General features: G+C 52.4%; 94 protein-coding genes (2 of these 94 only partly in view). 51 read left to right on the top strand and 43 right to left on the bottom strand.

What is annotated here, in order from left to right; all coding sequences use genetic code 11:
* On the bottom strand, nt 1–1,753 hold the 5' portion of the coding sequence (locus ACFSSA_RS13505) for an ATP-binding protein (RefSeq protein WP_386821046.1). The gene continues 311 nt to the left of window position 1, outside the view; 1,753 of the gene's 2,064 nt are visible here — the first part of the coding sequence; the start codon lies at nt 1,751–1,753; its stop codon lies off the left edge, out of view.
* A 684-nt stretch (nt 1,754–2,437) separates the two neighbouring features.
* Here ACFSSA_RS13505 and ACFSSA_RS13500 point away from each other — a divergent pair.
* Nucleotides 2,438–3,109 carry a hypothetical protein gene (locus tag ACFSSA_RS13500; protein ID WP_386821045.1) on the top strand — a complete coding sequence of 224 codons (672 nt, stop codon included), beginning with the start codon at nt 2,438–2,440 and terminating at the stop codon, nt 3,107–3,109.
* A gap of 12 nt (nt 3,110–3,121) precedes the next feature.
* Here the strand turns inward: ACFSSA_RS13500 and ACFSSA_RS13495 are convergent, their stop codons facing one another.
* Together ACFSSA_RS13495 and ACFSSA_RS13490 are read right to left on the bottom strand one after the other, a co-directional pair.
* A complete protein-coding gene (locus tag ACFSSA_RS13495; RefSeq protein WP_386821044.1) occupies nt 3,122–4,438 on the bottom strand; it encodes a relaxase/mobilization nuclease domain-containing protein in 1,317 nt (438 codons plus the stop codon).
* The gene (locus tag ACFSSA_RS13490) at nt 4,435–4,779 is read right to left on the bottom strand and encodes a plasmid mobilization protein (protein WP_386821043.1); all 345 of its coding nucleotides are present in this window, start codon (nt 4,777–4,779) and stop codon (nt 4,435–4,437) included. The genes ACFSSA_RS13495 and ACFSSA_RS13490 overlap by 4 nt, the downstream gene beginning before the upstream one ends.
* Nucleotides 4,780–5,312: 533 nt before the next feature.
* Between ACFSSA_RS13490 and ACFSSA_RS13485 the strand changes: the two genes are divergently transcribed.
* Nucleotides 5,313–5,477, top strand: coding sequence for a hypothetical protein (locus ACFSSA_RS13485; protein WP_386821041.1), 165 nt, complete (start codon nt 5,313–5,315; stop codon nt 5,475–5,477).
* Between the two features lie 118 nt (nt 5,478–5,595).
* Here ACFSSA_RS13485 and ACFSSA_RS13480 read toward each other — a convergent pair whose 3' ends face one another.
* Nucleotides 5,596–6,165 carry a tyrosine-type recombinase/integrase gene (locus ACFSSA_RS13480; RefSeq protein ID WP_386821040.1) on the bottom strand — a complete coding sequence of 190 codons (570 nt, stop codon included), beginning with the start codon at nt 6,163–6,165 and terminating at the stop codon, nt 5,596–5,598.
* Between the two features lie 177 nt (nt 6,166–6,342).
* Between ACFSSA_RS13480 and ACFSSA_RS13475 the strand changes: the two genes are divergently transcribed.
* Genes ACFSSA_RS13475 through ACFSSA_RS13465 form a run of 3 tightly spaced genes read left to right on the top strand, consistent with a single transcriptional unit; the run spans nt 6,343 to nt 15,800 of the window.
* On the top strand, nt 6,343–7,263 hold the full coding sequence (locus tag ACFSSA_RS13475) for a hypothetical protein (RefSeq protein ID WP_386821039.1): 921 nt from the start codon (nt 6,343–6,345) through the stop codon (nt 7,261–7,263).
* Nucleotides 7,264–7,292: 29 nt separating this feature from the next.
* Nucleotides 7,293–10,397, top strand: a complete 3,105-nt coding sequence (locus tag ACFSSA_RS13470; protein ID WP_386821037.1) for a nidogen-like domain-containing protein — start codon at nt 7,293–7,295, stop codon at nt 10,395–10,397.
* A gap of 18 nt (nt 10,398–10,415) precedes the next feature.
* Nucleotides 10,416–15,800, top strand: a complete 5,385-nt coding sequence (locus ACFSSA_RS13465) for an RHS repeat-associated core domain-containing protein (RefSeq protein WP_386821036.1) — start codon at nt 10,416–10,418, stop codon at nt 15,798–15,800.
* A 379-nt stretch (nt 15,801–16,179) separates the two neighbouring features.
* On the opposite strand, the gene ACFSSA_RS13460 is transcribed toward ACFSSA_RS13465, so the two are convergent.
* Nucleotides 16,180–16,404 carry a hypothetical protein gene (locus ACFSSA_RS13460; RefSeq protein WP_386821035.1) on the bottom strand — a complete coding sequence of 75 codons (225 nt, stop codon included), beginning with the start codon at nt 16,402–16,404 and terminating at the stop codon, nt 16,180–16,182.
* A gap of 175 nt (nt 16,405–16,579) precedes the next feature.
* On the opposite strand from ACFSSA_RS13460, the gene ACFSSA_RS13455 reads away from it, so the two are divergent.
* On the top strand, nt 16,580–17,341 hold the full coding sequence (locus tag ACFSSA_RS13455) for a hypothetical protein (protein WP_386821034.1): 762 nt from the start codon (nt 16,580–16,582) through the stop codon (nt 17,339–17,341).
* Here the strand turns inward: ACFSSA_RS13455 and ACFSSA_RS13450 are convergent.
* On the bottom strand, nt 17,338–17,973 hold the full coding sequence (locus tag ACFSSA_RS13450; protein WP_386821032.1) for a hypothetical protein: 636 nt from the start codon (nt 17,971–17,973) through the stop codon (nt 17,338–17,340). The two genes, ACFSSA_RS13455 and ACFSSA_RS13450, sit on opposite strands and share 4 nt — an antisense overlap.
* 83 nt (nt 17,974–18,056) lie before the next feature.
* On the opposite strand from ACFSSA_RS13450, the gene ACFSSA_RS13445 reads away from it, so the two are divergent.
* The 4 genes from ACFSSA_RS13445 to ACFSSA_RS13430 all read left to right on the top strand — a co-directional run bounded on the left by ACFSSA_RS13445 (nt 18,057) and on the right by ACFSSA_RS13430 (nt 21,065).
* Nucleotides 18,057–18,641 (top strand): tyrosine-type recombinase/integrase, encoded by a 585-nt coding sequence (locus ACFSSA_RS13445; protein ID WP_386821031.1) that lies wholly within the window; start codon nt 18,057–18,059, stop codon nt 18,639–18,641.
* Nucleotides 18,642–18,845: 204 nt separating this feature from the next.
* On the top strand, nt 18,846–19,307 hold the full coding sequence (locus ACFSSA_RS13440; RefSeq protein WP_386821030.1) for a hypothetical protein: 462 nt from the start codon (nt 18,846–18,848) through the stop codon (nt 19,305–19,307).
* Nucleotides 19,308–19,475: 168 nt separating this feature from the next.
* Nucleotides 19,476–20,093 carry a hypothetical protein gene (locus ACFSSA_RS13435; RefSeq protein ID WP_386821029.1) on the top strand — a complete coding sequence of 206 codons (618 nt, stop codon included), beginning with the start codon at nt 19,476–19,478 and terminating at the stop codon, nt 20,091–20,093.
* Between the two features lie 84 nt (nt 20,094–20,177).
* A complete protein-coding gene (locus ACFSSA_RS13430; protein WP_386821028.1) occupies nt 20,178–21,065 on the top strand; it encodes a hypothetical protein in 888 nt (295 codons plus the stop codon).
* A 10-nt stretch (nt 21,066–21,075) separates the two neighbouring features.
* Here ACFSSA_RS13430 and ACFSSA_RS13425 read toward each other — a convergent pair whose 3' ends face one another.
* Nucleotides 21,076–21,507, bottom strand: a complete 432-nt coding sequence (locus ACFSSA_RS13425) for a hypothetical protein (protein WP_386821027.1) — start codon at nt 21,505–21,507, stop codon at nt 21,076–21,078.
* 119 nt (nt 21,508–21,626) lie between these two features.
* Between ACFSSA_RS13425 and ACFSSA_RS13420 the strand changes: the two genes are divergently transcribed.
* From ACFSSA_RS13420 to ACFSSA_RS13405, 4 genes are read left to right on the top strand one after another with little or no spacing between them, the layout of a single operon-like run.
* A complete protein-coding gene (locus ACFSSA_RS13420) occupies nt 21,627–22,139 on the top strand; it encodes a hypothetical protein (RefSeq protein WP_386821026.1) in 513 nt (170 codons plus the stop codon).
* Nucleotides 22,136–23,629 (top strand): type IV secretory system conjugative DNA transfer family protein, encoded by a 1,494-nt coding sequence (locus ACFSSA_RS13415; protein WP_386821025.1) that lies wholly within the window; start codon nt 22,136–22,138, stop codon nt 23,627–23,629. The genes ACFSSA_RS13420 and ACFSSA_RS13415 overlap by 4 nt, the downstream gene beginning before the upstream one ends.
* 1 nt (nt 23,630) lies before the next feature.
* Nucleotides 23,631–24,302: a hypothetical protein gene (locus ACFSSA_RS13410; RefSeq protein WP_386821024.1), complete on the top strand. Its 672-nt coding sequence runs from the start codon at nt 23,631–23,633 to the stop codon at nt 24,300–24,302.
* Nucleotides 24,303–24,322: 20 nt separating this feature from the next.
* The gene (locus ACFSSA_RS13405) at nt 24,323–24,565 is read left to right on the top strand and encodes a hypothetical protein (RefSeq protein ID WP_386821023.1); all 243 of its coding nucleotides are present in this window, start codon (nt 24,323–24,325) and stop codon (nt 24,563–24,565) included.
* Nucleotides 24,566–24,605: 40 nt separating this feature from the next.
* Here the strand turns inward: ACFSSA_RS13405 and ACFSSA_RS13400 are convergent, their stop codons facing one another.
* Genes ACFSSA_RS13400 through repC form a run of 3 tightly spaced genes read right to left on the bottom strand, consistent with a single transcriptional unit; the run spans nt 24,606 to nt 26,898 of the window.
* On the bottom strand, nt 24,606–24,977 hold the full coding sequence (locus ACFSSA_RS13400; RefSeq protein WP_386821021.1) for a hypothetical protein: 372 nt from the start codon (nt 24,975–24,977) through the stop codon (nt 24,606–24,608).
* 12 nt (nt 24,978–24,989) lie between these two features.
* Entirely contained in the window at nt 24,990–25,523 is a 534-nt protein-coding gene (locus ACFSSA_RS13395) for a hypothetical protein (protein WP_386821020.1), read from the bottom strand.
* Between the two features lie 40 nt (nt 25,524–25,563).
* Nucleotides 25,564–26,898 carry a plasmid replication protein RepC gene (gene repC / locus ACFSSA_RS13390; protein WP_386821018.1) on the bottom strand — a complete coding sequence of 445 codons (1,335 nt, stop codon included), beginning with the start codon at nt 26,896–26,898 and terminating at the stop codon, nt 25,564–25,566.
* Nucleotides 26,899–27,332: 434 nt separating this feature from the next.
* On the opposite strand from repC, the gene ACFSSA_RS13385 reads away from it, so the two are divergent.
* Entirely contained in the window at nt 27,333–27,908 is a 576-nt protein-coding gene (locus ACFSSA_RS13385; protein ID WP_386821017.1) for a MerR family transcriptional regulator, read from the top strand.
* Nucleotides 27,909–27,912: 4 nt separating this feature from the next.
* Here ACFSSA_RS13385 and ACFSSA_RS13380 read toward each other — a convergent pair whose 3' ends face one another.
* The 3 genes from ACFSSA_RS13380 to ACFSSA_RS13370 form a co-directional block, all read right to left on the bottom strand.
* The gene (locus ACFSSA_RS13380; RefSeq protein ID WP_386821016.1) at nt 27,913–28,827 is read right to left on the bottom strand and encodes a hypothetical protein; all 915 of its coding nucleotides are present in this window, start codon (nt 28,825–28,827) and stop codon (nt 27,913–27,915) included.
* Between the two features lie 113 nt (nt 28,828–28,940).
* Nucleotides 28,941–29,249 carry a hypothetical protein gene (locus ACFSSA_RS13375; protein WP_386821015.1) on the bottom strand — a complete coding sequence of 103 codons (309 nt, stop codon included), beginning with the start codon at nt 29,247–29,249 and terminating at the stop codon, nt 28,941–28,943.
* 238 nt (nt 29,250–29,487) lie between these two features.
* On the bottom strand, nt 29,488–30,642 hold the full coding sequence (locus tag ACFSSA_RS13370) for a S16 family serine protease (protein ID WP_386821013.1): 1,155 nt from the start codon (nt 30,640–30,642) through the stop codon (nt 29,488–29,490).
* Between the two features lie 170 nt (nt 30,643–30,812).
* Between ACFSSA_RS13370 and ACFSSA_RS13365 the strand changes: the two genes are divergently transcribed.
* The 4 genes from ACFSSA_RS13365 to ACFSSA_RS13350 all read left to right on the top strand — a co-directional run bounded on the left by ACFSSA_RS13365 (nt 30,813) and on the right by ACFSSA_RS13350 (nt 36,757).
* Nucleotides 30,813–32,027 (top strand): efflux RND transporter periplasmic adaptor subunit, encoded by a 1,215-nt coding sequence (locus ACFSSA_RS13365; RefSeq protein ID WP_386821011.1) that lies wholly within the window; start codon nt 30,813–30,815, stop codon nt 32,025–32,027.
* 82 nt (nt 32,028–32,109) lie between these two features.
* The gene (gene hrpB / locus ACFSSA_RS13360; RefSeq protein WP_386821009.1) at nt 32,110–34,677 is read left to right on the top strand and encodes an ATP-dependent helicase HrpB; all 2,568 of its coding nucleotides are present in this window, start codon (nt 32,110–32,112) and stop codon (nt 34,675–34,677) included.
* A 241-nt stretch (nt 34,678–34,918) separates the two neighbouring features.
* Nucleotides 34,919–35,485, top strand: coding sequence for a hypothetical protein (locus ACFSSA_RS13355; protein WP_386821008.1), 567 nt, complete (start codon nt 34,919–34,921; stop codon nt 35,483–35,485).
* 15 nt (nt 35,486–35,500) lie between these two features.
* Nucleotides 35,501–36,757, top strand: coding sequence for a M48 family metallopeptidase (locus ACFSSA_RS13350; RefSeq protein ID WP_386821007.1), 1,257 nt, complete (start codon nt 35,501–35,503; stop codon nt 36,755–36,757).
* Between the two features lie 46 nt (nt 36,758–36,803).
* Here the strand turns inward: ACFSSA_RS13350 and ACFSSA_RS13345 are convergent, their stop codons facing one another.
* A complete protein-coding gene (locus ACFSSA_RS13345) occupies nt 36,804–38,216 on the bottom strand; it encodes a rhodanese-like domain-containing protein (protein ID WP_386821006.1) in 1,413 nt (470 codons plus the stop codon).
* A 262-nt stretch (nt 38,217–38,478) separates the two neighbouring features.
* Between ACFSSA_RS13345 and ACFSSA_RS13340 the strand changes: the two genes are divergently transcribed.
* Entirely contained in the window at nt 38,479–39,465 is a 987-nt protein-coding gene (locus ACFSSA_RS13340; RefSeq protein ID WP_386821005.1) for an aldo/keto reductase, read from the top strand.
* Nucleotides 39,466–39,558: 93 nt separating this feature from the next.
* Here the strand turns inward: ACFSSA_RS13340 and ACFSSA_RS13335 are convergent, their stop codons facing one another.
* Both ACFSSA_RS13335 and ACFSSA_RS13330 read right to left on the bottom strand, forming a co-directional pair.
* Nucleotides 39,559–40,029 (bottom strand): EF-hand domain-containing protein, encoded by a 471-nt coding sequence (locus ACFSSA_RS13335; RefSeq protein WP_386821004.1) that lies wholly within the window; start codon nt 40,027–40,029, stop codon nt 39,559–39,561.
* A gap of 193 nt (nt 40,030–40,222) precedes the next feature.
* Nucleotides 40,223–40,507: a hypothetical protein gene (locus tag ACFSSA_RS13330; protein ID WP_386821003.1), complete on the bottom strand. Its 285-nt coding sequence runs from the start codon at nt 40,505–40,507 to the stop codon at nt 40,223–40,225.
* Between the two features lie 210 nt (nt 40,508–40,717).
* Between ACFSSA_RS13330 and ACFSSA_RS13325 the strand changes: the two genes are divergently transcribed.
* On the top strand, nt 40,718–41,626 hold the full coding sequence (locus ACFSSA_RS13325; protein ID WP_386821002.1) for a phosphatidate cytidylyltransferase: 909 nt from the start codon (nt 40,718–40,720) through the stop codon (nt 41,624–41,626).
* Complete coding sequence (dxr, locus tag ACFSSA_RS13320) at nt 41,623–42,795, top strand: 1-deoxy-D-xylulose-5-phosphate reductoisomerase (RefSeq protein ID WP_386821001.1); 1,173 nt, start codon at nt 41,623–41,625, stop codon at nt 42,793–42,795. Before ACFSSA_RS13325 ends, dxr begins: the two co-directional genes overlap by 4 nt.
* Nucleotides 42,796–42,804: 9 nt before the next feature.
* On the opposite strand, the gene ACFSSA_RS13315 is transcribed toward dxr, so the two are convergent.
* From ACFSSA_RS13315 to ACFSSA_RS13305, 3 genes are all read right to left on the bottom strand, one after another.
* Nucleotides 42,805–43,410, bottom strand: coding sequence for a TVP38/TMEM64 family protein (locus tag ACFSSA_RS13315; protein WP_386821000.1), 606 nt, complete (start codon nt 43,408–43,410; stop codon nt 42,805–42,807).
* A gap of 195 nt (nt 43,411–43,605) precedes the next feature.
* Nucleotides 43,606–44,193: a hypothetical protein gene (locus tag ACFSSA_RS13310; RefSeq protein WP_386820999.1), complete on the bottom strand. Its 588-nt coding sequence runs from the start codon at nt 44,191–44,193 to the stop codon at nt 43,606–43,608.
* A gap of 223 nt (nt 44,194–44,416) precedes the next feature.
* The gene (locus ACFSSA_RS13305) at nt 44,417–53,398 is read right to left on the bottom strand and encodes an autotransporter-associated beta strand repeat-containing protein (protein WP_386820998.1); all 8,982 of its coding nucleotides are present in this window, start codon (nt 53,396–53,398) and stop codon (nt 44,417–44,419) included.
* Nucleotides 53,399–54,078: 680 nt separating this feature from the next.
* Here ACFSSA_RS13305 and murG point away from each other — a divergent pair.
* The 6 genes from murG (at nt 54,079) to ACFSSA_RS13275 (ending at nt 62,707) form a co-directional block, all read left to right on the top strand.
* Complete coding sequence (gene murG / locus ACFSSA_RS13300) at nt 54,079–55,170, top strand: undecaprenyldiphospho-muramoylpentapeptide beta-N-acetylglucosaminyltransferase (RefSeq protein ID WP_386820997.1); 1,092 nt, start codon at nt 54,079–54,081, stop codon at nt 55,168–55,170.
* 98 nt (nt 55,171–55,268) lie between these two features.
* Complete coding sequence (gene murC, locus ACFSSA_RS13295) at nt 55,269–57,587, top strand: UDP-N-acetylmuramate--L-alanine ligase (RefSeq protein WP_386820996.1); 2,319 nt, start codon at nt 55,269–55,271, stop codon at nt 57,585–57,587.
* Nucleotides 57,588–57,647: 60 nt separating this feature from the next.
* Complete coding sequence (locus ACFSSA_RS13290) at nt 57,648–58,562, top strand: D-alanine--D-alanine ligase (RefSeq protein ID WP_386820994.1); 915 nt, start codon at nt 57,648–57,650, stop codon at nt 58,560–58,562.
* A 189-nt stretch (nt 58,563–58,751) separates the two neighbouring features.
* The gene (locus ACFSSA_RS13285; RefSeq protein ID WP_386820993.1) at nt 58,752–59,735 is read left to right on the top strand and encodes a cell division protein FtsQ/DivIB; all 984 of its coding nucleotides are present in this window, start codon (nt 58,752–58,754) and stop codon (nt 59,733–59,735) included.
* Nucleotides 59,736–59,740: 5 nt separating this feature from the next.
* Nucleotides 59,741–60,958 (top strand): cell division protein FtsA, encoded by a 1,218-nt coding sequence (gene ftsA, locus ACFSSA_RS13280; RefSeq protein WP_386820992.1) that lies wholly within the window; start codon nt 59,741–59,743, stop codon nt 60,956–60,958.
* Nucleotides 60,959–60,994: 36 nt separating this feature from the next.
* Nucleotides 60,995–62,707 carry a cell division protein FtsZ gene (locus ACFSSA_RS13275; protein ID WP_386820991.1) on the top strand — a complete coding sequence of 571 codons (1,713 nt, stop codon included), beginning with the start codon at nt 60,995–60,997 and terminating at the stop codon, nt 62,705–62,707.
* 90 nt (nt 62,708–62,797) lie between these two features.
* On the opposite strand, the gene ACFSSA_RS13270 is transcribed toward ACFSSA_RS13275, so the two are convergent.
* The 3 genes from ACFSSA_RS13270 to ACFSSA_RS13260 all read right to left on the bottom strand — a co-directional run bounded on the left by ACFSSA_RS13270 (nt 62,798) and on the right by ACFSSA_RS13260 (nt 64,668).
* Entirely contained in the window at nt 62,798–63,439 is a 642-nt protein-coding gene (locus ACFSSA_RS13270; protein ID WP_386820990.1) for a thioester domain-containing protein, read from the bottom strand.
* Between the two features lie 189 nt (nt 63,440–63,628).
* A complete protein-coding gene (locus tag ACFSSA_RS13265; protein ID WP_386820988.1) occupies nt 63,629–64,363 on the bottom strand; it encodes a putative 4-mercaptohistidine N1-methyltransferase in 735 nt (244 codons plus the stop codon).
* Nucleotides 64,364–64,368: 5 nt separating this feature from the next.
* Nucleotides 64,369–64,668 carry an EF-hand domain-containing protein gene (locus ACFSSA_RS13260; RefSeq protein ID WP_386820987.1) on the bottom strand — a complete coding sequence of 100 codons (300 nt, stop codon included), beginning with the start codon at nt 64,666–64,668 and terminating at the stop codon, nt 64,369–64,371.
* Between the two features lie 47 nt (nt 64,669–64,715).
* Here ACFSSA_RS13260 and ACFSSA_RS13255 point away from each other — a divergent pair, with 47 nt between their 5' ends.
* Nucleotides 64,716–65,159 (top strand): 23S rRNA (pseudouridine(1915)-N(3))-methyltransferase RlmH, encoded by a 444-nt coding sequence (locus ACFSSA_RS13255; RefSeq protein ID WP_386820986.1) that lies wholly within the window; start codon nt 64,716–64,718, stop codon nt 65,157–65,159.
* Here ACFSSA_RS13255 and ACFSSA_RS13250 read toward each other — a convergent pair whose 3' ends face one another.
* From ACFSSA_RS13250 to ACFSSA_RS13240, 3 genes are read right to left on the bottom strand one after another with little or no spacing between them, the layout of a single operon-like run.
* A complete protein-coding gene (locus ACFSSA_RS13250; protein WP_386820985.1) occupies nt 65,160–65,339 on the bottom strand; it encodes a hypothetical protein in 180 nt (59 codons plus the stop codon).
* A 51-nt stretch (nt 65,340–65,390) separates the two neighbouring features.
* Nucleotides 65,391–66,200 carry a hypothetical protein gene (locus ACFSSA_RS13245; protein ID WP_386820984.1) on the bottom strand — a complete coding sequence of 270 codons (810 nt, stop codon included), beginning with the start codon at nt 66,198–66,200 and terminating at the stop codon, nt 65,391–65,393.
* 39 nt (nt 66,201–66,239) lie between these two features.
* Nucleotides 66,240–67,043, bottom strand: a complete 804-nt coding sequence (locus ACFSSA_RS13240) for a hypothetical protein (RefSeq protein ID WP_386820983.1) — start codon at nt 67,041–67,043, stop codon at nt 66,240–66,242.
* Nucleotides 67,044–67,205: 162 nt separating this feature from the next.
* Here ACFSSA_RS13240 and ACFSSA_RS13235 point away from each other — a divergent pair, with 162 nt between their 5' ends.
* A complete protein-coding gene (locus ACFSSA_RS13235; RefSeq protein WP_386820981.1) occupies nt 67,206–68,942 on the top strand; it encodes an ABC transporter ATP-binding protein in 1,737 nt (578 codons plus the stop codon).
* Between the two features lie 304 nt (nt 68,943–69,246).
* On the opposite strand, the gene rpsD is transcribed toward ACFSSA_RS13235, so the two are convergent.
* The 3 genes from rpsD to rpsM are packed head-to-tail and all read right to left on the bottom strand — an operon-like array spanning nt 69,247 to nt 70,940.
* The gene (rpsD, locus tag ACFSSA_RS13230) at nt 69,247–69,858 is read right to left on the bottom strand and encodes a 30S ribosomal protein S4 (RefSeq protein WP_386820980.1); all 612 of its coding nucleotides are present in this window, start codon (nt 69,856–69,858) and stop codon (nt 69,247–69,249) included.
* Nucleotides 69,859–69,890: 32 nt separating this feature from the next.
* On the bottom strand, nt 69,891–70,526 hold the full coding sequence (rpsK, locus tag ACFSSA_RS13225) for a 30S ribosomal protein S11 (protein ID WP_386820979.1): 636 nt from the start codon (nt 70,524–70,526) through the stop codon (nt 69,891–69,893).
* A gap of 45 nt (nt 70,527–70,571) precedes the next feature.
* Nucleotides 70,572–70,940 carry a 30S ribosomal protein S13 gene (gene rpsM, locus ACFSSA_RS13220; protein WP_386820977.1) on the bottom strand — a complete coding sequence of 123 codons (369 nt, stop codon included), beginning with the start codon at nt 70,938–70,940 and terminating at the stop codon, nt 70,572–70,574.
* A 234-nt stretch (nt 70,941–71,174) separates the two neighbouring features.
* On the opposite strand from rpsM, the gene ACFSSA_RS13215 reads away from it, so the two are divergent.
* From ACFSSA_RS13215 to ACFSSA_RS13200, 4 genes are all read left to right on the top strand, one after another.
* The gene (locus ACFSSA_RS13215) at nt 71,175–72,260 is read left to right on the top strand and encodes an AAA family ATPase (RefSeq protein WP_386820975.1); all 1,086 of its coding nucleotides are present in this window, start codon (nt 71,175–71,177) and stop codon (nt 72,258–72,260) included.
* Between the two features lie 100 nt (nt 72,261–72,360).
* Nucleotides 72,361–73,260, top strand: coding sequence for a DUF58 domain-containing protein (locus tag ACFSSA_RS13210; RefSeq protein ID WP_386820973.1), 900 nt, complete (start codon nt 72,361–72,363; stop codon nt 73,258–73,260).
* Complete coding sequence (locus tag ACFSSA_RS13205; RefSeq protein ID WP_386820971.1) at nt 73,260–75,245, top strand: vWA domain-containing protein; 1,986 nt, start codon at nt 73,260–73,262, stop codon at nt 75,243–75,245. Before ACFSSA_RS13210 ends, ACFSSA_RS13205 begins: the two co-directional genes overlap by 1 nt.
* Nucleotides 75,246–75,366: 121 nt before the next feature.
* Nucleotides 75,367–77,166 (top strand): SLC13 family permease, encoded by a 1,800-nt coding sequence (locus ACFSSA_RS13200; RefSeq protein ID WP_386820970.1) that lies wholly within the window; start codon nt 75,367–75,369, stop codon nt 77,164–77,166.
* A gap of 28 nt (nt 77,167–77,194) precedes the next feature.
* Here the strand turns inward: ACFSSA_RS13200 and ACFSSA_RS13195 are convergent, their stop codons facing one another.
* From ACFSSA_RS13195 to xylA, 3 genes are all read right to left on the bottom strand, one after another.
* Nucleotides 77,195–80,239 carry a DUF6600 domain-containing protein gene (locus ACFSSA_RS13195; protein WP_386820969.1) on the bottom strand — a complete coding sequence of 1,015 codons (3,045 nt, stop codon included), beginning with the start codon at nt 80,237–80,239 and terminating at the stop codon, nt 77,195–77,197.
* A gap of 89 nt (nt 80,240–80,328) precedes the next feature.
* Nucleotides 80,329–80,985, bottom strand: a complete 657-nt coding sequence (locus ACFSSA_RS13190) for a helix-turn-helix transcriptional regulator (protein WP_386820968.1) — start codon at nt 80,983–80,985, stop codon at nt 80,329–80,331.
* Nucleotides 80,986–81,182: 197 nt separating this feature from the next.
* Nucleotides 81,183–82,490, bottom strand: a complete 1,308-nt coding sequence (gene xylA, locus ACFSSA_RS13185) for a xylose isomerase (protein WP_386820966.1) — start codon at nt 82,488–82,490, stop codon at nt 81,183–81,185.
* A 115-nt stretch (nt 82,491–82,605) separates the two neighbouring features.
* Between xylA and ACFSSA_RS13180 the strand changes: the two genes are divergently transcribed.
* Nucleotides 82,606–83,463: a uracil-DNA glycosylase gene (locus ACFSSA_RS13180; RefSeq protein ID WP_386820965.1), complete on the top strand. Its 858-nt coding sequence runs from the start codon at nt 82,606–82,608 to the stop codon at nt 83,461–83,463.
* A gap of 60 nt (nt 83,464–83,523) precedes the next feature.
* On the opposite strand, the gene ACFSSA_RS13175 is transcribed toward ACFSSA_RS13180, so the two are convergent.
* The gene (locus ACFSSA_RS13175; RefSeq protein WP_386820964.1) at nt 83,524–84,339 is read right to left on the bottom strand and encodes an LOG family protein; all 816 of its coding nucleotides are present in this window, start codon (nt 84,337–84,339) and stop codon (nt 83,524–83,526) included.
* A gap of 274 nt (nt 84,340–84,613) precedes the next feature.
* Nucleotides 84,614–84,781, bottom strand: coding sequence for a hypothetical protein (locus ACFSSA_RS13170; RefSeq protein WP_386820963.1), 168 nt, complete (start codon nt 84,779–84,781; stop codon nt 84,614–84,616).
* Nucleotides 84,782–85,292: 511 nt separating this feature from the next.
* Between ACFSSA_RS13170 and gmk the strand changes: the two genes are divergently transcribed.
* On the top strand, nt 85,293–85,895 hold the full coding sequence (gene gmk, locus ACFSSA_RS13165; protein WP_386820962.1) for a guanylate kinase: 603 nt from the start codon (nt 85,293–85,295) through the stop codon (nt 85,893–85,895).
* A gap of 95 nt (nt 85,896–85,990) precedes the next feature.
* Here the strand turns inward: gmk and ACFSSA_RS13160 are convergent, their stop codons facing one another.
* From ACFSSA_RS13160 to ACFSSA_RS13145, 4 genes are all read right to left on the bottom strand, one after another.
* Complete coding sequence (locus ACFSSA_RS13160) at nt 85,991–87,445, bottom strand: DUF1501 domain-containing protein (RefSeq protein ID WP_386820961.1); 1,455 nt, start codon at nt 87,443–87,445, stop codon at nt 85,991–85,993.
* Nucleotides 87,442–90,564 (bottom strand): DUF1553 domain-containing protein, encoded by a 3,123-nt coding sequence (locus ACFSSA_RS13155; RefSeq protein WP_386820960.1) that lies wholly within the window; start codon nt 90,562–90,564, stop codon nt 87,442–87,444. Before ACFSSA_RS13155 ends, ACFSSA_RS13160 begins: the two co-directional genes overlap by 4 nt.
* 78 nt (nt 90,565–90,642) lie before the next feature.
* Complete coding sequence (locus ACFSSA_RS13150) at nt 90,643–91,437, bottom strand: AraC family transcriptional regulator (protein WP_386820959.1); 795 nt, start codon at nt 91,435–91,437, stop codon at nt 90,643–90,645.
* 62 nt (nt 91,438–91,499) lie between these two features.
* Nucleotides 91,500–93,071 carry a dihydrolipoyl dehydrogenase family protein gene (locus tag ACFSSA_RS13145; RefSeq protein WP_386820957.1) on the bottom strand — a complete coding sequence of 524 codons (1,572 nt, stop codon included), beginning with the start codon at nt 93,069–93,071 and terminating at the stop codon, nt 91,500–91,502.
* A gap of 40 nt (nt 93,072–93,111) precedes the next feature.
* Here ACFSSA_RS13145 and ACFSSA_RS13140 point away from each other — a divergent pair, with 40 nt between their 5' ends.
* The 3 genes from ACFSSA_RS13140 to ACFSSA_RS13130 are packed head-to-tail and all read left to right on the top strand — an operon-like array spanning nt 93,112 to nt 95,411.
* Nucleotides 93,112–93,654: a lipocalin family protein gene (locus tag ACFSSA_RS13140; RefSeq protein WP_386820956.1), complete on the top strand. Its 543-nt coding sequence runs from the start codon at nt 93,112–93,114 to the stop codon at nt 93,652–93,654.
* 8 nt (nt 93,655–93,662) lie between these two features.
* Nucleotides 93,663–94,556 (top strand): diacylglycerol/lipid kinase family protein, encoded by an 894-nt coding sequence (locus ACFSSA_RS13135; protein ID WP_386820955.1) that lies wholly within the window; start codon nt 93,663–93,665, stop codon nt 94,554–94,556.
* Between the two features lie 12 nt (nt 94,557–94,568).
* Nucleotides 94,569–95,411 carry a metallophosphoesterase family protein gene (locus tag ACFSSA_RS13130; protein ID WP_386820954.1) on the top strand — a complete coding sequence of 281 codons (843 nt, stop codon included), beginning with the start codon at nt 94,569–94,571 and terminating at the stop codon, nt 95,409–95,411.
* Here ACFSSA_RS13130 and ACFSSA_RS13125 read toward each other — a convergent pair.
* Genes ACFSSA_RS13125 through ACFSSA_RS13110 form a run of 4 tightly spaced genes read right to left on the bottom strand, consistent with a single transcriptional unit; the run spans nt 95,408 to nt 99,881 of the window.
* Nucleotides 95,408–96,007, bottom strand: coding sequence for an alpha-ketoglutarate-dependent dioxygenase AlkB family protein (locus tag ACFSSA_RS13125; RefSeq protein ID WP_386820953.1), 600 nt, complete (start codon nt 96,005–96,007; stop codon nt 95,408–95,410). The genes ACFSSA_RS13130 and ACFSSA_RS13125 overlap by 4 nt on opposite strands.
* A 12-nt stretch (nt 96,008–96,019) precedes the next feature.
* Nucleotides 96,020–98,041 (bottom strand): cytochrome c biogenesis protein, encoded by a 2,022-nt coding sequence (locus tag ACFSSA_RS13120; RefSeq protein WP_386820952.1) that lies wholly within the window; start codon nt 98,039–98,041, stop codon nt 96,020–96,022.
* Nucleotides 98,031–99,257 carry a cytochrome c biogenesis ResB family protein gene (locus ACFSSA_RS13115; protein ID WP_386820951.1) on the bottom strand — a complete coding sequence of 409 codons (1,227 nt, stop codon included), beginning with the start codon at nt 99,255–99,257 and terminating at the stop codon, nt 98,031–98,033. The genes ACFSSA_RS13120 and ACFSSA_RS13115 overlap by 11 nt, the downstream gene beginning before the upstream one ends.
* 24 nt (nt 99,258–99,281) lie before the next feature.
* The gene (locus ACFSSA_RS13110; protein WP_386820949.1) at nt 99,282–99,881 is read right to left on the bottom strand and encodes a hypothetical protein; all 600 of its coding nucleotides are present in this window, start codon (nt 99,879–99,881) and stop codon (nt 99,282–99,284) included.
* A gap of 128 nt (nt 99,882–100,009) precedes the next feature.
* Between ACFSSA_RS13110 and ACFSSA_RS13105 the strand changes: the two genes are divergently transcribed.
* Nucleotides 100,010–100,897: a phosphatidylserine decarboxylase gene (locus ACFSSA_RS13105; protein ID WP_386820947.1), complete on the top strand. Its 888-nt coding sequence runs from the start codon at nt 100,010–100,012 to the stop codon at nt 100,895–100,897.
* Nucleotides 100,898–100,909: 12 nt separating this feature from the next.
* On the opposite strand, the gene ACFSSA_RS13100 is transcribed toward ACFSSA_RS13105, so the two are convergent.
* Nucleotides 100,910–101,311, bottom strand: a complete 402-nt coding sequence (locus tag ACFSSA_RS13100) for a DUF3127 domain-containing protein (protein ID WP_386820946.1) — start codon at nt 101,309–101,311, stop codon at nt 100,910–100,912.
* 162 nt (nt 101,312–101,473) lie between these two features.
* Between ACFSSA_RS13100 and ACFSSA_RS13095 the strand changes: the two genes are divergently transcribed.
* The 4 genes from ACFSSA_RS13095 to ACFSSA_RS13080 are packed head-to-tail and all read left to right on the top strand — an operon-like array spanning nt 101,474 to nt 105,463.
* Entirely contained in the window at nt 101,474–102,421 is a 948-nt protein-coding gene (locus tag ACFSSA_RS13095) for a dihydrodipicolinate synthase family protein (RefSeq protein WP_386820945.1), read from the top strand.
* A 38-nt stretch (nt 102,422–102,459) separates the two neighbouring features.
* Nucleotides 102,460–103,458, top strand: coding sequence for a LacI family DNA-binding transcriptional regulator (locus ACFSSA_RS13090; protein WP_386820943.1), 999 nt, complete (start codon nt 102,460–102,462; stop codon nt 103,456–103,458).
* 16 nt (nt 103,459–103,474) lie between these two features.
* Nucleotides 103,475–104,287 (top strand): sugar phosphate isomerase/epimerase family protein, encoded by an 813-nt coding sequence (locus tag ACFSSA_RS13085; RefSeq protein WP_386820942.1) that lies wholly within the window; start codon nt 103,475–103,477, stop codon nt 104,285–104,287.
* 30 nt (nt 104,288–104,317) lie between these two features.
* Entirely contained in the window at nt 104,318–105,463 is a 1,146-nt protein-coding gene (locus ACFSSA_RS13080) for a Gfo/Idh/MocA family protein (protein WP_386820941.1), read from the top strand.
* A gap of 119 nt (nt 105,464–105,582) precedes the next feature.
* Here the strand turns inward: ACFSSA_RS13080 and ACFSSA_RS13075 are convergent, their stop codons facing one another.
* Nucleotides 105,583–106,377 (bottom strand): PEP-CTERM sorting domain-containing protein, encoded by a 795-nt coding sequence (locus tag ACFSSA_RS13075; RefSeq protein ID WP_386820940.1) that lies wholly within the window; start codon nt 106,375–106,377, stop codon nt 105,583–105,585.
* Nucleotides 106,378–106,593: 216 nt separating this feature from the next.
* On the opposite strand from ACFSSA_RS13075, the gene ACFSSA_RS13070 reads away from it, so the two are divergent.
* From ACFSSA_RS13070 to ACFSSA_RS13040, 7 genes are all read left to right on the top strand, one after another.
* The gene (locus tag ACFSSA_RS13070; protein WP_386820939.1) at nt 106,594–107,790 is read left to right on the top strand and encodes a phosphoglycerate kinase; all 1,197 of its coding nucleotides are present in this window, start codon (nt 106,594–106,596) and stop codon (nt 107,788–107,790) included.
* A 41-nt stretch (nt 107,791–107,831) separates the two neighbouring features.
* A complete protein-coding gene (gene tpiA, locus ACFSSA_RS13065) occupies nt 107,832–108,620 on the top strand; it encodes a triose-phosphate isomerase (RefSeq protein WP_386820937.1) in 789 nt (262 codons plus the stop codon).
* Nucleotides 108,621–108,740: 120 nt separating this feature from the next.
* The gene (locus ACFSSA_RS13060; RefSeq protein WP_386820935.1) at nt 108,741–109,154 is read left to right on the top strand and encodes a hypothetical protein; all 414 of its coding nucleotides are present in this window, start codon (nt 108,741–108,743) and stop codon (nt 109,152–109,154) included.
* Between the two features lie 646 nt (nt 109,155–109,800).
* Nucleotides 109,801–112,977 (top strand): helicase-related protein, encoded by a 3,177-nt coding sequence (locus ACFSSA_RS13055; protein ID WP_386820933.1) that lies wholly within the window; start codon nt 109,801–109,803, stop codon nt 112,975–112,977.
* Between the two features lie 6 nt (nt 112,978–112,983).
* Nucleotides 112,984–113,697 (top strand): DUF4391 domain-containing protein, encoded by a 714-nt coding sequence (locus tag ACFSSA_RS13050; RefSeq protein WP_386820932.1) that lies wholly within the window; start codon nt 112,984–112,986, stop codon nt 113,695–113,697.
* A complete protein-coding gene (locus ACFSSA_RS13045; protein WP_386820931.1) occupies nt 113,694–114,056 on the top strand; it encodes a four helix bundle protein in 363 nt (120 codons plus the stop codon). Before ACFSSA_RS13050 ends, ACFSSA_RS13045 begins: the two co-directional genes overlap by 4 nt.
* A 96-nt stretch (nt 114,057–114,152) precedes the next feature.
* Nucleotides 114,153–115,343, top strand: the 5' portion of a protein-coding gene (locus ACFSSA_RS13040; RefSeq protein WP_386820930.1) for a site-specific DNA-methyltransferase. 798 nt of this gene lie beyond the right edge of the window; only the first 1,191 of its 1,989 coding nucleotides appear in the window; it begins with the start codon at nt 114,153–114,155; its stop codon lies beyond the right edge, outside the window.

The raw sequence follows: 115,343 nt of genomic DNA, 5'->3' as shown, positions 1-115,343 counted from the left end.
GATCTTTATCCTCCCCCGAGCGAACATCGTTTCGCATGGGTCTTTTGAGTTCAATGACCTCAAGAGAAGCGGGTGGAAGCGTGCTTGAATCTGAAAAAAGAACTGGCACATCAAACACGTTAAGTGAGCAGATGTCAGGCTCCTTGGTTTCAGTTGCACCAGTGATTGGCATCGAGCGGATGGTCTTGTCCGAAGCTAGGTAGTTGTGAAAAGCGAGCCGCTCATCTATCAGCCACAAATTTCCCGCGTTCAAGGCTGCTTCATTTGAGTCTGTCTGCATAGGCATGATCAGTTTATGAATCAGGTCTTCACGCGAATACTTTCCGTGAGAGTCAGTCTGTATTGCCTTTTGAAGAAGATCCAGGATGACCCGCCGATGAGAGACGTATCCTGCTAGATCTGAACGCTTAATATCCTCGGCTTTTGATAAGTAATCTTTTAAACGACTCTCATAATCATCGAAGTCATCTCCTGGACTTGCGGACAAAATGTCGTGTCCATCATTTAGAAGCTCTGCCTCAAGACTGGCCAAGTGTTTATGAAGTGTCAGCTCGACCTCTTTGTCTGAAGCGGATGGATCAATATCGAGTTGTTCCTCTGAGATGCGTGATAATATTGGTCGATATCTTGGTGCGCGATTGGCGATAAAAGTGTCGATGCGCTCGCGTGAACTCTCACGATTCTTCGAAAGCTGAGATTTGAGGTGGTCACCGATTTTTTCTGTAACGGCTTCCTTGATATTTTCGAAGGTCACTTCTGAGTCCTCGAATAACTCCTCGACTGTTTCAGGAATATCAAATCCGGTTCGCTCCGATCTCACATTGGCATCCAAAAATTTGGAGCTGACGTAACAAGAATAAAAATAGCTCTGGTCGCCTTCATGGATTTTTCCATGGAGCCCTGGTACCTTCCCGCTGATTTTTTCCTCGTCGACAACGCGTTTGTCGGCACAAAAAACCAAAGAATGACCTGTGTTTGTCGCGGTCGTTCTTTTTACGTGTACGAGATCGAATTCCTGACCCTTTACTTTGATTGTTTCTGGGGTCGGAGTATCTACTAGTAAATCTTCGAAATTCTCAGATATGAGAAAGCTCTCGTCTTCGTCCTCAACACGGATATCTGGTGCACCACCCGGCCTCAGGAAATACCAAAGGCAGTGCTCCACAATCGCCTCGGCAATTGCTTTACCTGTTTTCTTGCTGGCCTTGCGATAGCGGGATTTAAACCCTTCGAGTTCGACAAACGAACCTGTAGTGCTGCCATCTTCTGAATGTTCTTCATTCAGGTCAGAGACGGCTTCAACCTCCGAGAACTTGAAAGTCCGACGGCAAAGCTCACCATCCTTATCTTGGAAAAAACTCTTCACCTTGATTGAAGTAAACGCTTTGAGCCAAAGCAATCGTCCCACACCTCGCCCCCCAATCTCGACTTTGTGATCGGAATCGAGAGTCTGAAACGAGGTCATATTGGTATCGTTGAAGCCAATACCGTTATCGCTAACAACGAAGCCGTAAATTTCTTCCTTTGCTTCGCGACCCGGCTTCTTCGAGTCGTTTAGCTTAAGATCCTCAGTCCGATCATTTCTCAGAATCTTGACACGAATCGTGCCTTGGTCGATTTCTTTACCGGTTTCCTCGATAGCATGAATCGAATTCACGACTGCTTCAAACAGCGGTAGAAGCCCGCTGCTTTGAGGCAGCGATGTGTTCCTCAAGCGCCCGCTCAAGTTGGTCTGGAGGTGTAGATTTGACATGGGAGAAGCTTGGATCTAAGGCGGTGGGGCAAATCACGAGAGTCTATTGTTGTTCTCGAAACTCAGTCACCCAATTTTTTCTAGCCACTTTTACTGGGTTTGATTGCGCCTGTAAATCGCACCGTAGCTCCTTTTTCGTATTTTCCATCTCCATTCTAGGAAATTTTTCGACGAACTTTCCCAAACGCACGTTTTGCCACTGCATCCAAACCGTCTCGCAAACGTGACTGCCTTCGTTCCTGTTTCGGTGGTTCCGCAAGATGAAGCTCCTGCTGACGACGGGGGAGAGTTGCACTTGAATCGTAACGCCCAAAAAGCGATTCCGGCCTTATGGGTCAATTCTGGAGAAAGGCCGCGAACAAGGACAGGGAGGCAGGTAAGGAACCTGCTGATCAAGTCCGGTCAATCACCCTATGGTGGCTAGCTTGTTACCGGTTTTGTCACTTCGGCACTGTCTCTACCGTGAACCCCTATGCTAATATGCCCACGATGAAGCTCATCACTCCACGATATTTACTTGTTCGCACACAAACAGTCGAATCAGAATGGCTCTTTCGAGAGTCTGAGGAAGCTTACGAAGTCACCCTCCGGTTCGACCAAATTCTCGAAGAATGGAGAGGCCTTCGGGGGCTCACGTCTGAGTTGAGAAAATTTCTCAATCGGTATCCTTGGCACTTTGATGCCATGAACCACTACGCCTCTTGTAAACTGAATGAGGGGAAGACGCTTGATGCATTTGCTTTAGCTCAGACAGCCGTGAGTTTGGCTCGTTCGGCATTCCCTTCAGATTTCAAAGAAGGAAACCATCAAATTCCTGGTGGTTTCGTCGAAAATCGGCCATTTCTCCGCTGTTTGTATCAGCTTATGATCGCGCAAGCATGCATAAACGAATTCTTAGCAGCCATTACAACTGGATTTCAGATGCTTGATTATGACTTCGAGGACCGAATGGGTGCCCGCTTGGAATTGCCCAGATATTTATTGAAACAGGGATTCTATCAAAAAGCTGTAGAATTATTTGAGGATGAACGATTTGAGGATACTTTTCACAGTGCCAATTATCTTTACCCACTGGCCTTACTAGGTGCCGGGAAGGAGGATGAAGCAGGTGTTGCCATCGGTGATTGCCTCTCCAAGCCGCGCATCGCAAAGTATCTTCTTAATCCTCATCTCCCAGAGCCTGAACCTGAGAAGCCGTTTTTTGGAATTGTGAGCGGCAGCGATCTGGAAGGTTTTTATTACGCTCACCAATACCGATCCATGTGGGAGGCCGTTCCCGAAGCCCTCGCAATGCTTCGAGCACAAGCTCGCGAAGCAGAGGCACAGAATTGGCCAGCCTATTTCCGGTCAGAATAGAGTTCGGTTCGCTCACCGCTCATACCCGAAATCATCCCGTGAGCGTGAGTGGCTTCGAGCCAATTCCGGCTCCTGAAGGCGGATCGAGTAACGCTCCGACTTCCGCTCTCGCTCGATGCTCGCTTTAAGTCGCGCTTGTTCTTTCTCGTGGATTTGCTTCAGCCGTCTTTTCTCTCGTTCCCGTTTTCCAGTGGTCGTCTTGAGCTGTTCGCGATATCGCTCTCGTGAACTCCTGAAACTCAAGATCTGACCGTTAAGCTGCTGCTGTTCTTTGCGTGTCACGCCGAACAGGCGTTTCCACCAGTTGGTGTCCTTCACCTTGGCTGCTTGTTTCTCAATCTCGCGTTTCTGTTCACGAAGCTGGTAGTGCTTCACCAACTGCTCTTTGTCCGACTCGAACTGGTAGCGGTGTTTCAGTTTGAGCTTGTCCTGCTCGTTGCGGTGTTTGGCGAGCATGTTTTCGAGTTGCCGTGCGGCGAGAATTTCAAACGCTTCCAGCCTCTTTTCCTTCTCCGGGTCGTGAGTCCTTGCTCTGTCGATCACTTCATCGACTGACGGAAGTTTTTCAAGATCGAGGTCGCCCAGTTTCTCCCTGAACTCCTTCGCTTTCACGCCTTCAAGCTGACGTGTGGGATTGTGCGCCTTGCCGTGGACATCGACCACGACGGGACGCTTGCGACCCTGCGCGAGGGCGTATCCCTCACGCTCCAGTGCCGCGACGAATTCCTTTCCGTCGCGGCTGGAGTGCCATGCCTCCACGATCACCGGATCTCCGTAACGTGTTTTTTCCCCTTTCTCGCGCTTCTTCGCGTTCTTCTCCCTGCGCTCGCAGTAGATTTTGCCGTTCTTGCGCTCATACTCGCGGGCGAAATCCGAGAACTTCCGTTTCGAGTTCCGCACGTCTCCGGCAAGCCCCGTGATGGGGTGAACGCGGTTTACAATAACGTGGACATGTTTTTGTGGCTCATCCCTGTGGGCGACGATCACGCACTCGTGTTCGCTGAGTCCCATCATCTGGAGGGATTCACGGGCGGTTTCGAGCATGTGCGCCTTGTTGGGCTTCTGCTCGGGATGCCATGCGAGCGAGTAGGCGAAAACGGGCTTCTCCAGTTTTCGTCCTGCACGGGACTGCCCCGAGGCTTCCTTGAGGCGGTCTTGCTCTTTGGCCGTGTAGGCCATCACGCGCCACGCCTTCTGAGGGTCTTCCGTCCGCATGTTCTCGGTCTGCGCCCACTCAACGCGCTCCTGGGTATCGGCCTCCTTATCATGGAGGTAATACTGGAGTGCGCTCTTGAAGCTGATTCCGCCTTTGGTGATTTTCGGGATCATTCGTTTTCTTCGTGCAGGGCATGGTGGATGATCTCGTCAATGGTGGTGGCAAGCGTATCGACCTGCGAAGAGACACGCCCGTAGATGTGGGCGTTCTTGACGAGCTGGTTGAGGTTCTGACCGATGCGGTCGATGCGTTTGAGGAAAGCGGGATCAACACGCTTGTGGGTCTTGACCACGAGCTTCCGCTTTCCCTTGTTTGTCAGACGACGGGCAAGCTCGTTCGTTGACAAACCAGCCAGCACGGCCTTGTCGTGCAGGCTCGCATATTCCTCGTCGGTGAGACGGAATATGACATGACGGCTGAGCCGTCGGTCTGCATTTTTTGTTGGGCGAGCCATGAGATAGTCCTTTCAAAAAATCAGCCTCGCGGGAGCGGGTTGCGGAGGGCACTCGATGTGCCGACGCGACCACCGTGGGGATGCAACGGGGGAGGTTATCACCCCCTTGCCGAGACAGTTTTTGTTTACATAAACGCATCTCGCTATCCGCCCATCCGGGAGACTTCCCAATTCGCGCCATCGTAACCCGAGAAGATTCACAAAAGGTTAACGGATGCGCCACTTGTTCTCGGAAGTCCGTCTCCCTCGTGCTGATAAATTGTCCGCACCACCGGATAACACTACGACCCGTATCGTTTCATTCAGCGACACCACACGACTCGGAATACCGTGGACACCCCGCCAATGGCAATCCGCCATGAGATGTGTTCGATGCGTCACACAAGTCGATTTTTTCCAATCCGATCAAGAGGAAAGGGACAAGCCCTGCACCTCGATGTTAGACCCCGCAAGCGGGTTCCTTCTTTCTCGGCCTTGGATTCTTTCGCCTGCGTCTAACGCAAGAAAGAACACAACGATTACAGGAGGATAGCATGACGAAGCTGAACCACAGATTCAACCGCGAAGCGGAACGCAAAAAAGAAGACGAGTGGTTTCTCTGGATCATGTTTCTGCTGATCCTTCTCGAAAGTCAGCAAGTCGTGGAAACGCCTTCACCCGCATTCGGGCCGCTGAAACCAAAATGGGCTTTCGGATAAAAGAGGCTTTCCGAGCGTTATTACCTGCAAGGTGGAAAGGCTTTGCCGTTGAAACAGAATTACACATTCTGTTTCACGTCTTGAGTAGCTCCATGGCGATCCAACAGCAAGGCTGAACTCAGTTTTTCGGCCATGCCCTCCGAGCGAGTTTGCGCTCATCGGCTCCAATGAAGTCGAGGTAGATGCTCGTCGTGCGGAGCTGGCTGTGTCCCATCCACTTTTGCACCGTCGTGATCGGAACGCCTTCCGATATGTTCGCGATGGCGAACCCATGGCGCAGCCCTTTGGCGGTCGCCTTCACACCGTCCAGCTTCACGGATTCCATCCGAGCGCCGACTTTGCGCCATGCGGTCGTCCTCGACCAAGACCAGATGGTCTGATCATTTTCGGAGCAGCCTCCTGTGAACAGCACAGAGAAGGATTCCAGCAGCTCCTCTGGGATTTGAATAGCTCGATACCTGATCGAGCGTCGTTGCTTGAGGGTGCGGAAGATCAGAACTTTCTCTGAAAAGTCCACGTCTTCCGCACGAAGATTGAGGGCTTCCGAAAGTCGGCAACCCGTGAAAAAGAGCGTCAGGAAAAAGGCTCTTTCCATCGGACAGTCCGCTCTGCGGACAGACCGATAGAAGCGAAGACGCTCCGTTGGATTCAGGTATTTGCGCTTACCATCGCGGTCGAAAAGGGACAATGAAACCTCGTAACATTGAAACAGAATGTGTAATTCTGTTTCACCATACAGGAGCGGTCGCCAGAAGTCACTGTCTGCCCGTTTTCGCTGAATAGAACGCGACAGCGACGAAACTGTTTCAAAGTCTCCAGAAATGAAGATGGACATCCAAAATATTTCCGAAAAAATCGAAACCACATGAAGAAGATCATCATCGCGTTGCCCATGCTCGCGGTCGGCCTCCCGCTTTTCTCCCAAGAGAAAAGTGAATCCGCCCGGCAGGTCGTCGAGTCGAGTGAAGCGAAGTCTTTGTCCTGGGAGCTTAGTGACGCGCAGGCAGATGCGCTCGTTCAGCAGAAATTCGAGGCTATGGAGCAGCGAAAAGAAGAACGCGTTGAGCAACTCACCAGCCAGTTGAACTACAAGGTCATAGATCGTAAGGTGGTGGATCTGGGTGAGCGAAAGATCATCATGAACCGTGTCTCACCGCCCGAGAAAAGCGTTCCGGCAGACGGCGCAGTTGAAGAAGATGCCGGTCAGCCTGAGGAGATACGCGAGCAGTTTATCCAGTCTGAGTCCAAAGAATATAAGTTTATCTCACTTTCGGCCACGGTCTACGACCGAAAATTCACCGAGTTGCGATGGAGGCACGGGGACGAGCGTTTTCTGGCCTACAGCAATGTTGACTTCAACTTTATGGGGGGCTTCGGAAGCTTTGAGACTGATGACACCAATTACTCCTTTTTCATGGGAATTGGAAACGAGAGCACTGACGCGCTTGCCGAGCGCAACCGTTTTGCAAAGGAGCGGAATCTGGAAGGCTACGTCGAAAGGCAGATTCCACAGATGCCTGAATTCACACCGGGGTCGGTCGAGTATGCCGTGGTTTCCGATGATCCGTCCATCGTGGAGCGGGACGAGGTTTTCGGGCAGATCAGCGCACTTCACGCCTATTATCAGGCGAATGAGAAAAGACTGAAAACCGAGTATCAACGAAGGGAAGCTCTCAATGCCGCCCGCAAACGTTACGAGGCGGCAAATCCCGAGAAACCCAAAGATACCATCATCAATTTCTGGCCAATACGGGGCAGTATCCACCAGGAGCAGGGAGAGCGCTGAACGAATCCATTGACCGCAAGATGATCTGCATGAGACATTTTACTTCCATTACGCTCGCCATCACGATGTTTGCGGGAATGGCTCACGGACAAACTGCCAGCGACCTCAACGAGGGTTCGCAGCTCACCCATGATCCTGCGGCGAATGCCTACTCATTTTCCTGGTGGGGACGTTCCGGCAGGACGTATTTCATCCAACAATCGGAGGATTTGGTTTCCTGGCAATACCTGCCGCTCATTGAAGCTGGTCAGGAAGGGGTTGTACAATGGGGGTTCAGCACGAATGCCGACAAGCTTTTCCTGCGCCTAAGACACACCGACGTTCCAACCGTCGATCCGATGGCCGATGATTTCGATGGTGATAATATCAGCAACTGGAACGAGTTGATTCAGGAGAGCGATCCGTTTGCCGCTTCGGATTTGAATTCCAACGGAATCCCTGACGACTGGGAGCTTTTCTGGGATTCGGAAATCGCGGTGTTTCCGAATCCGCTTGAAGTGACACTGGATTGGGGCACTCAGGAGATCCGCAGCCTCTACCTGAACAATCCGACAGCCACTGCGGCGAACTACTCCATCACTATCGCCGGTGACACGGCTGCGGGCTATTCATGGGAGGATTCGCTAACTGGAACAGCTTCCTACACTTGGACGGACATCAGCACCACCGGCACCGCACTCTCTGCCATCGCTGATGTCGATAGCGACTCAGAAAAAATCACCTTGTCGCAATATGTATTTCCCTATTACGGCAGGGATCACAGCGAGGTCTGGGTCTCTTCCAACGGGTATCTGAACTTCAGGCAGGAATACAACGACAGCAGCAATGACGAGCTGCCTGATTACGGTAGCCCTTATGGTGTGATTGCTCCCTTTTGGGACGACCTTCACACTGGCGATGGAGGTGATATTTACTACAAGGAGGAGGCCACCCGACTGATCGTCCAGTATGAGGCCGTGGCCAAAGACGACGGAAGCGGCGCAAACACCTTCCAGATCGTTCTCAACGCGGATGGTTCGGTAGAGTTCCACTACAAGCAGATGAATGGTGATCTCGATGAATGCTCGGTGGGTATCCAAAACGTCTTCCGGAACCAAGGTATCCAGCTTCGTTACAACACAGACGTAGCGAACCAGATCACTCTCCAGAACAGCTACGCGATTCGATTCAACCCGACGAATACGCTTTTCACGCTGTCGCCGCTCAGCGGCAGTGCTCCAAACGGTGCGGCAACGCAACTCACCGCAACTTTCGAAGCAGGAAACATCATCCCCGGAACCTACACCGGCTCAATCGACATCACCCACGGCGGCACTGGCACTTCGCCTTGGAACGTTCCTGTCGAAGTGAATATCCCATACGCCAAAGTAACTGAGCCCAACTCCGGCTACACGCTCTGGCAGGGCGAAACCCTGTCCTCGACCGGCGCTTACCTCCGGGCAAAGGTTGTCGACACGCCGGATGACATCGACCGTGTGGAGTTTCGCTTCGGCGATACGATCATCGGAACGGATACGACCGCATCAAATGATGAATACAGGTCCAATTGGTCAAACGTTCCGGGAGGGGAACATCAGGTGTTTGCCCGCGTCTTTCTAGATAACGGACAGACCAACGACTCGTTGCCCGTCCTGGTCAATGTGACACCCGATGCCGATGGCGACCGGATGGACGATCGTTGGGAGCAAGCGAATTTCGGTGGTTCTCCTGGGAATTTCGAGGCTTCGGCTGACTTCGACGGTGACGGGTTTCCTAATATCTTTGAATATCACCACGGCTCCGATCCGGCCGATCCTCAATCCTTCCCACTGTATTCAATAACACAGAACACAGTGAGCCCTGACGCGGATGTCGGCGAGGTGAACTATTTTCGTGTCGATGGCACTTCAAACACCGCTTTTGAGAAATCGAACATACAATCGGCACTCAGCGCAGCCAACGACTTCGATATTATCGAGGTTCTTCCCGGAACTTACAACGAGGATATTTATCTTGGCGAGCGCGTCTATCTGTTTTCCCGCGACGGTGCCCGTGCCACCGTCATAGACGGCACGGGGCGGAGCGACAGCGTCGTCGACCTCTACAGCGAAAGCGTGATCGAGGGCTTCACCATCTGCAACGGCGGATCGACCACTACGATCAATGATGGCGCGGGTATGTATGTCTCGGAAAGTAGCAGTTGGAACAAGCCCCGGGTTGTCGGGTGCCTGTTTACAAAGAATTTCGCAAATGACCAAGGAGGAGCCATTTATGTCGGCAGCGGTGACCTGACTCTTGTATCCTGCACTTTGGCATACAATAACGCTGCCGAAGGCCCGGGTATCCACAGCTCCTCAAACAACAACGATATCCGTTTGGTCAATTCGTTGGTATGGAACCCGAATCATTCGGGTGTGGAGATTTCCGGGAATACTTCCTCAGTCGTCCTCGCATCAACAATTACACGAGATGAGGTCACGGGGAATGTGCTACTCGACGGAGTGGATCAGGGAAGCTCCAAGGTCGGACTCACTCCATGGTTTGGCATCTATCACAGCTCTCCGGCTTTCAACTCCGGGAGCTTGAGCGAATACTCGAAGTATGACTTCGATGGCGAAGGCCGTTACGACGGTCTTCCAGACATCGGTGCAGACGAAGTGATCGATGCGAATGCCAACGGCATTGCGGATTCATGGGAGAGCTGGCATGGAATCACCGATCCCTCGGCGGATGTCGACTCGGATGGCCTTACCAATCTGGAGGAATACCAGAACCAGACCGATCCGCATATGAATGATACCGATGGGGACGGCTTGCCAGACGGCGATGAAATCATCCTTGGAACCGATCCGACGGTTGCCGATCTCTCCAGCTTGGACGGCGATCACAACCTTGATGGCCTCGATGACTCGATTGGCCTCGTTCTTGGCTTCTCACCAACCGATATGGACGTGGATGGCGACGGTGTTTCCAACGCCGATGAAATCGCCAATGGAACCAATCCGTTTCTCGCCGACTCGGATGGCGATGGTGTCGATGACTCCTTGGATGCGTTTCCGAACGACCCGTCCATGACGAACATCTCCAACGATCCACAGGATACTACCGCGCCCTCGATCACGCTGCGCAAGCCACCGGAAGCAACACCGATCTAAGCAATTTCTTTACCCTACATGACTAAAATGAATTTCAGAACCCGGAGCACCCCGGTCTTTGCTGCCGCTATTGCTCTGTTTTCCCTCATTGGACAGGCCGCCGCTATTGCTGACGAAACGGAAGAGTCGCGTCTTCAGAAGGATGCTTTCAAGAAGCCGTGGAAACCTGCCGCTGCCGTGCATACCCGTCACATTGAGTTTCCCGCACGTGGGAAACGTGCTTCGAGGCCTGACATCTCTGTGAAACTCGCCGAGAAACCGGACATGGCCAGTCTCAAATCTGCCAGGGTGTTTCGCCAGCCGCTGCGGGCTTCATCTGGTGAAGCCAGTGCCCCGGAACGTCAGGCACTTGCGGCTCTGATGCGAGAGTTTGTGAGCAAAGGTGGACATCAGGACTCGGCCAACATTCGGCGGCTCGGGAGATTTCTCGAAGACAATCCCGATTCCGCGTTTTCCGTGAGCTTGCTTTTGGAAAAAGCGGAAATCGAATGGAAACACGGCTACTTCACCGATGCTCTCGATACCCTTCGCTCCGCATGGAGAACCGGCAAAGAACACGAAAACGCCAGTGGAAAACGCATGGCGGAAAAGGCTTACGCCGAACTCGTTCGGAAGCTTGGGCAACTTGGACAAACCGATGCCCTTCGCGAACTCATCGCGGAAGGTGAAAAACGCAAGCTTGGAGGCACTGCCGCCGAGGCTCTGCTCAAGGCGAAGGAATCGCTCTGGTTTTTCGAGAATCAGCCGGAACAAAATGTGTTTTGTGGCTTCACGGCTCTCAACAAAGTGTGTGTTCCCCTGGGTCACCGTCCCATTTTCCCTGACGTGCACGATGAAGAGGAGAAACGTGAGTTCATTGCCAACGGTCTTTCACTCTACGAACTGAAAGCCCACAGCCATGAAGCTGGTGGCAACCTCAAGCTCTACCGACGTGGGGACTCCAAGGGCATCCCCGTGCCGTCTGTGATCCATTGGAATTTCAATCACTACTCCGCCATCACCGAGCGCAAGGGCAATCTCTATCGCGTCAAAGATGAGCACATGAAGGTGAACACCTGGGTTTCGCTGGATGCCCTCGAAAAGCAGTCAAGCGGTTACTTCGCCGTTGAGGCTTCGGTCATCGTTCCTCAGGGTTTTTCTCCGGTCGGCGATGAAGAAGAGGCGAAAACCATTTTTGGGCGTCACTGCACCCACGGACGCGACGACGAGGGGGACGACTGTGGAGGAGGCGGCAACAAAGACGACTGCGGCATGGTCACTTACAGCTTCCGCTTCCTCAATCCGGGACTCGAACTTTTCGATACGCCAATCAGCTACAGCCCACCGTTCGGTCCCGACATTGATTTCCAGCTCAATTACGACCAACGCAGCAGCGTGATTGCCGACATACAGGATCACGGCAACTTCGGCCCACGCTGGACTTACAATTACCTCAGCTACATCGATATGACGGGATCGGGGACGCCTGCTGCCAGCACCCAGGTGGTGTTCGGAAACGGCAGCTACTATTCCTACGATTTCGACACCCAGTCCGGCTCCTATGGAACTGATTACGCCAACCGCCCCCGTCTGGACTACGTGACAACCGGCTCTATCGCCCCCGCCTATGTCCTGACCTACAGCGACGGCTCCAAGCGAATTTTCTCACAGCCGGATTCTGCCGCCCCGACCCGCTACTTCCTCACCCACATCTCCGATCCTCAGGGAAACACCATCCAACTCCAATACGATGCGAGTCTCAGGCTTACTGCGATTATCGATGCGCTCGGTCAGTCCACGACCATCTCGTATACCCCGGATGCTGGAGCCAATGTTCCTGGCGATACCCGGAAAATCCGCTCCGTCACTGATCCTTTCGGACGAATCGCCCGCTTCAAATACACCACCTCGGGACAGCTCTTCCAGATTATCGATCCAGAGAACATCACCTCGGAACTCAACTATACCAGTGGTGATCTGATCGATTCCTTCACCACACCTTACGGCACTTGGGATGTGGAGTGGGGCACGGTGCCCAACAATACCGGAAACGTCGACGGTCTCTTTCTCGAAGTCACCGACCCCTACGGCGATAAGGAACGCGTCGAGCAATTCGACGCGGATACCACGCAATACAATCCCTCATCCGATGAGACTCTCGCTCCCGGATCGGTAAGCGTCGATGGCCAGACCGTTTCTTTTCTTCCAAAAAACAACGACCTCAACTGGCGCAACACCTTTTACTGGGACAAGCAGCAGATGCGCTACCATCCCGGCAAACATGACAAGGCGGTGGTCTACAACTGGCTGGCCATCAACAACACCATCACCGGTGTGCTCGGAAGCATGAAGCAACCAGCCGAAAGTCGCGTTTGGTTCAATTACCCCGGACAAGTCAGCAACCACGCCCCCGGCGATATCAGCTCACCTTCCAAGACTGTGCGTCGAGTTGAGAACGAAACTGGTGGCCTGACTTGGACGTTGGAGCAAAACGAATACGACACAACCTTCGGCAATCTCGCCAAAAGCATCGACGCACTCGGGCGTGAAATATCCTACGAATACAACCCCTCAGGCACCGTCCCCGGAGCCGTCACCGGACTCGATCTCACCGCCATCAAAGTAAAAACCGGCCCCGGCATTTACGAAACCCTCGCCTCATACTCGGACTTCATCAATCACCAGCCACAGACGGTCACTGACGCATCCGGTATCGTCACCTCCTACCAATACAATGCCGAAGGACAAGTCACCCGGATCACTACCGCCAAAGGCGGCAACACCGAAACCACCAAACTGATCTACGACGAAAACCTTGATGGCACTCCCGATCCACGTGGCTACCTTATCGAAATACAACAGACCGATCCGCTCACCCCAAGCGCATTCGTAACAATCGCCAGCTTCACTCACGATACCTTCGGGCGGGTGCGCACCTCGACGGATGCCGAGGGCTACACGCTCACTTACGATTACGACAATTTCGACCGCCCCACCCTCATTACCCATCCCGACGGTAGTACCCAGCAGTTCAATTACAAAGACCTTGAACTCGAAGCCGCCAAAGACCGCAACGGCGACTGGAGCCGCTTCTGGTATGATGCCAACCGCAAACTCGTCCTCCAACAGGACCCCGCCGGAAACCGCACCTCCTACGAATGGTGCCGCTGCGGCGACATCCGCAAACTCATCGACGCCAAAGGCAACGTCACCCACTGGAAGCGCGACGTGCGGGGACGTCCTTACGAAAAACTCTATCCGGACGGCCGCAAAACCTCCTTTACCTACCAGCCAAACAGCGGAAACCTCGAAACCGTCACTTACGCCAACGATCAGGCAAGCGGTCAGCCCACGATCGGTTACAGTTATTTTATCGACGGCTCCATGGCCACAGTCGATCACACCGACCCGGCCACCCCAGATGTCAGCTACCAATACAACGACCCGCTCGCCCGCATCACCGCCCACCTCGACCAGCTCGGCACCACCAGCTACATCTACGTGCCTTTCACCGGAAGCCAGAACGGAGCCGGAGCACTCTACGAAATCAACGGCCCTTGGGCCAACGACACCATTCGCCACGCCTACGATTGGCAGGGACGCATGCAGAGTCGGGAGATCCTCGAAGACGGCACCGGCAATCCGATCCACAGCGTCGCCGTGCAATTCGATACCCTCGACCGCCTCTCCAGCGAAACCAACAACCTCGGCACCTTCACCTACCAATACAACGCAGGCAATCTGACCGCAAAGCCAGATGCCCTGCAATACCCAGCCGCCACCGGCATCACAACCGCTTTTGATTACTACCCGGTCACCGGCACTGCCAACGACGCCCGCCTCAAGGAAATCCACACCACCGCCAACGGCGGAGCCACCCTCAGCAAATTCAACTACGGCTATGACCCCGCCGGACAGATCAAGCAGTGGAACCAGCAGCAAGGCACCGCCATCCGCAACCATGCCTTCGCTTACGACAAGGCTTCGAGATTGACCGACGCCATTGTCGCCGACCAGAATGCCAACGTGTTGAAAACCTGGTCATGGCAATATGATCCAGCTGGCAACCGCGTGCGTGAAAGTATCGACACCGCCTCCACCTATTCACAGTTCAACAACCTGAACCAGCTCGGCCAACTCGGCGGCTCTGGTTCTACCCTGATCGAAGGCACCGTTGACGAACCCTCCACGGTGAAAGTCAACAACCAGCCCGCCGAAGTCACCAGCCTTCCGGGTGGCGATTTTCTGTTTCGTAAGAAAATCCCCCTCAACCAAGGCAACAACACCGTCACCGTCGAGGCGACCGATGGGAATCAAAACACCGCCACCCAAAGCTACAACATCACCGTCGGCGGAATCCAAAAAACTCTCGAATATGATTTGAACGGCAACCTACGGTTCGAAAAAGACGACCAAGGCACCGTGCTTAGAAAGTTTCAATGGGACGCGAAGAATCGCCTCCTCAAGATTATCGACGGCACCCACACCAGCGAATTCGAATACGACGGCCTTGACCGGAGAATCCGCATCGTCGAGAAAGACAACGGCACCGAGACCTCGCATGAAACCTATCTCTGGGTCGGCCCCCAGATCGCCCAGAAACGCGACAGCGCCGCGGCAACCGTCCAAAGAAACTACTTTTCAGACGGCTTCACCGAAGGAGCGAACAATTACTTCTACACTAAAGATCACTTGGGCAGCATCCGCGAAGTCATCGCCAGCGATGGCACGACAGTCGAAGCCCGATATGACTACACCCCGTGGGGCCAAGTCACCAGAACGAGCGGCACCGGAGTGGAAAGCGACTTCCTCTACACGGGTCACCTTCATCATGCACCGAGCGACCTGCATCTGACACTTTACCGAGCTTATGATCCAGCGACCGGCAGATGGCTAAGTCGTGACCCAATCGGGGAAGCGGGAGGATTAAATCTTTACGGCTATGTAGGGAATAATCCGGCGAACTACTACGACCCTCACGGTTTGTTTTTAAAAGAGATTGGGGGTGGTGTTATCTCACTTGGCCTTGGTTATGCAACTGCGAGATTGTCTGGCGAATGTTACAGTGCTAAAGATGCAGCAATCGACTTTGCAAGTGGCGCCCTAGGATTAGGAGCTATAAAAAATGCAGGGAGAGCATATAAAGCTTACAAAAAGTATAATAAAATACAAAAGAAATTTGTCCCTGAATTAAGAGGCCCTGGATTGGCGCCGGATGCAATTGAAGAAGGAGCAAAAGCTTTAGGTAAGGGAGCCGCTGGGCTAGGGCTTCTTCAGCTTAAAGATTGTCCAGGAAACTTGAAAAAAGGAAAAGATATAGGCGAGGATCTGTTGGACAATTGGAAACTTGACGATGCCGATCCACCTTTTGCGGATGAATTTCCATTTCTTGAATTCCCTCTACCTCCTGGTCCTTATCTATGAAAAAAACTTTATCATTATTACGTGCAATTGTATTTCTTATCGGAGTATTCTTGTTTAGTATTTCCTTTGTGGTGTATCTTCGTTCTGGCTGGGAATTAGGATTGGACTATAGAATTCTAATTCCGCTCTTTTCTGGGTTGGCACTTTTTGTAAGTGTTAAATGCTCCGACGAAACGCTAGAAAAATTATTTGGTTTTATTTAAAATGAATTCACACGCCGAAAATTACCCTTAGTCCGTTCGTGCCAAAACCAACGCGCTTGGCCATACCAGCCCAACAGCAGAAACCTCGAAACCGTCACCTATGCCAACGATTGGAGCGCCGGCGAATTCTCGATAATCTGACCGAGAAGGGCACTCCCCTCTCGGTCTGCAGGTCACTACTCCACCGGAACGACGAAGATGACTCCTTCGTGACGGGTCAGTTCGACGGGGATGTGGTCGAGCTGGAGGATTCCGCCCTTCTTGTCGCCCTTGCGTTCCCAGACGGCTCCGATTTCGCGGGCTGGTCCGAGTTTGTCACTGCCATCGTCATTGCTGCCGATGATGCGAGAGAATGAGACACGGTGGGATGGTTTTGCTTTTGTTTGCTTTTCGTTTGTCATGATGAACTCCTTTGTTCTGTTTGCACCCCGATGCCCGAAACAGAAAAAGGAGAAGTCGTGCAGAGAAGCGTCCTTTCAAAAGCACCATCACGGCAAGTGGCTCCACGTTAACCGGGTTTTAAGAAATGGCGTGGTATCATGTCGGTGACACAACAACGGGAGATGAGGGAAACAAATGGTTGCGGCGAACCTCGGGGTGGAATCCCCGCTCGGGAATTATCACCCACCAATTGGCATGACGGATGAGCTTGAGGGCATGGACCCCGAGGCTCTGAGTTTCCGAGCTATTCTCCCTGCCAAGTATCAGTTTTTGGTGGCCAGCTACCGGACGCGCCAAGACCAGCTCGAAATCGACGAGTCAGGTTTTCCGAAGAAGCGGGAGGCTGAAATCTTGGCTGATACGATGCTCTCCAGCATCCAGAGACAACAGGAGATCGACGCGCACCGTCTGAGCCTACAAGTGAACGGCCAGAACCTGGACATCACCCAAGGTGAGTTGAGACGTATCATGGAGAAGCGTCTCGAAGAGCTGCGAGAAATTCGTGAAAGCATGATCCAAGGCGGGGCTGGTTCCGCTGAAATTTCCGCGTTGGACGAAACCATTCAGAAATACGACGAAACCATTGATGATCTCGCCGATGGTCGTGCGGATGCCACTGTTGAGGAAGCAGTTCAGGAACTGATTGAAGCCGATCCCGGTTTCGCTGAAATGCTTGAAAATCACTCCAATCCTTCTGTGGAGAAAACGTCCTCAGTGGAGATTCCGAGAACTTCATTCGCGGCTGAACAGTTCGGTGACGAAACCATGCAGACCTTTTCCTTGTCCGATGCCTTTTCCCGAGGCGGCGAACTGCCGGAACAGCCATCGACTGAAATCAATCAACCGGGCTTCGATGATCGCCCTCTTGACCAGTCTCTTGAAAAACTAGGATTCTAGTTCTTGGCGGAAAATTCCTTGCCCAATGCAATCTTGAAACATGTCCCTGAAATGTCCGTGATGAGAACCACGAAGCGGCCACCTTTAGGCTCGACGAGTATATCGCAATGATACTTGGCCGTTTCGTTTTCTTTGAAAAGCGGATGGTTCACATGGCGAACGCTCCCTGCGAAACTTCTTTTCCAACCAAGTTTCAAGATTCTCTTAATCTCGTCTGGATAGTAGGCCGAAAATACTTCTCCCTTGGTTGCCTTGATAACTCGGTTGGAGGCCTCCCGGCTGTATGACTTCCGATGATGTGTTTCTCCGGCTCTCGGACGCTCCAGACCGGAGCCAATGAGCAGAGTGCTGCCCCTAGTGTCACCGTGAAGGACTGAAACCGTCCATTCGCCGGTTTTCTTGTTTGTGGTCAGCATAAGGACATTATCAGTTTTTGAAACTTCTCCGGTCTTCCGGTCTTTGGTCACGACATATCGTATTCCTTGCGCAATGCGCGTATGTCCGGCTTTCTTGATGGCGGCGGAGAGTTCGCCGATTGGGCGATGGTCAATCGGCTGGACGGCGAGAGAGTTTGAGACAAATGCCAGAAGGCAGAAAATCAGTGGATAAGCGGAGTTGAGGAGGGTGGTCATCTTTCGTTCGAGGTTGGCGGTTGTTAGGCTGGGAACCCGGCTGACCCGGAATTCCCAATTCGGGGTCAACGAAAGGAGCCGCCATGACCGACCATCCAGACCGCTTCACCGGAGCCGACATTCACGACCGAAACGGTCGCAGGAAATACCTCACAGGCGCGGAACGCCGCCGCTTCCGCGCATGTGCGGCATCGTTGGAAGCCTCACGAAGAGATTTCTGCCTGATGCTCTTCTATACCGGGGCGAGGATTTCCGAGGTGCTCGAACTGACCCCGAACCGACTGGACGAAGGAAACAAGTCGGTTGTCATTCGCACTCTGAAACGTCGGAACAACCGAACATATCGGGCGGTGCCATTGCCCGATGAATTTCTCAAATCGGTTCGTCATTTCTTGCAGGTGACCGACGATGATGAACGGCTATGGACATTCTCAAGAAAGACCGCCTATCGCATCGTCAAACGCGTCATGGGGGCGGCTGGGATCGAAGGCGTTCCCGCCTGCCCCAAAGGACTCAGACACGGTTTCGGGGTTGCGTGCGTGGAGGCGAATATTCCATTGCCGACCATCGCGAAGTGGATGGGACACAGCAGCATCGAAACCACTGCAATCTACCTCAACGTAATCGGGAAGGAAGAACGCGGATTGGCTAGAAGAACATGGAAATAAATCTTCGGAAACTTGACTCTTCTATAAAAACGGAGAAAATCGAGTGACCCAATATTGGGAATTTTGGGTCACTTTTTGACTATGGCTCGGGGGATGATCGAATGCAGGTTTTTCCTTACGTTTTGCAAAAGGGGTATGAGGCTTCAGCGTTTCGTGCTATTGCTGCGGAGCTAATCCGTAACAAGCCAGAAGCGAGGAAACTGGATGAATATCGAATACACAACCGTTGAATCTTTTCCCCGTTGGGGATGTCCCTGCTGCGAGACAAAGCCTGAGGAGAAGTTTGAAACCCTCGACATTGACACGATCACCTTGGAGCCGGAAGTCCGCACCACGCGGCTTTATTCGTCCTTCTGGACGATCAGGTGTCCATCCTGCGGGGGCATCTCTTATCTCGTAGAACTGGACGTTCTGAGTGACAGGAACCCGGCCACGGAATTCGTTGCGGGCAACTGTTGGCAGGCTGAGGAACGATCAAAGTTCATCCTCAAGAGCGCGAAACTGAGTTGGGAATACGAGCACGAAAAGGGCATCGAGTTTGACGACGGAAGAAAGGCCAAGTGGATCGGTCGGCATTTTCTCGGGCTATTCGATGATTTCAATGAAGCAAAAATGCGAGCCAATAAAATCGCGATGATTGCTCTCGCTTGGCGATGTCCATCCTAGACCGCGCTTCTTCCAATTTCTGAAAACGGGAGAAGTTCACGTCTCCTCAGGAGGATCTCTTGTCGGTGCTATTCGCCGATACCGGATCTTCTGTCGCGTTCCGGTTTACCTGATTTTAACCAATTTCCTTTAACATGGTTTCGAGAGCAACAGAATGAGGAGCGTTCGATGCGCGGAGACTATGATGCGAAGCTGAGCGAAGAGGAAAAAGAGCATGTCAAACGAAACCAGATGGATGAGGATTTCTATCTGAGGCTGGGATTCGACAAGGTTGCAAGGAACATGGGAATCTCAAAAATCGAACTTGAGGAAATGATGTTCAAGGTTCCCCGCATCACGACCCGAATTGATTGGAGTGATTTCGAATGGGAGATGTATCGAAGGGTAAAGTCAGGCACGGAAAAGGCCTTGGCTTCGATCAACGGTGCTCCGGTTCCCTTGCAGGTAGGCAACGAACAGGTCGAGATGACGCTCGGCGAGCTTCGCGAAGCTCTCAAGGTTCGACATGCCGGACTTGAACAGGAAAGACAGCGGCTCATTGGCGTCGGCGAATCGGATGAGGCGATTCAAGCCATCGAACGACAGCTTGAAGAATATTCATCCACTCACGCTTCAACCACACTTCTGCTGACCGACGCGAAAGATGAAATCGAAACCGAAATATCCAACCTTCTCCAACGAGACACTACCTTTGCAGAGGCTCTTCAAAAGTGCGATGAAACCCAAAGCTTGAACAAAAGCCTTGGAAGCACGGTGGGAACATTTTCCCAACCACCGAAATTCTAGGGAGAATCGCTCCTGAAAATGCGGGAAAGTTCTTCGGGAATTTGACTGGAGGGCTCTATTGGATAGAATCACTCAAAGACTGCCATGCCCTCAAAACACTCAGATTTGTTTCCAGCTCATGTCTTCCCGGAGCGGAAGGGTTTTCCAAAGCCCGATTGGACTGCAATCGTTCGTATCCTGAAAGTTCTCAAAGTTGAGTTTTTCAACCTTCTCACGCTGCGGCCAGTGACACTATCCCCACGTGGGATGTGGAAAATCATCGTCGATGACCTCAGGATAAAGTCCCTTCCAGCCCTCTTTACCACGGGAAGAGGTAGGAAAGAATTGCGACAATACATCCGAGAAAACTATGACTTTCTCGACTCAATTCCTGATGAGGAAATCGACCGGAGATATTCGGCGATTCGCAACGATGCCAATACATGGAACCTGGTGGTTCGCGTTCAAAGATTTGCTCAGAAAGGACCACTTGATCCAAAATTGGAAAAGAGTGTGTTAAAGCAGTTCGATGCTTGGATCACGGATGAGGAGAACGAAGAGAATATCTGGTATCAAGAGATCAAGTCTTTCCGTTTGCTCACTCCGCAGGAAATTGAGAAGCCCGTGAAAACTCAAGCAAGGTCGCTCGGGGTTGCTGACTTTCGGGCAGTCGCGGAGAGAGCGGGTGAAGACCTGCGGAAACGTAGTGAGGAAGCGAAGAACAATCCTGTATTGCAGGACATTTCGATGCGACTTAGCCAAAGCCTTGTGCCCCTTGATCCAGTCCACGAACCGAAGCGAATCGCTCTCATTGACGCTTGGCTGGCAGATGCCAAGAACCGACAGAGTGCTTGGTATCACAGTATCAAGGAATTTCGTAAGCAAGAGCGGGATGCTGAGGATGAAGCGGCATACAAAAGACTTACCGGAAGGGAACTCATGCGACCTCTGGACGGGGGCGACACCCATTTGGTTTATCGCTCAAACGAGTAACGCTCCAAAGCTATGCGGGCTTTGGAAATCGCGCTTGGATTCGTTTCTTCATCCATAGCAGGCAATGAGCCTCGTGAGGCCATGGATCAGGGAATGTTGGAAGAGTGCAAGGATCGTGGAAATCGTTGGCTGGAAACTCAGCCAGCTCACGCATGTTGTCTTTCCCCAATAGATCGTAGACATAGGCCATCTTCTGATACCGCCGGGATTTCGAGTGGGCATCAGAGGTCATGATGTAGTCGAAAGCTTCCGGTCTTTCAAATTGCAAGGCTCTGGTCCAATTCAAGGAAACGATCCGTTTCATGTCCAGATCGGTGTAGTCCGCATAAATATCCCACGCCCAAAGCGGCAGCCTGACGAGACGTTTGACCCCATTGGGCATGGTCAGCGGGCGCGAAGAGAGATATGCGTCCCAACCCTTCATTTGTTCGTTATCTGACATGGTTCATCCTTTGCAAAACAGGGGGAGGAATCATGGCAGATCGAAGTTAACAGCAGGTTAAAATATTCTTCCTGTTCTGCCATTCGGCGGTAAAATCGTCTTGATCCCACTCAGAAATCATGGACGAACCACCCGACCACGAAGAACCAGACCGAGAGGACGGAAAGGCACCCGGCAAGCCACCCAAGCCTGTTCTCGAACCCCGGAACAAGCCAAAGACACCCGTTCATACGGCGGGCTTCCCGTCACCTACGGGACCGGGCATGGGGACTTCTGGTGTCGCCAGGCCTACTCACGAACGCAACTCCCCTCAGAAAACCCCTGCCGACGAGAAAAAGGACAGGATGGCGGCTATGTTGCAGAAGTCCGATGAACAGATGGCGAAGTCAATTCAGGGGCTTGAAAACGAACACAAGCGGGACAGAGAGCGACTGGCTGAGGAATATGAGAACCGACCGGAAGACGAGAAGAGGAAGGCCATGGATGACCTTCAGGAAAAGCAACAGGAACAGATGGACTTGACGATCGAAAACCTCAATCGGAACAAAGAACTTGGTGCGGAGAGAATCCGGCTGACTGAGGAATTCAACAAAGCTCATGACGGCAAATCGATGGGGAGGGACGGTCGATGAGCGAACGGAAAAGCCTGTTCGACGGGTTCCTCCGGGGAGCTGAGGGATTGCCTGTCGGGGAATCCTCATCCGCTCGGTTCGAGCCTGTTGGGCACCTAAAACAAACACCTTCACTTTCGTTCTCCAGAGAGAACAGAGAAGGTAAGATTTTCCTCGGCGTGGTCGATGGTGATATTGTCCGGCATCGCCTTCCCGACAGTCGCGTCGAGCGTTTTGTGAAAGGCGGGTATCCCCTGGGTATCGCGGATGACCGTCACATGATTACCATAGCTGGCTCCCGTGCGGGAAAAGGAAGAGCGGCCATCATTCCAAATCTCCTCACCTATCCCGGCTCGATGCTGGTAATCGATCCCAAAGGTGACCTTGCGGGCGAAACGGCGGAATACCGCTCACGGGTTCTCGGGCAAACCGTTCATGTTCTCGACCCTTTCAGTGTTGCCGGCACGGACTCCCGACTCGACAGCACCTTCAATCCCCTGTCCATGCTATCGCTCCTCAGCCCAACCCTTGTGGAGGATGCGGGACTGATCGCAGACGCTCTGGTTGTTCCCAGTGGAAACGATCCGCATTGGGACGAAAGCGCGAAGACCTTCATTGAAGGGTGTATCCTCCATGTCGCGACCGACACGAAATATGAGGATCGCAGAACCCTGACAACGGTTCGTGAACTCGTGATGCACGCGAATGAGAAACTGGCTGACGAGATGTTTGCCAACCCTGCTGCACGGGCGGCGGTGATGGATGCCGCCGCCGACTTTTTCGACCGCAACGAGAAGGAGAGGCTGTCGGTTCTTTCAAGTGCGCGTCGTCACCTGAGATTCCTCGGCTATGAACAAGTTCAGAATGTCCTTCTTGATGGCAGGCTGGATTTGGCCGACCTCAAACGTAGCAATGTCACGGTCTACCTGAGCCTGCCCGCGATGCGGATGGGAACCTGTTCCCGTTGGCTCCGGCTGTTCGTCAATTTGACGCTTGCCGCGATGGAGGCGGAGCGCACCAAGCCCACCCATCCCATCGTCATGTGCCTGGATGAGTTCGCGGTGCTCGGCACCATGAAGACCATCGAGGATGCCGCCGGGCAAATCGCGGGACTGGGCGTGAAACTTTGGCCGATTCTTCAGGACTTGGGCCAGCTCAAGGCACTCTACAACGACCGCTGGGAAACCTTTCTGGGTAACGCGGGCGTCCTCCAGTTTTTCGGAAACTCCGATCTCACGACATTGGAATGGATATCAAAGCGACTTGGCAATACCTCGATTCACAATCGAAGCGAAAGCGAGGTCACCCGTGACGCGGCCACCAAGCAGGGCGCGACGGGTGGAAGCTGGTCTTCAAGCAGCCATGAATTGATGAGTGTCGAAGAAGCCTCCCGTTTCTTCGGGCGGGACGACAAGATGCTGAGGCAGTTGATCATCCGCCCGTCGTTTTCACCGATGGTTCTGCAACGAGCCTTCCACGACAAACACGAGCTATTTTCCAGGAACTATTGATATGATGAAAGTCGTCCGACGAAAGAACCTTCCCAACTGGCCGGAATACAAGACCGATGGTCAGTATTTCGTAGTCACAGGCAAATGCCCCGCACTGGCAACCGACAACATGAGCTGCGGCGTGGGCTGTCTTGTCATGATTGTATTTTTTGTCGTTGTAGGAACGCTTGTCTCCGCAGTTTTCGGCAAGCTCGAAAACCCCATGCCCCTGATAACTCTCACCTGCATGGTCGGTGCCGCTTGGTTCGTTTATTTCGAGTATTTCCACGGAAAGTGGGTGTCCGTGGCTTTTTCCGAGAAAGCGATTGGCATCAGGGGTGAGACGAACGGTGACTACCTTCGGAATACCAAAATAGCTTTTCGGATCATAGGGCATGAAAAAGTCCGTTTGGGCAAACAGGTGATGCCCAAAGAAGTTGAGAAGCTGAAAAACTATGGAGAAATCATCATGGAATACGGTGCGGCAACCATTCCAGTCTGCAAAATTGCCAGCCTCGACAAGGCGGTCGATTTTGTTTTGCTGCTTCATACGGCATTACAGGAGTCGGAACTCGCTTCACTGAAGAACCCACCGAAAGCCGCTCCGGTGCAACAGGCTGAATCATCTCCCGAAAGTCCTCCTCCGCTTCCTGCACCCGAGCCTCGGATTGATCCTGACGATCTACCCGAGTAGGGTAAACGAGAAACCTTCTTATGGATGAATTCAAATATTGGGCGGCAGTCACGGCATTGGTGATTGGTGGACTTTCCATTACAATAGGTCTTGGTTTGCACGTTTGGTCGGCTACAACGAGCAAGCACAGCAGTTGGAAGCTCATAATGATCGGAGCTGGCAACAAAATCATGTTTGGTGGCTGCGCCTTTGCCGGATCGATTTTCGGAATCTCAAGGCTTGTTGATTTTATCTACACGTTGGTTTCTGGATCTCCAGCTTAATCAAGCCCACGACTTTCCATAAGATACATTATCAAACTATTCAGCTTGGCTTGATGATCGCGAACACCACTCCAGTAACCGTGGCAATCGCTGCTAAAACACCCACACCCCAAGCAACTTTCTGTGCTGGTGTCAGATCGCCCCAAAAGGCACTCCTTTTAGTGATTTTTGAGGATTCCAAATCAGGATTCGTCCGGGGTTCGGAAGCTTCTACATGCGGAAAATTTACACTCAATCCGAGCGGGTGTTCTGGGCATTCGTAGTCATGCAGAGGGACTTCGTGCACGATTCTCAAATAAACATCGAGGAGATGGTCGTCGAGAGAAGCTTTTAGACCGTTGGAGAGAATTTCCTTCTTCTTTGCGCAATCATCTTCCTCTTCCCAAGCTTTTTTGACCTCCCAGGCTTTCATCAATTCTTTTAACTATTTCAAGCGGCAAGCAGGCCCAAAAGCTAATCCTCTGGCAGGTATTGCATTTCCTTCGTTGTCGAAGACCGTTTCGGGCCACTCGGAAGGAAAGCCTTCATTGAAGGTCTTGGTAAGAAAATTACCACTCTCATCTTTCAGGATGATCCCCATTTCAATTTCCTGTTTATCTTTCAAAAATTCGAGTGCCTCGACCGCTTTAGAACGGTCAATAGAATTTAGCTTGTCGTTAGTAAACACCCCAGCATCGAAGTATTCACCTAGTTCGTCGTTTGATTGCAATTCGTCTAGTAGTTCAAAATGCGCGGCGTATTCAGGATTTTCTTCCGAATACTTTTTAGACAGTTTTTCCAATTCATCTTCTCCTATATTCGGTCCAATCACCGGAATTTTGATCTCCCTTGGCGATCTGATTTCTTGTTTGTGATCTGGACAGATGGAATCATCCTTCGGGTGCTTGCGAGGAAAAAAAACGTGTTCAGGTCTCTTCTCGCCCTCATCAGATCTTGGTAAAGATTCATCGCCTGCCATTTCGGCACGATCTTAGCCGATTTTCTGTTCCTGTGTCAAATCAGCCAAACGAAGCCTCCTCTTCCCGTCTCAGAATTCCAAAGATGGATTTGTGAAGGTGAAGCTCTCCCATCCCTGCCCGCTTGACGAGCGCATTGAAATATCCGGCGGGTTTGGTCACGGGATCATTTTCGCGCAACGCCGCCTGATCGGTCAGCAGAACGCAAATCGCGGCTCCGGTTCTACCCAAGGCGACACACGCATTGCCCCAGCTTTGCTGGCTGATGCCGAGTGCTGGCCGCAAGCGTCCGGCGGCATCAACAAATTCACGCCAGCTCATTGTATCGAATGTGAGCGGAAGATGTTCTTTGAATCTATCGGAAGTGGCGTTGAGTGCCTGACTGATCGTGATGTGCTGCAATCCCGTATCTGCAATGGAGAACTTTCCTTGCTGCGGTTTCTCCTCGCTCTGACTTGGTGGAGCCTCCCTCTTCTCTTCTGGCTGGGATTTGCCGCCTTGCCCGCTGTTACGTCTTCCTTGGAAGCAAACTGGCGAAGCCTTACCTGTATCTAATTCATTAGATTGTATCTGATTTGTATAATTGTAGTGGACGACATCAGTGGCGTCTATGAACGACATTTTGATGGATTTTCCACAGGATATAGCTGTTTTTTCCTCATCCTCAATCACAGCAAGAACGCGCTCGTGAAGCTCCTTGTGAGCTGCGAGCATCGCTTGAAGGCTCTCAATGCCGATATGGGTCCGGATCGGTCTGGCCATTTCCTCGTAAGCTTCCTCAAGACGGGAAACTTTTTCGATATGAATGCCCCCTTCTCCGTCCAACTCGGCCAAGGTTGAGAGGATCTGCCTCCGATACCATGAAATCTGCCGTTTGGTTTCCATCCACATACGATCATGGGCTTTCTTCCGGGCGAGTTTTTGTTCCAGCTCCTCTTTTAGATAGGCCAAGGGCGTAAGATCCACGCCGTAGGCATAGAGGATTTCCCCTGTCTCAGGACACCGTTGTCCGTAGCGGCGGTGATTGCCGCTGTCGTGCCATGTCACCGCCCCTACCTCGAACAATGCCTGTTCCAGTCTCTGGATCTGGCGTTCGGTGATTCCAAGGTCGAGTGCTGTTCGCGATATGGATTGGTAAACGATAGGACTATGCCCCTCCTCCCAATCGATTTCGCGGGTAAAGCTCATGTAGTAGTCCAGAAGCTCGGTCATGCGCGGGGTGAAGCCCGCCGCCTTCCCTGCCCGTTTGACGAGGATCAGAAGATCGTAGCGGTTGGTTTGTTCTTCGAGACCGAGAAAGTCTTCGGCCTGTTCGAGGGATTTACGAAGCTTGGGCGAGCTGACGCGCCCTCCTCTTCGCTCTGGCGTGGATGCCATTGAAATATTTGTGGATAAATGCATATGTATGTTCTCGGCTCGCTCACAATGCGACATGCGAAAGGCCAAGCGGAATCGCTTGCTGAATCACTTTCGACTTGCAATCAAGGGCGTAAAGAACTACTATATATGTAGTGACTGAGAGTAATTCTCTACTTTTGAAACCGCCGCGCCAACGGCGGTTTTTTCTATGGGCAGTGTGAGGTTGCCTTTCCTCCTTTGCTCTTGTTGACAGGCATTCTGGGAATTGATGCCGTGGGATAAATACCAACGTGATTCTGGCTTTGAGTCAAATTACCTGTTAGTATGCGGTATAAGTAACCCGTGGATAACCAGAATCATACCGTTAGCTAATGGTATAACAATGCGTCGGCGGTGTAAAGACACCTAACGGCTTACAGGTTATCCAACGGTAAGCGTCGAGGGAGAGTAAAATGACGAGACTAACACTCGGAAAAGCGGCTAAGGCGGCAGGCATTTCCAAACCATCGCTCTCAGCAGCGATCAAGAAGGGCAGGGTTTCTGCCGCAAAGAACGAAAAAGGGCATTACGAGATTGATCCTGCCGAGCTTTTCCGTGTGTATCCTCCAAAGGGTAAGGACGAACAGGAAGCTAACGGGTCGGCTTTACCACCCGCTAACCCCCAGAAATCCAGTGATTCAGAAGGGTTAGGCTTACTGTTAGCCGAAAAAGACAAGCTAATGGATGAGAAAGATCGATCCATCGCCCGTCTGGAGGAAGAAAAAGAGCAAATCCGCAAGGATCTGGAAGCGCAACGCGATCAGGCGAAGAGAATCACCCTCCTTTTGGAGCACAAAACCAAGGAGCCTGAAAAGAGCGATAAATGGGAGCAAACCATGAAGGCGCTCGAAGCCCGGATCGCCAATCAGGAGAAGCGGGTCGAGGAAGAGAGGGCTTTGGCTCAGAAGAGACTTCTACAGGCGAAAGCTTTCAAGCGGGAGCTGGAAGAAGAGCGCACCAAAGGTTTCTGGAAAAAGCTTTTCAGCTAATCACTCAAATTTTGTGTGGCTTCGGCGAACCTCCGACATACGGGGAGAAATTGCCTTGGTAGCCGACCAGCCTGAGGAAATATTCGCGCAAGGTCGTTTCCAGAAACTCGTGAACCTCATCGTTATGGAGGTTCCCATACAGCCCCGTATGCAGAACCTCGTTGCGAGTATTCACAATTCGCTTGGCGAGAAGGGGCGCGTCCACCATCCCGACTTCTGAAAGCATTTCCTCAAGGTGTGAGCGAAATCCTACGGTAGCTCCTTTTTTTGCCTGGGTGGCTCCTTTGGCTCGAAAAAATCCTCCAAGGTGAGGGTAGCCGCTATCTCGCGCCCAACTGTCGCGGAGATTCTCGAAAGCGATGCACGCGAGTCCAATTTTGATCTCTTCGGCCAGTCCGGCCATGATCGAGTGGTGGATGTAATCAATGACGACATGGAGTTTTCGCGGGTCGCGTAGGCGGGAGTAGGGCGCGTAGCACATTTCCAAAAAACGCACTGCATCAGCAGGATCATCAAATGGAGGCCTCCACCACTGAACGGTTCCCGAAACGCTCCTCTGTCCTCCCAACCCTGAACCTGCCGGGTATTCATGTCCGTAGGCCATCACGCGGGATTCCGTGGCAAAGGACAGCAATTCACAAACACGTCCGATCAACTCCTCAACCTGTGGAATCTCAGACTCTTCGACATTCCTCACGTAAAGCTCGGTGGTGGGAACAAAGCCTCTGGCGAGCTTGTGTCTGTTCAGGGGCAAATCCTTGTTTTGATGCAGCTCGACCGTTTTCCCCTCAATCTCAACTTTGATCAGATTACGAAATTTCCAAGGCTTTCCGTCCTTTTCGCCCAAGGTGAAGTCCACGCCGTGGAGCGTGCAGTTGGCAACAAGGGCAAGATAGTCATTCATGGGCGGGGTCTTCATGGTCAAATCGTCCTAAAAAAAGGTGGAAGAGGGCGGTTTTGCACCGCCCTCGTTGGTTCACGACACCTTATCAGGCCTGCTGTTTTGAGTCACCGTGAATCAAATGAACCAAATCAGGAGGGTAAACGGACGCCAAATTCCTCCTCGAACCTGCTCACTTGCTTCTCATCGGGAAGGGAGACGATGAATCGAATCCGCGTTTCCGAAAACCCTTTCAAAGCCGCTTTCCCTTTCAAACTGGTGAGAAATCCCGCGATTCTGGGATCAATACCGGAGAGGCGGACGATTTGCCTTACCCGCCCGGATGTCAGGCCGCATTGCTCGGCGATTTCAGAGGAAGAGCCTACAAGCCCCGTTTTCAATGCCTCAGACCAGTTCTGGCTGAGGTGAATGAGATGCCGATTCTTCGGACAGGACTTCATCAGATCCAGTTCGAGGGCGGGTGCAGTCCAAGACTGGCCGAGGGGATGGACGCAAAAAGTGCCTTGGCTCCAAGAGTCGCGGATGACACCAATTAGGCATGGAAGGGCGGTGAGAGTTCGTAAACCCATCACACGCGCCCCGCCATTCAACTTTCTTTGGTGAATGAGATCAACCTCTCCTCCAACTTGTAGGAAAGGAATTACCTAGCCAGCCTCATTCTCATTGAGCCGGAAGGCATCATTCAAGCATCAGCTCTTCCCGCACATCGGCGTCTCCTAGCAATGCCGACTGTTCATAGCTGATTTTTGAAACCGCGCCATCCAACTCCCGTTGCAGCTGAGGGGTGAAAATTTTCCGATCCCGGTTGTCGCGCACAAACTCTGCGAGCTCGATATAGGAATCGCTGAAATCTATCGTCCGCTTGTCCAGCAACGGCCTGAGCCGGATCATTTCGCTCTCGAACTTGAACAATAAATCGGAATTTCCCCTGCTTATCGTGAAACTACCGCTCGAAAGCATTCCTGCCAGAGCCGTATCGGCTTTGTTGATAGCCTCAATGGAGCCAGCAAGTGTCAGGCTCCGCGGTGCCTGCCCAACAGCGTGTAATAAAAGATATTTCGCCGAAAGATGATTTGGCGAAATTGTGACGACCTCGCGCAATTTCTCAATCACCTTGGAGTTTGATATAAACTTCTCATCCCTCGCGAGCACCTCCTGGATTTTGGAGAACTCGGAAATTGCTTTCGCCAGGTTTTCGTCGCGCTCCTTGGAAGAAATCGCACGGGCTTCCTCAAAATCCGCAATCGAGAAAATCTGAATTTTTTTCAAAGCAGCCAGCCCATCGACAATGTAGGCATCGCTAACCGCGGATTCATTGCTGCTTGGCACAGCCACAATTTTACATCCCTTGCGCTGGGCTCCGCTGATTTTCGCCGGAACTCCCCCTACCGGCTGCACATGACCGTCCGCATTCATATCCCCGGTCACGGCAAAATCATCCGCCAATTCGTTGCCCACTATCATCGAATCCACAAGCAAGGCACTAGCCACTGCTGCCGATGGGCCGTCTTTCGGGCTGTATTTGTCAGCAAATGCCAGCTCAATACGATAACCTTCCGGCAATTTTCCATCATGGCGGACGTGAATGAACTTGCTTACCTCCTTTGTCGCCGTGCGCATATCCTCGCCAACTTCCTGGTTGAAAACGATTTCCAGCTGCGATCCGCCATTTTTTACCGCAGTGGCATTCATCTGGCTTGCAGTTCCCGCTATCTTCCCGTTATCGAGTTCCACCACCAGCAAGCCTTTCAGGCTAGCCTGCAGTAGGGCAGGAGCCTCTGCCGAAGCGATCACGGATAAAAACAATATCAATGTGGGAACCAGAAATTTCATAAAACAGCAGGTTGAGAAAACGCTTTCCGCTACATATTAACCGAAAACATCTATTTCCTCCCGCAAAAAAAATAGGAATTGTTCGTCAATTATCCCCACAAGTGAAACATTCACCATTAACATATCGTAATTGATTCCATCGCTATTCTAGCCGACAATTTACTATTCGTATGAAAATTTTTATCCGCGCCCTGATCCCCGTCTCTATTCTGGTGGCTGGTATCATCGCATGGAAATGGCTCGGTGTTCCAGTAGCGCCACCGAAACCGAAGCACCGCGCCCAGCAACTTCTCAAGACCGAGAAAACGGTCCTCAACCCGACAAACTACCAGGTAATTATCGATACCCAGGGCACTGTCAGCACCCAGCAGGCGACAACCATCACTCCGCTGGTTTCCGGAACGGTAATGAGCATTCATCCAGCATTTGAAGACGGGGCATTTTTCAAGGAAGGAGATGTTCTTCTGGAACTTGATCCCGCAGACCTGCGGACTGCGGTCTTCGCCTCGGAGTCCCGGCTGGCAAAGGCCGAAGCGGCTCTGATCCAAGAGCAGGCCAGGGCAAAGCAAGCCCGGCTGAACTGGCAGGATATCGGCTATACTGAGGAGCCGTCCCCGTTGGTGCTGCGCGTTCCCCAGCTTCGCGAAGCGGAGGCAAATGTCAGCGCAGCAAAGGCTGACCTTGAACAAGCCCAGCGCAATCTGGAGCGTGCCAAAGTGAAAGCACCGTTTGACGGGCGGGTTCAGAAACGCCTCGTCGGCCTCGGGCAAGCCGTTGGAGCCACCACGCAGCTTGGAGAAATCTTTGGCACCGCTACCGCGCAGATCCGTCTTCCCCTTGCCCCCGCTCAGCTTCCTTTCATCGATCTTCCAAGCGTGGAAACAGATCCTCCGGTAGACGTGATTCTCACGGATGCACTTCGGGATCCTTCCGGTCCTGCCGAACACCAGTGGAAAGCGAAAATCGTCCGCACCGAGGGGACTCTGGATCCTGACTCCCGCGAGCTTTTTGCCATCGCCTTGATCGAGGATCCGTTCAGTTTGAAATCCCGGTGCCCCGAGCTCCGTATCGGACAGCCCCTTCGTGCCGCAGTCAGCGGAGTGACTCTGGAAAACGTCTACGTTATTCCGCGCACCGCGATGCGCGGATTGAATCAAATCTATCTTATTGAAAAGGAAACTCCTTCCATTGAGAAGATGAACATCTTTCCCGTTTGGTCCAACAACGAGGTGCTGGTTGTTCGCAACGATCTGAATCCAGGCGATTGGTTGGCGGTCTCCCGCCTGCCGTATGCCCCGAACGGTGCGCCAGTGGAAATCATCACGCCTCCTCCGACCGAAGAAGCTGTTGGCCCAGCCAATCTCACTTCTCCCGAGGATTCATAAATTGACAATCATTCTGATGCGAGGCCGATCGTATATTGATTTCTACGGTTGAGCAAATGGCTGTGCTGACTACAAGAACCGTGTGACTCTGCCCATCCACGAAATCTCAGAGGTCCTGCGCTCCACAGGCTCGGAATCCTCTTGCTCCCGGATACTCCTGACCGCCCCCACTGGATCAGGAAAATCCACTGAAGTGCCGGGTATCCTCGCGGATCTCCCCGAGATCAAAGGCCGGGTGATCGTCATAGAGCCACGCCGGATGGCAGCCCGGCTGCTTGCGGGCTTCGTCGCGAAAAACCGGAAGACGAACTTGGGCCAGGAAGTCGGATACGCCGTCCGATTCGACACAAGATACTCTGACCATACGAAAATCCTCTATCTCACGGATGGGGTCTTTCAGCGGATCTTGCAGGATGATCCTGCACTTTCGGGAGTAAGCGCAGTCATTTTTGATGAGTTTCACGAGCGCCGGCTTGCGGGGGACATTGCTCTTGCCCGGTGTCTGACCTTGCAGAAAAGCTCTCGCCCGGATCTCCGCGTTGTCGTGATGTCAGCCACATTGGAAACCAGTCATTTGGCCGACTACATGTCACCGGTGAAGGAACTTGAGGCTGGAGGAAGGACTTTTCCGGTGGAAATTCTCCACAAGCCCCATCGTCAGGCTGCAACCCACCGGAACGCAGGCGCTCAGCGGGAGATCCCGCTCTGGGATCAGGTCGTGGCCTTGACCCGTGATGCGATCGCGCTGCCAGAGCCCGGTAATATACTCATCTTCCTTCCGGGGACCCATGAGATCCGCCGCACCATCGAAATTCTGGAAAATTCTTCTGCCTTCCGCGATTTCGATGTTTTTCCATTATACTCTTCGCTCCCACCAGCCGCCCAGGAAGCGGCTATCCGACCTTCGTCCAAGCCAAAAATTATCGTCTCTACCAACGTCGCGGAAACGTCTCTCACGATCGACGGTATCCGCACGGTGATTGATTCCGGATTGGCGAGAGTTTCAGCATTCGAACCACGCAGAGGAATCAATACGCTCCTTATCAAAAAAATCTCCCGTGCAGCGGCGGCGCAGAGGGCAGGTCGCGCCGGGCGAACCTCTTCCGGGAGATGCCTTAGGCTGTGGAGCCAAGCCGATCATGCACGCCGCGATGAATTTGAGACTCCGGAGATTCACCGCATCGATCTAGCGGAGGCAATTCTTTTGCTCAAAGCCTCCGGCTGTGCGGATCCGCGTAGCTTCAATTGGTTGGATGCCCCCACAGAAAGTTCCTTGAAAAAGGCCGAGCAGCTCCTCCACGAGCTTCACGCTACTGACGCCGCTGGCAAATTAACAGAAACCGGGGCAGCAATGGCCAAGTTACCCTTGGAGCCCCGCTTCTCCCGCCTGCTTTTTGCCGGCTTTCAAAATGATTGTCTTGCGGAAACTGCTTTCATCGCGGCTGTTGTCCAAGGCGAGGGAATTTTTGTAAAAGGAAAGTCCCAGACATCCCGCAAAGACTTTATTTTCCCGGATGATCCATCGGATTTCGCAGGAGAATACCGTGGGTTCGAATCCGCCCAAGCCATGCAATTCGATCCCCGCCGCCTCTCCCAGCTAGGTATTCATGCCCGGGGCGCACGCGATACCGCCCAGATCTTCCAGCGGCTCCTGCAAATTTTTACTCCCCGCCAGAATCAACAAAAAAGCGCAACTTCCCCTGTTCCTGACTTTCATGGGAAGCGTATCGCCGTGGCCAAATCTATTTTGTCCGCATTTTCGGATCAGCTCGCAATACGCCTCTCTCAGGGAAATCTCGCATGCCGCCTGGTCGGGAACCGTAGAGGCAAACTCGACGATCAATCATGTGTCCGCCAAGCCGCAGCTTTCGTAGCATGCGAAATCACCGAGGTGGAAGCGCGCGAAACGACCACTCACCTGCGTCTGGCAACAGCGATCGAGCTAGCATGGCTCGAGGAGCTTTTCCCCGATGAAATTGAATCCACCGATGGAGCGAATTATGACGAGTCCCGTAGAAGGGTCACCTGTCTGAGGCAGAAAAAATTCCGCGATCTCGTCCTCGAATCCAAGGAGACAGATCAAAATGTCCCACTTGATGCGGCAGCGGAAATCCTGGCCGACCGGTTTCTTTCCGGAGAGCTTGTATTGAAAAACTGGGATGCCCAGGTGGAACAATACACACACCGCCTCAGCTGCATTTCAAAATGGATGCCGGAGCTGGGCCTACCCACCTGGACACATGAAGACAAGATCGCCGCAGTTGCTCAAATTTGCCACGGCGCGGTCAGCTACAAGGAGATAAAAGACGCGGCTGTCTGGCCAGTGCTCAACGATTGGCTATCATCTCATCAGCGGCACCTTCTGGATACCCACTGCCCGGAACGAATTAGATTAGCTTCCGGCCACACACCGAAAGTCACTTACCATTCAGAAAACGATCCTTTTTTCTCTGTAAAACTCGCCCAACTCGTCGGAACAGGCAACACACCGACCATTGCTTCCGGGCGCATTCCTTTGCTTGTTCACATTCTAGCCCCAAACCAACGACCTTGGCAAATGACCAAGGACATTCCTAACTTCTGGCAAAACGGATATCCGCAAATGAAAAAGGAGCTGGCTGGGCGCTATCCACGCCATCCTTGGCCATAGTGCGGGAACTTGTCTGATCCATTTCACGTAACGTTCCAGCTATTCACGAGCACTTTCAGTTCTAGCATTTCACCATGAATTGGAGACGTATATACCCTTACTAATCGTTCATGGAGGAAAGATCCTCGGAAAATCATGGAATTTGCAAATCGCGTCTCGTCCCTCTCACAGAAAAAGTAATTTTTCACTGCATTCGCGTGCATTAACTTTTGTTCGCGGTTAAACCTCCTCCAGATTTATCGTGTTTCGCTTACTCATACTCCTAGCAGCGCTCCCTATCATCATCGCATTTGTCGTCCGTTGGTGGTTCGGCATGCGTATCCTCGCGGAAAAAGGAAAACTTCAGTGCAAGTGCGATATTGGAAGATGGGAGAAAGCATTCGGAAGTGAAAACCTCCCGGTCTCGCAAGTGGGAGACGCAGTCATTTACGCAGATTTCCTAAGAAAATCAGCTCTTGTTGATTGGGGCGCACGCGACCCTAAAGCAGCAACTTCGCGCGAAGGCGCCCGCCGATTTGGTATGGCTGTGCCGCCTCTGGCATTGATGATCGCAATTCTGGCAATCATCGTGGGAAAGATCCCAATAGCTGGTGCCATTGCTATCTTCCTGCTCGCCATTGCGTTTTCTGTAATTATTTCCTACCTGAGCATCGCCACTGAGCTCAAAGCGATTCTCATCACCTCTCGCAGACTGCGTGATACTGCAGTTTTTCACCGTAGGGATGATGAAGATGCTGTAATTGAGGCAGCCACCGCCCTTGCGTGGAAAGAAGCAGCTCCACCCGTCTTCAATCTCATCCAGAGATAAAAATTTTCACGATCTATGAACCTCCTCGCCATTCTTATTATCATCTCCCTTTTCCTTCTATGGAAGCTGGAATTCATCGCCACACTTCTCAATCTAAAGACTTTTCCTTCCACTCCGCCAAGCGAACTCGATGGTTTGATGGACCGGGAAAAGCTCGATCGTGCCCGCTCTTATCTATCGATCAATTCGCGCTTTGATATCATCAGATCGGTGTTCTCTCTCGGTATTTTATTGGCCTTTTGGTTCGCCGGCGGTTTCCCGTTTCTCGATAATCTAGCCCGCTCACTCGCAGGGAATGAAATTATCTCCGGATTGATCTTTCTCGGGATACTATTCCTCGCACAGAACCTTATATCTCTTCCTTTCGATTATTACGAAACCTTCGTTATCGAAGAGAAATTCGGGTTCAATAAATCAACTGTCAGCACTTTCATTGTAGACAGGCTCAAAGGGCTTCTACTCGCAGCGCTCATTGGCATGCCCTTGCTGGCTGGTATTTTGTGGATTTTCAACGAGGTGCCAAATGCATGGATCTGGGCGTGGGCGTTTGTCACAGTGTTTCAATTACTGCTCACTTACCTGGCTCCATCATTCATTTTACCCTTGTTCAATAAATTCACCCCGATGCCCGACGGTGATTTGAAAAGCGATATCGAAGCCCTTGGGGATAAATGCGGATTCCCGCTCCAAGGCGTTTTCATCATCGATGGCTCTAAGCGTTCCACCAAGGCGAATGCGTATTTCACAGGCTTCGGCAAACACAAGAAAATCGCACTGTTCGATACGCTCATCGAAAAATCCAGTTCACCTGAGTTGCTGGCAATACTTGCGCATGAGATCGGCCATTTCCGCCTCGGACACATCAAACAGCGCCTCTTCGTAGGTATCCTACAAATGGCGATGGTGTTCTTCCTCATTGGCTTGGCGACTGATCCCAACGGGGCCTTTGCACGCCAGCTCCATGATGCCTTCATGGTAGATAAGATCTCGCCACAAGTTGGGTTGGTTTTATTCACGATCCTCCTTGAGCCAGCCTCCAAGCTACTTTCCGTGATCGCAAACGCATGGTCCCGGAAGCATGAGTTTGAAGCAGATGCCTATGCGTCCGAATCTACCGGCACTCCGGAAGCTCTCGCCACAGCGCTGAAAAAACTCAGCAGCGATCACCTATCCCATCCTGCTCCGCATAAGCTTCGGATCGTTTTGGATTACTCACATCCGCCACTTCTCCAGCGCTTGAAAGCGCTTCAGGGAGGAAAAGCAACCCTGTGAGATCAGGAGAAAAGCGCTATTCTTGATGGAGATTGCTTAGGCTGTCCTACCGCAATTCACCTTTTTCCACAGCAAACCCCGTCGCCTTCCACGCCTTCCAGCTGCCGGGGATATTTACCACATTTTCGAATCCCATTTTAGCAAGGATACTTGCCGCGATACTTGCACGGTATCCGCTGGCACAATAAGTATAGGTGATTCGGCTTTTATCGAGTTTTACAGCCTCTTCCTCGAGCTCCGGGAGAAAGAGATGCATCGCGCCAGGTATATGCCCTTCTTTCCATTCGGACGGGGTTCTGACGTCGACAAGCTGCACCTCTGAGCCGTTTGTGGAAAGGATCGCATTCACCTCATGAACACTTTGTTCACCCAGATGGGAGATCGTTTTTCCGGCTTGTATCCACGCATTGATGCCTCCCGCGAGATAACCCGCGAAATTTGTGTATCCAGTTCTCGATAACTGAGTGACCAACTCGTCTATTGCCATATCAGAGTCCGCGATAAGGAGGATCGGCTCCTCTGGATCGAGCAACCATCCTGCCCATATCGACAACATTGGCGAAGAACCAATATTCATGGAACCGGCGATGTGCCCTGCTCCGAATGCGAGCATGTGTCGCGTATCGATCACCTGCACCTCATCCTTCATTGCCTCCTCGAATTGATCGGGGAGCAATCCTTCGATCTTTGGCGAGGCTCCCAGAATTTCCGGCCCCTTTGAATTCACCGCCTTCATCCGCGGATAGTAGGTGGGAGTGGGAGGCGTGCCTCCTAGGACAAATTGTTTGAATTCTCCCAAGTCATTGTATTGCAGAAAAGGGTTCGTTCTTTTCTCATATCCGATGGTCGAGTGTAGCCGATCGCCAATATCCGCACCGCATGGAGAGCCCTGGCCGTGAGCGGGATAGATCAATGTGCCATCCGGCAGTCCCAGATAATAATTCCGAAGGGTGTGGAAAAGCTCCTCGGTAAGTTTTTCAGTCGTCTCTTCTCCCAATAGATCCGGCCGCCCCGCAGATCCGACGAACAAGGAGTCTCCGGACAGAACTCCCCATGGTGAATCGGGCTCACTTTTGGATACAAGCTCGTAGCTAACATGCTCGGGTGTATGGCCGGGAGTGTGTCTCACGATGATCCGCGTATCACCTATCTCAAAGGTATCGCCATCCCGGATTGCTTGGAAGTCGAAGTCGTATTCCGCTCCTCCTTCCGCGCTCAGATATATTCTGGCTCCACCCACGGAATTCTCTAATTCACGGGAACCACTCACAAAATCAGCATGGATGTGAGTCTCAAAGATGTGGGTGATTACCAGATTTCTCTCCTTTGCCAGCTTTACATATTTTTCGACGTCCCGGGTGGCATCGAATATTGCCGCCACGCCTTTTCCGTCATCGCCAAGCAGGTAGGAAATTTCTGCAATGCCCTCCGTTTGTATTTTTTCGAAAATCGTCGCCATGGGTTTTTCAGGTTGGATTTATGATCGGCTTAAGAAATTCCACGCCGATACCAAATCATCCTCGCAGAATCTTTGCCATCCACCAAGCGCTCAAATTCTGGGTGTTCTCGAAGCGTGACAAACTTCCCACACTGCAAAGCGCAATTTCAGCGGTATCATTTGCTTGCATCTTGCGATCCAGCAGTTCCTTGGATCTCTTCGAAATGACTCCGTTGCTTATTCTTCCTTGGCGTGAGCCTCCAGATTGCCGTTAACTCGGAATATGAAAGAGATGACCTATAAACGCTGCGGAGATTCCGGGCTCCTTCTTCCGTCCATCTCCCTGGGATTTTGGCATAACTTCGGGCACGTCGATGACTTCCAGGAGTCTCGAAAAATCATGCGACATGCGTTTGATCATGGAATCACTCATTTTGATCTGGCAAACAACTATGGTCCCCCGGCTGGCTCCGCCGAAGAAAACGTTGGCCGCATCCTTGCCGAGGATTTCGCATGTCATCGGGACGAACTGATCATCACCACCAAAGCCGGTCACCATATGTGGAACGGCCCTTACGGCGAATGGGGTTCACGCAAGCATTTGCTGGCGTCTCTCGATCAATCTTTGCGCCGTTTAAGGCTGCCTTATGTGGACATCTTCTATTCCCACCGGCCGGATCCGGAAACCCGCCTCGAAGAGACCATGTCCGCATTGGCCACAGCTGTTAACTCGGGAAAAGCGCTTTATGTCGGCCTGTCCAAGTATCCTCTGAAAAAATTAAAGAAATCGGTGAAAATTCTCAAGGGGATGGGGATCCGTTGCATCGTTTACCAACCACCTTACTCCATACTCAATCGCTGGCCCGAAGCCCAAGGCATTCTCGACTATCTCAAGGAAGAAAACATCGGATGTGTCGCATTCTCTCCACTTGCGCAGGGAATGCTGACGCCGAAATACATGGACGGCATCCCCGCGGACTCACGCGCTGCACGTGAAGAAGGCTTCCTTCAGGAGGATCAGGTGATCGCACAACAGGAAAAAATCCGTGCGCTTGGTGATGTCGCTCAAAAACAGGGCACGAGCATCAATCACATGGCCATTAACTGGGTATTGAAACATCCCGCCATTACCTCCGCGATTATCGGTGCTCGCAACGTTTCACAACTAGACGACTCCTTGAAAGCTCTCGATGCTGCGGAACTCTCCAAATCCACGATGGAAGCCATTGATGCGATCGCTCCTGCGGATAAAGGGAAAAAAGCCGAGTAGCCGGAGGCTTCTACGGTTATTCCATTAATATCCTCCCAAAAAAAGGCCATCTGTTCCCAGATGGCCTTATGTTTTAACGGCAACGGCGAGTTGTTATTCCACAGCACCCGGAGCTTCCGCACCCGGCCCGCCCCGTTTACCGCGGGGACCACCTTTTTTACCACGTGGGCCGCCGGGACGATTCTGCATTTCCTCTCTCATTGCTTTCTTTTCGTCATCATTGAGCTCGCCATCCTTATCCGTGTCGAATTTTTCAAGCATCCGCTTCTTATGCTCCGCCTTCATGGCTTCCTTCTCGGACTCATTGAGTTTGCCGTCCTTGTCCGCATCGAACTTCTTGAGAACCTCTTTCTTGCGGGCTTCCATCATTTCTTTGTGAGCAGCTCTGGCGGCCTGGCGTTCCTCCTCGTTGAGCTTTCCATCACCGTCCTTGTCGAATTCTTCGATGACTTCCGGAGGTGGTGTATGCCCCCCGCCCTTGCGCTCCGGCTTGCTTCCCTGCGCTCCCGCTGTGCCGATGATTCCGAGTGCAGCTGCGATTACAATTATTGATTTAGTTTTCATAAGTTTCTGATTTTTAGGTTAATGAGCATATTCAATCTCACGCCTCCTACCAACACTGCCTTCGTCGATAAGTTCCGAATAAAATGAAAAAAATTTAATTCTCCGAGATTAGCGTCACGAACCGGAACACGAAAAAGGTCACCCGGAAATTTCCGGATGACCTTAAAAGTCTCACGACCTTTCGAGGGTAAGATTACTCAGCGTCTTTCTTTTTGCCTTCGCCTTTCTTACCTTTGCCCTTGCCCTTTTTACCGGCCATTTCCTTTTTCATCGCAGCCTTTTCTTCTTCGTTGAGCTTGCCGTCTTTATCAGCATCGAATTTTTCGAGCATCTTCTTTTTCCTTTCGGCTTTGTCAGCAGCACTTGGCTCGCTGACGACACCACTGATGCCGGAATCTTTTACTTCGGTTTCTTTAGCCTGTGCGCTGCCGATGACACCGAGAGCCGCACCTACGAGGACGAGTGATTTGAATTTCATATTAGTTTTCTTTGATCGTGAGACTTAATCTCTCACGCGCAATTAAACCTCCGGTTTTTTGCTAAGTTGCGCTGAAATCAAAAAAATCTTCGAATTTTTCGTCCTCCTCAAGTTTTGCACCCTCTCTCCGGAGTTCTCCCCTGCTTTGAAGGAAAAAAATAGGGAAAGGATTGCCAGCAGCCATCCGGACGTCTTGCATCTAGACACATCGTGGATACAGAAAAACCAACACCGCCGCCTTCCAATAAAACCGTCGTCTTCTTTCGTAGGTCGGCAAGCACCCTGTTGTTATGGGCGATCGTGGCTGCGATCTTCTGGAGCATGTATCCGGCCGCATATCTGGGGCTGATTATCACGTTGATACTCATTTCCTCCCGGGAATATTTTGTGATGCTCAGGCGTGCGGAGATCAAGTGCTTTCCCCGCTTCGGTATGCTGCTCACGGCTACCTATTGCGTGGTATCCGGCTACTATTTCCTTAATGGCCATAAGGACATCCCTCCGGTCGTGGATGCCATTGCGATCTTTTTGGCCGTGACGGGGGCTTTCACCCTTCAGCTCCGCTATCCGATCAAAGGAATCGAGGCGCTTCTATCCGTCGCTTCCACAATTCTTGGATTCCTGTATATCCCTTTTCTCTTCATGTTTGCCGCACGAATTTCATTTGGTTTACCAGGTGAAGGAGCTGTCCCCGGAGCGTTTGTCCTGCTCTGGGTCATTGCTGTGACAAAATTTACCGATATGGGGGCATACATCACCGGTTCACTAATTGGTAAACACAAAATGATTCCACACATCAGCCCAGGAAAGACCTGGGAGGGATTTCTGGGAGCTTTGTTTTTCTCCCAGCTTGCGGGGTGCGGACTCTATGCCCTGCTCCCAGGTCAGCTAAGCGCGCTGGATTCCTGGCATCATGTGATCATTCTTGGGTTCTTGCTGGCGGTTTTGGCCGTCATCGGCGACCTAGCGGAAAGTATCGTAAAGCGTGCGCTACATGCGAAAGATTCCGGGAATATGTTGCCTGGCATAGGTGGTGGGCTTGATCTTATCGATAGCATCTGCTTCACCGCACCAGCCCTCTATTTTTACCTCGTTTGGCTTCTTCCGAATCTCGCATGACAAAGGGACAAAAACGAAAAGTCGTTGTTCTCGGCTCCACAGGCTCCATCGGTCTATCCACCCTAAGAGTTGCCGGGAATTTACCTGAAGAGATCGAAATCGTCGGCCTTGCAGCGTGCACAAGCACCAGACAGCTTGCCGAGCAAGCACGTGCTACCGGCGTCAAAAATGTAGCTATCTATGAGGAGTCCAAAGCGACCGAACTCCATCAACTCTTACCTGCGGGGGTGAAAATTCATTCCGGTCCCGAAGGACTTTCCGAGCTCGCGCAGCTGGCAGAGGCGGATGTCGTGCTGATCGCAATCGTTGGGACAGCAGGCCTGCAGCCAGCACTCGCGGCAATCAAGGCAGGAAAAGATCTTGCAGTTGCCTCAAAGGAAATCCTGGTGATGGCAGGCGAAATTATCACGAAGAAGGCTAGGGAAAAAGGCGTGCGGATCCTTCCGGTCGATAGCGAACATAATGCGATTTTTCAATGCCTGGAAGGCCATCACGGTCGCAACGAAGACGTATCCCGGCTTATCCTCACCGCGTCCGGAGGCCCCTTTCGCGAGACACCTGCCGCCGCACTCCGGGAAGTTACTCCACAGCAGGCGCTCAAACATCCCACGTGGGATATGGGCCCGAAAATCACGATTGATTCTGCCACCCTTTTCAACAAGGGATTGGAGATGATCGAAGCTCGATGGCTCTTCGGGATTGAGATGGGCCGGATTGAAGCGATCATTCATCCTCAGTCGATCATTCACTCCATGGTGGAGTTTTGCGATGGCTCAGTTTTGGCACAGCTTTCGCAAACGGACATGGGGTTCCCGATCCAGTATGCGCTAACCTACCCGCAAAGGGTGAAAGGTGCGCTAAAACCACTGGACTTCGCTGCCCTTGCCAAGCTCGAGTTTTCCGCTCCCCGTCTTGATGACTTCCCGGCACTCACACTTGCCCGGAAGGCGGGCTCCATTGGCGGTACTCTGCCAGCTGTGTTCAATGCTGCAAATGAAGTGGCTGTGGACGCGTTTCAGGCGGGAGCGATACGTTTCCCCCAGATATGGGAATGTGTGGCCAACGTAATGGAGCAACACCTTACGGTCGTTTCTCCTGATCTGGATGAAATCCTCAAGGCCGACTGCGATGCCCGCCATTTTGCCAAAAAATATTGTGAACTCGCATAACCGGGGATCTCACCCTTTCCGGATCACGCTCACGCCCAGCCATAAAATTGCGGGAACGACGAGGCTGAAGCCGAAACCCCATTCTGGATTCTCTTTCCCGAGCGCTCCTATCCAGGCAAAGAGAAATCCCATCGGCATTGATCCACAAACAAGCGCAATTACGAACTTTCCAAACGGCATTCGCAGCAAGCCAGCCATGCAGGTGATAACTTCCGGAAGGATAGGCACTGCGCGACTCGCTGCCACCACCCAGGCTCCGCTGCGCTTGAACAAGCTTCCGCCGGTCTCGAAGTCCTTGGATCCAAGCCATTTCCTGGCGAAGCCTTCATCGAAAAACCGCCCCACTCCGTAGCCGACAATCCCTGCGAGAACTGAACCCGCTGTAGCAACAATCCCACCCACAAAAACTCCATAAACCGCTCCTAATGCGGACATAACGATCGTCCCCGGAACCGGAAGCAATAAATCGGCAACAAGTAAACCGATTCCTGCCAACCAAGCCCACGATCTTGAGGCTTCGAATTTTTCACTGAGAACCTCCATGCTCCAGGTTTGCTCAAAGGTGTCTCCAAACAGCAACCACCCACCCAGAAAAAACACGGTCAAGCCGAGCATTAACCAAACTAATCTCATACCGGATGGATGACTCCACGTTCTCTACGACATGTCAAACCTTAGGCTTGGAGAAGAATGAAACCGGTTCGGTCGCAAAGTGAGGCGAACCAAAAATGACGAATCTATATAAAAAAACGCTGCCGGCAGTATAAACCACCGACAGCGAAATAGTTAACTTTATTACTTCCAGTGTTATTACTTCACGCTTGCGTAAAGAGCACCTTTGGTAATTTGCAGGATGTAATTTCCTTTTACGTCAAATGAGTAATCGACTTTCAGCTGACCAGCTACTTCTTCAGCTTTTGCCGAATCGCCGCCCTCACCACTCTCTTTTGCATAGGATTGGCGGAGTTGTTCAAAGTGATCGTATTCTTCCGTGGATAGGATATTTTTCACCAAAGTTGCTTTGGTTTCATCATCGCTAGGCTTCCCTTCTTCATCCTTAGCTTTTTCCAGGATATTGGCTTTCACCGGAATGAGCAGGTAGTTGTGCTGAATGGAATAACCGTAGCTTTTGGTCATGAACTCCATGTTCTTAACCAAACTTGCTTCGATTTCCGCCGCACGTTTGGTGTATTGGGCTTTCTCATCCGCGGATTCCTTCGGAAGAGACGCTACCTTTGTCCGGATTTCTCCGAGAGCCTGGCGCTGCACATTGATTACTTGGAGATTGGAGATGAACTGCTTATTCGCACCCGCACCATCAATGATCGCGATGAGGTTGTAAGAGCCGTCGTCTCTGACCAAGTGGCTGGGAACTCCTGATTGAACTAAAGTGGACATATTATCGTTTTCCTTATCTTTGTTAGGGTTTTGATTAAATTTTGTGAAATACCAGATTCCAGCGCCAATTATAGCGATTAACACTACACCGGCAAGAGCCAATGGCATCTTTGGAGTAATCTTTCTTGTTTGGTTTAGACTCATATTTTTGGAAAATTGAGGGGTGTGAGAAACCATCCCACACCCCTCGTTTTAACAACCGTAACTAATTACACTAAGCAAATTAGAACGAATATGAACCGCCGAGGCTCAGACCATTCGCGGTTTCAGCATCGCTGCTGAACTCGGCACGATAGTTAAGCCCTACGCGGAATGCTTCGTTGATTTGATATTGAGCACCAACACCGAGGGTGAGGATGTCTTCACCAAGACCCGGAGCAGTCACAGCGAACTGTGTGCCACCAAGTCTAGCGGTGATGTTTCTATCAGAATCCATGAAGTTATGGGTATAGCTGATGTTACCGTTAACGCTGAACTGTCTGTTGACTTGATATTCAGCTTTCACACCGAGCTCGGCGAAGAATGCATCATCATCAAGGCTGTTAACGAACAGTGCGGCGGCGTTACCAGTGGAGTTAACGCTATCTGTTTCAGCAGTCACATAGTGGAGTTGGAGGAATGGGCTGACACGGAGTTTCTCATCCGAGTAAGCGTCTCCTTCGATTCCTGCGAAGATGTCGAAGACATCTGAATCAACACCGCTGAAGCGAGTGCGTCCAAGCACGTTCTGGCTGCTGCCATCATACTCGTAGCTACCGTAGGTCACACCACCTGTAACCATGAGATTCATCTCAGGTTTGATGACATAGCTGGCAATCGCGCCGAGGAGGAATCCATCAGCATCAGCATCGAGGAAGCTGGAGCTGATTTCACCACGATCAACACCGAGGAAACCTGCTACAGTGAAGGCACCAACATTGTGGCGGACACCTACGATGCCACCGTTACTGTCGATATCGTAGTCAGCACCGTTGACAGAGGAATCAGATCCTGTGTCGAAGTGTGCATATCCTGCAAATACCGATGTCGTGGCTTCACGATAGGATGGAGCTGGTTCCGGGACTGGCTCCTTACCGGAATATCCGACTGGGATTCTTACCGACTTGGCACTGCCATCAATGCTTGTTCCAGGCATGCTAAGAGCAGCTGTGGTGTAAGCCTTGGTGACTTGGATACCGTAATCGGTGAGGCCAGCGAAGCTCTCAGGGGAAAGCCCGTTGAGCGTAAGCCCTGGGGCTGTCTTACCATTGCCGATTACCGCAAGAGCGACTTGATCGGCACCGATTGCGGTGTTCAGGATATTTCCATTACCCGCGATATTGGTATTAACCGCGTTGGCAATTGCGATCTGGTTTGCATTGAGACCGGCGATACCGCTGAGGTTACCATTGGCGCCAGCTACTCCGGTTCCAAGCAAGGAAGCGGTTCTGGTTACGCCGGAGTTATCAACAACCAGGAAGTTCCGGTTGGTATAACCGGAGGTGAAGGTCGCACCAGAAGTATCGATGTTACCGCCGTTGCTGTTGATGAGCACTGCACTTTCTCCAAGACCGAACTCGCCGCCTTGTTTGGTGACGTTGAGCGTTCCGATCGTCGTGGTTCCATTGACGTTGAGAACGTCATGGTTACCAGTCGAGAGCACACATGTGGCAGGATTGATTGCGCCGGCTTGACGATTGGCATCAAGGACAAGGTTACCGGCGTTCACAAAATTATCATTAATTGTGAGAGCACCGATATTGCCTGCACCAACACCCGGATTGACAGTGCGACCTGCCAAGTTTGTGAATGTGCTACCACTGAGACTCAGCGTGCCATTACCTTGGAGGGTCTGGTAATTACCGTTCAGTGCATTGGCTTGTCCGGAAAGGACGCTGCCTGCATTGATCGTCACTGTATCGGCATTGGAACTGCCATTGATGACAACATTGCCGTTGGTTGTCAGCGAGCTGACTCCGCCGTCACCCAGAACAACGCCGGCGTCGACCACCGAGTTATTGTTAAGAACAAAGGAGGTAGCCGTAAGCGTGCCATTACCGGACAGTCTCGCGGTGCCTGAAGTATTGTCACCCACAACAATGCTGCTGATGGTGTCGTTACCGTTGAGCGTCAGTGTGGACGGGCTGTCAAGCGTGACCGCCGCATTGTCTGCGAGGCGGTTGGCAGAGCCTAGTGTCAGATTGCCTGACTGGATGTTAACATTAGCCGCTGCGCTTGTGCCGTTGAGCTGAACTGTTCCATTCGAGGTTACCACGCCGGTTCCGATGTTCGCGTTGACGACGGAGCCGTTGTTGAGCGCATAGCTCGCTGCTGTGAGCGTGCCAGTGCCGTTCAGGTTACCTGTTGAGGTGTAAGTTCCGACGGTGTCATTGCCGTTGAGGGTCAAAGTAGCGTCGTTGTTTACAGCTGCATTGTCAGCCAAACGGTTTGCACTGCCAAGCGTTAGGTTTCCGGTTTGGATATCCACGGTGCTCGCGGCACTGGTGCCGTTGAGGTTTACAGTTCCGTTGGAAGTTACTGCACCTGTTCCGATGTTGGCATTTACGTTCGAGCCATTGTTCAATGCGTAGGTCGCTGCGGTGAGCGTGCCAGTGCCATTGAGGTTGCCGGTGGAAACGTATGTGCCAACTGTGTCGTTACCGTTAAGTGTCAGAGTTCCATCGTTATTGACTGCAGCGTCGTCAGCAAGACGGTTAGCCGAACCAAGTGTCAGGTTTCCAGACTGGATATCGACGGTTTCCGCGCCGGATGTTCCTCCAAGGAGGACATTGCCGTTGGAAGTGAGCGCACCATCGCCGAGGTTTGCACCTGCAACGGTCACCGAATTGTTATTCAGCGCATAAGTTGCAGCTGTGAGAGTGCCGGTTCCGTTAAGGAGACCGTCACCTACGTTTGCACCACCGGATGTGTAGCTACCAACGAGGTCATCACCAGCAAGGGTGAGTGTGCCAGCGTTGTTCACGATTGCGTCGTCAACAATGTCGCCATCGATTGACAAACCTGGATCCAAGAGGAGCACGAGAGCCGCACCGCTCGAGATATCAACTGTTGCGCCAGCTGCACCAAGGTTACCACCAACGTTGAGTGTTCCACCAGTTACGTTGACGTCATTTGCTCCCGCGTTGCCGAGGAGAGTAACAGTGCCAGCCGTGCTGTTGAGAATACCGGTTCCAAGATTCGCACCTTGGGTGGTATTTGCACCGTTGCTCAGATTGTAAGTCGGAGCAGTGAGAGTGCCGGCACCGTTGAGTGTGCCACCCGCTGAATTGTAAACGCTTGCCTGTTCGTTGCCGAAGAGTGTTACGGTTCCATTATTGGCAATTGTAACGTTCGGGTTAACTAGACCACCTGTGTTCAGGTAGGTTGCGCCGGAAGCAACGTTCAAAGCGGAAGTGCTGAGTGCAGTAACTGCATTCAACGTTCCGGCATTTACGTTGGTAGGTCCGGTGTAGGAATTGGTTCCCGAAAGGGTGAGGAGGCCTGCACCATTTTTATTGAGAGTTCCCGCACCACGGATCGTTCCGCTGAATGCGCCTTCGGAAACGTTGAGAATGTTTGCATTCAGATCCACGATACCGTCTCCGTGAAGGTCGGTAGTTGTGAGGCTAGCTGCATTGATCTCTACGAGTCCTGGTGCATTTGCGCCGAGGGATGTGAGTGTGGTAACAGTATTGAGGTTTGCTGTTCCGCTGACTTCGAGTGTGGCGGCGCTGTTGAGCGTTCCGTTCGAGTTCAGGGTAGCTCCGGCATTCACAGTGATGTCTGTTGCGGCGAATGTATCACCTACAGCGTCACCTGCGTTGAGAACTCCAGACTGAACAGTGATTTCGCTAGAGCCGGTATTGGCGCTATTGATGTTCACTGTGCCATTCGTTGTCATGATACCGGATCCTGTATTCGCATTGACGATGGAACCATCGTTAAGCGCGTAGGTATCAGCGGTAAGTGTCGCACCATCAAGCGTGCCAGTGGAGGTATACGTTTTAACCGTATCTGCTCCGCCGAGTGTCAATGTTCCATCGTTATTCACGTTGGTGTTATCACCGATCAAATCACCACTCAGAGTCTGCAGCGCAGTTCCTGATTTGATGTCGAGATCGTCTGCATTGAGTCCGCCTACGGCATCTACAACAAGGGTGCCGCCTGCGAGGATGATCTCACCTGTGCCGCCGATGTTACCGGTGAAGTTACCACCATTGTTCAGCGTAAGGGTATTTGCCCCAAGGACAACCGAACCTGCTCCATTGAGTGCGCCGATGGTCTCATTGCCACCGAGCTGGAGAGTGCCGCTTGCATTTGTTTGAACAACTGCTGCGTTGGCGAGTTGCTCGGCAGCAGAGGTGCTGAGCGTTGCGCCGTCGGCAATGTTGATCGCGAGGGATCCCAGATTGCTCTGAAGAGCAAGAGTTCCGCCTTGGACATCAGTTGCGCCTGTGAAGCTATTGCTTCCGGAAAGCGTCAATGTTGAGCCGCCGACTTTGGTGAGACCGCCGGAGCCATCGATTGTTCCGGAGAATGAACCGCTAGCTGCAGTCAGCGAATTCGCACCAAGGTTGATGGTTCCACTGCCGTTAAGCCCTGTGGTCGTCAAGTTGCCGCCATTGAGATTAACAATGCCTGAAGCAGGTGTGACACTGAGGTTCTGGACGACAGTAGCACTGTTTACATTCAGTGTTCCGCCGACTACCACGTTTGCAGTATTGGCGATCACTCCATTTGAATTGAGCGTAGCTCCGGAGTTCACACCGATGTCATTCGCCGCGAATGTGCCGGATGCATCGAGAACACCTGTTTGCACAGTGATCTGGCTGGCACCGGTATTGGCACTGCTGATAGCAACGTTGCCATTGGTTGTGATAACGCCTGTTCCCGTATTTGCGGTAACGATGGAACCATCATTGAGGGCATAAGTGGAAGCAGTGAGCGTTCCAGAACCATCAAGAAGGCCATTGTTTGCGCCTGGTCCGCCGGACACGTAGGATGTGATGGTTTCATTACCTTCAACAGTCACTTGGCCGTTGTTTGTAAGGGCTGCATCAGAGGTAAGATTACCACCACTTGTGGTGAGGATAGCTCCACCGCGGACATTGATCGTGTCGGATGCAAGCGCACCGTTCACGTCAAGCGTTCCAGCGTTTACCTGGGTTGTGCCAGTGTAGGCATTCGCTCCATTGAGTGCGAGTGTGCCTCCGCCATTTTTTGTGAGACTGCCGTTACCGTTGATAGAGCCACCGAAGGTGCCGCCATCGTTTACAGTAACATTGTTGCTTCCCGCATTAATTGCAGCAGTGCCATTAAGCGTATTTACCGCAAGGTTCCCGGCAGCGTTGACTGTGCCTGAACCAGCGAGTGTTCCGATCGTTTCCGCACCGCCGAGGCTCAAGATACCATCTGCGGTTACAGTCGCGCTATTGGCAAGTTGCTCGTTGGCGGATGTCGTAAGCGTTCCGCTAGCTCCCACGTTGATTGCGGTAGAACCGAATGCGCTTTGAAGAGCGAGAGTTCCCGCTGCGATGGTCGCTGGGCCGGTGTAGCCATTGCTGTTTCCAGAGAGAGTCAAAACTCCACTGGATGCTTTGGTGAGTGTGCCGGAACCAATGAGCGAACCTCCGAAGTTTCCGCTGGAAACTGTGAAGTTGTTTGCCGCGAGATTCAGCGTGCCTGCCGCACCGTTGAGTGCGCCAACCGCAAGATCACCACCAGTTACATTCACTGCGCCGGAAGCTGCATTGAAGTTGAGGCTGTTGATCGTGTTCGGGCCGCTGGTGACATTAACGATACCGCTGGTATTCACGTTCGCAGCTGCTGCCACGAGAGCGTCGGCTTGAAGTGTGCCACCCTGGGCAACGTTGATATTTGTAGCAAGGAAGTTTCCGGACGCTGTGAGCTGACCTCCGGTTTTGATGTCGACTGTGGACGAACCGAGGTTATTCGCCGCAAGAATACCGCTGTTTACGGTTGTGATACCGGTAAGACCTGTATTCGTGCCAGTGATATTCAGCAAGCCGCCGCCGTTTTTGACCAGGTTTCCGCCGGCACCGGTGAGGTTGCCAGTGAAGACGCCGTTTTGGGCGGTGAGGGTGTTTGAACCGATATCGATCGTGCCAGTTGCAGGAGCACCATTGAGTGTGGTAACTGTCAAATTACCTGAGGTTGCAGTGACTGCGCCCACGACATCAAGTTCCTGAACCGTTTCAGCTCCACCGAGAACGAGAATACCGTTAGCTGCTACGCCAACTGTTGCGCCATCCGCGAGTCTTTCAGCACCAGTGGTATTGAGAGTTGCTGTAGCAGCAATCTGAACATTCGTGGAGTTGGAAGCGCCGGAAAGGTTAAGAGTTCCACCGTTAACCAATGTGTTTACCGAGTTGGAAGCACCGTTGATGTTCAGTGTGCCAGCTGTAACCACAGTATCCCCAGTGTAGGTATTGTTACCACCGAGTGTTGTAGTTCCATCAGCATTTGTGATACCGCCTGCACCTGTGATTGCACCATTGAGAGCGAGAGTGCCACCAGCTGTGCCGGTTGTGAGCGTATCGTTTAGTGCGAAGTTGTTTGCAAGCGAAACAGCAGCCATTCCTGCGTCGAGGTTCGTTGCAGCATCAACAGTTACCTGTCCGCCACTGAGTGACTGGTTGTTACCTACGCGCAGATTACCACCATTGAGAGTAGTGTTTCCGGAATAGAAATTCTGAACCTGTAGTGCAACGGTGTTCGTGGTATTTGCAGAATTACCAAGCAGCAAATCTGCCACTGTGGACTGGATCGGACCAGCAACGGTTACAAGACCTGTGTCGGTAGCAAGACCGTTGATGTTAACGGTCTGTCCCGGGTTACTGAAAATTCCACCACCAAGAGTAAGTTCTCCGGCAGTAGCACCAATACGGGATGAGTAAGGTCCAGCGACTCCCGTGAATGGAAGCGAGCCATCAAAACGCACACGAACTGCAGAATTGACGGTATTCACACCGTCCTGGTTGTTGAGGATACCGTCGTTGACGATGGTGATGCGCTCATTCGTTGTGATTCCACCGGAGAGCGAAAGCTTACCAGGTGTGGTCAGAGCGGTAGGGATTGTAGCGTCATTGAAGCGACCCCAGATAAAGGTAGCCTCGCTGTCATGGCTGTTGGTATTGCTACTAAGAGCAGCAGGATCGGTTACGAGCAACTCGGTGCCGCTGACGTGAATATTACCAAGTGTATTAACCGGACCATTGAGTGTCAGGTTGCCTGTGCCTGTGATAAGAAGATCACCAGTGGTATTAAGAGTTCCATCGAAGATTGTGTTTACCGACTGATCGATAACAACGATATCGAACTCACGGTTTGAACCGAGACGACCGAGGTTTACTGTTCCTGTTTGACCGCCATCTGCATCACCAAGACCGGCGAGAGCGAGACTGGTTGTGCCAGGAGCTGGGACGCCACCTGCGAGGAACACAGGATTGGTGCCGCTGTAGCCGGATCCATCCACGTTAAGTGTGCCGGCTTCCGGGTCGAGAATTCCGTTAATGGAAGCAGCGTTTCCGCTACCTACAGCGTCAGTATCGATAACAACTGTGCCGTCACCGATCTTACGGAGGATATTTGTAGCAACACCAAAGATAACTTGCTCATTATCGGTTGTAAAAGTTACCCCAGCGTCGGTATTGATCTGACTGACTGCACCATTCAAAAGAAGGTCGCGGGTATAGAAAGTCCGTGTATTGCTTTCATCCCCTGTGAAGTGAAGCGTAGGCAAACCAAGCGCACCACCGTTGAAGAGGACGTTACCGGCGTTACCAAGCGATACCGTATCTACGAAGACGGGAAACAAAAACGTCGGTGTTCCACTGAGAATAATTTCGCCATCCTGGATTTCTGTATTATTTGCAAGACCTGAGTAATCGTTGTTTTGACCACTTAGATCGAGGCTACCCTGGCCGGTCTTAATAATACCTTCTACAGAACTAGTGATTACACTATTCACATCAGTGGTAGCACCAGCTGCAACCGCGAAGGTTACCACTTGAGTTCCACCGGATCCGTTGATTCCGCCATTGATATTGAGTGTGCCGGAATTGTTATTGATCGTTCCACCAGCGCCGGTGACAGTAAGCTGACCGTTCAGAGTATTATTACCGGTGCTATCGATAGCGCCGGAGAAGTTGTTTGCAGTGTTGCCTGCTCCAGTGAAGCTGATCTGCTCGGAAGTTGCAAAGCCGCCTTGGACTGCGAGTGTCGCAGCATCAGCAACAACAGTGCCGTTACCACCACCGGTTGCACCAAGTGATGTAGTCGTCGTTGCGATGAGAGTGCCTGCAGTAACGTTGGTAACACCTGTATAGTTATTGGCACCTGGCAGAGAAAGCACACCAGCACCTACCTTGTTGAAGCCAGCGCTTCCTGAGATCTGGCCAGCATAAACGCTCGGTGCGGCTGGAGACACTGCACCATCTGCGGAAAGCGTATTGGCTCCGGAATTGATAAAGGTGCCTGCGCTACCTGTAAGAATACCTACGGTTTCATCAGAAGTAAGAGCCAATGTGGCTGAACCTGAAATATCAACCGCTGAAGTATCGGCAACCGCGGAACCACCGGAAAGCGTAGTTGTTCCACTCTGAACCTTGAGTGTTCCTGTAAATGCGTTAACCCCCGAGAGAGTCGCAGCAGCATTGGTCGTTACATCTGCAATATTTGAGGAAATATCTCCTGAAACATTAACCGTGCCAGATCCACCGGTGTTGATCGCCAAGTTCTGGCCCGCTGCTGCGGCAGAGACATTGGAAGCAACAATTAGATTATTTACATTAGCCGCGGAAATCGCAGCAGTGCCACTGACGAGCAAATCAGCGCCGGTGAGTGTCCAGTTGTGAGGACCTCCACCAGACGAGGACGCCGCAAGATTGTTTACGGTTTGCGGTGCCAGCAGAGTTACCGTGCCACCATTTACTGTTTGAAAGTTGGCGTTAGAACCGGCAGTCCACGCCTGATCGGTCCCCAACAGGTTAGCCTGATTATCCCAAACAGTATTTGCGACATCCCAGCTACCAGTGCCAGCGCCAGCATTATCCCAAAAGAGATCAGCTTGAGCTTGCGCCTGCGGGCTTCCGACTAGGGATACGAGCGATGCCCCGAGGAGCATCTGAGCACTACCGAATCGGCGTGACTTGGATTTCACGGCCCTTAGTGCCGTGGTCAGTATGTTTCTTCTTCTTTGTTTCATGGTGGTATTTTCTGAGAGGTCTACGATTTGATTGGAAATAGCTAAGATTTGCGCATTCAAAGAATCTCACTCGATCAATCGAGATAAGTTACAGCCCAGAAGAACCGATTTCCGCCAATATGGGAAGGGACTACATGTAACAGAAGCCGTTACAATTAAGCAAATGTTCCATACAAATCGAAAGCATTTATCCCATACCAAGCAAGACCCCCAGCAACATTTGCAATCTCCAGTCAAGACTTTTCAGAAACAGCCGTAATCCCTTCAACTACAAGAAAACCTGGAATCTGCAAGATTTACCGCCCGAAGTTCTTAATAGCCACAAATCACAAACCATCAACTAATTAAGAAACCCAAATTCAAACCCACAAAAAACAATAGCACATATATAGAAATCCAATTAATAATAAACGACGGTAAATCCAACAAAACAACCGGCCAAATTCCCATCTCATCCAGAGAGCGGAAGTCCTCAAAATCAGCTTGGTAAACTCCCCGCCCTGCTATCCCGAAATGAAGCAGGACCCTAAAAAGACCGGGCATCCCATTCGCAAATAAGCTCTCACAACTTCACGGAAATGCTTGGACTCGCAGATTACGGCTGACATATTCCGCCCGGCCCGCCCAATTCCTCAATTGCCGCGCAAATCCAGCCATCATCATTCAAACATATCCCAAGCATGTCCTCCTCCCCCAAACGCATCCTCATCGCCTGCGGCGGCACTGGCGGCCACCTATTTCCAGGCATCGCAGTGGCCGAGGCTCTCCTTGAACAGGGTCACGAGCCATTACTTTTGATTTCCCAGAAAAAAATCGATGCCCAGGCTTCTGCAAAATATCCGCATCTGAAGTTTCACACCGTTGCCGCGATTGCAAAGCCCGGGACGCTATCACCCAAAATGCTTCCATTTCTCCTGGCTCTCATCCAATCGATCCGGAGCTCCAAAAAACTCATCCGCGAGTTCGGCGCGCAAGCGGTTCTCGGAATGGGAGGATTCACCTCCCTACCACCGGTCTACGCAGGGCACAGCCTTGGACTCAAAACGTTCATTCATGATTCCAATGCCCGGCCCGGCCGCGCAAATGTTCTTACTTCACGTTTCTGCAACAAGGTCTTCATAGGCTTGGAACCAGCTGCCGGATTTTTCCACAAGCCCACTCAACTGACAGGCACTCCGGCCCGCCCGGAAATCCTGCACCTACCCTCCCGCGCGGAGGCCGCGAAAAATTTCGGTCTGGATCCAGACAAGACCACGCTGGTGGTGACCGGTGGCTCGCAGGGCGCCCTGGGGCTCAATCAGCTCATCGCAAAAGCCTCGCCGATGCTTCCTGAAAACATTCAGATCCTGCATATCGCCGGCCCCAATGATTACGAACGGATCAAACAGGAAAACCCCTCACAACGGCCTGGATATCACCTGATGGGCTTCTGCGATCAGATGCCTTCCGCTTACGCGCTAGCGGACCTTGTCGTCACTCGCTCCGGTGCGTCCACCCTTACGGAGATAGCATTGGCAAGTTTGCCATCGATACTGGTTCCCTACCCGTATGCGGCGGATGACCACCAAACTGCCAACGCCAAAGTATTTTCCGACGCCGGTGCGGCAAGACTCATCCAACAAAAGGACCTGACTCCCGAATCACTTGCGAAACTTCTCACCGATCTGCTGACCAATCCGGGCGCGCTCAAGCTCATGGCCAACGCGGCAAAATCCCTCGCCATCCCCGATGCCGCGACACGTGTCACCTCCGCCCTGCTCGCAGAGATCTGAACGACTTCTCCAGAGCTGGAAATATCCGCTCGCGTGAATTTTGCGCCTTATTTCCAATTGCTCAAATTCTGAAAATCGGCCAGCGTGCCCGCCATCTCATGGCAGCCAAGAAGAAGAAACCAAATCTGACCGATCTTTCCACCCCTCTCCACATCCACCTCATCGGAGTCGCTGGCTCCGGCATGAGCGGTCTCGCCCTGCTACTTTTGGCAATGGGTCACAAAGTTTCCGGCTGCGATCGGGTAACTACCTCCGAGACAGAGCGGATGCAAACGCTCGGACTCATCTTCTCTTCCCCACAGACAGCAGCATCCGTGGAAGGAGCGGATCTCGTCGTTTACTCATCCGCCATCGGGCCGAAGAATCCAGCCTTCGCCGCTGCCAAAAAAGCCAAGATCCCTCTCATCCGCCGTGCCGAGTGCCTCGCCGCCATCCTTCACACCAAGCAGGGCATCGTCATCTCCGGCACCCACGGTAAAACCACCACCTCATCGATGGCGGCCCATCTCCTCCGGGAGTGCGGACAAAAGCCTTCGTATTATGTAGGGGCAGAAATTCCAATTCTCGGAGCAAACGCCAAATGGGACCCGGAAGGTGATTTCATGGTGGCGGAAGGGGATGAGTCCGATGGGACACTGGCACTTTATAAGCCAAAACATTCCGTCATTCTCAACATCGAGGCAGAGCATCTCGATTTCTACCGCGACCTCGATCATATCAAGGAGGTCTTCGCCACGTTAGCGGATCAAACATCCGGTAAAATCGTTTATTGTGCGGAAAGTCCAGTCGCTGCGGAAATTTGCTCGGGCCGCGAAAATGCAGTCTCCTACGGCTGGGAAACCACGGATGACCAGACGGATTACACCGCATCGGATATCCGCGATCTCAAAGGATCCTCCGCATTCACGGTAAAGAAAAACGGAGAAGTCCTGGGCGATATCGAATTAGCCATCCCGGGAGAACACAATATCCTCAATGCGCTGGCTGCCATCGCCATCGCTGACATATGCGGCTCCGAGTTTTCGCTTATCGCACGGGCCCTTTCTTCCTTCGCTGGGGCCAAGCGCCGTTTTGAGACAAAATATCTCTCACCGTCTTACCGGGTGATTGATGATTACGGGCATCATCCCACGGAACTCGCCGCAACCCTCCAGACCGCGCGCTCCCTCAAGCCCTCCCGCCTGATCGTCCTTTTCCAACCCCACCGCTATTCCCGCACCAAAGCTCTGGCGGATGATTTCGGGAAAGTTCTGCAAGCCGCCGATATGGTCTTTGTCACCGATGTTTATCCCGCATCGGAAAAGCCTATCAAAGGTATCACCGGTCAAACTTTGGTCGACGCCATGAAAAAGCACGGCGATATTCCTGCAAAGTTTCTGCCGGATCTTGATCGGGCTCACTACGAGGTCGGCAACGCTCTCGAAAGCGGTGACCTTCTAATCACTCTCGGCGCGGGCAATGTCCACGAAGTAGGGACGCGCATCGCCTCGGATCTGAAGATCCTCGAGGCTCTTCAAGCGGTTGCACCTGCCGGGGAGATCGATGGGAAAATCTACGAACCGATGCGCAAGCACACCACGATCCTCGTCGGCGGTCCCGCGCAGTATTGGTTTGAGCCGCATTCATTTTACGCCTTTGCTTTTCTTGTGGATTCCTGCCGTGAACGGGGGATCTCCATTCGCATTGTTGGGCGAGGCTCCAATATACTTGTCCGCGATGGCGGTATTCGTGGAGCTGTCATCCACCCGACCGGCGGCGCATTTTCGGAGCTATCCATCGATTCGAAAGGCCACATTGTCGCAGGTGTGGGCGTTCGCTTGAAAAAGCTCGCTTCTTATGCGGGAGCCCATGGCATCGGAGGATTCGAATGGATGGAAGGAATCCCGGGGAACGTCGGCGGCTCGCTCCGGATGAACGCCGGCGCAATGGGCGTTGAAATGTTCGACCAAGTGGTCCGCGTGACTTTTCTTGATGAAGATGGAGTGATCCGCACCCGTGAACGCGACGAGATCCTCGCCTTCTACCGGAATGTGCAGGAACTCCGCAGAAACTTCGCCCTACAAGCGGTTTTCAAAGGCAAAACCGATACCCACGAAAACATCAAACATCGCTGGCACCAATCCCGGGAAAAACGCAAAGGCACGCAGCCGATCGCGGCATCCGCAGGCTGCACGTTCAAGAACCCCGAGCATATTCCTGCAGGTCGGCTTATCGACTCCATGGGGCTGAAAGGTGAATCAATCGGCCAGGCTTCCGTTTCCGACATCCATGGGAATTTCATCGTAAACAATGGGAAAGCCACTGCTGCTGAAATACTTGCGCTGATCGAAATGATTCAGAAGAAAGCCAAGGAAGAACGCTACACCGATCTAGAAACCGAAATCAAAATCATCGGCGAGGACGAGCCTCAATTTTAAGCGGGGCTGCCTCTTCAAAGTAGTTTCCAAGCTCCAGAATTTTCACTAATTATCACGATTATGTTATCCAACATCAAAATCGCCGTTCTCATGGGTGGACCGGGCTCCGAGCGTCAGGTCTCACTCGCATCGGGTAATGCCGTGCTCAAGGCCTTGTTGTCCCTCGGCCTCGACGCTGTGCCAGTCGATGTCACCAGCACATCGTTTGATCTCCCGCCTGGGACAGGACTGTGCTTCAACCTCATTCATGGAACCTTTGGCGAAGATGGCCAGCTCCAGGAAATACTCGAAGAGAAGGGTATTCCCTACACTGGTGCCCGCTCGAAGTCCTCCCGGATCGCCTTCGATAAAAACCTTGCGAAACAAGCTTTCCTAAAGGCCGGCGTGCCTACCCCAAAATCCGAGATCATCGACTGCACAAATGGACCGACGCTTCCATCTTTCTCTGCACCTTTCGTCGTAAAGCCACCCCGCGAAGGCTCCTCAGTAGGCATCGAAATCGTCAAAAACCAGGACGAAGCGCTGGATGCGATCACAAAGGCATCCCAGCATTCGAAGGATCTGTTGATCGAAGAATTCATCTCGGGCGCGGAACTCACGGTGCCGGTCATCGATGGCAAAGCCTACCCCGTCATCCATATCATTCCGCCGGAAGGGGTTTACGATATGGCGACAAAATATCCATGGCTTTCGGGAAAAACCACAGGCTCCCAATATATCTGTCCTGCGGATCTGGATCTGGAAACAACATTGGCAGTCCAAGCCGCGGCTGTGGCGGCGCACCAATCGCTGGAGCTCGAAGTATATTCCAGAGTTGATGTGATGCTGGATGCCGATAACCGTCCTTACGTTTTGGAGGCAAACACCATTCCCGGCATGACGGAAACCTCGCTATTGCCAAAATCCGCAGCGGCCGCAGGATTGGACTTCCCCGCACTTTGTCAGAAAATTGCGGAGCTATCGCTGCAGGCCTAGGCTCTCCTACTGCTGGAGCCGCGGACAGGGATGGCATGCGCGATTTTACCGATCGATCACGCCCTCAGCTTTAAGCTGATTGACAATAAGGATCTGCTAAATACGATAACCCTATCGTTTTTTGCTTTATCGGGAGCCTTCACCCATCGGCTACCGACAAAGTGAGCCAGCCGACTTTTCACCTCCCAAATGCGCAAAAAAACATCCAGAACCCGACGCCATCGGCATCATGTAAAGGTGCTGAAGTCGGAAGTGATGTCGCCAAGAATCGCGTGGTTTAATTTTCTGAGCTTTCTAAAAGTCGTCGGGAAACTCGCATTTACCTTCGTATTACTTGGAGCGCTGGCTTATGGCATCCGCCAGGCTATTGAGCATTCGTTTCACAGAAATCCGGATTTCCGTCTGCAAGCCATCAAGCTCAATCACAATGATATTCTGGATGAACCGGCTCTTGTCGAGTTTCTGGATATTGATCTGGCAGGTAACATTTTCGATTTCGATACCGACTTTATGGAGCAGCGTTTGCTCGATATTCCGGGGATTTCCGCAGCTCATATCAAACGCCGGCTACCCGGGACTCTGGCTTTCGAGATCAGCACCCGCAAACCGGTTGCATGGATCGCCTGTCCGGAAGAGAATTTCCCCTACAACAGAAGCCAATCAGCAATGCTGGTGGATTATGAAGGCTATGTTTATCCCTGCCCTCCCGGCCAAGTATCGATGGCCGAAAAGTTGCCGGTCTTCCACCTTGCACCAGATCCCGCACACCCTCTTCGACAAGAGGCGAATATAGACCATCCACATTACAAGCATTGCCTTCGTTTGTTGAAATCTTTCGCGAACAGGTATCCATCGGATATCGCGATGATCGAATCCATCTCCCAGGAAAATGAGTGGTCGTTACTCCTCAAGACCCGCAGCGGCACGATGGCAACCTTCGGCCTGGGAGACCACAAGCGACAGTTGGACTACTTCAGCCGGGCACTTCATCACGCGCATAAAAAAGGTTATCAAATTGCAACGATCAACTTGATCCCGAAGCGAAATGTCCCCATCACAGTCCGCGGAGACGATCGACCTCCACGAGCCATTCCTGTTTCCGAAGATTCACTCTCAGACACGGGTGAATCGCAACGCACAACCGATCTTAGATCTCTTTTAAACCGCAACTGAAATTCATGTCACGCCGCACAAAAATTCACGTCGGACTGGAAATCGGCACCAGCAAGACCTGTATCGTCGTCGGTGAGGTAAAGCCGGACAGTGCCGTGAAAATTCTAGGCATCGGCGTCACAAAATCTGCGGGAGTCCGCAAGGGAGAGCTTTCGGATTTTCCCCAGGCCCGAGCTTGCCTTAAGGATGCTCTCGCGAAAGCCGAGGATGCCAGTGACGTGGAAATCGGCTCTGTGTTTCTATCCGTTACCGGCTCACATCTCCAGGGAGTGAACAACCGAGGCACGTTCCGCCTACCGGACAATCAGCAGACCATCTTGCCGGAGCATCTGGAAGAAGCCTGCAGCATTGCCCGGGACGTCCCCTATCCGCAGGATAATGTCTGCCTTCATACGATCATCCGTAAATACCTCGTAGATGGCCTGGAGCAATCTGCCTCTCCGGTAGGACTTTTCGCCAAAACTGTGGAGGCGGATTTTCACATCGTCCACGGCATCCGCAATCGGATCCAAAATTCCATCAAATTGGTCCGGGAATGTCCTCTCGAAGTCGATGATATTGTGTTCGCTCCCATCGCCACCGCACAAATGGCGCTTGATCGCGAACAGCGGCTCCGCGGCGCTCTATTGATCGACATTGGTGGTGGAACCACGGATTACGCACTCTACCTAGATGGGTCGATCGCCGCCTCCGGATGTATTCCCGTGGGCGGAGATCACGTGACCAATGACATCCATTTGGTTACGGGCTTGCCATTTTCCAAGGCGGAGAAGCTCAAGATTCTTGAGGGGAATGCATCGAGAGACCCCTCACTCTCAGTAGGAATCGCAAAGCTCACGGACGAAAACGGCTTCGCTGATGTGGAGGTGAAACGAGCAACACTCAACGAAGTGATCCGCCAACGGCTTGAGGAAACACTCAGGTTAGTGAAAGACCGCTTGCCCCGCGGCTCCGTCGAAGCAATAGGTGCAGGTGTTTTTCTCACCGGCGGCACCAGTCTGATGAACGGTTTTTCCGAACTCGCATTCGATGTCTTTGGTCGTGATATCTACCGACCGGAAAACACCGGCACCACAGATTCCGATCATCCGTCCTTCAAAGATCCCCAATATGCGACAGCCATTGGCCTGATCCGCTACGCCCAAATCCTCGAAACTGAAAACACCAAACCACCCGGCTGCATGGGTAAACTACTCAGCCTTTTCTGGCCATTCGGCCGCTGAGTCAAACAGAGCTTCTAATTTCATACTTACATCAAAATGATTTCCTACTCACGCGATCTCAAACAAGACATCCCGGCTTCCGCCGTCAAAATCATCGGACTCGGAGGAGCCGGAGCAAATATGCTTGAGCGCATCGCTCTGGACAGCATCGAGGGTGCAGAGCTACTCGCACTCAATACAGATATCCGCACGCTAAATGCATGCCTGGCCAAGGAAAAAATCCAACTGGGGGTAAACCTCACCAAAGGACTTGGCACCGGCGGCGATCCAGAACTTGGTCAGCAGGCAATGCTGGAAGCGGAAAAGAATGTCCGCGAGGCTCTGAAAGGCCAGCAAATCGTATTTCTCTGCACAGGCTTAGGAGGAGGCACCGGCTCCGGAGCGGCCCCAATCGTCGCCCGGATCGCTCGTGAAGAAGGTGCTTTCGTTGTTGTTTTTGCCACCATGCCTTTCTTTTTCGAGGGAAGACGGCGGCGCGAACAGGCGGACACCGCGCTCAACCAGCTCGCCGTCCTGTCGAATGCTCTCGTCACCTTTGATAATAACCGCATGGGTGAACTTGTCCTTGCAAAGCAAGGCATCCACGAAGCCTTTGCAGCCGCTGACAAGATGATCTCGGAGTCCATCAAAGCAGTGATCCGTCTCGTCGTTCGGCCTGGTTTGATCAATGTCGGCCTGGATGATCTGATGTCCGCGCTTCGCACCACCCGCTCCCGCTGTCTTTTTGGCTCCGGCATTGCCGATGGCAAAGACCGCGCTTCAAAAGCGCTACGGAATGCTCTCGCAAGCCCCCTTTTGGATCAGGGTTCTCTACTCAAAGACGCGCAAACCGTGCTCGTCCACCTATCCGGAGGTGAGTCTTTAACACTTTTTGAAATCGAGCTACTGATGCAGAACCTTCAGAAACATGTGCCCGAAAAAGCGCACGTCCTATTTGGTGCAGCAATTGATCCAGGAATGGGAGACAATCTATCCATCACTCTCATCAGCGCTCTACCCGAAGATGTTCTCACCGGTGGCACTCGAGATTCCATCAGTCCGATCTCACGCGATTCCGATACGTCTTCTGAGATTGAGAACCCATTCAGTAAAATTGACAAGCCATTGGCAGCGACAGGCTCCAGCACGATCGATACGGACTCAATTCCAGAATTGGAGGCACAACCTACCGATGAAAAGGAGCAGGAAGACCCCACCCCTACTCCTTCCCCAGCTGATGCAACTGTCCCCTCAACTGATGACGTTAAGGACAACGAAGATATTTTAACCGAAGCCCGCAACCCGGATGACGATGAAAATGAGTCCACGGCGAACCAAGAGAAAAAGGAAGAGCGTCCCTTTGCCGAGCCGGAAATCATAAGACTGGAAGAGCCAAAAACCTCGATCAAGACTCCCGAGCCGTTCACTAGTGGAGATGAGCTGGACATTCAAAATTCAAAGTTCCTGGCTCAGCTTCCCGGAAAAAATGCACCCGATGAAGAAGATCTGTGGAATGACGAGCCAGATGGAGAATCCAGGAATGATTCCGATACCGTAGCTGAAGAATCCCGCAACGAAGCCGCCCTCGAAAAGGTAGAACCTGAAAACGAGAGCCCGTCGCTAAAAATTGAATCAAAGCCACCTTCCGGGCAACAGAGCGAACTGCTTTTTGACAACAGCCCACGAGGCAGGTTTGAAGGAGAAAACCCAAACGTGTTTGATGGGGAGGATCTAGATCTCCCGCCGTTTCTCCGAAAGAAAAAATCCTAGTTCCCAACCTGGAAGCTAGAATTCTCTCACCAAAAAAGCCTTCCGGAAGTTTTCCGGAAGGCTTTTTCCATTGATATGAATCGAGGAAAATTATTTCCTTTTACGCCGCATCAGAAGCGCACCTGATAGGGCAAGCAAACTCAGAGAAGTTGGCTCGGGAACCGCATCCCCTTTCCATGCAATCATATTCTGATATTTGGAATTGGTCAGGTAGAAGATATCGGCAGCCGCATAGTTGTTGATGTTCGCCAGATAAGTATTTGCCAAAGCCGACACTGACGTGTTCGGGCTGTAAATCTTTACCGAGCCATTAGTCAGATTCTTCGAGCTCGAAGTCTCGGAAGTAACCTCCCAAATGGCCCACTGGATTGCAGCTGCATCCGCACTTGTTTGCGCCGAGCTTAGATAGCCGCCAACGAGTTTGGCGACTTTATCACTATTCGTCAGACCCGATAAGTTGGTCACCTGATAGGTGAGAGTCTGCCCAACAGTAATGGTAGCGTTTGGCTCTACGCAAAATGCGGAGAAATCGTCATTCAACGTGGAAGACGAAAACTGGCTTACGCCAGAAGTATAATTTCCGATCGTATTTCCACTATCAAAAGTGCCTTTGACCGAAACCGATGGATCGATTTCATTTAAAGTAGCAGTGATATTCTGAGCTTTGGCGCTAAATGCTGTCAACGAGAACGCGACAACTCCGACACAGACAAGCAGTGTATTGTTTTTCATGGGGGGGAAGCCCCTTTTTAAGCCCTACCCCACCAATATCAACCACTTATCCGAAATCGGCCATACAAGACAACTCACCATTCGTAATTCACTTACAATCAGGATTTTACAACTTTCAAAAACTTAATATCTCCTTAATGTCCGCAGTCCAGATTTTCTAAGGTTCACGTCAATTTCTGCATACCACCATTACAAACGATTCCAGACCGTTAACATGGACCGGGTCCACTGGAACTTCCGAGAAGTCTCCCTGATTAAAAATGGCTCATCATGTGTCTTCATCAGATCGAATGATTCCGAGAGATGGGATATTAGCCAATCCAAGGTATTGCCAGTCGGCCATTTATCGGATGGTGTGAAATTTTCCAACCATGTGCAGGGTGTCGCCAATACCAACTGTCCTCCACTCCGCACCAGATCCGGAAAACGGGCCAATAACAATCCCGGGTCAGACAATCTGCACAGAAGGTTCGCAGCATGAACGCGATCGAATTCGCCCAAATCTTTCGGTAGGTTCATAGCATCTCCCTGCACAAAGGTCGTTTTGGCAGGATCAATGGCATCAGGCAAAGTTGCACGAAGTGGGGTAGTAATATGAGCCTCATCACGACGTAGGTAGTCCAGAGTCCCATGTTCTTTGAGCTGATTTGCGGCGCGGATGAAACTCTGTGAGAAATCGATCCCGATCACACGTTCACAGCAACGCGACATTTCAAATGTCGAGCGACCAACAGCGCACCCCAGGTCAAGACCACGCTGACATTTTTTATTGGAAAAGTTGCCCGGAGTCCTGACTGCGAAATCTAAAGCTGTTCTCATTCCGCTCGGCCAAGACACTTCCTCGAGAAGAATCTCTTTCTCGCTTCCGTAATGGAATAACAGGTATTCAGCCAATATAGTTGGATCTTCGTAGATTTCGCTCATCAATCTCAATCTTGCTGGTCGTTCACGATCTCACGAGCTTCCTCCACCCTCGAGACACCTGATTGGGCTTCGACCAATGAAATTCTCCCATCATGGTTTGTATCGTAGAAATCGATAATCTCCGAAACTGGATTTCCACTGAGCTTCTCTGCGTCCTTCAGTTCGGAAGCCACCAGATAGCCATCTCCATTGTAATCCCAAAGATCGAATTTTTGTATCAGTCCAATCATTTGTCTTTTGATCGGCCCTGGATTGGCAGCACAGGCACAAAGAGCCAGAACAGCGAGCGAGGAAAGTATTTTCATTTCAAGAACAAGCTGGAGCCTGCTTGGCAATCGAGCAAGCTTGAGCTATGAGATTTCGAATTATTGTCGCCGGCAAACCTGCACTTGCATATTCAAAAACAGCTGTGGCCGAATATCTGAAAAGACTAGAGCGACACGGGAGTTATGATCTCATCATCGTGAAGGCTGGCGATAGGGAATCTGTCTCCCAACGATTGCTCGACGCTTCCGAGGGCTGCTACCGTGTTGCGATGGATGAGCGGGGCATCAAACCCACTACCCGGGATCTGGCAAAATCTTTCGAGGATTTGGAAATCTCGGGCGAGGTGAAGACGATCGCTTTTCTTATCGGAGCCGCAGATGGACACACTCCCGAGATACGGAAAAAGAGTCATATGACTCTTTCTCTCTCCAGCCTGACAATGCAGCACGAACTTGCGCTGATCGTCCTCTTGGAACAGCTTTATAGGCTGGCCAGCATCAAAGCTGGCAGCCCATATCACCGTGATTGATTAGCGGCGGATCTGGTTTTGGGGAAGTGCACTAAACTGACCTCCGCCCTGTCCTGAAATAGGCGCATTCCATGGAATGCGGCTCGTTTCGGAGACGGGCCCTACAGGCTTGCGGGTTGCCTCGTCTGCGCAGGAAGAGAAAGCTGCTGCCAGAATGCTCAGAAAAATGAAGTGCTTCATGGTTTTAGTGAAAATGAAACCGGCAGTTATGCAAATCCGAAAATTGACAAATCAGTTGCTCGATGGCTTCGCAAGGATCACACGATCCCCCGGTTGAATTCGAACACCTGGAGAAAGAGTCTCGAGATCGATCTCGGCGATTGTCTGTGTCGGCTCAATGGCAGATGGCTTGACCCGACCCAGAAGACGACCGTCACGTTTGATCAGAAGCGATGTCTGAGGGGTGAATCCGGAATTTGAGCCAGCACCGATGACAAGAAAGCCCCAATCCTGATTGACCGCGGTGACGCGAGCTTCCATCGAGTTGCGGGCAATACGTTTGGTGCGTTCCACTTTGCGTGAAGCAAGGCGTTCCGCATCCTTCTGTTTGCTAGCCAGGCTTTTCTTGGCACTTTCAATGAGAGTATCAAGTTCTTCGCTCTTTGCGCGCTTCGCTTCGACTTCCTCGCCGATTTCCGCAATTTTGTCACCGAGGTTATCCATATCGATATCCTCACCGAGTTCTGCAAATCCGGCTTGAACTTGCTCCAAAGCATTGGCGAGCTCTGCAAATTCGTCGTTCTGAATCTTTAATTCATTATCGAGCTTGGAGGCCTCGTTTTTAAGTGAGTTTCCTGTGGATTCCAGGGCGAGCACACTCTGGGTAGCTACTTCAAGATTGTTCTTGGCTGTTTCGAGCAGCTCTTTCTCTTTTTCGATATTCGTCTCAGCAGCTTCCGCATTTGCAGTTACCGCCTTATTGGTATTCAGCGACTCCAAGCGCTCTGCCTGGACTTTTTCGAATTTTTCTGAGGTGCTAAGGCTGAAGTATGCCGCTGCGCCGCAAACAAGAATAGCAATAATTGGGAAAATGAATTTCATGGGCTTTGGGAAAGTTTTTTTGGAAAGACTAGGTAGGACTTAGTTGCTCGCTGATTTCTTATCGGCCTTGGAAGAGCCACTCGTGGGCACGACTTGATCTCCTACCATTAGCGTAGCGTTATCCTTCACGGAATCAGGAATGACGCTGGCGGAAGCACTGCTGCTTTCTACCGCTGTGACCAAGAGCTTGGCGATTACCTCTCCGTTACGCACGACATCGAGAGTGGAGTTATTGATCACTCCGGCGTTATTACCGCCAGCGAGTGTTACAAATCCCCAAGTCGGGTAAATGTTACGAATTCTTGTTTGAAGTGTGGCAAGTGACTGGCCTTTGCCCATCAGGTCGAACTCGTTCTGCCACCGCTTCACCTCTGCCTGAGCACTTGTGTTACGCGCGGTAAGGTTGGACAAAGTCGCTTCGCGTCCCGCAATGCTTTGATCGAGTTCCTCCAATTCCACACGGAGGTTTTTCATTTTTTCCGAGAGGCCTAGAATATCCCCGACCTTGGCGGTTTTCTCGCGATTAACGTCGAGTTTCTTCTTGTTTGCAGCGATCTCTTGGGTTTTCTCCGCGATTTGCTGTTGAGTTTCCTCATTGGCCTTTTTCATCTCAACTTCTGCTTCTTGTTTTGCAGCAAATTGGGCATCCGCCTCAGCACGTTCTTCGGGAAGGGTTTTGAGCGTTTCCTGAGCAGATTTCAGCCGCGCTTGGCTTTTCACCAAACTTTCTGATTCTGCATCACGATTGCTGATCTCTTCTTCAAAGCGCGCTTTGTTTTTTGAAGCTACAAATGCAGCTACAGCGAGAACGACGGCAGTAAAAATACCTAAAATATTGGCCATGGGGTTTTGTGGGAGCTTGGGTTTCCGGTTGTGTGAGGCAGCCTAGGGGCTTTTATTTACAGGCGGCAATATCAAAGTGCTCAAAATTTCAAAATCATTTTGCGGCTGGAAGCTTGACTTTACAAACGGGTCCCGCACGCCAAGCGTCTCCCACCTCACAGCATGAAGTCCATCCTCAGAGTTTTTTCCTACCTCAAGCGTTATCCAAAACTTGCCACACTGCAGTTAGCATGTGCCGTGGGGATGACTGCGGCGTTATTTGTCTTCCCTACCATCACCGGCTATTCCGTCGATAAGATCCTCCCGGATCCATCTCGACACAGTGAGTTTTTCTTTTGGGTGATCATGGCGCTACTGGCATTCATCTGCCGGGAAGGGCTTAATTCCGCCCGCATTTTTATCAACAATCACTTCGAACAACGGGTGATCTATGACATTCGCTCGGATATCTACGGAAAAATTCAAAAACTTCCCCTAAACTGGTTCGATACCAGGAGAACGGGTGATGTGATGACCAGAGTTGTCGAGGACGTCACGAATATGGAAAGGGTGCTGATCGATGGCATTGAACAAGGGTTGATCGCTGTTCTTCAGGTGGTGGGAATTGGAATTTACCTCTATATTCTGAATCCGACCGTTGCAGCTTGGGCGACACTTCCTGTTCCATTGCTTGCAACAGGAGCATGGATTTACTCCACCCGAGGCAGAGATCGCTACAAAAATCAACGGAATGCGACCTCGGATCTCAATTCCCTCCTGCACGATAATATCGCCGGAATCCGGCAAATCAAAAGTTATGCGGCTGAGGCGGTGGAACATCGACGGTTCAATGAATCATCGGAAAAGCTACGCCAGGCGAGTCTGAGGATGATGCGTTGGTGGGCTGTGTATTCGCCGAGCATGTCTTTGGTCAGGATGTTTGGCTATGTTCTAGTTCTCGGGTTTGGCGGAACCGCTGTGATGAATGGAACCCTAAGCCGTGGGGAATTCGTCTCATACCTTCTTTTTCTCTCACTTTTTTATGAGCCTATCGATCGACTCAATTCTCTCAATCAAATGCTTCTGTCGGGACGCGCTGCCGCAGATCGGGTTTTTGAAATTCTGGATTCGGAAGAAGAAAAAAATGCGACTGATGGTAAAGTCATCGAGCACCGTATCATGGGAAAAGTGGTCTTTGATCGGGTCTCCTTTTCCTATCAGGATCAACCGACTCTTCACGATGTTTCGCTCACCGCTGAACCCGGTCAAACGATCGCTCTGGTAGGCACCACGGGAGCGGGTAAAACCACGATTTTATCCCTGCTATCCCGCTTCTACGAAAAGAGTGACGGAGGCATTTTTCTGGATGATTGTGAAATTGGCTCCCTGAACAAAACATCTCTGCGTAACCAACTGGCTTACGTTACCCAGGAGCCGTTTCTATTCAACGGAAGCGTCCGCGAGAATCTGGAATTAGCCAAACGTGGAGCCAGCGATCATGAGCTGTGGAAGGCTCTGGAGGCAGCAAATGGCGATCACTTCGTGAAAAATCTTCCCGAAGGCCTTGATACCAACGTTGGCGAGCGTGGCGTGAAGCTATCCGGCGGAGAAAAGCAGCGCTTGTCGATCGCACGGGCCCTGCTCAAAGACGCACCGATCCTTCTCCTTGATGAAGCGACGGCGTCCGTGGACTCGGAGACCGAACGTCAGATACAGTCAGCTCTCGACCATTTGATGGAGAGTCGGACCGCCTTTGTAATAGCCCACCGTTTATCCACCATTCAAAACGCGGATCGGATTTATGTTTTGGAGAAAGGCCGGGTGATTGAACAAGGAACCCACAACGAATTGTTGGCCGAGAACGGCAAATACGCCGAGCTTTGCCAGCGCTCTTTTCTCGGCGATAAAGGCAGCCTATAACCTATAGATAGCGGCCCCTCAGACTAAGATGATCCCGGATGGCGCGAACTTGTTGCTAACGACGACATTTGATTCCCACGAGGCCTTCAAGCTAACCGGAAAAGTTTGGCTGGCAGCAATTGCCCGTTCCGAAAAATCCTCAAGGACAGCAAATCCTCAAGGACAGCAATAGACTTGTGCTTGCTTGGGAAATGCACTTTGCCGTGCTCGTCCGCTAATTGGCATTCAAAGTAGGTATTTAATAGACATAAAAAAAACGCCCGGCGTTTCCACCGGACGTTTTTTAGAAGTTCTTTCCCGAAGATTAGCGGGAGTAGAGCTCAACAATGAGCTGCTCGTTGACCTGCGGGTCGATTTCGGAGCGCTCGGGAATACGTGACATCGTTGCTTCCATTTTGTCGCGATCCACTTCGAGCCAGTCCACAGCTGGGACCGCTTGTGTGAGATCAAGCATACGAAGCGCGAGCTGCTGAGCAGAAGGCTTGGAGCCAACTTTGATGACATCACCTGGTTTCACTTGGAAACTGGCGATATCAACACAATGACCATTCACAAGGATATGACCATGGTTGACCATTTGACGTGCCGCTTGGCGGGAATTGCCAAGGCCTGCGCGATAGCAAACATTATCAAGACGGCACTCAAGAAGTTGCAGCAAGATAACACCGGTGATACCACGGCGGCGTGCAGCCTCCTGGTAATATCCACGGAATTGCTTTTCGAGAACACCGTATTGGAAGCGAAGCTTTTGCTTCTCACCGAGAGCTACGGAATATTCGGATTTCTTCTTACGACCTGCGCGAACGCCGTGCTGACCGGGTGGGAAGTTGCGGCGCTCCAGAGATTTGGAAGGACCGAAGAGAGAAACGCCAAAGCGGCGGGAGATTTTGGTGCGGGGACCAGTATAACGTGCCATAATATGGGAAAGTTAGTGTTTAAGGTTTTGGATTAAACGCGGCGTGCTTTCTTAGGGCGGCAACCGTTGTGCGGGATCGGGGTGACGTCGCGGATTGAGAGGATATCGAGACCCAAACCTTGAACGGCACGAACTGCGGACTCACGGCCGGAGCCGGGCCCTTTGACACGAACATCAACTTCTTTCAAACCGTGACCCATTGCTTGGCGGCAAGCGTCCTGGGAAACAACCTGAGCAGCGTATGCGGTGCTCTTACGGGAACCTTTGAAGCCCATTTTGCCAGCGCTGGACCAGCCAATGGAATTACCATTCGCATCCGTCACACTGACGAGTGTGTTATTGAAAGTCGCAGTCACGTGAACGATACCACGTGAAACGTTTTTCGAACCCTTGGCTTTATGGATCTTCACTTCCTCTTCGCCACCACCGATTTCCGCGAAAATATCTTTTTTCGCTTCTTTCTTGGGAGTGCCGTCAGGATTGAGCGCAGTAGCTGCGTCAGCCTTGGGAGCAGCGGTTGCTTCAGCAGCAGGCGCGGCTTTATCTGCTTTGGCAGCAGGAGCTTCGTCCGACTTACCTGCAGGAGCAGCAGCCGGGGTTTCAGGTTTAGCCTCGGCAGCGGGAGCCACTACTTCTTCAGCTTCTTTGTTGTTTGTTTCTTCGGACATATGTCTGGATCATGGTAAGAGGAACTCTAAGCACCTCTTGAAAAATTATTTCTTAACACCAACAGTCTTCTTCTTACCTTTACGGGTGCGAGCGTTGGTGCGTGTGCGTTGACCGCGAACAGGAAGACCGCGTTTATGGCGAATTCCGCGGTAGCAGTTGATTGAAGTAAGACGCTTGAGCTGCGACTGGCGCTCACGGCGAAGGTCACCCTCCACAATGATTTGCTCGGCTTGAATCACCTGGGCAATTTTTACGAGTTGATCCTCGCTAAGTTGTCCGGTGCGGATATCCGGATCAATACCGGCGTGGTCCAGAACACGGCTCGCGAGAGAGCGTCCGATTCCGAACATATAAGTAAGAGAAGCTTCGATTCGCTTCTCGTTTGGGATTTCGATACCTAAAATACGTGCCATTGTGTGCAGAAGTTCGCGTGATTTGCGGCGCACCGATTCATACCGGAAGCCCCGCAGGGCGGGTGATTTAGCAGAAGGTCAGTGTGTGGCAAGCCGGAAATGGAAAAAAACCTCAAATAACCGGCAAAAATTTTAAGAAAAGCCCCTTAATTTGACTCCCCTACTCTTTGCGGCGCTTCCCTCCTCGACAAAAGCAATGAGCACCCTAGTTTCCTCCAAAGCATATAAGAATCCATGGACACCCATTCATCTCCGCCCGAAGAAATCCCGGCAGAGCTCCCCACCGGGGATCTCGAAGACCCCAACCCAGGCACGACACCCTATCAATTGCCACCCGATGATGTTGCTGCAATTGACGAGTTGGGCAAAACTTATTCAGCCCTTCGCAAAGAGCTCGGGAAGACGATTATCGGTCAGGAAGAGGTCATAGAAAAACTCGCCATCTGTCTTTTCGCACGGGGGCATGCGCTGCTCATGGGCGTTCCCGGTCTGGCAAAAACCCTCCTGGTATCTTCCGTTGCCCAAACCTTTGACCTGTCTTTCAATCGGATCCAGTTCACGCCGGATCTTATGCCTGCGGACATCACCGGCACGGATATTATCCAGGAGTCCGGTGCGGGAGGGAAACGGGAGTTCGAATTTGCAAAAGGTCCGGTCTTCGCAAATCTTGTGCTGGCTGATGAGATCAACCGTGCGCCAGCCAAAACCCAATCGGCGATGCTTGAGGCAATGGGCGAAAACAAGGTCACCGTCCTTGGCAAAACGTATGCGCTTCAGGCGCCGTTTTTTGTGTTAGCGACTCAAAACCCTATCGAGCAAGAGGGCACCTATCCGCTTCCCGAAGCACAACTCGACCGCTTTATGTTTCTGATCGAGGTGAAATACCCGACCGCTGCGGAAGAGAAGCGTATCGCCCGGGAAACGACCGGTGCCGCCAAACATGCGCTGGCAAAATTGATGGATGGAGAGAAAATCATCGCTTTTCAGCAGCTCGTCCGCCGCGTCCCGGTTCCGGACCACCTTTATGACTACGCTGTGGAGATCGTCCGAAAAACCCGCCCAGGACAGCCCGAAGCTCCGCAGTGGATCAGAGACACCGTCGGCTGGGGAGCGGGGCCACGGGCCGTGCAATACCTCATTCTAGGAGCAAAGGCCCGCGCCGCTCTACGAGGCAACTATATGGCTTCGCTCGAGGATATTGAAGCAGTCGCCCCCGCAGTGCTCAACCATCGTGTCATCACAAACTTTGCGGCAGAATCCCAGGGAATGACTTCTAAGAAGATCATCCAGAAGCTCATTTCCGAAATGAGCGAATCATAGGACGGGACCGTTGATCCGGAAAAATTTAACCGGACAGCCCCCGCTTTTATTTGACCTCATCCTTTACTGAATGCCCTTCACTTCCCTCTGAAACCGATCCATGAGCGAACATAGCTTTATCGATAGCGAGCTTCTTTCCCGTCTTGGCTCCCTCCCCATTGAGTCCCGTGTGCCTATGATGGGAAATGTCGCGGGGAAGCACCGCTCACCTCACCGTGGTTCCTCGGTCGAATTCGCGGAATACCGGAAGTACGTCCCCGGGGATGACACCCGCCGGCTAGATTGGAAGGCATTCGCGCGCTCTGACCGATTTTATATCAAAGAGTTTGAGGCGGATACCAATCTACGCGCTTATTTTGTGATCGATGCCTCGGGATCGATGAATTTCCACAGTCCCGGCCAGGAGCCAAAAATCGAATACGCGCGAAAGATCGCAGCTTCTTTAGCCTACCTACTCGTCAATCAAGGCGATTCCGCAGGCCTTTCCATTTGCACGGATAAGCTGCATCTCGAGGTTCCGCCTTCGCGCCGCGCCGCCCATCTGGAGCGGTTTTTCTCCACGATCGAGGAAGTCCAGCCATCGGGGGAAACCGGTCTCATCCAGGCATTGCACACGATTGCGGAAAAAATCGGTCAACGCGCCTTCGTGGTAATCCTCTCGGACTTTTTCACAGATATCGCGGAGCTATCGGAAGCACTTCAACATCTGCGTTACCGCAAGCATGATATCTCACTATTTCACCTCATGGACCCTCAGGAAATCGGTTTTGATTTCGATAGACCCCACCGGTTTGTCGACCTGGAGGACGGCACTGCAATCGTCGCCGAGCCAAATCTCATAGCCGAGGAGTATCACAGCGCTCTGCGGGATTTTTTGAGAGGCGTTCGAGAAAAAGCCCATGATGCCTCCGCGGATTACCAGCTTGTTACCACGGATACACCCCTGGAGCCGCTCTTGCGCGAATTTCTTACCGCCCGCATCCCGAAAGCGAAGCACTAATGACCTTTCTATCTCCATTCCTTCTGTGGTTTCTCGTTGCGGCGAGCATTCCGGTGCTCATCCACCTACTTAATAAGAGGCGGCACAAGACCGTCCAGTGGGCAGCCATGCAGTTCCTGCTCAAAGCCACCCGTGAATCACGTGGAAAAAAGAAACTACGACATATTCTTATTCTCACATGCCGCGCGCTCGGGATTGCCGCACTGGTGATCGCGGCTTCCCGTCCCGTGGTTTCAGGATTATTGGGCTGGGGAGCTGGAAGCATTGATACAGTGATATTGGTATTGGATCGCAGTGCTTCCATGGAACTTCGCGCAAATGACGGTCAGGCAGCGAAACGTGATCTCGTTTTGCAAAAAGTCCGCGATGCCATGGAAGATCTCGGCAACCCACGGCTGATCCTCATCGACAGTGCCACGGGAAAAGCACAGGAAATTCCCTCCCCGGATGTCCTCGCCGAGATTTCCGCGACAGCACCCACCGATTCTTCCGCGGATTTCCCTGCTTTGATGTCTGCGGCGGTCGAGTATCTTTCCACCTCAAGTGGACGGGCAGAGATCTGGCTCGCATCCGATCTGCAGAGCTCCAACTGGTATCCCGAGGATGACCGATGGGCCGCTGTCCGTGCCGGCCTCCAGGCACTGCCCCAGTCACCTTCCGTGCGGGTGCTTTCACTTACAGGAAACACCGCCCCCAACGTCGCATTCCGCCTTCTCGGAAGCCGACGCACAACCGAGGCACTGGTATTGGACCTGGAGCTTCTCCGCTCGGAAGAAAGCAGAGGAGCACTCTCCCTACCGCTCAGTATCAGCCTGAACGGGGCCCGTAGTAGTGAGACGGTCAATCTGCCAGCCCAATCCCTCCGATTCCAGAAACGCATTCCCATTCCCGAAAGCAAGGATACGGGCTACGGTTGGCTATCGATTCCTGCGGACGGGAACTCACGCGACAATACTGTCTTCTTCGCCTTCGGGCCTGCCCGTCCGCTGAAATCCCTCATCGTCAGCTCCGCCGGTGAAGCGGCAGGTTACCTATCGCTTTCAGCCGCTCCACCGGGGTTTGAAAAACAGACCGCTGAAATTATCGATCCAGCCCGGTTTGCCGCCACCGCGATTACAGATGTCTCGATGATCTTTTGGGCGGCTCCGTTACCCGACGGTAAGAATGCGGATATTCTCGCAAATTTTCTATCTTCCGGCGGACAGGTAGTCTGCCTACCTGCTGCCGAATCGGGAACTTCCCGGGAATTTCTCGGAATGAAATGGGAACCGACCACCCTCGCCAAAGCGGGCAAATTCTACATACTCCAAGATTGGAACAAAACGGATGGACCGCTGCGTGATGGCCTGGATGGCACTCCTATTCCTGCTGAACGTTTGCGTGCCATCAAACGCGCTATCCCAGCCGGAGATGCAACTCCGCTGGCACGCTGGGAGGATGGCGAAGCTTTCCTGACTCGTAAAATCGTTGATCGAGGCACACTCTGGTTCTTGGGCTCCATCCCGGATTACACGTGGTCGAACCTAGGCGATGCGGATGTTTTGCTACCAGTTTCCCAACGTATCCTCGCCCAGGGAGCCAGCCGGTTCGATTCATCTTTTCTTGATACCGTCGGCTCTCCTAGCGCCAAGCCACAGGCTGGTGAAGCGAGAAGTCGCGTGGACGATTTCTCCACCTCGAATTCTCTCCACGAAGCTGGAGTTTTCCGCATTGGCAATCACCTCACCGCGATCAACCGTCCCCTTGAAGAGGATGATCTACAGATTATTAGCAAAGACAGTCTCGATACGGTTCTCGAAGGCACCAATTACCGGTTGCTCGATCAGGCCGGAAAATCCGGTGACCCATCACTTTCCACGGATATGTGGCGGTTTTTCCTGATTGCGGTTCTATTTTTTCTGATTGGCGAAGCCATTCTCTGTCTTCCGAAAAAGCAGAAAGCTCAGGTGCAGGTTACAAAGCCGACTTTTGGCCCGGCGAGCTGATCCGTTGCGGACGATAAACCCGGCGTAGCACGATCATTCAGGCAGTGAAGATGGAAACTCTCATTTTTTGATTTCCCAAGCTTTCCAATGGCTATCTATCGATTAGGTTTCGCTCTACAACATGATACCCGAAAGTCTTCAGATGTGGTTTACGTTCGCTCTTCTGGGCGTGGTCTTTTTGGTTTTTGTAAAAGAATGGCTGCCTACCGATCTCGTCGCCCTTGGCGGGATGTGTGTCCTGGCTATCGCCGGGGTGATCGATGAGAACGATATCGGCATCATTTTCAGTAATTCGGCGGTGATGACGATTGGTGCGATGTTTGTCATCGCGGAGGCATTGACCAGAACCGGTGCGATCGATGGCATCGCCAGTCGCTTTGAAAAGGCTGCTGGTAAGTCCTTATCCCGTGCAATGCTCATTCTAGCCCTTATCGTGATTCCACTTTCGGCGTTTATGAACAACACACCGGTGGTGATCGTTTTTCTACCCGTCGTGATTGCCTATGCGAGAAGCACGAGCGTTAAAGCGAGCAAGCTTCTGATTCCCCTATCTTTCCTGAGCATTCTAGGCGGGACAATCACACTGCTTGGAACGTCCACCAATCTACTGGTCGCAGGCCTGGCGAAAACACAGGGCCAACCGGCATTTGGTATTTTTGAGATCAGCGGCATGGGGCTGATTTATGCTGCCATCGGCACCCTTTACATGTTTTTTATTGGAAGGCATCTACTTCCAGAACGCGAAACCATAAGCAGCCTTCTGGATGCCGAAGACACACGGAAATTCGCGAGTGCGGTGGAAATACAATTAGGCTCCCCGCTTGTCGGTGAAAGGCTCATCGAAAATCCGCTCTTCTCCAACCGGAAAAACACTCTGGTCTATGAGGTGATCCGCCAAGGGAGACGGGTGGAGGACATCCCACTGGACGCTATTGTCTTAGAAGAACGCGATATTCTTTGGTTCAGAGCGACCTCCAAACAGCTTGCCGATATCCAATCCACCGAGGGAGTCACCATGATCCATAAGAAGGGAGATGGCGATGAGCCTGACAAAGAAAAAGGCTATGAGGTCAAAACCGTAGAAGCGATCATCGGACCGAAAAGCTCACTTGTTGGAAAAAGCGTTAAGGAATCCCACATTCGCAGACGTTATGGCATTGTGGTTGCAGCGGTGCACCGGAGCGGAGTGAATCTAGCGGAGGGGTATCAGGACGTGAAATTAGCCTTCGGCGATACCTTAATCTTGGAAGGACCCGTCTCCTCCCTCTCGCAGCTCAACAAAGAAGGCAATTTCCTCAGTCTGAACGAGACCCTTGTGGAAGCTAGGGTCAGATCCAAAATGTGGATTGCCGTTTCCGTGCTCGCGGCGGTTGTCACTATTGCCGCATTCGATATTTTACCTATCGGTGTAACGGCTCTGGCGGGTGCCGTTGCAGTGATATTCGCCGGTTGTTTAAAAATCAAGGACGCCTACCAAAGCATTGAGTGGAATGTGTTGTTCATGATCTACGGCATGTTGGGAATCGGAATGGCGATGGAGAAATCCGGCGGTGCGGAATGGATCGCCATGGGAGTGGTAAACACGATGGAAAGGCTCGGCCCGCTGGCAATTCTGGCCGCGGTTTATTTGCTGGTCTCCATATTGACCGAACTTGTCACGAACAATGCTGTCGCCATTCTTATGACTCCCATAGTTATTTCCATTGCGGAATCAATCGGTGCCGACGCCAGACCTTTTATTGTTGCAATCATGTTCGGTGCAAGCGCCAGCTTCATAACTCCAATAGGCTATCAAACCAACACGTATGTCTATGGGGCCGGAGGTTATCGCTTTGGGGACTTTCTGAAAATCGGCATCCCTCTCAATCTGATTTTGTGGGGCGCGGCGGTGATCTTTATTCCTTGGATCTGGCCATTCTAAGATCCGGAGTCCACAGAAAAGGCAGACTTTACTGTGGCTGCTGCTGGCGCTGTTGCATTTCCTGTTGTTGACGCATTTGCTCTTGCTGCTGGCGTTGTTGCATTTCCTGCTGTTGACGCATTTGCTCTTGCTGCTGGCGTTGTTGCATTTCCTGCTGCTGACGCATTTGCTCCTGCTGCTGGCGCTGTTGCATTTCTTGCTGTTGACGCATTTGCTCCTGCTGCTGGCGCTCTTGTATTTCCTGCTGTTGACGCATTTGCTCCTGCTGCTGGCGCTGTTGCATTTCTTGCTGTTGACGCATTTGCTCCTGCTGCTGGCGCTTTTGTATTTCCTGCTGTTGACGCATCTGTTGTTCCTGCCTCATGCGTGCCTGCTCTTGGAGTTCCTGTTGGCGGCGCTCCATCTGCTCTTGTTGTTGGCGCCTTGCATCTTCCTCACGGAGCCTTCTGGCCTCTTCCTGCTGACGTTGCATCTCCTGTTGCTGACGCTGCTGTTCTTCCTGGCGGATCCTCGCTTCTTCCTGCATCTGCTGTTGTTTGGCCTGCTCCTCCTGAGCTCTTCTAGCCTCCTCTTGCTGACGCTGCTGTTCCTCCTGGCGGATCCTCGCTTCTTCCTGCATCTGCTGTTGTTTGGCCTGCTCCTCCTGAGCTCTTCTAGCCTCCTCCTGCTGACGCTGCTGTTCCTCCTGGCGGATCCTCGCTTCTTCCTGCATCTGCTGTTGCTTGGCTTGCTCCTCCTGCGCTCTTTCAGCCTCTTTCTGCTGACGCTGCAAGTCCTGTTGCTGACGCTGCTCCTCTTCTTTGGCGCGCTTTTCAGCCTCTTGCTGCTGCATAACTCCAAGCTGTCTGCGTTGCTCTTCCGCTTCACGGGCTTTCGCCTGCTCGGCATCGCTGCGTGCCTCCTGCTCTCTTTTCTGCATTTCCGCTGCCTCGGCTAGACGCGAACGCTCCAGCTCTTCCTGATCCTTACGTTGCTTCTCCATTTGTCGGCGGGCCTCCACCTCGCTAGCTATTGCAGCCTCGTCAGATCCACGTTTTTCCTCAATCTCACGCTTCCTTCGCTTTTCAGCTTCGCCATCATCTTTCGGCCCAATCTGGCTTCCGGATCCAGCCGAAGGATCATTCTTTGTGGAATTATCAGCGCCTTTTGGCTCAGAAGATTCCGGTGTTGATGGGCGATTCGGACGCTCCGGACGGGCTGGCCGGTCTTTGGGAGTACTCACACCATCGGGCATTTTCGGCTCTTCCAACGAAGGAGATACTCCCGGAGGCAATTGGGCGGGATTAGGATCTGTTCCTTCCGGTTCCTGGGGCTTTTCCGCGCCTTCGGGAAGGTTCGTAGGAAGATTTCCTTTCGCCTCCTCCTCTTCCCCGGCCGGATTGGGAGCGTCTTTTCCTTCACGATTTTTCCTGTCTTTTCCAGGCCGATCGCGTGTGGGTCTTTCGGGCTGTTCCGGTTTTTCGGCTCCGGGGAGAACGGGCAAATCTGATGCCGGCCCGGTATCGCCACCGGGAACGCCGGGAGGCGCCGGAATCGCGGGAATTGGTTCACGGCCATCAGGTCGGTCTCCGGATCCCTTGGGATTGCGAGGCCTACTCGGCAATGTAGGGATTTCCCCTTCATTTCCTTTATCTTCGTTTTCAGCCCGGAGTTCGCGTTCGTGTCTGCCACCACGTCCTGGTCGTTCATTGCGGTTTTCCTCTTCGCGCACTTCTTCCAGTTTGCGACGGCGCAACTCTTCAAATTTTTCACGACTGCCAGCTCCGGCTACAATGCGCTCCGCCTCGCGGGATTCGTCCATGCGCCTTTTATGAAAATGCTCTCGGACATCTTTCGGAAGTTCATGCGAGCGCTCGGCTGAAACATCCCCCAATCTACGCCTTACCGTTTGAGGTCTGAGCGCCGAATTCCATTTCGCATCCATCCGTGGTGCGACTACTTCGAGATCCCGGCCATCGAAATGCGGCTGGAATCCTCTTCCACCATGGCGGAAGGAAGGACTTTGCTCCACTCTGAGCCGATGAATGGGAAACTTTCTACCTATCCGATCGCATACGGTCGTATAACGGGGGCCACCTACAAAGACGCGATTATTGGTTACCGTGTAGCGGGTAATATTCACCGTTCCCCGATAGATATCCACGTTCTGTTGAACTGGAACGCAATAAGGCTGAATATTGTTCCCGAAATTTCTGTAGGAGACGAAACTGAACCAATTGCTGCCAATTCCAAAGGTGACATCCACCGTGGAGTCCCAGGAGCGTCCTCTCCAGCCAAGCGTTTCAGGTGGGAGAGGCGCCCAGCCCACATAACCCGGGCTTTCTCTCCATGTGACCCATGCTGGTGCCCATTCGGAGCCCGGAACCCAGACCCAACCGACATTGCGCAGCAAAGCCCAGCGTCCGTAATGATAACACGCCCATCCAAAAGGCTCGCTGGATACCCATGTCCAGCCTTGTCCCGTCATCGCCCAGCGGCCGCGCGTATATGGCCGCCACGATGCATCCCGCACAATCGCGGGCTGATAGACGTATCCATAATCTGTGGTCTCAAACCATGATCCATAATTGGAAAGCGGTTCATAAAAATTCTCGAAATCCCCCGTCGGCGCTCCGTTGACGTAAATTTTTTCCGTTGGGATAGAATCAACCGGCTCTCTCCCGAGAAGTTCCAGTTCCCGGGTCTTGAGATCGTCCTCCAGTCCCGTGAGTTCCTCCTGCCGATCCTGTAGCTCTTCCTGTTTTTCGGATATTTTTGCCTCGCGAGCTGCGAGCTCCCGCTGTCTTTTCTCAAGCTCCGCCTCAGCAGCCGCATCCCTTTGGCTGCGCTCATCTTCCATTGCGATGCGCTTTTCCTCGATCAAAGATCTCTCACGTTCAATCGCCTCCAGCTCAGCTGCGATCCTCTGCTCGGCCAGTTCTGCCTCCAGTTGTTTCTGCCGGGAAGTTGCTTCGGCAGCCTTTTTTTCAAGCTGCATGAGCTTTTCTTCGAGCCCCGCATCAGAAGGTTTATCACACGAGACGAGGCCAAGAACGGCGCCTGCCGTAATTAGAGCAGAGATTGAGGTTTTCATGGAGCTGAGAGTTCGGGGTTTTCAAAAGTTTAGACTCAGCCCACGGAAATAGATTCAATCTTTTCTCTCAAATGAGAGAAAAAATCCTATCAATTCAAAGGTAGGACAAAATCGACATGGGTCGGGACACCGCCGGCGCCTTCGGCAACCACACGATTGATTCGAGTTCCCAGGACGGATTCCAAAGCACGTTGCTCCATCGCAATCGCTCTCGGAAACTGCTGGAAAATATGGCGAAGCGGATGGTGAAACTCCCTCAATGTGATCGTTCCCGCCTCGTCATCAATCATGCACCGCATGAAGAGTCCTTCCTTTTCGCGCAGCTTGGCAAGAGCCTTGGACTTTGCGCCGCGTCCACTCTCTTTGCTCAACCGCGCGAGCCACTGTTCTTCCTGGGTTTGAAAATGTTGGAAAAGCAATTTATCCGGCGCTGAATCGCCAAACATTTGTCTGACCTGCTCCAGAAGATCCACGGTGAACTCCACAGGAATCGAAGGGAAAAGGGCATCCGCCTTTTCTGACAAACGATAAAAAATCTCCGGCCTACCGATTTCCGTCCTTGGCACCCGGGAACGCTGCAGGTAGCCCAGCTTAGTCAGGTCTTCGCAATGCTGTTTTACCGTCATATAGCTCGTGCCAAGACGGCGGGACAACTCGCTGACTGCAAGCCCTCCGCAAATTTTCAGTTCCGAAAGTGTTGCGAGCCATTGCCGCTTGAGCAGATCGTTAAATACAGGTGTGAACATAGAGTTTTTCTATTCGCCGCAACTCGTGTGACGGTCTGCCAACTTAGGCGCAGTTTTTTACGTTGTCTAGAGGACGAATCTCAGAAAATCTAACAATTTTCATATCTTATGCAAAAATCGTCATACCGAGCTTTTCAAAGATGAAAAAAGGGCGACCGTTTCCGGCCGCCCTTTCATGGAATTTCCTGGAAGGGCTGCTAGATGAACTCGTTCACCAGATTTTCCAGCATCTCCTGGCGGCCGGACTCAAGAGTCGGCTCTCCATTTGAAAGCGCGTAATTGCTTACCTCTTCAAGAGAGATCGAGCGCTTGCCGATTTTTTCACCGATGCCGGAGTTCCAGCTCTTATAGCGGTTATCGACAAAGTCCTTCAAGCGGCCGTCCTCGCGGATTGCAGCCGCAATTTTAAGCCCCCTTGCAAAGGCGTCCATGCCACCGATATGGGCGTGGAAGAGATCGGATGGATCGTGGGACTCGCGGCGGCGTTTCGCATCGAAATTGAGACCACCGGTGGTAAGACCTCCCATTTCCAGGATTTTCAGCATGATCTCAGTGGTCAGATAAATATCAGTCGGGAATTGATCGGTATCCCAGCCAATGAGTTCATCCCCTTGGTTTGCATCGACTGATCCCAGAGCATTGGCGTCAATCGCAACGGTCATTTCATGAAGCATGGTGTGCCCGGCGAGAGTCGCGTGATTGGTCTCCAGATTCAGTTTGAAATGATCCATGAGATCATACTGCCGCAGGAAATTGAGACACGCCGCTGAATCGGAATCGTATTGATGGGTGGAAGGTTCACGCGGCTTCGGCTCGATGTAGAATTGTCCTTTGAAACCGATTTTTTTGCCGTAATCCACAGCGAGGTGCAAGAGGTTGGCGAGGTTGTCCAACTCAAGCTTCATATTGGTGTTGAGCAAGGTTGCATAGCCTTCGCGGCCACCCCAGAAGGTGTAACCCTCTCCACCTAGTTTCAATGTATTATCCATCGCTGCTTTCACCTGTGCTGCACCATAGGCGAAGACATCCGCGCTCGGAGAAGTGCCGGCACCTTGCGCATAGCGTGGGTGAGAAAAAAGGCAAGCGGTGCCCCAGAGGAGCTTTTTGCCATGTTCCTTCTGAAGGTCGAGAAGATGATCTGTCACCTTTTCCAATGCTGCATTGGACTTGGAGAGATCATTCAGCTCTGGCGCGATGTCGCGATCGTGCCAGCAATAGTAATCGATACCTGTTTTGTTGAGGAATTCAAAAAAAACGTCCGCACGTTTGAGGGCGTTATCCAAGGAGTCCGATTGATCATCCCACGGCATCAATGCAGTAGGACCACCGAATGGGTCTGAGAGCCCATTGCGCATCACATGCCAGTATGCGGCTGCAAAACGGCAGTGATCCCGCATGGATTTACCAGCTACGAGCTCATCCGGGTTATACTGCTTGAAGGCGAAAGGATTTTTGGACTTCGGGCCTTCGTATTCAATTTTTGGGATATCGGGAAAATACGACATGGGTAGGGTTTATTTGGTGAAAATGAGGGCGGCAAGATTGAAAATTGTCGATTTAAGGGACGCGAGGTTGATTCAGCGAAAAATCCCTACTAGAAAGACTTCCGTGAGCCGCCCAGTGGATTCAGTAATCGATTTTTTGGAAGCCGAACAGGCCCGGGGACGGAGTCATGTGTTTTTGGATGAAGAAGCCAGGGAATGTTTGCGGGAGCTTTATAAAAAATCCCGGCATCCTGTTAAAGCAGAGCGTGTCGCGCCCTCAGCGAAAACGAATGGATCCATGACTCCGGCAGCGTCGCCTGAGGTTGTGCCACCAAGTGCACCCGCCAGCGCCATCATCATCCCTGGCAGCAAAATCGAGCAGCTTTCAAATCTGCGGCAGCAGGCGGAACGGTGGGCTCCCGCCCGCGCATTGGGGTCGCTCCGTGAGACGATGGTTTTTGCTACGGGAAATCCCGATGCAAGGATTATGCTTGTGGGCGAGGCCCCCGGCTACAACGAGGAGAAAGAAACCGAGCCCTTCGTCGGCCCCGCGGGTAAGAAGCTCAACGATATCCTGAAAGCAATGGGTATCAAACGGGAGGATGTCTACATTTCAAATCTGGTCAAATTCCGCCCGTCAATGCCTCGGCAAACGACCAATAATCGCAAGCCAACCCCCGAGGAAATGGCTGCCTGCCTACCATTGGTGATGGCGGAAATATCGGTGGTGAAGCCGGAAATCATCATAGCGCTTGGCGGGACAGCCGCCGAGGGCCTGATCGGACTACAAGGCTCTGTGGGATCCATGAGAGGCAAATGGCATGAAGTCTCCGGGGTGCCCACGCGTGTAACCTACCACCCAAGCTATCTGCTCCAAAGCGGTGCATCGAACCAAATCAAGCGCTCGCTCTGGGAAGACATGCTCGCCGCGATGGAAAAACTGGAAATGCCGATTTCCGAAAAACAGAGATCCTTTTTCAAACCGAAAGCTTAGGCAATGCTCAGTCTGATCGTCCTGCCCATCCTGCCATCCGTCTGCCATTCGCGGCGCGGATCACACACCCTCCTCGCCCAATACCTGCATGGGCCGGGGCATTTTCTTCCTACGGAGGCCGAATTGCCGGACCGCATGACGCTGTAAATGCGCTTTTGCTTCCTCCACGCTATCCGTGAAGAAAATAAGATCGGGATCCTGCGGGCTAATGGTTCCCTCCTCTGCCATCTTATAGACAAAATCCATGAGCGGCTGCCAGAAATCCTTCCCCATGAGGATAATCGGGAAATTCTTGAGCTTGCCGGTTTGGATTAGAGTCATGGTCTCGAACATCTCATCCAAAGTCCCCGCACCGCCAGGCATCACGATGAATGCGTAGGAATACTTCACTAGCATGGTTTTCCGTGTGAAGAAGTAGCGCATGTCCACGGACTTGTGAACGTATGGGTTAACATCCTGCTCGAAGGGCAAAATGATGTTTACTCCGATGGAGCGGCCACCGGCTTCGTAAGCGCCCTGGTTTCCAGCCTGCATGATTCCGGGTCCACCGCCGGTCAGGACGGTAAAACCTAGCTCTGCACACGCCTCCCCCATCTCACGCGCCAGTTCATACCAGCGCGTCCCCGGACGGGTGCGGGCAGAACCGAATATGGTCACACACGGACCTACAAAATGAAGAATGCGGTAAGCCCGTATTAAATCCAGGCATACCCGGAAAAGCGAAAGCAAATCGATGATACGGGATCGCGGTCCCGCCAGCCAGGAGCGCTCCTCTGTCTCCAACTCGAATATCTCCTGCTGCCGGATCTCGTCCTCCGTGATATTATGCTCTTTGGTTACCTCAGGACAATCGGGGCAATTTTTTTTCAAACTCATTGTTGGTATCAAACACGTATGGGATTGCTTTAAAAAGAACTTCTGCCGGGCGCCGGTAAAAATTCTCCGGCCTTTCTTCCCGCAAAATAAACACAAAAAAACGGGCGATTGCCCGTTTTTGCAAAGTTGGATGGCTTTAAGGTAATTCGTGACCAGACGGGAGCTTTCCGGCTCCCAAAACCACCTGGGAAACTCTGGGAATCCTCTATTCGGCAGTCTGAAAACTCGCGTCAAATCGCGACTCAACCTCAACAATAGCCAGCACTTGAAAGTATCACTGTTTTACCCTAGCCAATGCAGCCGTTTTGACGCGGGCGGGAGCTGCCTTCGCAGCCTCTTCACCGACTCTTTTAAGGAGCGCGATCAAAGATGCATTGATGAAATATTCTTTAAGAAGAGCCTCGCGGGTTTCGCCGTTTTTGGTTTTGTGGACAATTTTCATAAGATGTGTTTTTAGGTTCGGAAAGTTTATCGCAGTTCCTGAGCCACATGATCGGGTCCCTCGGATTTTCCCTGCTTACAAATATAGAGCGAAGCATTCCAAATCATTTATCTTAGAAAAATTTATTTTTCATTCACAGGGGTTCCAGCGATGTTCGCTTCACTCGGATCAGCTCGGGAAATGCTTGGTTTTCGGGGATCACCGCCGGCCTGGTAGAGTGGAATCGTTTCCGAAAATTTGATCCACGTTCGCTTCTTTGACTTGCGGGCGGGTGAAGCTGCCAGCCATCAAACTCTTCTACCAAACGTCAGCTGAGTCCCCTTCGTTGATTCCCCTGGGGGTAGGAAAACATCGTTTTTCCCCAACTAGGTTCCCCAGTATGCACGGCGTTCTTGCATTTTTCATCCCTCCAGACTCCAGAATCCACACAGGATAATCGCTGTCCCGCAGAAGCATTCGTTTTTGGAATTTTGGATTTTGAAATCGGGATTTTCAGTGCAGCCTCCGAGCCATGTCGAAACGGACTGGAATTTTATTAGTGGTCTCTGGACCTTCTGGATCAGGGAAAACCACGCTCTGCCGCCGTCTAGCGGATGAGCAAGAGGCTCGTTACTCCATATCCTGCACCACCCGCGCACCTCGTCCGGGAGAAGTCGACGGGAGAGATTATCACTTTCTCACCCAGGCACAGTTTGTCGAGAAGCGGACGGCCGGTGATTTTCTTGAAAGTGCGGAAGTCCACGGAAATCTGTATGGCACCTTGAAGTCAGAGGTCACCGGTCTATTGGAACGAGGCACGGATGTGGTGATGGATCTGGATGTCCAGGGGGCCGCCCAGGTTCGCGCTTGTGAGGATCCAGAGATCCGGCAGGCGGCTGTTGATCTCTTCGTGATGCCGGAGGATGAATCGGAGCTTCTCACCCGCCTTTCCGGGCGCGGCACTGACAGTGAAGAAGTCATCTCTCTGCGCATGAAAAATGCTCTCGAGGAAATCAGCCACTGGCCGCTCTACACCTACCGGTTACTCTCGCGTAGCCAGGAAGAGGACTACACACGCTTCAAGGCCCTGGTCTTTGCCGAGAGGCTCCGGGTAAATCGCCAGATAAACCTCTGAGCGTGATTCATCCAAATACAAAAATCCTCCGACGGATATGCCGGAGGATTTTTTTAAATGCGAGGTTTCCCGGAAGTCGAATTCCGAAGGCGCCGCTATGAGAGAATCTCTTTGATCACCTTTCCGTGAACATCTGTGAGACGGAAATGCCGTCCCTGATACTTATAGGTGAGATGCTCGTGATTGATTCCGAGAAGGTGCATCAGGGTCGCATGGAAATCGTGAACATGAACGGGATCCTTCTCGATATTGTAGCAATACTCGTCGGTAATACCGTGGGTATAACCGGGCTTGGTGCCACCGCCCGCCATCCACATCGTGAAGCAGCGCGGATGGTGATCCCGACCAAAACTATTTTCCGTCATTTTGCCCTGGCAGTAGTTGGTGCGGCCAAATTCTCCCCCCCAGACAACCAGGGTGTCTTCCAACATCCCGCGCTGCTTGAGGTCCTTGATTAGTGCGGCCGAAGCTTGATCGGTGAGTTTACACTGGGTTTTGATCGCTCCAGGCAGGCCGGCATGTGCGTCCCAGTCACGATGGAAAAGCTGAATAAAGCGCACATCCTTTTCGGCAAGACGCCGTGCCATCAAGCAGTTGTAGGCGTAGGTCCCGGGGATTTTCACGTCATCTCCATACATCTTGAGAACAGATTTCGGCTCATCACTCATATCCGTCACATCAGGGACGGAGCTCTGCATGCGGTAGGCCATTTCATATTGGGCGATCTGGTTTTCGAGCACCGGATCCGCGGATTGCGCAAGCTGCAGCTCGTGCAGCTCCTCAAGAGCTTTAATCACTTTTCCCCGTCCTTCCCGGCTAACTCCTTCAGGACTATTCAGGTATAGCACGGCATCCTTACTAGGTGTGAAGAGCACGCCATCATGTTTTCCCGGTAAGAATCCACTTCCCCAGTAACGGGAGGTGATCGGCTGGCCACCACCCTCCTTGGTTACCAAAACCACATAGGCGGGCAGATTCTCGTTGATTGAGCCCAACCCATAGGAACCCCATGAGCCAAAGGTCGGCCGCCCCGGAAATTGGGAACCGGTTTGCATCATGGTAACACCGGGGCCGTGATTGATTGCCTCGGTATACATTGTTTTGATGATACAAAGCTCGTCCGCCACGCTCGCCGTATGTGGCAGGAGCTCGCTGAATGTAGCTCCGCTTTCTCCGTGTTGGGAAAACTCGAAAGGAGAGCCCGCCAACGGAAAGCTTGCCTGGTTTGTGGACATTCCGGTTAGGCGCTGCCCCTTCCGGACGGATTCCGGTAGCTCTTGCCCGTGTTCTTTATTCAGGCGGGGCTTGTGATCGAAGAGGTCCATCTGTGATGGCCCTCCAGATTGGAAGAGATAAATGACACGTTTCGCTTTAGGGGCGAACTCGGGAAACATTCTCATCCCCGGCATAGCGGGAGCATTGGCTCCAAGAGCTGGCTGGATCATGTCTGCGAGAGCCAAGCCTCCCAGCCCCATTCCAAAGGATTTCAGGAAGTTTCTACGGCTTTGTCCGATAGGATTTTCGAAGCCGGTGCAAAGTGGATTTTTCATCGTTGGTATAGGGATTCGTCGAAGTTGATAAGGGTGTTGATCACTACCGTGGCAGCAGCGAGATCGGGCTGTGAAAGTTCCGGTGAAACCGGTGCCTCTCCTGTCGTGAGCAAACCTTCCGTGCTCTTCGGATTTGCCGAAAACTCCTCGAGCTGCTCGTCATAGAGCCGGTTGAGGATTTTAACCTCCTGATCGATAGGCTTGCGGCTGGTCAGGATAACAAAGGCATCACTGATCAGGGCCTCCCGATCTTTACCGTGATGTTTGAGAAGCTGCGCTGCCAGGACTCTGGAGGCTTCCACGAACTGCGGCCCGTTGAGAGTTACCAGGCTTTGCAAGGGTGAAACCGTCGCCGCACGTTTGAGGCTGCAGACATCCCTCTTAGGTGCATCGAATGTCACAAGGATCGGTGCCGGCGCATTACGCTTCCATAGCGTATAGAGACTACGGCGATATAGCCCGTCACCCTTATCCGGTTTCTGGGGATCAAATGAGACCGCGAGCTCGTAAGGTTTTACCGGAGGTCCACCCACTTTATCGACCAGCAGGCCGCTTACAGCCAGGGCATTGTCACGAATCATTTCTCCGGTGAGGCGTTGCGCATTGCTCCGGCAGAAAAATTCGTTCTCCGGATCGCGCTCCCGGGTCTCCTCGTCGACCAGAGTGCTCTGGCGATAGGTGGATGATAGAACCATCTGGCGGAGCAGGTGGTGCACATCCCATCCGTGGGATATAAAATCACGGGCAAGCCAGTCCAACAATTCGGGATGTGTCGGGAGACTGCCCTGGCTACCGAAGTCCTCGGAGGTTTTGACGATCCCGTTGCCGAAGATCATCTGCCAGTAGCGGTTTACCGTCACTCTTGCCGTCAGAGGATGCGCAGGATCCAGGAGCCAATTTGCGAGACCCAGTCGATTCTGGGGTTGGTCCTTCGGAAATGGTGGGAGAGCGGACGGAGTGTTCGCCGTTACCGGTTCGCCATGATTATCATACACTCCCCGCTCAAGAATGAATGCGGGCTTTGGCTCCGGGAGCTCTCTCATGACGGTCACCGCAGGGCGGGCGTCTGCAATCTCGTTTACATGATTGCGCGCTTCATACAATTGCTTCCGGAGTTTTACCGCAGGCGTGTAGATCGCGGAGAAGAAGTAATCGAAACCAGCGGATTCATCGACCTTTGCGACTTCCGCCAACTCTTGCTGAAGATACAAGGCCCGTGCTTCCAGCGGACTAATCGTCCTTTCGTAAAAGTGGAAATCATCCATTTCGCCATTGATGAATCCACGATCCCGGAATCGTTCCCCAAGGGCGATGCCCTGGCGTTTGCCGGTCCAGATATGGGTTTGGCCGGCAAGATTGTCTTTCAAAACCTCTAGTTCCATTGGCTCACCGTTGAGAAAAATTTTCAATCCGGAAGCTTTACTAGACCCATCGTAGGTCACCGTCAGATGTTGCCACTCTCCGGCTTTGATAGCTTGCTTTGCTTGCACGCGCATACCGTTGCCAGGCCAGAAATGAATCACTGAGGCGGTGGGCTTTCCGTCCAAGAGAAGGAACTCATAGCCTATGCTGGCAGCATCATCCGCACCACCGGTCCGGCCGAATAGATTCTCACGTGCGGAAATCTGCTTTGGCTTCACCCAGGCGGATCCGGAGAAAGGATGCGCTCGGGTGAAATGTCCCACATCCTTGATCTCGGTCATGTCATCGCCAGTGAAGCGGATCGCGTTTCCATTGACTCCCGGCACCAGAACATTTGCCGACGGGGTTTTCACCGGAGCATCTGGCGCCACATCGTTGACGAGGTGATTATCCTTTAGCTCATCAAATGAGAGCTTTGCGATCAGACCGGGAGATTCGCCGAACTCACCCTTCGCCGACCATTCGGCAAACGCAGCAGCCGTTTCAGAGGACTCACGCATGTTGAGCAGCTGTGTCTCAAGCTCGGTGACTCTCTCCTCGCCCGCAGCGATTTGAGCATCAATTTCCGGCGTAGAAATCGGCATGCTCGGGCTTGGAGAAGCATCACTGAAGTAAGAGATGAGTCCTGTCTCGTCAATATTGGCAAAAAACGAGCCCAGGGAGTAGTAATCCTTGGTAGGCAGAGGATCGTATTTATGATCATGGCAACGGCAGCACTCCATGGTCAGACCAAGAAAGGCATAGCTGAAGGTATTTATGCGATCCGCGATGTATTCCATCCGGTATTCCTCAAGCACGATGCCACCTTCCATCTCATGGCCATGCAAACGGTTGAATGCGGTGGGAAGGATGGTCTCCGGTGAAGCATCTGGAAGAAGATCCCCGGCGAGTTGCAAAGTGATAAACTCGTCATAGGGCATATTCTTCTGAAACGAATCGATAACCCAATCCCGCCACGGCCAGACGAATCTTTCGCGATCGCGCTGATAACCGTAGGAATCCGAGTAACGGGCCACATCAAGCCACTCGCTGGTCATCCGCTCCGCATACGCGGAACTATTCAGCAAACGGTCTGTAACTTTTTCGTAGGCATCCGGCGAGTCATCGGAGAGGAATCCGGCGATATCTTCGGGCGATGGCGGCAGACCGGTCAGATCGAAATACACACGGCGAAGCCACTTCTCGCGGGGCGATTCCGGCGCGGGCGTCACCTTGTTCTCCTTGAAGCCAGCCTCTATAAATCGGTCGATCTCATTGCGTGCCCAATCCGATTCCGCCGCAGGAACAGGAATTTCCGCAGGAAGCTCCTTGAGTGACCAATGTTTGTCAAACTGTGCCCCCTGCTTGATCCATTCATCGATAATGTCCTTCTCAGCATCGCTGAGCCTGAGATTGGAATCAGCGGGAGGCATGATTTCATCGTCATGCTCGGAGCGGATCAGATGGTGGACCTCACTGTTCTCCAGATCGCCCGGGACGATCCCGAAATAGCCGCCCAGGTCTTCGATCGCATGCTCACGGGTATCCAGCCGGAAATCAGATTTCTGATTCTCGGCATCCGGTCCGTGGCATTTGAAACAGCGATCCGAAAGGATGGGCCGGATATCACGATTGAAAGAAATTTCCTTTGCGCCAGCTTGCGCCGAAAGCGCCGCAGCGGAGAGGGAAAGTATATGGAAAATGGAGTTTTTCATCATCGGATTGTTGTTGAGAATAGCACCGATGAAGAATGCGCACTAGATCACATTCGGATGTTTTTGGTATGATTTGACCGCCTAGCGGAATTGAGCGCGATATTCTCGCGGAGTGATTCCTGTGACCTTTTTAAAGCGTTTCCCAAGATGGCTTTGGTCTGAAAATCCACATTCTGTCGCGATTTCGGATATCGCTTTCTCGCTGGTTACCAGAAGCTTTTGCGCTGCCTGTATCCTCAGACGGAGCTGGTATTCAGTTGGCGGCATCTTCAATATCTCCTGGAATCTTGCGTTGAAGCGAGTCATCGAAAGCTTTGCCATTTCGGCCATTTTACCCATCGAGATAGGATCGGTATAATGTTCTTCGATATAGTTGATCACTGGAAGAAGCTCCCGAAAATACGCCAATTTCTCCTTCGGGGTCGAAACCGGATACATTGCACCGACCGTCCCGATCACATTCCCGGAAGGATCAAAAAGCGGAGATTTTGTGGAGGCATACCATCGCGGCATTCCGTTGATTTGAGGCACGAGCCAAATTTGGCTGGCGATTGTCTCGCCAAATTCCATGACGCGTTTGTCCTCCGCATGATAGGCGTCCGCCAACGTTGGAGGCTGAAATTCGGAATCGGTGTGGCCGAGGAGATCTTCGAGTTTTTTTCCGTTGAAGACATGCTTCAGGACCTGGTTATTTGCTCCGATATATCGGTGCTCCACATCTTTCGCGTGGAAAAATATATTGGGCAGATGGTCAAAGAGTGAAAACAAACTCCGCACCGAGGGCTGGAGCGCGAAAAAAGCTTCCTGGAAAGCCTGGCCATACGTTGGCTTTTCTCCATCAGCTACTGATTTACTGCTTATGTGTTCGGGCTTCATTTGATCCACTGACAGAGGTTTCAACCAATTGGACTTTGGAACGGCTCACTCACTGAATCCAATCAGGAAAGCTCTTCGGCCGGATATGTCCAGATTTCCGCCAAAGTGGGATGATAATGCGGAATGGCTGCGAAGTCTTTTATACAAATGCCGCCATGTATCGCCACCTGTATCTCGTGAATAAGCTCAATCACATGCGGTCCCACAGCAGATGCGGATAGAATACGCCCGGAGTTTTTCTCCACGATCAGCTTCACGAAACCATCCGTTTCATTGAGGATTTCCGACTTTCCATGATCGGAAAAGCAATACATCGCTGTCTGGGTATCGAGGCTTTTATCCTCAATCTCTTTCTTCCGCATTCCCGCACGAGCACATTCGGGATGGGTGAAAATACCAAATAACTCAAAGTCGGAAATTCCGCTGCGGCTGATCTCTTCGTCGATGACTCCCGTCTCGATCGCAATTTGCTTCGCGACTGCTTCTCCTTGAATGACTGCTTCATGAACCACCGGAAGCTCGGAGCTGGAATCCCCGATCGCAAAGATCCTATTATTGGAAGTTTGCATGTGGAAGTTCGTCTTCACGCGTGATTTCTCTGTCTCCACATTCGCATTTGCCAGGCACAAGCCATCGGTCGCAGGTTTTCTCCCTGCGGCGATTAGAAGATGACTTCCACGGATTTCTTTAGTGACTCCGTTCTGTTCTATTTCAAGAAGCACATCCCCGTTTTCCTCCCGAACGCTTTTCGCTTTTGAGTTACAACAAACCTCTATGCCCCTCTTCTTACTGATTTCCGTGATGGTATCCCCAATGTCTTCATCAAAATCCGTCAGCAGGCATCCGCTTCTCTGAACGATGGTTACCTTTGACCCGAGCCCCTCAAAGCAATGGGCCATTTCGCATCCGATGGCACCTCCTCCGATCACAATGAGATGCTCCGGTAATTCCCTTGTGTCCAACGCATCCTTGCTTAGCCAGTAATCGATTTTTTCCAAGCCGTCGATTTCGGGGACAGATGGCACCGAGCCCGTAGCCACGATGGAATAATCGCACTCCAGTTCCAACTCCTCGTCACCCTTCACATGAAGCACGGTTCCTGTCCGATAAGTGGCCTGGCCACGTATGAGATCAAACTTCCCGTTCCTTAGCTGATCCTCGCGATATTCCTGGAAATTTCCAATAAGGCGTTCTTTCCGGTCCTGAACCTCATTCATCGAGATGGTGGGACCGCTCACATGAATTCCAAATTCCGCGGCAGAGCGGATTTCCCGCATCCGGTTTGCAGACTCGATGATTGCTTTGCTCGGCATGCACCCGCGGAGAATACACAAGCCACCTAGTTTCTCCGCTTTTTCGACGATTGCGGTCTTTATCCCATATTCCCCCAGCTTCGCTGCTGCTGCATAGCCTCCGCTCCCTCCTCCGATCACAACTACCTGATACTTCAATCTTTTCATGGCAATCAACCATCGCAGATCCGGTGCCATCCGCCAGTTGAACAAAACCGCTCCAATCTTCTCCCGATGATTGCAAAATGCACCCCCGGAAACTTCCCCACATGCATTCCGCACAAGGAGGTGAGAGTTTTTCCCGTAAAAATCCACGCAATCACCACAGCTGTCGTCTGGCATGAGCCATGCGAATAGAGCCTCATCTCTTCTCTCAACTCCTATGAAACTGTTTTTAAAAATCTGCCTGCTTGCTGTTCCTCCCCTACTTTTGATCTCTTGTGCTTCGCAGAAAAACCCGCCCGCCACTGTCAGTAGCTTTGATAAGACTCGCTACGCCGGTGAATGGCACGAGATCGCCCGTCTTCCGAATCGGTTTGAGAAAGATGTCGTCGCAGCAAAAGCCACCTACGGGATAAACCCGGATGGTTCTGTCAGCGTCCTGAATGAAGGCATGAAATCAGACGGAACTATGACGAAGATCCGCGGAACCGCGCGTCCCAACAGCTCAGGCAAAGCAGGGCAGCTGAAAGTCCGTTTCGATGAATTTCCTGCCAATCTCTTCGCCGGGGACTATTGGGTGCTGAAGGTAAACGATTCCTACACACGCGCTTTAGTTGCATCTCCGGATAAAAAATTCCTCTGGTTGCTCTCCAAAGACCCCGACGACAAAGCCCCGGATTTCACCTCATATATCGCTCACGCTGAAGCTCAAGGCTTCAACACCGGCGGGCTGTTCTTCAATCCGCACCGGATCACCGAGTAATTACGCATATGCTCTATGAAATCGTCATCAACCGCGAATCGGGATCGGGTATATTCAAGGATCCAGCCCAACAGAAACGGTTGAGCCAGATCTTTTCCGAACATGGTCACGAAGCGGATATCAGCGTTGTGGCGCCGGGTGATCTGGAAGCAACCCTGAAAGAAAAATCAGAGTCAGCAGGACATGCGCTGATTGTAGGCGGCGGTGACGGAACGATCACCAGCGCGGCATCGATTCTGCACGGCAAAACGAAGGCATTGGGTGTTCTCCCGCTGGGCACTTTCAACCTGGAAGCCCGCGATCTGAAGATCGACCTGGATCCCTTCAAAGCTGCGGAACAGCTGATCAGTGCTGAAGTAAAGGCGATCGACCTCATGTCGGTGAACGGAGAATTTTGTCTCTGCGCAACCGTCATCGGCTTCTATCCCACCTTGGCCAAGGCCAGAGACAGCTTTCATGGTAGGTCCTGGTGGACAAAGTCGATCCGTATCGTCCGGGAAATCGCCACCGTCGCCGTCCGAGCTCCAGCTCTGGATCTGAAACTCACCAGCCGGAGCGGAACCGTGCATCGAAAAACCCGTCTCGCCGCCTTTGCTCCCGGACATTATCGCGAAAACATCGGTTTGATACCAGATCGAGACAGCCTGGCCAGCGGGGAACTCAGCGCCTATGTTTCAGCCCATCTCACGCGGCTTGAGATGCTCAGCGCCGCGCTCGGATACCTGTCCGGGAACCTTTTTGATACAGAAGGGATGACCCGGATCGAGACCGACGAAATTACGATCAATGTCCGCGGAAAAAGAAAGATCCCGGCGATGATCGATGGCGAGATCGTCAGCATGTCTCTGCCCTGCCAGTTGAAAATTCACCCTAAAGCCCTCAACGTTCTTTCTCCCCAATAAAACTCCACCCGAATGTCTTTTCGCCTTCTTCACTTTTCCGATCCACATTTCGGCGCATTCAATCCCCAGCTATCAAGGGAGGCTGTGGAAATCGCCCGGGAGATAGCGCCGGATATGACTTTTGTTTCCGGAGATTTTTCGATGCGTGGAAGGAAATTCGAATTTGTGCTGGCCAAGGAATGGCTTTCACGCCTGCCGCAGCCGATGCTTTCCTGTCCTGGAAATCACGATGTCCCGGGGCTCAATCATATTGTCGATCGCTTTTTCTCACCCTTCCGCCGATATCGGAAATATATTTCAGAAATCGAAGAACCGACAGCAAAGCTCGGCACCGTCGGCGCCATCTGCACCGCAAATTCCTCCACTCCATTCGGTTTGCATCTCGATTGGTCACGCGGATTTCTTAGCCCGATCCAGCTTCATGCGATGAACGAGTTCTTCTCCGGATTGCCGGCGGACCAGCTACGAATCTTCGGGATTCATCATCCATTGCTCGGATCAGGAACAAAGGAACGGGCATTGGTTTCTCCGATGCCACTGGTGAAAAAATCACTGGTTTCAGCGAATGTCGACCTAGTTCTCACCGGGCATTTCCACCAATCCCGTATCGGCCTTTTCCCGGAGGAAAAAGCGGATCCCGAAAAGCAAGGGCATCAGGTGATCGTCTCTCAAGCTCCCTCGATTTGCTCGACCCGATTGAAGGGAGAACCAAATGGCTTCCACCTACTCACCCTGGATCACAACCGAATAGAGATCGAGCTCTGGCGATGGTCCCTGGAGCGCTTCCTTCCAGAAAGGAGCCGCATATTTGAGAAGGAAAACGGGCTTTGGAAGAGTGTGTCACCATCGGCCTAGCGCATGAGCCGGAACGTCAGGTTCACTCTCGGTTGATCTATCCTGGTCGTTTTTGGCAGCTGATGCACCCAGTTTTCCTGGGTGGTTCCTCGCATGTCCAAAAGACCACCATCCTCCAGAAACAGACTGACAGTTTCCTTGCTCCGCTTGTGCTTGAAGGAAAATTTCCTCCGCGCTCCGAAGCTGAGGGAAGCAATCGAGCTGCCGGCAATAATCGAGCTTTCATTATCGCTGTGCCAGCCCATTCCCTCGGCTCCCGTATGATAAAGGTTGAGGAGGCAGGAATTGTATTTTCCACCGGTCAATACCTCCGCCTTCTCTTTGAGGAATAGTAATTCGGGGCTCAAAGGATGTGCGGTCTTCGTCGTTCCGGAATAGGTATAGAAGGTGAAATCATCGGAAAACCACGCCGTTTTTCGCGCCGTGACAAGGTGCTTTCCGAACATCACCACTTCGTCATTCCGCCACGGAACACGATTCAGGAAATACTCCATGCAACGCTCAATTTCAACCGGGCTGAAAACCACGCCATGATAATAGGCTTCCCCATCGTAAGGGAGGAGGTTTTCAGTGGGATCCGGAAAAAACAGCTCCATCGGAATCAATCATTATGCCTCCAATGCCTTTACCTGCTCCGCATCACCGGCCGATGCCGATCCGGCCTTCCGGGCCTTTTCCACTAGCATCGCGATCGCTCCAAAAATGATGAAGACCAGCATGGTGGCATAAAAAAGCCAGATGGTGCCCTTCCCTGCGGTAAATCCGTAATTGTGCAATCCCACTCCCAGGAAATTCACGTGCCACCAGGAAAACGCCACAACGCAGGCGGTGAACAATGAAGCAAGGTGAAGCCCCCAATCCTTGATCAATCCACCAAGACGGGCGTGTAGAATCGCAAGCGTCCACAAAACGATCATCAGCGCTCCGTTTTCCTTGGGATCCCAGCCCCAGAAGCGACCCCATGAGTAGTTGGCCCAAATACCGCCAAGAACCGTTCCGACCAGTGAAAGGAAAACCGTCAGACAGATGCAGCCATAAACAGCCTTGGTAAGCGCCCGCCTGAAATCCTTGTTCTCTCCGTCCAAATTCAATCCCCTCACCAGCACATAACCACACGACAGCATCGCTGCGAGTAACCCGGCCGAGTAGCCAAGTGAGATCGTGATCACATGGGTCGCCAGCCAGAAATTGGAATCCAGCACGGCCACCAAAGGATCCATATGGTCGCCGGCGTCACCCACCTCATAGCGGCGGGCGAGAATGATCAAAGCGGTGCCTAAAATAGGGGCAAGACCCAAGGCGAAGCGCCTCCTCGTCATCCATTCTACAAGTAAGGAGAAGATCACACCCGCGGTAGCAATGAAAATCACCGTATCATAGAGATTCCCGACCGGTGGACGCTGCATGATCATACAACGGATTACGATCGCCGTAACACAGTATCCCGCGCCAATCGCGGAGAAACCGAGAGTAACCCATGAGAAAGCTTTCCCTGCTTTTGTTTGTCCGAAAGCCCACATTGCCAGGGCACAAATCGCCCCGATGAGAAAGAAGATCAGCGCATTGAGGAAGTAGTCCTTCTTGAAATACGAAACCTCCGTATCAATATGTTTCAGCTCGCCACGGGATTGCGCCCGCTTCTCCACCCGGTCCTTGAACTCATTGAGATGCTTGCGGAATTCCTTTTCGCCGGAGGCAACCGAACGCACCGCAGTTTCAAGAGATTTTATATCGTCGATGGCGAGTTCCGGATCTTTGGACTCCATCGTCATCACGCTCATGATCGCATTGCCGGCAGACAGCCAGTCCTCATCGGTCGAGCTCTTTGGAGGGAGAATAAAAAGCCCGAATTTGGAAAAATTGGCACCATCCAAGACTTGCTGAAGCAGTAACTGCAGGCGCTCATCGATATTGCGACCCTCTTGCTGCGTGCGGGAAATCTCGTTTCTCAGCTGGGGTGCTGTCGTCATTACCGCGCTGAAATCCGCACGCCGATCTTCACCAGCCTTTCCTCCGGAGCCATGTAACGTGATGCCGGAGCGTGCAAAGCCGAAATAGGCCAGCAGACTCTCGTAATTGCGGAAATTGTAAGCTAGATCGATGGTCTGTTGCTGAACCGGATCACGATCGTTCTTTTCGATCGGTTCGTAGGATTTTGCCAGCTCGATAAGCTTGTCCCGGCCAGGCTCGATCTCACTGTAGCTATACCGATCCCGGCGGCCCTTTACTTTTACATCAATCGCCTCAAGGACCTTCGAGTTATCCACGCGAAAGGTCGGCATATCGATCGCCAGCTCAGGGCGAAACAACGAATCCATGAGCCATTCCGTGGGTTTGATTTTGAAAATCTCCCCGTTCTCGCCCTCGATCTTCATCGACCTCGCACCATGTAGGCCGAGCATCTTGAAACCTGCATAAGTGGAAAAAGGTTTGATCCGCCCTCCATCCTGCAGTGGCAGGGATTCCATGACCTCTACCGTCTCTGTTTCCCACGGGGAATAGCCTTTGACCTTCTGCACCTCCCCCTTCGGCATATTGTCGATCAGCAGGTTGGCGAAGACTACGCCCAACGCGCCAAGCGCCAGCACGGCAACGATCCATCTGCCAATTCTTGATTGATTACGCTTCATTTTTTCGCTTTCTGGAGGCAGCGCCAAGATGGCCGCCGAGTTTGGTTAAAAAGGTGACGAGCATGCCAAAGGCAACAACGTAGAGACTATATTCCGGCCATTTGTCGGCAGGGTTTTTCACGACCTCGAAAACGGAATACATCCGGTCTCCCGACCCAGCGCCCGGCGGGCCATAACTCGCCTGGAAGAAGGTAAAACCTTCGTATCGCATCGGCTCGTTCATCTGGATTCTCACTTTGGATTCCTGGCCGTTCTCCACACGCCTGATATCGCTGACGAACTTTGCCGGCCGCGAAGTGCCCGGATGGAAAGTCGCATCGAACTTATCAAGCTTCACCTCAAAGGGCATAATCCACAGCCGCTTACGCATATCGATCGTAAAGATCCGGTCGTCAGCGCGAATGGTGAAGGGATAAAAGCTCGCTCCCGCCACAATGAAGGGATCCGTCTTTTTTCCATCGGGAAAAATAGCGCGTGCATATGCGCCGGCAAAATTTGTCTCCGCGTTTACTTCACTAGGCTTTTCCGCGAGATAGTAATTATCCGCAACATATTCACCGAGAGCCGGAGGGCGTTCGAATTGGTTCACCGGCTGGGCATTTTTGAGATAATTGGAAACTTCCAGGGAAAACGGGATACCCTCAAACTCGAAGGTGCGGGTCTTCCCATCCACCAGATCGGTCAGATAGTTCCCGCGAATGACATGAAAAAGCTCACGTTTGCCGTCTTTCACCTCACTGACTTCCACGACAAACTCGAAATAATCTTCTGCCGCGTTACTGGTCTCTCCTTCGCCGACAGCCATATTCCCGCGATCGGAAAAGTGATGAGCCACTCCGCCACCCAGCAGCATGAATACGATGCCGAAATGCGATATCAAATTGCCGTAATGCTTCGGCCCTTTACGGATCCGGATAATACCTCCGAGCGTCATATTGATCAGCAATACGGCCGAGACATAATATCCTCCCGGGAGAATGACCGGAAGCTTCTTGCCGTTGATTTCCGGGATAAAAAACAGCGATTTCCAGCTGAAATACTTATTCAGTGTGGGATACAGTCCGTGATCGATTTGCTCAAGCGTGGCTAGCCAGGTAAGCACCAAAAGCAAAAGAAGGGTGACGGTCGCCAATGGGAAGCCGGAGAGAAAATCGTAAACCTTTCCGAAAACAGATTTCTGTTTCCGAGAGACGGTCGTAGTTTGTTTTTGTTCCATTTTAAATATTTGGAGGAGTCGGGATTAATTGGCGGTTGTCGTCTTCAAGCTCGCGGCGAAGGCCTTGAGAGCCGGGATCTCTTTTGCGACTTCCTGCTTCGGCCCGATCATTTTCAAGGTCAGAATCTGGTCATCGATTTGAGCAATCACCCCCGCCAGCGCGAAGCCGGGCTTTGGCTCGCCACCCATCATCCCCGCATTGTATTGCCCTTCCGCGATAATCCAGACGCCCTTCACGCCGCCGATATCGATCTTGTCCAGCCCGGCAAACTGCGCTGCGGATAGCGCCGGTGCATCGAATTGTTTCAACCATCGGTTTGCATTCTCCTCCACTCCGCCGGATGCCAGCGATACATAAACTTCCCCCATGCCGGACTCGCCAAAGCGATAATTCAGCAACCGGAACTGAGCGGGAGGGAGCTTCAACCAATTCTCCGGAGGATTTCCCTGCACCGGACTCGGCTTCGCATCGCGAAAGCGTTCATCACTACTGGCAAACAATTTTGGTGCCTTGTCCTTGCTGGTGATCCCACGGGTTTCCTCCACCTTGATGATTTCGCCCTTCTTCTCACAAGAAGTGACAAAAATGCAGGCGAGCGCAGCGATCAGAGGAATTCCTTTCATTTTTCGGGAGATAAGCGCGGAAGAAGTTGCCCGCAAGTTCAATCAGACTAATTACGCAAGCTCCGCACGAATCATTTCACCAAGCTTCAGCCTTTGACTTTGAGGGCGCAACAGCTTTTCATTCCACCGTGGAAAGCATCCAATATTTCAACCGTCATAGTGGCAAAACGGAAACAGAACAGGTCTACGGCGAGTCCTTTCTCCGCTGGGTTTATGGGAACCCTTTGGGAAAAGTATCCCTTCATGCCTTGGTAAAACGTCACGGTTTTTCGAAATGGTATGGGGCACGGATGTCCACGCCGGAATCGGCAAAGCGCGTCCAACCATTCATCAAGCAATACGGCCTCGATCCGGAGGATTTCGCGGACAATCCGGAGACGTTCAAGAGCTTCAATGAATTTTTCTACCGGAAGCTCAAGCCGGAAGCCAGGCCGCTGGATGACGCGGCGGTGGTATTTCCAGCCGATGGCCGACACCTGGGGTTCCAGGACATTTCAGAAATTCGCTCCTTTTTTGTAAAAGGTCAGACCTTCGACCTCGCCGCCCTCTTGGGAAGCCCGGAACTGGCACAAAAATATGCCAGAGGTGCGTTGGTTCTCTCCCGGCTTTGTCCGGTGGATTATCACCGCTTCCACTTTCCGGCGGCAGGCACTCCTTCTTCCGCAGAGCTCATCCCCGGCCCTCTGTTTTCCGTTTCACCCATCGCTCTCGCTCGACGCTTATCCTACCTGTGGACAAACAAACGGACCATCACCCGACTCGAAACGGAAAATCTGGGCACGATCCTTGTGATGGAAATCGGTGCAACCTGCGTCGGCACGATCAAACAAACCTTCACTCCCGGAAAAGCGGTGGGGAAGGGAGCCGAGAAAGGCTATTTTGCTTTCGGCGGCTCTTCCACCATCACCATCTTCGAGCCCGGGAAAGTCCGGCTGGCGGCGGATCTGGTGGAAAATTCCGCCAAACAAACGGAACTCTATGCCCGCATCGGCTCCGCGATGGCGGAGCCAGTGTAAGACTTCTGCCCGTTAAAACGGGATATCATCGTCATCGAAATCATTTTCATTGCGGAGATCCGCAGCTGAAGGCTCTGCGGCGGCTTGAGAAAATCCACGCCCGGAAGGCTCCTCCTGTGAGTATTCGTCCCCTGCAGCCGACCCGCCTGCGCCTTTGGATTCGATCTTCCAGCATGAGAGATTGACATAATATTTGCCGTTATACTCGTTCCCCCGGATATCGAAGTTCACCTGCACCTGCTCATCCGGCTTGAAGCGATCAAGGATGGAGCATTTGTCCTTTACGACCTCGAACTTCAGATCCTGGGGGTATTTGTCATGACCTGTAGTTATGACAAACTCCCGCTTCGAGAAGCCACTCGGGAAAGTCTGTGTGTCATTGATCAATTTGATTTTTCCAACTGCCTCATACATGGCGACATTCTTCCCACAGGGATCAAGATGTCAAACCGCGCGTGCAAATCTCCCAGCGATATTTCGGGGAGAATTCCCCATTCCCGGATGCCGCGCCCGGCGCTTCATAACAAATGGCAACTTTTTGGTTGTCTCCTGAGAATTTGCAGGTAAAAGAATTACATGTCACTGTCCTTACGTCATGAATCAAAGAGGCTTCACCGGAAAACCACCGGATACGCAGCATGTCTTCTCCCCTTTGAATCCGACGGCTCCATCGCCCAAAAATCATTCCGGGAGGCTATTGTCCGGACCACTGACGCCGGACTTGGTTGCGCGGTCAATATGGACACTGGCTACGCGAATCTTATCGGCCCCGAAGAGCGGAAACTTGTTCTGGAACTAACTCAGGCCACCATTGGCGGACGCAGGGATTTCGTCGCCGGAGCCTTCGTGGAAGGCCTCGAAGGTGATTTGGTCGGCCTGTATCGCGGACAGATGGACGAGATCGTTTCCCACGGCGGCACTCCCATCCTTTTCCAGACCACCCGTTTCCACAACTGGGAACCTGCCAGAATCGTTGATCTGTATGCCGAGGTTTGTGAGGGATACGACGCGGTATTCGGCTTCGAGCTAGGCTCCATGTTCGCGCCGAATGGCATGATTTTCGACGAAGAAACCATCCGGGGCCTGATCAGCATCCCGAGCCTCAAGGGAATCAAGCATTCCTCTTTGGATCGGGCGATCGAGCTCCGCAGGCTGCAAATCCGCGATGAGATTCGTCCGGAATTCAAAATTTTCACGGGCAACGATCTCGCAATCGATATGACGGAATACGGCTCGGATTACCTCCTTGGCCTTGCGGCGTTCTGCCCTGAACTTTTTGCCCTGCGTGACAAATACTGGGAAGATGGTGATGAGCGCTACGCCAGCCTCACGGATGCGCTCCAGTATCTTGGCAATGTTGCCTTCCGCGCACCGGTCCCGGCTTACAAACATTCCTGTGCGGTTTTCCAGCATCTCATCGGGCGCTGTCCCTCGCCTCTCACCCATCCCGCCTCCGCAAGCCGCCCGGACTGGGAGAAGGAAATCCTCGCAGACTGTGCCGCGCGTCTCGGCTATGCATCATAACTGTTGCCGCACGCCGCTTAGCTCTGCAAGATTCGTCCATGTCAGGAAAGACAACCATCACAGACATTGCCAAGGCTCTCAATGTATCGACAGCCACCGTTTCGCGTGCGCTGAACAGCTCCCGTCTGGTCACCACGGAAGTCGCGGAACTGGTATGCAGGACAGCCGAGGAAATGGGCTACAAAAAGCGTGCCATTCGCCGCCATCGAGGCCGCGCAATTCTGAACGTAAAACTCATCCTGCCACGCCATGACGAGGCGGAACGCACGCTTTTCTATGATCTCTCCGCATTGATAAACGGAGTTCAGTCCGGCTTTACAGAGTGTGGAATCAATCTTCTCTGCGAGACGGCTTCGAAAGATTTCAAGCTCTACCCGCACAAGAAAGGAGGTGACATCAATGGTTTTCTTTTCGCCTTCAATCAGCCCAGCCCGGAGACGATCGCCGAGCTACGCTCAACGAAAACTCCCTTCGCTATTATCAACCGTAGCTACGAGGATCTCCCCTGCATCGCCTCGGAAAACGCCCGTGGGATGGAATCACTCATCGATCATCTTCTGGCCAGGGGACGCTATGAAAAGCTGAAGCCCTGCTATCTTACTATCAAGGAGATGGGCCAGGTCTGTGATGAACGCCGCCTCGGCCTGGCCGCTTCCTGCAAGGAAAAGGGCATCGATTTTTCAATGGAAAATGACGTCTACATCTATGAGAGCATCCCCGCGATCGATTCCGCAGCAGCAAAAGAACTCGCGGCAAAATATAACGCGATTCTCTGCATGAATGACATCATGGGCACAGTCCTGCTCACTGAGCTGGACCGGCTCAACATCCGGGTGCCGGATGATCTTTCGGTGACTGGCTTTGACAACTCACCGGTCCGGAAACTTTCCCGCCCGATGCTCACAACGGTTAGCATGCCAGTTGCGGAGCTTGCGAAAGCCGCTGCCGCGCGCCTTGAGACAGAGATCATCGAGCATTTCAGCCCGGAAGCTGTGATTCGTGTCCCGGGCACCTTGATGCTTGGCGAATCCACCTGATCCACAATTCCTCAAAATGACCACCGATAAGCTCGCGATCCACACTTTTACCAATCAACCCTGGTCCATCGGGGAATGCATTGAAAACTACGCCAGAGCCGGCATCGGAGGTATTTCCATCTGGCGGGAAACGATCGCCGGGCAAGATCTCAAAAAAGTAAAAGCCCACCTTTCGGATAGTGGACTTGCTCCGGTATCGCTGGTGCGTGGTGGCTTTTTCACCGGGAAAACAGCTACCGAGAGGCAACCGGCCCACCTGGCGAATCTTGCCGCCATCCATGAGGCGGAGATACTCGGGCTGCCGATGATCGTATTGGTCTGCGGCGCCACTCCAGGACAAAGCCCGGAAGAGAATATCGATCAAATCGAGGAAGGTATCCGCTCACTCCTGCCCCATGCGGAGGCCGCGGGGATCCGGTTGGCCATTGAGCCACTCCACCCGATGTATGCCGGAGACCGTTCCGCCATTGCTTCGCTGGGAGACACCAACCTACTGGCACAACGGATCAACCACCCGCTGGTAGGGGTCGCCCTTGATACCTTCCATGTCTGGTGGGAAACGGATCTCGCAGTTAAAATCCGCGCCTGCGCATCCAACGGGCATCTATTCGCCTTCCATATCTGCGAGTTCAAACCGGACTTCGATCATCCGCTGCTCGATCGCGGACTCCCCGGAGAAGGCGTGAATGCCACTCCCCGCATCCTGGATATCGTCCGCTCGTGCGGCTTTTCCGGACTGACCGAAGTTGAAATCTTTTCCCGCAAATATTGGGCAATGAACCAACACGAATTTCTTGGAAAGATCATCCACTCGACGGAAAACCTCTAGATCCAGCTCTCTGCGGAAAACACCCAATTTATGAAAAAAATCGGCATCATACTCAACGGCGTCACCGGACGCATGGGCACCAATCAACACTTGGTCCGCTCGATCCTAGCGATCAGGGAACAAGGTGGAATTCTTCTGCCAGATGGTTCCAGGCTCATGCCGGACCCGATTCTCACCGGGCGGAATGCGAACAAGATCGCGGATCTGGCAAAGAAACACGGAGTAGACCGCTTCACCACAGATCTGGATGCCGCGCTTGCAGATCCCTACAATGAAATTTTCTTCGATGCCTCCGGAACACCCTACCGCATCCCATTCCTAGAGCGCGCTATCGCCGCCGGTAAGCATGTCTATTGTGAAAAGCCAACCGCTTCTTCATACGAGGCCGCGCTGGATCTCGCAAAAGTCGCCGAAAATGCAGGAGTGAAGAACGGGACGGTTCAGGACAAGCTCTGGCTTCCGGGGATACGCAAATACCAACTTTTGAAAGAGCAAGGATTCTTCGGGGAAATTCTCTCCGTGCGCGGGGAATTCGGCTACTGGGTTTTTACCGGGGAAGACGAGGGCCAGCCGATCCAGCGCCCTTCATGGAACTACCGCTCGGAAGATGGTGGCGGCATGATTATCGATATGCACTGCCACTGGCGCTACGTGATCGACAATCTCTTCGGGAATGTCACCCGGGTTTTCTGCAAAGCGGCGACCCATATTCCCGAGCGCTTCGATGAGGCGGGTAAACCTTTCAAATGCACCGCAGACGATTCCGCCTACGCGATCTTCGAAACCGAAACCGGAATCACCTGCCAGTTCAATTCATCGTGGAATGTCCGGGTTCGTCGCGATGACCTCTTCACAATGCAAGTGGATGGCACGAAGGGCTCCGCCATCGTCGGACTACGGAAATGCTGGGTTCAGCACCAATCTGTCACCCCCCGCCCGATTTGGAACCCGGATATCGACTCTCCGATCAATTACTATGACAACTGGACGGAGGTTCCCGACCAATTGGAGTTCGATAATGCGTTCAAAATCCAATGGGAGCTATTTCTCAAGCACGTCGTCTTGGACACACCCTTTCCCTGGACCCTGCGCGAGGGTGCAAAAGGCGTGCAGCTTGCCGAGCTTTCTTTGAAGTCAAATGAACAAGGCTCTTGGGTCGACGTGCCGAAATCCTGAGAAGGATCAGGACTACTGGAGTTCAAACCCGGAAAACACACTCTTCAGAAACTAAACAAGCCGCCCGGGATTACCCGGACGGCTTGTTTTTCGAAAGCAATTTTAGTTCAGATATCACTTCATGCGCGGCGGCGGCGGAGAAGCCCCACACAGCCAACAAGTGAGAGCAGCAACGCTGACGGCTCTGGAACCACTTCCACTTTCACTCCACCAACATTGAGGATGTTATCATTACTGGTCGAGCTGGTGCCACGCATCCCAAATCGAGCTGCGTGCAGGGAATTTGCATCAAGATACTGACCTAAGGTCAGGCCATTCGAGGGCGCCGCCGCACCTGCGGACCCGGTCTGATTACTCGGTGCAGCACTACCTGTGAAGCTTTGGGAATCGGTAGTGTTGGTGATGGAGCTGGCGAGCGACCATGCATCGCTTCCGGTGCGGGTGAATGAGAGCACAATATTCACCAGATCGGAGGAAGAAGTTCCCATCGTGTAACCGGTATCGGTAGCTCCGCCAATGGCTAGAGTGCCTTGTCCCAAGCTCAGGGTTGCGCTGACCTGCGGCGTTGTCGCGCCGGTGTGCTCGCTAAGTGCGGCGATACCAAAAGCAAAACTCGCACCTGTGCCAGTTCCCGTAACGAATACATCCGTTAGAGTAATTTTGACCGTTTCACCAACCGCAGGAACAAACGTTGTGAAATTTCTTGCACGGGAATAGTTCGAGGCGTTTTGGGCGTTGCCTCCAGAGATCATCCAGGAGGCCTGGGCTTCCCAGTTATTTTGGGTCGACAATGCTCCATCAGTAAATCCCGATCCGAAGTCCGAGTCGAAAACGAGTCCGACTGCCGCTGATGCAGGGCCATTTAGGGCGATAGTGGCGGCGCCGATGAGCGCCAGTTTTTTATGGGGTTTCATTATGATTATTGAGGTTATTTCCTTGAGCCGGCCATTCTCCCCAAATCCTACGATAAGCTCGTATAGAAACGCGGGTAGACGGGCTTACCTAGGATATGTGCCTGGAATTATTGCCATTGCAAAAAAACTACCTTTTCCATCGCTCATACGATGGAGATCAAGGCAGCTTCCACCCTCTTCTTGACACTTTAGCAGCCGTAGTGCATCACCGCGCACATGTCCAAGCTCTCCATCCGTAATCTTGATGTATCATCCAAGGAAGTCCTCATGCGCGTTGATTTCAACGTTCCTTTGAAAGATGGCGAAATCACAGATGACACCCGCATCCAGGCAGCTGTTCCGTCCATCAAGCATCTGCTCGCCGGTGGTGCCAAGCTTGTTCTCTGCTCCCACATGGGGCGTCCGGATGGTAAAGCGGACCCAAAATACTCTCTCGCACCAACTGCGAAACGTCTCGGTGAAATCCTTGGGCAAAACGTCGAGCTCGCGCCGGACTGCGTAGGCACCGAAGCTGCCGAGCTCCGCAAAAAGCTCCAGCCAGGCCAAGTGCTCGTTTTGGAAAACACCCGCTACCATGCGGAAGAGGAGGCAAACGACGCGGATTTTGCGAAGAGCCTCGCTGGTGAAGCTGAAATCTTCGTCAACGATGCATTTGGCACCGCCCACCGCGCCCACGCCTCCACGGAAGGAGTTACCAAATTTATCCCACGTGCCGCAATGGGCTTCCTCATTGAAAGCGAGCTCGAGTATCTCGATGCCAAGCTCGAGAATCCGGAGCGCCCGTTCCTCGTAATCATGGGAGGCTCCAAGGTTTCCGATAAAATCCAGGTCATTTCCGCGCTTATGGAAAAGGCGGATTCCTTCCTCATTGGTGGCGCAATGGCCAATACCTTCCGCAAGGCGCAGGGATACAAAACCGGTGATTCCCGCGTCGAGAACGACAAACTTGATCTCGCCCTGGAGATCCTTGCGACAGCAAAGGAAAAAGGGGTGGATTTCCTTCTTCCGGCAGACACCCGTATCACCCAGGAATTCAAGGACGGGGCGACAACCCAGGTCACCGGCATCTATGGCCAGGGCGGCGAAACTCCCGACGGTTGGGAAGGCATCGATATCGGTGATGTTTCCATCCAACAATTTGAAGCCGAAATTGCAAAAGCCAAAACCATTATCTGGAACGGACCCGTCGGTGTCTTTGAAATCGAGAATTTCGCTCACGGCACAAAGGCAATTGCCGAAGCTATGGCCAAGTCCGATGCCGTTACCATCGTGGGTGGTGGTGATTCCGTAACCGCGGTCAACAAGTTCGGGCTTGATGACAAGATGACCTTCATTTCCACAGGCGGCGGCGCCTCCCTCGAGCTTCTCGAAGGGAAAACCCTCCCGGGTGTGGCGGCACTCAGCGAAGCCTGATTCCATTCGCCTCCCTACCTTTCACCACAACCATATATCCCATGTCACGTAAGCCTATCTTTGCAGCCAACTGGAAAATGAATAAAGGAGCCTTGGAAACCGAGGACTTCATCAAATCTTTCCTTTCCAAGACACAAGGTCTCAACCTTCCAGCAGACATCGTAATCGCTCCCTCGTTTGTGTCCCTGCCAAAGCTTGCCGATCTTCTTCACAACTCGAATCCCGGCAAGAACGCCCATGCCATCCAAATCGCCGCCCAAAATTGCTCTGAGTTTGATTCCGGAGCATACACTGGGGAGGTCAGCGTGCTGATGCTGCGCGAATTCTTTGTGCATTACGTTATTCTAGGTCATAGCGAGCGCCGCTCGATCTTCGGAGAAACGGATGCCGCCATCAATGCGAAGATTAAGAAAGCCCGCGAGGCGAACTTGAAGCCAATCTTCTGTATCGGAGAAACACTCGCCGAACGTGAGGCCGGCAAGCTGGAATCCGTCCTCCGGACTCAGGTGACCGAGGGATTGAAAGACATTTCCGAAAAAGATCTCTCTGACATCGTGATCGCCTACGAGCCCGTTTGGGCTATCGGCACCGGCGTTACCGCTTCCTCGGAGCAAGCCCAGGACGCACACGCCTTTGTTCGCTCTGTGATCGCTGATCTCTATGGCTCCGAGCCCGCTGCCAAGATCCGCATTCAATACGGCGGATCGGTGAAGCCCGGGAACGCAGCCGAGCTCATGGCATGCCCGGATATTGATGGCGCACTCATCGGTGGTGCGGCTCTCGATCCGCAATCCTTCCTGGAAATCATCAAGAACGGCACCGAGGAATAATCCCGGGATTTGTTTAAGGATAATAATTTGAAAGCCATCGCCATTCCGGCGGTGGCTTTTTTTGTGTGAACCTATCTCTCCTATTTGCCTTTCGCGTTTATCCAGCGATATTTGCTACCTATGACAGATAACCTCAAAACCAATTTTGAAGACATTGACAAAGACCTTTCCAAATCCTGGATTGATCTTAGTGATCAGGTGAGAACGCTTGCTGCCGATCTCAAACTGAAAGCTGCCGGGACCGGAATTGGAGCGGATGCCGCACACCTTTCACAGCAGGTCAATCGCTTGGCGGACCATGTGGAAAAACTTCACACGGACATGATCGATCTCATGGAAAACATTGAAGAACGTATTCCGGCAAAGCATTTCGCTGAAACTGACGGCGCCGTCGTTAACCCCAATGAAGTGGATCGGGAGAAGATCCAGGTCCAGCGCGAACGCCACGAACTACGGAGCGACTTGAAGGACATTCTAAAAGCCCTTTTCATGTGGCAGGACGATCCAGTGGAACGAGTCAAGGGAAAACAGTAGCAACCCTCCTGGAGAGAAAAAATACGCAGACTGGGACTCGAACACAGGATTCGTTTCCGAACGTCTAGTTGTGTATCAATAAGTTAGCAGTAATTGTAACTCACTTAAAATGAACACATTAACATGAAATGATCTTACATGGAGACTACTGAACATTATCGCGCTGTTAGCATGATAGGAATCACACTTTGCCGTCGCGGAAGTCGAAAATCCGGTATCCGCTACAGGGATACTACTGCTAATTTCGAATTCCTGGCCCAGATGGAAAATCGAAGCAGGTTTCTCGACAAACGGAAAAAAACAAGAAGGGAGAAGCGGAGGAAGTTGCTGTGAGATTACGAGAGGCGATGTTTAAAGAGGTGAACGCCAGCAGCGAACAGAACTAGGAATTTATCACGTTCGTCCATACGTCTAAAACAGCATGAGAAACTTCTGATATCGATACGATGCTGGATGTCACGAGACAAAAATCGCTACCTCTGGTAATGTTGCCCGGTAATTTTCTTTCCCTCAATCGAACTCGGTGCCCACCGTAAAAATGATGTTAGGAATACTCGCCCCATCCACATGCGCATCATAGAGTTCCGGCGGAGATAATCTCTGGATCCTCCCAGCTCAAAGCGTCAAGCCGCCCCTATCCTCCCTCATGGAAACCGACCTCCTCGAAAAACTCCGCCAGACCCTCCACAACAACGAGGCAGGCTCTGCTGTCAATATCATTAACGATAAGCTCACGCTTTCGGTTTTTACACTTTTGGAATCGAGCCTTGAGCAGGTAAGCTCGATCCATCTGCTTCTCCGGGATAAGGACGTGTTTCTTCCCGTCGGTGAACTTGCCCGCGAGTTCGAGCTGAACCCCAATGACGCGCTTTTCAACGCCTACGATATCACCCAGAAAAACAAGCTCCAGCACTTCGAACAAGCCCGGCAGATGGCGGAGTTCATCCGCACTCATGTTGATCTAAAGCGCACCACCCCGAGATGCCAGATCAAGGGCAACGTCCTTCTCGTGGACGACGAGTTCATGATCCAAGGCTCATCTTCACTGGAACTCAGCCCACAGGACTCACGCGCTTCCAGCCGCAGTATCAACTTCGACAGCATCATCAGCGATACGATGGACAAGTCCCAGATCGTCGCTGCACGCGCCAAGTTCGACCAGATCTGGAACAACCCCGATCTCACCTTCGATTACAAGGAGCAGATCCTCCAGCGCCTCCAGGCACTCTACAAGGAGCACTCGCCCGAGTTCCTCTACTACTTCACCCTCCACGAACTTTTCCACCACCAGCTTGACCAAGGTGTCAACCGATTCGAGCAGGATGCCCTCCACTTCAAGAAGTCCGCCATCTGGAACATGCTCTACGACTTCCAGAAAGACTGCGTGCTCTCCGCCATCCAGAAGATCAACAAGCACAACGGCTGCATCATCGCCGATAGCGTGGGTCTCGGAAAAACCTTCGAGGCACTGGCTGTCATCAAATACTTCGAGCTGCGCCAGGACAACGTGCTCGTCCTCACCCCTGCGAAACTCTACGACAACTGGAACTCCTTCCGGGGTGCCTACAAGGACAGCATTCTGGATGAGACCTTCAACTACAAGATCATGTTCCATACGGATCTCTCCCGCACCAGAGGGGATTCCCGTAGTGGCTACGACCTCTCCCGCTTCGACTGGGGGAAATTCGATCTCATCGTCATCGACGAGTCCCACAACTTCCGCAACCGGGTTGAAAAGGAAGAGGGCTTCACCCGCTACCAGCGCCTGCTTTCCGAGGTCATCCAGCAGGGACAGAATACCAAAGTCCTCCTCCTCTCCGCCACCCCGGTCAACAACTCCCTCACCGACCTCCGCAACCAGATCAGCATCATCACCGGGGACGACGATGCCGCCTTCGAGCAGGACGGCATACCCAGCGTCCGCCAGACACTCCAGCAGACCACCCGCGCCATCAGCCGCTGGGAAGAGAATGAGGAAAAACGGAAGGCCGAATTGCTCGATGCCATTCCTTCGGATTTCTACAAGATCCTGGAGCTGCTCAGTATCTCCCGCTCCCGCAAGCACATTACGGAATACTACTCCGCTTCAGATGTCGGACCATTTCCGCAAAAACTGAAGCCTGATACCTACACGCCGCACATCGATTCCCTACGCGAGCTGCTCGACTTCAAGCAGACCAACCTCCGCCTGGAGGAGCTGATCATGGCCGTTTACATCCCGATGAAATACATCAAGCCGGAGCACCGCGCCTACTACCGGGAGAAATACCAGACCACGCGTAATGGCCAGGTCATTTTCAGCCACGAAGACCGCGAGTTCCTCACCGCGAAGATGCACCGCTTCAACCTCTTCAAGCGCCTGGACAGTTCCGTCTCCGCCTTCCATCAGACGCTCACCCGCCTTGTCAGGAAAATCGAAGCCTTCATCAATGTCTTGGAAAATCATGACGAGGATCTCCACGCTATTTCCGAAGAAACGGAGGAAGACTTTGAAAACGAGACACCCGGCCTCGATTACAAATACGACATCAAGGTCTCCCACCTCATGGCGGATCAATACCTTGCCGATCTCACCACAGACCGCCACCTCATTGCGGAGATCCTTGCAGAGTCCGCCCGCATCCTCTCGGAAAAGCGCGACCACAAGCTCGATACCCTCCGCAGCATCATAGCCGGGAAAACCACCGACACACCCTACAACCCCGGCAACCGGAAAATCCTCATCTTCTCCGCCTTCGCCGATACCGCCACCTACCTCTACGAAAGCCTCTCCCCGCACCTCACTGCCGCCGGCCTCACCACCGCGCTGGTCTATGGCTCGGACAAGCCCCGTGTCAGCAGGAAGGGCATAGACCCCACCTTCCACACCGTCCTCTCGGCCTTCTCACCGAAATCAAAACTCCGCCGCGCCCTCCCGCAGGAAGAGCAGATCGATATCCTCATTGGCACCGACTGCATTTCCGAGGGACAGAACCTTCAGGACTGCGACTGCGTCATCAACTACGACGTGCAGTGGAATCCCGTCACCCTCATCCAGCGCTTCGGACGGATCGACCGTATCGGCTCCACCAACACCCAGATCAAGATGGTGAACTTTTTCCCCGACCTGGAGCTGAACGAATACCTCTCCCTGGAGAGCCGGGTGAAAAGCAAGATGATCACCGTCAACATGACCGCCACCGGTGGTGAGGACGATCTCTCCCCGGAAATGAACGACATCTCCTTCCGCGCCCGCCAGCTTGCCCGGCTCAAGGACGAGGTCATCGAGCTGGAGGATGCCAATGAGAACATCTCCCTCACGGATCTCAATATGAACGAGTATCTCCATGAGCTTGGCGAATACCTCAAGGCCACCCCACAGCTCAAGGAGACCCCCACCGGCATCTATTCCGTCACACTATCCCCGGCGGACTCACAAAAAGGCGCAGGCACATTGTTCTGCTTCAAGCACCGCAACCTCCACGAGAAACCCAAGTCCGATAGCTCCCTCTACCCCTACTACCTTATCTTCGTATCCGAGGACAGCGCCATCCCCATCGGGCGAGGGCAGGCACGGGAGCTTCTCAAGTTCATGCGGAAAGGCACCCTCGGGCATACAGAGCCGCTTTCCGATCTTGTGGCCTCCTTCCTCCGGGAAACGGACGACTGCCGTGACATGGAGACCTACTCCACCCTCCTCACCCAGGCCATCGCCTCCATCCAAGGCGGGGAGGCTGCCGCCGCAGAGACCTCCGTCTTCGACTTCGGCGGATACGACAACCCCTTCGCCGACCAGCAGGCCGATGACTTCGAACTGGTCTCCTTCCTCGTGATCCGTGCATAGAAAATCATGCTCCATCCACCGGAAAACTCCCGCATCGAGGGAAAGGGGAAACGCCTCAACCTCAAGCTCTTCCTCCGCCCGGAGCAGAGCACGGCGGAGCGCAGCCGCCTGCGGAAGTGCCTGAAGAAGGCCACGCTCACTCACCAGCTCACCGGCTCCTCCATTCCCTCCATCATCAGTCCGGAAATACGCTGCGAGGCCATCCAGTTCCTGGATATCGAACTCACCGACCTCCGCCACCGCGACTTCGCCGCAAAACTGATCCAGCCCTTGCTGAAGGAGCATGCCGTCTTGCGCCTTCACGATGCTCAGGGCGGTTTTGCGCTCTCCTACGCGCTCAAGCGTCTCAGCAAGAACGATCCCGGCTCCATCGTCATCTCTCACGCTTACACCACCGCCATCCACCCTCCCGGTGCCGGGCTGCCGCAGCTGCACCACACCGCCTTGCTGAACCGCACCTCCAAGCACGACCACTACATGGAGGCCATGGTGAAATCCTACCTCCTCGACCATCCCCGCATCTTCCTCGGTGCCGGAGCGCTCCTCGGTAGGAAATTCTGGCACCACGCCCCCTCCGTGCTCTCCCTCTTTGATCAGCTCCAGAACCTCCTCAGTCTCAAAGCACAAAAAGACCGCGCCAAGTCCAACGCAGCGAAAGCCACCCTCAACACCTCCATCAAGGCCGCCATTGAAAAGATAAGGATGAAATATGAAGTATGAATGATCAAATTGAGCATCCGTTTGAGCTGAGAGAGCGCACGAAGCTGTTCGGACTTCGTATCGTGCGTATGTTCGTTGCGTTGCCGAAATCCGAGGAAGCCCGTGTATTGGGAAGGCAAGTGTTGCGCTCCGGAACATCCGTCGGAGCCAACTACCGCGAGGCGCATCGTTCCCGCTCCAAAGCTGAATTCATCGCAAAACTGGGCGACTGCCTGAAAGAACTCGATGAGACCGCTTATTGGCTCGAACTCCTCACCGAATCCGCCATCGTTCCCCCAGCAAAGCTCGCCTCCCTCCAAGACGAAACCGACCAGCTCCTAGCCATCCTCACCACCATTTCGAAGAAATCAAAAGAATGAACTATGAAGTATGAATTATGAAATTTCATCCTTCATCCTTCATAATTTCAGATCCCTCTTCCTTTCATAATTCATAATTCATAATTCATAATTCCAATGTCCCACCCCCGCGTCCCTCAAGAGCTATCGCAGCCCATCACGGAGAACCTCCAGAAACTCGCCGTCCTCTTTCCCTCCGCCGTCAAGGATGGTGCTCTGGACATCGAGGCACTGCGCGAGGAACTCGGCGAGTTCGAGGAGATCCGTCCCGGCGATGAGAAATACGAGCTGAACTGGGTAGGCAAACAGGCGGCGAAGAAAGAGGCATTCGCCCCGCTGCTCGGCAAGACTCTCGCCTTCAAGCCGGGGGAATCCAAAGACCCGGAAACCACGGAAAACCTTTACATCGAAGGCGACAACCTCGAAGCCCTCAAGCTCCTCCGCCAGAATTACTTCGGCGAGGTGAAAATGATTTACATTGATCCTCCCTACAACACCGGCAACGACTTCGTTTACGCCGACAAGTTCAAGGTGTCAGCAGAGGAAAGCGAGGAAGAGGAAGGCGCAGTCTCCGCCGAGGGAAAACGCCTCATCAAAAACGAAAAGTCTTCCAACCGCTTTCACGCCCGTTGGCTCGACATGATGTGTCCCAGACTTAGGATCGCTAAGGACTTGTTACGTGAGGATGGGGTGATCTTTATTTCGATTGATGACAACGAGGTTGCGAATTTACGAGCGCTCTGTGACGAGGTCTTCGAAGCCTCGAATTTTGTCGCCTCAGTCATCTGGCAGAAAAAATATAGCACTAAAGCAGACTCCCTCCATTTCTCCGAGTCGCATGACTACATCCTCGTGTATTCGAGAAATATCGACAAATTACGGTTAACAGGTTTGGAGAGAACCGAAAAGCAACTGAGCATTTATAAGAATCCTGATGATGATCCACGGGGGCTGTGGACGAGTGACAATCTTCTTAGGACTGAAGTCCGGGACTACGCAATATTTCCCATCATATCACCGAAGACAGGGGAGCATTTCCTGCCGCCGGCTGGGAGTAGCTGGCGATATAATAAGGATAAAATTAAGACCCTGCTTCTTGAAAATCGAATTTGGTTTGGTGTAAACGGTGACATGCGTCCAAGATTGAAGAGATTTCTTTCAGATGTCCGCAGTTCGATTGTTCCTCAAACATTCTGGAATTTTTCCGAAGTCGGGCATAGTGATTCAGCAAAAAAAGAGTTGGCAAAGATTCTTGACCAAGCTTTTTTCTCAACTCCAAAACCAGTTCGTCTTCTACATAGGATTGCC

The sequence above is a fragment of the Luteolibacter algae genome (assembly GCF_042683045.1).
Classification (GTDB): domain Bacteria; phylum Verrucomicrobiota; class Verrucomicrobiia; order Verrucomicrobiales; family Akkermansiaceae; genus Luteolibacter; species Luteolibacter algae.
The sequence above is the reverse complement of the archived record's forward strand: the minus strand, read 5'-3'. Positions and strand labels throughout refer to the sequence as shown.

Coding starts and splice junctions, on each gene's coding strand:
- ACFSSA_RS13245 (WP_386820984.1), bottom strand. CDS start 66,200: ATGAAATTCATTTTCCCAATTATTGCTATTCTTGTTTGCGGCGCAGCG.
- ACFSSA_RS13055 (WP_386820933.1), top strand. CDS start 109,801: ATGGAAACCGACCTCCTCGAAAAACTCCGCCAGACCCTCCACAACAAC.
- ACFSSA_RS13385 (WP_386821017.1), top strand. CDS start 27,333: ATGACGAGACTAACACTCGGAAAAGCGGCTAAGGCGGCAGGCATTTCC.
- ACFSSA_RS13075 (WP_386820940.1), bottom strand. CDS start 106,377: ATGAAACCCCATAAAAAACTGGCGCTCATCGGCGCCGCCACTATCGCC.
- ACFSSA_RS13080 (WP_386820941.1), top strand. CDS start 104,318: ATGAAAAAAATCGGCATCATACTCAACGGCGTCACCGGACGCATGGGC.
- ACFSSA_RS13315 (WP_386821000.1), bottom strand. CDS start 43,410: ATGCTCGGCTTGACCGTGTTTTTTCTGGGTGGGTGGTTGCTGTTTGGA.
- ACFSSA_RS13380 (WP_386821016.1), bottom strand. CDS start 28,827: ATGAAGACCCCGCCCATGAATGACTATCTTGCCCTTGTTGCCAACTGC.
- ACFSSA_RS13120 (WP_386820952.1), bottom strand. CDS start 98,041: ATGAAGCGTAATCAATCAAGAATTGGCAGATGGATCGTTGCCGTGCTG.
- ACFSSA_RS13265 (WP_386820988.1), bottom strand. CDS start 64,363: ATGAGCGAAATCTACGAAGATCCAACTATATTGGCTGAATACCTGTTA.
- ACFSSA_RS13150 (WP_386820959.1), bottom strand. CDS start 91,437: ATGAAGCCCGAACACATAAGCAGTAAATCAGTAGCTGATGGAGAAAAG.
- ACFSSA_RS13475 (WP_386821039.1), top strand. CDS start 6,343: ATGAAGAAGATCATCATCGCGTTGCCCATGCTCGCGGTCGGCCTCCCG.
- ACFSSA_RS13370 (WP_386821013.1), bottom strand. CDS start 30,642: ATGAAATTTCTGGTTCCCACATTGATATTGTTTTTATCCGTGATCGCT.
- ACFSSA_RS13125 (WP_386820953.1), bottom strand. CDS start 96,007: ATGGAGCTGTTTTTTCCGGATCCCACTGAAAACCTCCTCCCTTACGAT.
- ACFSSA_RS13130 (WP_386820954.1), top strand. CDS start 94,569: ATGTCTTTTCGCCTTCTTCACTTTTCCGATCCACATTTCGGCGCATTC.
- ACFSSA_RS13405 (WP_386821023.1), top strand. CDS start 24,323: ATGGATGAATTCAAATATTGGGCGGCAGTCACGGCATTGGTGATTGGT.
- ACFSSA_RS13305 (WP_386820998.1), bottom strand. CDS start 53,398: ATGAAACAAAGAAGAAGAAACATACTGACCACGGCACTAAGGGCCGTG.
- ACFSSA_RS13270 (WP_386820990.1), bottom strand. CDS start 63,439: ATGAAAAACAATACACTGCTTGTCTGTGTCGGAGTTGTCGCGTTCTCG.
- ACFSSA_RS13250 (WP_386820985.1), bottom strand. CDS start 65,339: ATGAAGCACTTCATTTTTCTGAGCATTCTGGCAGCAGCTTTCTCTTCC.
- ACFSSA_RS13460 (WP_386821035.1), bottom strand. CDS start 16,404: ATGACAAACGAAAAGCAAACAAAAGCAAAACCATCCCACCGTGTCTCA.
- ACFSSA_RS13425 (WP_386821027.1), bottom strand. CDS start 21,507: ATGTCAGATAACGAACAAATGAAGGGTTGGGACGCATATCTCTCTTCG.
- ACFSSA_RS13045 (WP_386820931.1), top strand. CDS start 113,694: ATGAATGATCAAATTGAGCATCCGTTTGAGCTGAGAGAGCGCACGAAG.
- ACFSSA_RS13160 (WP_386820961.1), bottom strand. CDS start 87,445: ATGAAAAATCCACTTTGCACCGGCTTCGAAAATCCTATCGGACAAAGC.
- ACFSSA_RS13090 (WP_386820943.1), top strand. CDS start 102,460: ATGTCAGGAAAGACAACCATCACAGACATTGCCAAGGCTCTCAATGTA.
- ACFSSA_RS13210 (WP_386820973.1), top strand. CDS start 72,361: ATGAGCGAACATAGCTTTATCGATAGCGAGCTTCTTTCCCGTCTTGGC.
- ACFSSA_RS13200 (WP_386820970.1), top strand. CDS start 75,367: ATGATACCCGAAAGTCTTCAGATGTGGTTTACGTTCGCTCTTCTGGGC.
- ACFSSA_RS13445 (WP_386821031.1), top strand. CDS start 18,057: ATGACCGACCATCCAGACCGCTTCACCGGAGCCGACATTCACGACCGA.
- ACFSSA_RS13115 (WP_386820951.1), bottom strand. CDS start 99,257: ATGGAACAAAAACAAACTACGACCGTCTCTCGGAAACAGAAATCTGTT.
- ACFSSA_RS13455 (WP_386821034.1), top strand. CDS start 16,580: ATGGTTGCGGCGAACCTCGGGGTGGAATCCCCGCTCGGGAATTATCAC.
- ACFSSA_RS13175 (WP_386820964.1), bottom strand. CDS start 84,339: ATGAGTTTGAAAAAAAATTGCCCCGATTGTCCTGAGGTAACCAAAGAG.
- ACFSSA_RS13140 (WP_386820956.1), top strand. CDS start 93,112: ATGAAACTGTTTTTAAAAATCTGCCTGCTTGCTGTTCCTCCCCTACTT.
- ACFSSA_RS13060 (WP_386820935.1), top strand. CDS start 108,741: ATGACAGATAACCTCAAAACCAATTTTGAAGACATTGACAAAGACCTT.
- ACFSSA_RS13365 (WP_386821011.1), top strand. CDS start 30,813: ATGAAAATTTTTATCCGCGCCCTGATCCCCGTCTCTATTCTGGTGGCT.
- ACFSSA_RS13335 (WP_386821004.1), bottom strand. CDS start 40,029: ATGAAAACTAAATCAATAATTGTAATCGCAGCTGCACTCGGAATCATC.
- ACFSSA_RS13470 (WP_386821037.1), top strand. CDS start 7,293: ATGAGACATTTTACTTCCATTACGCTCGCCATCACGATGTTTGCGGGA.
- ACFSSA_RS13420 (WP_386821026.1), top strand. CDS start 21,627: ATGGACGAACCACCCGACCACGAAGAACCAGACCGAGAGGACGGAAAG.
- ACFSSA_RS13375 (WP_386821015.1), bottom strand. CDS start 29,249: ATGAAGTCCTGTCCGAAGAATCGGCATCTCATTCACCTCAGCCAGAAC.
- ACFSSA_RS13340 (WP_386821005.1), top strand. CDS start 38,479: ATGAAAGAGATGACCTATAAACGCTGCGGAGATTCCGGGCTCCTTCTT.
- ACFSSA_RS13205 (WP_386820971.1), top strand. CDS start 73,260: ATGACCTTTCTATCTCCATTCCTTCTGTGGTTTCTCGTTGCGGCGAGC.
- ACFSSA_RS13310 (WP_386820999.1), bottom strand. CDS start 44,193: ATGTCCACTTTAGTTCAATCAGGAGTTCCCAGCCACTTGGTCAGAGAC.
- ACFSSA_RS13110 (WP_386820949.1), bottom strand. CDS start 99,881: ATGAAAGGAATTCCTCTGATCGCTGCGCTCGCCTGCATTTTTGTCACT.
- ACFSSA_RS13195 (WP_386820969.1), bottom strand. CDS start 80,239: ATGAAAACCTCAATCTCTGCTCTAATTACGGCAGGCGCCGTTCTTGGC.
- dxr (WP_386821001.1), top strand. CDS start 41,623: ATGACAAAGGGACAAAAACGAAAAGTCGTTGTTCTCGGCTCCACAGGC.
- ACFSSA_RS13260 (WP_386820987.1), bottom strand. CDS start 64,668: ATGAAAATACTTTCCTCGCTCGCTGTTCTGGCTCTTTGTGCCTGTGCT.
- ACFSSA_RS13085 (WP_386820942.1), top strand. CDS start 103,475: ATGACCACCGATAAGCTCGCGATCCACACTTTTACCAATCAACCCTGG.
- ACFSSA_RS13430 (WP_386821028.1), top strand. CDS start 20,178: ATGCCCTCAAAACACTCAGATTTGTTTCCAGCTCATGTCTTCCCGGAG.
- gmk (WP_386820962.1), top strand. CDS start 85,293: ATGTCGAAACGGACTGGAATTTTATTAGTGGTCTCTGGACCTTCTGGA.
- ACFSSA_RS13070 (WP_386820939.1), top strand. CDS start 106,594: ATGTCCAAGCTCTCCATCCGTAATCTTGATGTATCATCCAAGGAAGTC.
- ftsA (WP_386820992.1), top strand. CDS start 59,741: ATGTCACGCCGCACAAAAATTCACGTCGGACTGGAAATCGGCACCAGC.
- ACFSSA_RS13345 (WP_386821006.1), bottom strand. CDS start 38,216: ATGGCGACGATTTTCGAAAAAATACAAACGGAGGGCATTGCAGAAATT.
- ACFSSA_RS13495 (WP_386821044.1), bottom strand. CDS start 4,438: ATGATCCCGAAAATCACCAAAGGCGGAATCAGCTTCAAGAGCGCACTC.
- ACFSSA_RS13100 (WP_386820946.1), bottom strand. CDS start 101,311: ATGTATGAGGCAGTTGGAAAAATCAAATTGATCAATGACACACAGACT.
- ACFSSA_RS13500 (WP_386821045.1), top strand. CDS start 2,438: ATGAACCACTACGCCTCTTGTAAACTGAATGAGGGGAAGACGCTTGAT.
- rpsD (WP_386820980.1), bottom strand. CDS start 69,858: ATGGCACGTTATACTGGTCCCCGCACCAAAATCTCCCGCCGCTTTGGC.
- ACFSSA_RS13450 (WP_386821032.1), bottom strand. CDS start 17,973: ATGACCACCCTCCTCAACTCCGCTTATCCACTGATTTTCTGCCTTCTG.
- ACFSSA_RS13285 (WP_386820993.1), top strand. CDS start 58,752: ATGCGCAAAAAAACATCCAGAACCCGACGCCATCGGCATCATGTAAAG.
- ACFSSA_RS13290 (WP_386820994.1), top strand. CDS start 57,648: ATGTTATCCAACATCAAAATCGCCGTTCTCATGGGTGGACCGGGCTCC.
- repC (WP_386821018.1), bottom strand. CDS start 26,898: ATGGCATCCACGCCAGAGCGAAGAGGAGGGCGCGTCAGCTCGCCCAAG.
- ACFSSA_RS13190 (WP_386820968.1), bottom strand. CDS start 80,985: ATGTTCACACCTGTATTTAACGATCTGCTCAAGCGGCAATGGCTCGCA.
- ACFSSA_RS13440 (WP_386821030.1), top strand. CDS start 18,846: ATGAATATCGAATACACAACCGTTGAATCTTTTCCCCGTTGGGGATGT.
- ACFSSA_RS13415 (WP_386821025.1), top strand. CDS start 22,136: ATGAGCGAACGGAAAAGCCTGTTCGACGGGTTCCTCCGGGGAGCTGAG.
- ACFSSA_RS13240 (WP_386820983.1), bottom strand. CDS start 67,043: ATGGCCAATATTTTAGGTATTTTTACTGCCGTCGTTCTCGCTGTAGCT.
- ACFSSA_RS13465 (WP_386821036.1), top strand. CDS start 10,416: ATGACTAAAATGAATTTCAGAACCCGGAGCACCCCGGTCTTTGCTGCC.
- ACFSSA_RS13485 (WP_386821041.1), top strand. CDS start 5,313: ATGACGAAGCTGAACCACAGATTCAACCGCGAAGCGGAACGCAAAAAA.
- ACFSSA_RS13400 (WP_386821021.1), bottom strand. CDS start 24,977: ATGAAAGCCTGGGAGGTCAAAAAAGCTTGGGAAGAGGAAGATGATTGC.
- rpsK (WP_386820979.1), bottom strand. CDS start 70,526: ATGTCCGAAGAAACAAACAACAAAGAAGCTGAAGAAGTAGTGGCTCCC.
- ACFSSA_RS13215 (WP_386820975.1), top strand. CDS start 71,175: ATGGACACCCATTCATCTCCGCCCGAAGAAATCCCGGCAGAGCTCCCC.
- ACFSSA_RS13395 (WP_386821020.1), bottom strand. CDS start 25,523: ATGGCAGGCGATGAATCTTTACCAAGATCTGATGAGGGCGAGAAGAGA.
- ACFSSA_RS13490 (WP_386821043.1), bottom strand. CDS start 4,779: ATGGCTCGCCCAACAAAAAATGCAGACCGACGGCTCAGCCGTCATGTC.
- tpiA (WP_386820937.1), top strand. CDS start 107,832: ATGTCACGTAAGCCTATCTTTGCAGCCAACTGGAAAATGAATAAAGGA.
- ACFSSA_RS13135 (WP_386820955.1), top strand. CDS start 93,663: ATGCTCTATGAAATCGTCATCAACCGCGAATCGGGATCGGGTATATTC.
- ACFSSA_RS13275 (WP_386820991.1), top strand. CDS start 60,995: ATGATTTCCTACTCACGCGATCTCAAACAAGACATCCCGGCTTCCGCC.
- xylA (WP_386820966.1), bottom strand. CDS start 82,490: ATGTCGTATTTTCCCGATATCCCAAAAATTGAATACGAAGGCCCGAAG.
- ACFSSA_RS13255 (WP_386820986.1), top strand. CDS start 64,716: ATGAGATTTCGAATTATTGTCGCCGGCAAACCTGCACTTGCATATTCA.
- ACFSSA_RS13330 (WP_386821003.1), bottom strand. CDS start 40,507: ATGAAATTCAAATCACTCGTCCTCGTAGGTGCGGCTCTCGGTGTCATC.
- murC (WP_386820996.1), top strand. CDS start 55,269: ATGGCAGCCAAGAAGAAGAAACCAAATCTGACCGATCTTTCCACCCCT.
- ACFSSA_RS13235 (WP_386820981.1), top strand. CDS start 67,206: ATGAAGTCCATCCTCAGAGTTTTTTCCTACCTCAAGCGTTATCCAAAA.
- murG (WP_386820997.1), top strand. CDS start 54,079: ATGTCCTCCTCCCCCAAACGCATCCTCATCGCCTGCGGCGGCACTGGC.
- ACFSSA_RS13050 (WP_386820932.1), top strand. CDS start 112,984: ATGCTCCATCCACCGGAAAACTCCCGCATCGAGGGAAAGGGGAAACGC.
- ACFSSA_RS13435 (WP_386821029.1), top strand. CDS start 19,476: ATGCGCGGAGACTATGATGCGAAGCTGAGCGAAGAGGAAAAAGAGCAT.
- ACFSSA_RS13155 (WP_386820960.1), bottom strand. CDS start 90,564: ATGATGAAAAACTCCATTTTCCATATACTTTCCCTCTCCGCTGCGGCG.
- ACFSSA_RS13145 (WP_386820957.1), bottom strand. CDS start 93,071: ATGCCAGACGACAGCTGTGGTGATTGCGTGGATTTTTACGGGAAAAAC.
- ACFSSA_RS13350 (WP_386821007.1), top strand. CDS start 35,501: ATGAACCTCCTCGCCATTCTTATTATCATCTCCCTTTTCCTTCTATGG.
- ACFSSA_RS13410 (WP_386821024.1), top strand. CDS start 23,631: ATGATGAAAGTCGTCCGACGAAAGAACCTTCCCAACTGGCCGGAATAC.
- ACFSSA_RS13170 (WP_386820963.1), bottom strand. CDS start 84,781: ATGAAAATTGTCCACAAAACCAAAAACGGCGAAACCCGCGAGGCTCTT.
- rpsM (WP_386820977.1), bottom strand. CDS start 70,940: ATGGCACGTATTTTAGGTATCGAAATCCCAAACGAGAAGCGAATCGAA.
- ACFSSA_RS13095 (WP_386820945.1), top strand. CDS start 101,474: ATGTCACTGTCCTTACGTCATGAATCAAAGAGGCTTCACCGGAAAACC.